The organism is Streptomyces sp. NPDC056479, assembly GCF_042795335.1.
In the GTDB taxonomy this organism is placed as follows: Bacteria; Actinomycetota; Actinomycetes; order Streptomycetales; family Streptomycetaceae; genus Streptomyces.
This window is the reverse complement of the sequence record NZ_JBHTRZ010000007.1, coordinates 452,739-543,108: the sequence shown is the minus strand read 5'-3', so window position 1 is coordinate 543,108 and position 90,370 is coordinate 452,739. Positions and strand designations below refer to the sequence as shown.

The 90,370-nt window shown below is 70.0% G+C and carries 68 protein-coding genes and 1 pseudogene (1 of these 69 running past the window's edge); 22 read left to right on the top strand and 47 right to left on the bottom strand.

The window, feature by feature from the left end:
* Positions 1–143: 143 nt before the first annotated feature.
* Together ACFQ6S_RS28715 and ACFQ6S_RS28710 are read right to left on the bottom strand one after the other, a co-directional pair.
* Positions 144–1,703 carry a PQQ-binding-like beta-propeller repeat protein gene (locus ACFQ6S_RS28715; RefSeq protein WP_383415722.1) on the bottom strand — a complete coding sequence of 520 codons (1,560 nt, stop codon included), beginning with the start codon at positions 1,701–1,703 and terminating at the stop codon, positions 144–146.
* Positions 1,700–3,178, bottom strand: coding sequence for a hypothetical protein (locus ACFQ6S_RS28710; RefSeq protein WP_383415720.1), 1,479 nt, complete (start codon positions 3,176–3,178; stop codon positions 1,700–1,702). Before ACFQ6S_RS28710 ends, ACFQ6S_RS28715 begins: the two co-directional genes overlap by 4 nt.
* 492 nt (positions 3,179–3,670) lie before the next feature.
* Between ACFQ6S_RS28710 and ACFQ6S_RS28705 the strand changes: the two genes are divergently transcribed.
* The 5 genes from ACFQ6S_RS28705 to ACFQ6S_RS28685 all read left to right on the top strand — a co-directional run bounded on the left by ACFQ6S_RS28705 (position 3,671) and on the right by ACFQ6S_RS28685 (position 7,236).
* The gene (locus tag ACFQ6S_RS28705) at positions 3,671–4,000 is read left to right on the top strand and encodes a hypothetical protein (RefSeq protein WP_383415717.1); all 330 of its coding nucleotides are present in this window, start codon (positions 3,671–3,673) and stop codon (positions 3,998–4,000) included.
* The gene (locus ACFQ6S_RS28700; RefSeq protein WP_383415715.1) at positions 4,000–5,241 is read left to right on the top strand and encodes a putative T7SS-secreted protein; all 1,242 of its coding nucleotides are present in this window, start codon (positions 4,000–4,002) and stop codon (positions 5,239–5,241) included. Before ACFQ6S_RS28705 ends, ACFQ6S_RS28700 begins: the two co-directional genes overlap by 1 nt.
* Before the next feature lie 141 nt (positions 5,242–5,382).
* Entirely contained in the window at positions 5,383–5,979 is a 597-nt protein-coding gene (locus tag ACFQ6S_RS28695) for a hypothetical protein (protein ID WP_383415712.1), read from the top strand.
* Positions 5,980–6,053: 74 nt separating this feature from the next.
* Entirely contained in the window at positions 6,054–6,671 is a 618-nt protein-coding gene (locus ACFQ6S_RS28690; protein WP_383415709.1) for a hypothetical protein, read from the top strand.
* Positions 6,672–6,930: 259 nt separating this feature from the next.
* Entirely contained in the window at positions 6,931–7,236 is a 306-nt protein-coding gene (locus tag ACFQ6S_RS28685) for a hypothetical protein (RefSeq protein WP_383415707.1), read from the top strand.
* A 1,036-nt stretch (positions 7,237–8,272) separates the two neighbouring features.
* On the opposite strand, the gene ACFQ6S_RS28680 is transcribed toward ACFQ6S_RS28685, so the two are convergent.
* The 8 genes from ACFQ6S_RS28680 to eccB all read right to left on the bottom strand — a co-directional run bounded on the left by ACFQ6S_RS28680 (position 8,273) and on the right by eccB (position 16,243).
* Complete coding sequence (locus tag ACFQ6S_RS28680; RefSeq protein WP_383415704.1) at positions 8,273–8,581, bottom strand: hypothetical protein; 309 nt, start codon at positions 8,579–8,581, stop codon at positions 8,273–8,275.
* A gap of 98 nt (positions 8,582–8,679) precedes the next feature.
* A complete protein-coding gene (locus tag ACFQ6S_RS28675; RefSeq protein WP_383415702.1) occupies positions 8,680–9,996 on the bottom strand; it encodes a S8 family serine peptidase in 1,317 nt (438 codons plus the stop codon).
* Positions 9,997–10,116: 120 nt separating this feature from the next.
* Positions 10,117–11,661 (bottom strand): WXG100 family type VII secretion target, encoded by a 1,545-nt coding sequence (locus ACFQ6S_RS28670; RefSeq protein WP_383415699.1) that lies wholly within the window; start codon positions 11,659–11,661, stop codon positions 10,117–10,119.
* A gap of 42 nt (positions 11,662–11,703) precedes the next feature.
* The gene (locus tag ACFQ6S_RS28665) at positions 11,704–12,036 is read right to left on the bottom strand and encodes a hypothetical protein (protein ID WP_147999004.1); all 333 of its coding nucleotides are present in this window, start codon (positions 12,034–12,036) and stop codon (positions 11,704–11,706) included.
* A 92-nt stretch (positions 12,037–12,128) separates the two neighbouring features.
* Positions 12,129–13,379 (bottom strand): type VII secretion-associated serine protease mycosin, encoded by a 1,251-nt coding sequence (gene mycP / locus ACFQ6S_RS28660; RefSeq protein WP_383415696.1) that lies wholly within the window; start codon positions 13,377–13,379, stop codon positions 12,129–12,131.
* 318 nt (positions 13,380–13,697) lie between these two features.
* The gene (locus ACFQ6S_RS28655) at positions 13,698–13,988 is read right to left on the bottom strand and encodes a WXG100 family type VII secretion target (RefSeq protein WP_147999006.1); all 291 of its coding nucleotides are present in this window, start codon (positions 13,986–13,988) and stop codon (positions 13,698–13,700) included.
* Between the two features lie 115 nt (positions 13,989–14,103).
* Positions 14,104–14,415: a WXG100 family type VII secretion target gene (locus ACFQ6S_RS28650; RefSeq protein WP_147999007.1), complete on the bottom strand. Its 312-nt coding sequence runs from the start codon at positions 14,413–14,415 to the stop codon at positions 14,104–14,106.
* 253 nt (positions 14,416–14,668) lie between these two features.
* A complete protein-coding gene (eccB, locus tag ACFQ6S_RS28645) occupies positions 14,669–16,243 on the bottom strand; it encodes a type VII secretion protein EccB (protein ID WP_383415691.1) in 1,575 nt (524 codons plus the stop codon).
* A 388-nt stretch (positions 16,244–16,631) separates the two neighbouring features.
* Here eccB and eccE point away from each other — a divergent pair, with 388 nt between their 5' ends.
* The 3 genes from eccE (at position 16,632) to ACFQ6S_RS28630 (ending at position 22,215) form a co-directional block, all read left to right on the top strand.
* A complete protein-coding gene (eccE, locus tag ACFQ6S_RS28640) occupies positions 16,632–17,951 on the top strand; it encodes a type VII secretion protein EccE (protein ID WP_383415689.1) in 1,320 nt (439 codons plus the stop codon).
* On the top strand, positions 17,951–18,793 hold the full coding sequence (locus tag ACFQ6S_RS28635) for a hypothetical protein (protein WP_383415687.1): 843 nt from the start codon (positions 17,951–17,953) through the stop codon (positions 18,791–18,793). The genes eccE and ACFQ6S_RS28635 overlap by 1 nt, the downstream gene beginning before the upstream one ends.
* Before the next feature lie 254 nt (positions 18,794–19,047).
* The gene (locus ACFQ6S_RS28630; RefSeq protein WP_383415685.1) at positions 19,048–22,215 is read left to right on the top strand and encodes an SCO5717 family growth-regulating ATPase; all 3,168 of its coding nucleotides are present in this window, start codon (positions 19,048–19,050) and stop codon (positions 22,213–22,215) included.
* 63 nt (positions 22,216–22,278) lie between these two features.
* On the opposite strand, the gene ACFQ6S_RS28625 is transcribed toward ACFQ6S_RS28630, so the two are convergent.
* The 9 genes from ACFQ6S_RS28625 to rimP form a co-directional block, all read right to left on the bottom strand.
* A complete protein-coding gene (locus tag ACFQ6S_RS28625; RefSeq protein WP_383415683.1) occupies positions 22,279–23,226 on the bottom strand; it encodes a bifunctional riboflavin kinase/FAD synthetase in 948 nt (315 codons plus the stop codon).
* A 160-nt stretch (positions 23,227–23,386) separates the two neighbouring features.
* Positions 23,387–27,034 (bottom strand): trypsin-like peptidase domain-containing protein, encoded by a 3,648-nt coding sequence (locus ACFQ6S_RS28620; RefSeq protein WP_383415680.1) that lies wholly within the window; start codon positions 27,032–27,034, stop codon positions 23,387–23,389.
* 273 nt (positions 27,035–27,307) lie between these two features.
* Positions 27,308–28,213: a tRNA pseudouridine(55) synthase TruB gene (gene truB, locus ACFQ6S_RS28615; protein WP_383415677.1), complete on the bottom strand. Its 906-nt coding sequence runs from the start codon at positions 28,211–28,213 to the stop codon at positions 27,308–27,310.
* Entirely contained in the window at positions 28,210–28,683 is a 474-nt protein-coding gene (rbfA, locus tag ACFQ6S_RS28610; protein WP_383415674.1) for a 30S ribosome-binding factor RbfA, read from the bottom strand. Before rbfA ends, truB begins: the two co-directional genes overlap by 4 nt.
* A gap of 37 nt (positions 28,684–28,720) precedes the next feature.
* Positions 28,721–29,014, bottom strand: a complete 294-nt coding sequence (locus ACFQ6S_RS28605; protein WP_383415671.1) for a DUF503 domain-containing protein — start codon at positions 29,012–29,014, stop codon at positions 28,721–28,723.
* A gap of 185 nt (positions 29,015–29,199) precedes the next feature.
* Positions 29,200–32,334: a translation initiation factor IF-2 gene (infB, locus tag ACFQ6S_RS28600; RefSeq protein WP_383415669.1), complete on the bottom strand. Its 3,135-nt coding sequence runs from the start codon at positions 32,332–32,334 to the stop codon at positions 29,200–29,202.
* A 147-nt stretch (positions 32,335–32,481) separates the two neighbouring features.
* Positions 32,482–32,778 (bottom strand): YlxR family protein, encoded by a 297-nt coding sequence (locus ACFQ6S_RS28595; protein WP_383415666.1) that lies wholly within the window; start codon positions 32,776–32,778, stop codon positions 32,482–32,484.
* A 102-nt stretch (positions 32,779–32,880) separates the two neighbouring features.
* Positions 32,881–33,867 carry a transcription termination factor NusA gene (nusA, locus tag ACFQ6S_RS28590; RefSeq protein ID WP_062702002.1) on the bottom strand — a complete coding sequence of 329 codons (987 nt, stop codon included), beginning with the start codon at positions 33,865–33,867 and terminating at the stop codon, positions 32,881–32,883.
* A 2-nt stretch (positions 33,868–33,869) separates the two neighbouring features.
* Positions 33,870–34,367: a ribosome maturation factor RimP gene (gene rimP, locus ACFQ6S_RS28585; RefSeq protein ID WP_383415664.1), complete on the bottom strand. Its 498-nt coding sequence runs from the start codon at positions 34,365–34,367 to the stop codon at positions 33,870–33,872.
* A gap of 220 nt (positions 34,368–34,587) precedes the next feature.
* Here rimP and ACFQ6S_RS28580 point away from each other — a divergent pair, with 220 nt between their 5' ends.
* The 3 genes from ACFQ6S_RS28580 to ACFQ6S_RS28570 are packed head-to-tail and all read left to right on the top strand — an operon-like array spanning position 34,588 to position 36,589.
* On the top strand, positions 34,588–35,178 hold the full coding sequence (locus tag ACFQ6S_RS28580) for a hypothetical protein (RefSeq protein ID WP_383415661.1): 591 nt from the start codon (positions 34,588–34,590) through the stop codon (positions 35,176–35,178).
* Positions 35,175–35,639, top strand: a complete 465-nt coding sequence (locus ACFQ6S_RS28575) for a ferritin-like domain-containing protein (RefSeq protein WP_383415659.1) — start codon at positions 35,175–35,177, stop codon at positions 35,637–35,639. Before ACFQ6S_RS28580 ends, ACFQ6S_RS28575 begins: the two co-directional genes overlap by 4 nt.
* Before the next feature lie 50 nt (positions 35,640–35,689).
* On the top strand, positions 35,690–36,589 hold the full coding sequence (locus tag ACFQ6S_RS28570; protein WP_383415657.1) for an aminoglycoside phosphotransferase family protein: 900 nt from the start codon (positions 35,690–35,692) through the stop codon (positions 36,587–36,589).
* A 90-nt stretch (positions 36,590–36,679) separates the two neighbouring features.
* On the opposite strand, the gene ACFQ6S_RS28565 is transcribed toward ACFQ6S_RS28570, so the two are convergent.
* The 7 genes from ACFQ6S_RS28565 to ACFQ6S_RS28535 all read right to left on the bottom strand — a co-directional run bounded on the left by ACFQ6S_RS28565 (position 36,680) and on the right by ACFQ6S_RS28535 (position 46,415).
* On the bottom strand, positions 36,680–38,383 hold the full coding sequence (locus ACFQ6S_RS28565) for a proline--tRNA ligase (RefSeq protein ID WP_383415649.1): 1,704 nt from the start codon (positions 38,381–38,383) through the stop codon (positions 36,680–36,682).
* Positions 38,384–38,454: 71 nt separating this feature from the next.
* Entirely contained in the window at positions 38,455–39,018 is a 564-nt protein-coding gene (locus ACFQ6S_RS28560; protein ID WP_383415646.1) for a GNAT family N-acetyltransferase, read from the bottom strand.
* A 67-nt stretch (positions 39,019–39,085) separates the two neighbouring features.
* Complete coding sequence (locus ACFQ6S_RS28555) at positions 39,086–39,934, bottom strand: GNAT family N-acetyltransferase (protein WP_383415644.1); 849 nt, start codon at positions 39,932–39,934, stop codon at positions 39,086–39,088.
* Between the two features lie 366 nt (positions 39,935–40,300).
* On the bottom strand, positions 40,301–41,458 hold the full coding sequence (ispG, locus tag ACFQ6S_RS28550) for a flavodoxin-dependent (E)-4-hydroxy-3-methylbut-2-enyl-diphosphate synthase (RefSeq protein ID WP_383415641.1): 1,158 nt from the start codon (positions 41,456–41,458) through the stop codon (positions 40,301–40,303).
* 169 nt (positions 41,459–41,627) lie between these two features.
* Positions 41,628–42,920 carry a M50 family metallopeptidase gene (locus ACFQ6S_RS28545; protein WP_383415887.1) on the bottom strand — a complete coding sequence of 431 codons (1,293 nt, stop codon included), beginning with the start codon at positions 42,918–42,920 and terminating at the stop codon, positions 41,628–41,630.
* A gap of 8 nt (positions 42,921–42,928) precedes the next feature.
* Positions 42,929–44,134 (bottom strand): 1-deoxy-D-xylulose-5-phosphate reductoisomerase, encoded by a 1,206-nt coding sequence (gene dxr, locus ACFQ6S_RS28540; RefSeq protein ID WP_383415884.1) that lies wholly within the window; start codon positions 44,132–44,134, stop codon positions 42,929–42,931.
* Between the two features lie 346 nt (positions 44,135–44,480).
* Positions 44,481–46,415: an acyl-CoA dehydrogenase family protein gene (locus ACFQ6S_RS28535; RefSeq protein WP_383415638.1), complete on the bottom strand. Its 1,935-nt coding sequence runs from the start codon at positions 46,413–46,415 to the stop codon at positions 44,481–44,483.
* A 286-nt stretch (positions 46,416–46,701) separates the two neighbouring features.
* On the opposite strand from ACFQ6S_RS28535, the pseudogene ACFQ6S_RS28530 reads away from it, so the two are divergent.
* Both ACFQ6S_RS28530 and ACFQ6S_RS28525 read left to right on the top strand, forming a co-directional pair.
* A pseudogene (locus ACFQ6S_RS28530) lies at positions 46,702–47,719 on the top strand (LacI family DNA-binding transcriptional regulator).
* Between the two features lie 69 nt (positions 47,720–47,788).
* Positions 47,789–49,840 (top strand): TIM-barrel domain-containing protein, encoded by a 2,052-nt coding sequence (locus tag ACFQ6S_RS28525; RefSeq protein ID WP_383415636.1) that lies wholly within the window; start codon positions 47,789–47,791, stop codon positions 49,838–49,840.
* 69 nt (positions 49,841–49,909) lie between these two features.
* Here ACFQ6S_RS28525 and ACFQ6S_RS28520 read toward each other — a convergent pair whose 3' ends face one another.
* From ACFQ6S_RS28520 to ACFQ6S_RS28495, 6 genes are all read right to left on the bottom strand, one after another.
* Complete coding sequence (locus tag ACFQ6S_RS28520) at positions 49,910–50,626, bottom strand: hypothetical protein (RefSeq protein ID WP_383415633.1); 717 nt, start codon at positions 50,624–50,626, stop codon at positions 49,910–49,912.
* A 35-nt stretch (positions 50,627–50,661) separates the two neighbouring features.
* Positions 50,662–52,881: a glycoside hydrolase N-terminal domain-containing protein gene (locus tag ACFQ6S_RS28515; protein ID WP_383415630.1), complete on the bottom strand. Its 2,220-nt coding sequence runs from the start codon at positions 52,879–52,881 to the stop codon at positions 50,662–50,664.
* Entirely contained in the window at positions 52,878–54,857 is a 1,980-nt protein-coding gene (locus tag ACFQ6S_RS28510) for a DUF4434 domain-containing protein (RefSeq protein WP_383415627.1), read from the bottom strand. Before ACFQ6S_RS28510 ends, ACFQ6S_RS28515 begins: the two co-directional genes overlap by 4 nt.
* A 232-nt stretch (positions 54,858–55,089) precedes the next feature.
* On the bottom strand, positions 55,090–56,025 hold the full coding sequence (locus ACFQ6S_RS28505) for a carbohydrate ABC transporter permease (protein WP_383415624.1): 936 nt from the start codon (positions 56,023–56,025) through the stop codon (positions 55,090–55,092).
* Positions 56,022–57,062, bottom strand: coding sequence for an ABC transporter permease (locus tag ACFQ6S_RS28500; protein ID WP_383415621.1), 1,041 nt, complete (start codon positions 57,060–57,062; stop codon positions 56,022–56,024). The genes ACFQ6S_RS28505 and ACFQ6S_RS28500 overlap by 4 nt, the downstream gene beginning before the upstream one ends.
* Positions 57,063–57,089: 27 nt before the next feature.
* Entirely contained in the window at positions 57,090–58,787 is a 1,698-nt protein-coding gene (locus tag ACFQ6S_RS28495) for an extracellular solute-binding protein (RefSeq protein WP_383415618.1), read from the bottom strand.
* A gap of 178 nt (positions 58,788–58,965) precedes the next feature.
* Between ACFQ6S_RS28495 and ACFQ6S_RS28490 the strand changes: the two genes are divergently transcribed.
* Positions 58,966–61,803: a glycoside hydrolase family 3 C-terminal domain-containing protein gene (locus ACFQ6S_RS28490; RefSeq protein ID WP_383415616.1), complete on the top strand. Its 2,838-nt coding sequence runs from the start codon at positions 58,966–58,968 to the stop codon at positions 61,801–61,803.
* 137 nt (positions 61,804–61,940) lie between these two features.
* Here the strand turns inward: ACFQ6S_RS28490 and ACFQ6S_RS28485 are convergent, their stop codons facing one another.
* The 3 genes from ACFQ6S_RS28485 to ACFQ6S_RS28475 form a co-directional block, all read right to left on the bottom strand.
* On the bottom strand, positions 61,941–63,386 hold the full coding sequence (locus ACFQ6S_RS28485) for an aldehyde dehydrogenase family protein (RefSeq protein ID WP_383415613.1): 1,446 nt from the start codon (positions 63,384–63,386) through the stop codon (positions 61,941–61,943).
* A 138-nt stretch (positions 63,387–63,524) separates the two neighbouring features.
* Entirely contained in the window at positions 63,525–65,144 is a 1,620-nt protein-coding gene (locus tag ACFQ6S_RS28480; RefSeq protein WP_383415610.1) for a PucR family transcriptional regulator, read from the bottom strand.
* A gap of 115 nt (positions 65,145–65,259) precedes the next feature.
* Complete coding sequence (locus ACFQ6S_RS28475) at positions 65,260–67,374, bottom strand: ATP-binding protein (protein WP_383415608.1); 2,115 nt, start codon at positions 67,372–67,374, stop codon at positions 65,260–65,262.
* 283 nt (positions 67,375–67,657) lie between these two features.
* Between ACFQ6S_RS28475 and gabT the strand changes: the two genes are divergently transcribed.
* Both gabT and ACFQ6S_RS28465 read left to right on the top strand, forming a co-directional pair.
* On the top strand, positions 67,658–68,992 hold the full coding sequence (gene gabT / locus ACFQ6S_RS28470) for a 4-aminobutyrate--2-oxoglutarate transaminase (RefSeq protein ID WP_383415606.1): 1,335 nt from the start codon (positions 67,658–67,660) through the stop codon (positions 68,990–68,992).
* Between the two features lie 222 nt (positions 68,993–69,214).
* On the top strand, positions 69,215–70,048 hold the full coding sequence (locus ACFQ6S_RS28465; RefSeq protein WP_383415881.1) for a phosphatase PAP2 family protein: 834 nt from the start codon (positions 69,215–69,217) through the stop codon (positions 70,046–70,048).
* Here the strand turns inward: ACFQ6S_RS28465 and ACFQ6S_RS28460 are convergent.
* The 8 genes from ACFQ6S_RS28460 to ACFQ6S_RS28425 all read right to left on the bottom strand — a co-directional run bounded on the left by ACFQ6S_RS28460 (position 69,987) and on the right by ACFQ6S_RS28425 (position 79,648).
* Complete coding sequence (locus ACFQ6S_RS28460; protein WP_383415603.1) at positions 69,987–71,777, bottom strand: chitinase; 1,791 nt, start codon at positions 71,775–71,777, stop codon at positions 69,987–69,989. The two genes, ACFQ6S_RS28465 and ACFQ6S_RS28460, sit on opposite strands and share 62 nt — an antisense overlap.
* Before the next feature lie 87 nt (positions 71,778–71,864).
* Positions 71,865–72,323, bottom strand: coding sequence for a hypothetical protein (locus ACFQ6S_RS28455; RefSeq protein ID WP_383415600.1), 459 nt, complete (start codon positions 72,321–72,323; stop codon positions 71,865–71,867).
* Positions 72,324–72,451: 128 nt separating this feature from the next.
* Positions 72,452–73,879 (bottom strand): NAD(P)/FAD-dependent oxidoreductase, encoded by a 1,428-nt coding sequence (locus ACFQ6S_RS28450; RefSeq protein ID WP_383415597.1) that lies wholly within the window; start codon positions 73,877–73,879, stop codon positions 72,452–72,454.
* 22 nt (positions 73,880–73,901) lie between these two features.
* Positions 73,902–74,702 (bottom strand): ABC transporter permease, encoded by an 801-nt coding sequence (locus ACFQ6S_RS28445; RefSeq protein WP_383415594.1) that lies wholly within the window; start codon positions 74,700–74,702, stop codon positions 73,902–73,904.
* Entirely contained in the window at positions 74,703–75,632 is a 930-nt protein-coding gene (locus ACFQ6S_RS28440; protein WP_383415591.1) for an ABC transporter permease, read from the bottom strand.
* A complete protein-coding gene (locus ACFQ6S_RS28435; protein ID WP_383415588.1) occupies positions 75,632–76,777 on the bottom strand; it encodes an ABC transporter ATP-binding protein in 1,146 nt (381 codons plus the stop codon). The genes ACFQ6S_RS28440 and ACFQ6S_RS28435 overlap by 1 nt, the downstream gene beginning before the upstream one ends.
* A 5-nt stretch (positions 76,778–76,782) precedes the next feature.
* Positions 76,783–78,030 carry a spermidine/putrescine ABC transporter substrate-binding protein gene (locus ACFQ6S_RS28430; RefSeq protein ID WP_383415585.1) on the bottom strand — a complete coding sequence of 416 codons (1,248 nt, stop codon included), beginning with the start codon at positions 78,028–78,030 and terminating at the stop codon, positions 76,783–76,785.
* 82 nt (positions 78,031–78,112) lie between these two features.
* Positions 78,113–79,648, bottom strand: a complete 1,536-nt coding sequence (locus ACFQ6S_RS28425; RefSeq protein WP_383415582.1) for a gamma-aminobutyraldehyde dehydrogenase — start codon at positions 79,646–79,648, stop codon at positions 78,113–78,115.
* A gap of 197 nt (positions 79,649–79,845) precedes the next feature.
* On the opposite strand from ACFQ6S_RS28425, the gene ACFQ6S_RS28420 reads away from it, so the two are divergent.
* Entirely contained in the window at positions 79,846–80,418 is a 573-nt protein-coding gene (locus ACFQ6S_RS28420) for an NADAR family protein (RefSeq protein WP_383415579.1), read from the top strand.
* A 56-nt stretch (positions 80,419–80,474) separates the two neighbouring features.
* Here the strand turns inward: ACFQ6S_RS28420 and ACFQ6S_RS28415 are convergent, their stop codons facing one another.
* Positions 80,475–81,284, bottom strand: a complete 810-nt coding sequence (locus tag ACFQ6S_RS28415; RefSeq protein ID WP_383415576.1) for a DUF4190 domain-containing protein — start codon at positions 81,282–81,284, stop codon at positions 80,475–80,477.
* 154 nt (positions 81,285–81,438) lie between these two features.
* Here ACFQ6S_RS28415 and ACFQ6S_RS28410 point away from each other — a divergent pair, with 154 nt between their 5' ends.
* Both ACFQ6S_RS28410 and ACFQ6S_RS28405 read left to right on the top strand, forming a co-directional pair.
* Positions 81,439–82,500 (top strand): adenosine deaminase, encoded by a 1,062-nt coding sequence (locus ACFQ6S_RS28410; RefSeq protein WP_383415573.1) that lies wholly within the window; start codon positions 81,439–81,441, stop codon positions 82,498–82,500.
* Between the two features lie 37 nt (positions 82,501–82,537).
* Positions 82,538–83,221: a glycerophosphodiester phosphodiesterase gene (locus tag ACFQ6S_RS28405; RefSeq protein ID WP_383415570.1), complete on the top strand. Its 684-nt coding sequence runs from the start codon at positions 82,538–82,540 to the stop codon at positions 83,219–83,221.
* Positions 83,222–83,224: 3 nt separating this feature from the next.
* Here the strand turns inward: ACFQ6S_RS28405 and ACFQ6S_RS28400 are convergent, their stop codons facing one another.
* Entirely contained in the window at positions 83,225–84,919 is a 1,695-nt protein-coding gene (locus tag ACFQ6S_RS28400; RefSeq protein ID WP_383415567.1) for a sigma-70 family RNA polymerase sigma factor, read from the bottom strand.
* Positions 84,920–85,197: 278 nt separating this feature from the next.
* Between ACFQ6S_RS28400 and ACFQ6S_RS28395 the strand changes: the two genes are divergently transcribed.
* Positions 85,198–86,361: a serine hydrolase domain-containing protein gene (locus tag ACFQ6S_RS28395; protein WP_383415564.1), complete on the top strand. Its 1,164-nt coding sequence runs from the start codon at positions 85,198–85,200 to the stop codon at positions 86,359–86,361.
* Here the strand turns inward: ACFQ6S_RS28395 and ACFQ6S_RS28390 are convergent.
* On the bottom strand, positions 86,351–86,887 hold the full coding sequence (locus ACFQ6S_RS28390) for a hypothetical protein (protein ID WP_383415562.1): 537 nt from the start codon (positions 86,885–86,887) through the stop codon (positions 86,351–86,353). The two genes, ACFQ6S_RS28395 and ACFQ6S_RS28390, sit on opposite strands and share 11 nt — an antisense overlap.
* 129 nt (positions 86,888–87,016) lie before the next feature.
* Between ACFQ6S_RS28390 and ACFQ6S_RS28385 the strand changes: the two genes are divergently transcribed.
* On the top strand, positions 87,017–88,363 hold the full coding sequence (locus ACFQ6S_RS28385) for a diacylglycerol/lipid kinase family protein (protein ID WP_383415561.1): 1,347 nt from the start codon (positions 87,017–87,019) through the stop codon (positions 88,361–88,363).
* A gap of 162 nt (positions 88,364–88,525) precedes the next feature.
* Here the strand turns inward: ACFQ6S_RS28385 and ACFQ6S_RS28380 are convergent, their stop codons facing one another.
* A complete protein-coding gene (locus ACFQ6S_RS28380) occupies positions 88,526–90,046 on the bottom strand; it encodes a carboxylesterase/lipase family protein (RefSeq protein ID WP_383415558.1) in 1,521 nt (506 codons plus the stop codon).
* A gap of 145 nt (positions 90,047–90,191) precedes the next feature.
* Here ACFQ6S_RS28380 and ACFQ6S_RS28375 point away from each other — a divergent pair, with 145 nt between their 5' ends.
* On the top strand, positions 90,192–90,370 hold the 5' portion of the coding sequence (locus ACFQ6S_RS28375; protein WP_383415555.1) for an MFS transporter. It continues 1,183 nt past the right edge of the window; 179 of the gene's 1,362 nt are visible here — the first part of the coding sequence; its start codon is at positions 90,192–90,194; its stop codon lies beyond the right edge, outside the window.

Sequence of the window (90,370 nt, the reverse complement as noted above, 5' to 3'; positions counted from 1 at the left end):
GGGGCGTGGAGGGCGGCTGTTGGTGGTTTTTTTTTTGGGAGGGAACCCCGGGGTGGGAAAGAAAAGAAGGGGGATAACACCCCGAAGGGTGGGGGGGGGGGGGAGGGGGGTGGTGGTTTTCTCCCCCCCCCCCGATCCGATGTCTAGGACACCTTCGCGGGCAACGCCACGAGAGCGTAGGAGTCGCTCTCGAGGCCTGCACCTACCGAGGTGACGTACAGGACGCCCTCGTGCCAGAACGGCCAGGCGCCGACGCCCATGTTCTTGTCCACCTTCTCCGGATATTCGGCGACTGTCGTCATCGCGCCATCCTCGGGAGCGAATTCCACCAGCTTCGGCTTCTCATCGCCGTCGGTGACGTATGCCAACAGACGCTCGCTACCCGTATCCCGCAGCGGAATGTACTCAATGGTGTTGGAAGCCGGTGCCTTCCACAGCTCCTTGCCACTGTCCAGGTCGTAGGCGACGAGCGTCTTCGACTCCCCGTCGGTGCTCTCCTTCTCGCCCATCCCCATGAGGAGGATGTCCCCGACGCCCGCGACCTGGCGCATCGGGCTTCCGTTCTCCTCCGGAATGAGGTAGTACTTCTCCGCCATCTTCGGGAGAACACCGCGGCGTTCACCGGATGTCTCATCGAGGGCGAACACACCCTTCGCCTCTCCGCTCAGGACCAGCGGAGAGGTGGAAAGCGCGATCTCGGCCTCAGCCTCGCCAAAACGCTTCGTCCATTGCGCCTTTCCGGTGGCCGGGTCGACGAGCGAGGCCTCGGTCCAGCGTTCTCCCTCGAATTCGTCTCCCTCAAGGCACGAGGTGGTGCGGATCAGATTCTTGCCACCGGTATACGTGCCGCTCTCACAAGCACTCGGCACAACCTTCTTCACATCCCAGGCCGTTGCACCGTCAGCGGCCTTCAGCGCCACCTGCTCCCGATCGGTGGTGATCACGACCGCCTCGGCCGTACGCGCCAGGGCCAGTTTCGTACCGGTCTTGAACTCGTCCTTGATCTTGAAGCCCCGGTGCCACAGCTCCTTGCCGGAGTTCAGGTCGTACGCGACGACGTGATCGCATTGACCGTGCGCTCCCGCCATACCCGAGGCGCCGTAGGCGACGATGCCGATTCCGCTGTCAGAGACGGATGGCGCCACGCAGGCCTGATTTCCCGCGCCGGGAAGCGGCGTGGCCCACAACTTCTCACCCGTGTCACGGTCGTAGGCCTTCACACCACCGGACAAGGTCTGGATCACGGCCTTGTCGGTGAACCAGGTGCCGTCCACCTCCTGCTCGCCGAGGCCCCATTCCGACTTCGACGGCACGCTCCACAGCGGCTTGGTGCCGGAGCCCACCATCACGTACCACGCGGCCCCTCCGGCGCCGGCGAGCACAACGAGTGCGACGACGAGCAGCACGATCAGCCCGGTCTTCTTCTTCCGCGGACGCGAGGCCGGTGCGGGCGCGCCGGGAAAGTGCGGTGGCTGCCCCGGCTGGCCATAGCCAGGCTGGGGACCCATCGGATACTGCCCGGGCGCCGACTGCTGCGGATAGCCGTAGCCGGGCTGCCCCGGCGGTGTCGCGGACGGCTGCTGCGGATAGCCATACCCCTGCGGCGGCGCGTGCCCCTGCTGGGGTGGCAGGGGAGGCTGCTGCGGCGGAGGGGGCTGCTGACCATACGGGCCGGTGCCCGGCATGGGTCCGTTGGCGCTCATCGGCTGTTGCTCCTGACGTACTGGGCCCAGGCGGTCTCGAATTCGTCCTCGTTCATGCCAACTGCGTTTTGCAGCTGCTGATCAAGGTTCTTGGGCTGCCGGTAGTGATCCACGATGAACTGGAAGAATGCGGACTCGCCGCCCTGCTCCGCGATGAAGCGCGTGGCCAGATAGCTCAGGGCATAGTTCGCACCAACGGTGTCGTACTTCAATTCGAAGTCCTGTCCGGGCAGCTGGCCGTCGAACTCCTGGCCTGCCAGACTCCCTCGGATCCGTTCCTCACCCTGAGCCCGGTCGAACCGGTGGGACACATACTCTGCGAATCCCTCGACGGCCCAGGCCCGAATGCTGTTCTCCTCGTCATCGCTGTATGCGCCGGGGTCCTGCGGTTGAATCAGCGCGTGCGCGATTTCGTGCCGCGAGATGTCCCCGACACCCGCCCGCCAAGCGGACGAGGTGAAGCGGCTCGTCGAGGTGTCCATCTTGATGCGCGCCCCGCCGTACTGGAGCTCGTTCTCGTCCCCGCTGTAGCCGGCGTTGAAAGCAGGCATGGGCACGCTTTCTCCGGCGTCCCACCCCAAGTCGCTACCATCGTTGTTGTACAGCTTCGTGTACGTCTTGCGGTCCGGCTCAAGGACTACGAGGAAGCCATCGGGCGTGTTGGAAACCGAGGACGTATTCGTTCCCCACAGTTCGAGGTCCTTCTTTGCGCTGTCCTCGACGATGGGGGCGAACCGATCGGCGTCAGCGGCGTTCTTCTTGGCCGAGATCGTGATGGTGTGCGCCTGGCGCTTGACGTACATGTCGTCGTAGACATCCCAAGGGGCCGGATAATAGACCGCGTTGGCCAAGGCGTTCGCCCCCGGCGAGCCCCCGACCTGGCTGATACGCGGCTCGGCGGACTCGGACTCCTTCTCGACCGTCCATCGGTACCACTCGGAGACCGGCCTTACATCAACGCCCTTGATCTGATGGACGAAAGCGACGTCCAGCGTGAGCCTCACATCGGAGCCGTACTCGTCCGAGCCGTCGCCCGTCTGCTTGAGAACCATGTACTTGCTCTCCGTGAAGGGGAGCTTTCGCAGATTCTTGAAGATCTTGCGCTGCTCGTTCTTCGCCGCGCCCACGAAGGGCTCCAGGAACCCGTCCTCGTCGCCGCTCTTCAAAGCATTCGTACGGCCGTTGAGCAGCGTGCTGATCTCGTCCGAGCTCAATATCTGCTGTTCGTCGTCGCCACCGCCCTGGGCACCCGGCAGCGAGCCGCCGCCGCTGGCGTTGTAGAGAGCCAGTCCACCGACCGCGAAGACGGCCACCACGGCGAGGACCAGCAGACCGATGACGACGCGCTTCAGCCCCTTGCCCTCGCCGGAGTTGTCAGGCGGGGGTGGGGGTGGCGCGTACCACCCTTGCTGCTGGGCCGGCGCCCCGTACGGGCCGGCGTTCCCCGGCGCCCCTGGTGGGGTCGAATAGGACATGACTACCTCTCACGCGGACATTCCGGTGGGGGCGTGATGCGTCCGGGCCACACACGGCACACAGCAGAGGCCTGGGTGGCTCACCCAGGCCTCGATGGGCAATGCGTGCAGGCTCTTTGAGCGGCACTCACACTGCCCGACTCACCTTCCCCCTCAAGTCACGTAACACCCTATGACGTTGGGCGACGCGGCCGTTACTGTCGGCATGGGACTTCGGTGCAGGAACTGTGACCAGATGGTGCGCAGAGTCCTTCCTTTGAGGTCTGGGCCGCGAAGGGCAACGCGCCTCTGTCGCCGGCTCGTGGCGCTGATCAGCGCGGGTCCTGGCGCATGAGAACAGCGATCTCGGGGCGGCTCTCCGGCGAGTCAAGTGGCGGCAAAGGCCCGGTCAGGGCACCTGATCAGGGCATGTATGGTGCCGTAGAGGCCTGGGTGATCATCCGATTCACCCGGGCCCCTTGCGTCCAGAGCCGAGCAGGGAGAAACCGGCCCATGGGGGACCACTTCAAGACGGACATCGGGCAACTCGAGCAGTTCCTGACGAATCTGGAGAGATGCGTCGACGAGCTGAACGAGGCGCGGTCCGCTCTCGACCACGTGCGGGCAGACCAGATCGGCACCGCTCGGCTCGACGAGGCCTGTGACAAGTTCCAGGACGAGTGGAAGTACGGGTCCGACAAGACCAAGGAACTGGTCGACGAGATCAAAGAGGGCGTGAAGTCCAACAAGCAGGCCTACGAAGAGGTTGAGGAAGCCTTGGAGAAGGTGCTCAAGCAGATCGCGGACAAGAGCACCTCGGGTGCCGGCGGAGGCGGTAAGTAGTGGCCGCGAACCCGTACCCGAACATCGGCTGGAACCCTGTACCAGGCATCCCCGCCGAGGTCACCAAGCTGCAGCAGAGGGTGGCCTCAGCCGCGACGGCACTTGAGAACACGCACCGTCAGCTGACGAAGCTCACCGGCGAGAGCAGCTACTGGGAGGGCGACGCGGCCGAGGAGTTCCGCAAGTCCATCGACGGCGACCTGACGAAGTACATCAAGAAGGCCGCCTCGGCGCTGCGCTCCGCCTCGAAACAACTGCACAACTGGGATGGCCAGTTGGCCTCCAACCGAGGGCTGGCGAGGAAGTACGACGACGAGGCCGCCGAGAAGAAGGCTGCGGCCGACAAGGCCAAGCACTCCTACGACCAGGCCGCCCAGCACCCGGACCTCAAGCTCGCCAACCAGACCTTCCCCTCACAGGAGGAAGCCGACGACGCGACCGCGCGGCTGCGCTCCGCCGAGCGGGAGCTGAACGAGGCAAGCACGGCCGTCACCAAGGCCAACAACGAGTACGAGTCGCTCAACCGCAAGATCAAGGAGCTGGAGTCCGAGCACTCCCACGAGGCCGAGATCATCGCCAAGGCGCTTGAAGACACGGCCGAGAAGGCCCCGGACAAGGGCTTTTGGGAGAGCGTCGGCGACGTCCTCGAGTCGGTCGGCAAGTTCCTGGCAGAGCACGCGGGCACCATCGGCGCCATCGCTGGTCTGCTCGCGCTCTTCCCCGCCCTGGCCCCGATCATGGGACCGATCGCGCTCATCGCCAGCGCCGTGTCCATGGGCAAGAACCTCTCCGACGAAAAATTCCGTAGCGATCTGTTCGGCGGAGGCAGCGGCATGGATCAGTTCGCTGCCTGGGCCTCCCTGGCCGGCGACACGGTCGGCATGATTCCAGGCGGGAAGGCCCTGGGCCTCGCGGCGAAGGAAGGCTTCGAGAGCGTGGCGGACGGAGCCAACCTGGCTTCGAAGACATGGGCCGGTGTGAAGGGCGGGTTCTTCGGCGTCGGCCGCTCGGCACTTGATGATGCCAACGACGCCTGGCGCGTTGCCGGTGAATCCGCTGGGGGTTCGGGACTGCTGATGGCTGAGATCAGCGTCAATGGCCTCAACGTCGCCGCGAACGCCATCTCCTCCGCGGAGAGCTTCGGCGCAGTGGATGAGGATGGCACTGAACACAACGCCGCCGAGGGCACGAAGGCCGCCGCTACGGCGCACAGCATTGCCGGATTGCTGGGGTTCCTGTGATCGGCCGCGCGATAGTGAGGGCAGCACATAACCGTGACTGAAGCGACCATTGCCGTGGCTGACACCCGCAAGCCGACCTTCTGGTATGGACTGCCCGTCGGGTATGTGTCCCTGGACCTCCATCCTCCAGTGGAGCGACTCATGGGAATCGTCAATCGACTTCGTGGGCTGCCCGAGAAGGAACGCGACGAGGCGGACCGGGCCCTCCGCCTGTACGCGGGGATCGTCAGCCTCCTGAACACCAACCGGGTGCAGGAGTGTGCCCTCGGGGTCCATCCCGACGACTCCCGTGGCTTCACGACGTCTGTGTTCACCGTGTCGACGATGCCGACGGGGGGCAGCAGTTCGAAGCTCATTGTGGCCGGCCTCGCGGGTGGCGCTGCGGACGGACGGAACGAGGGCCTGCGCCCGCTGGACCTGCCGTGCGGTGTCGGTTTCCTCTCCGAGAAGCGGTCGCCCGCCCCGCGGTCGTCCCGGCCGACAGAGGCGAGTGACGCGACCCCGAGTCACACCTGGCAGGGGACCGTCGCAGTAGCAGCACCGAGCACCCCGGAGCTCATTGTCCTTCAGATGGTGACACCGGATCTCGACTCCACCGACGCCTACCGGGACATACTGCTCGGGATCGCACGCACGCTGACGTTCACTGATCCCAATGACGCAGCGGCCGAGGATGCGGGACAGGAGCCGGAGCCGCTGACCGGCGGCGCCGCCGCCATGCGGAACGACTTCGGATAGCACCCAGCCGGGCTGGGCCGACAGCAGGAGAGGCAATGCCAGGAAACACTCAAGGTGCATACGCATCGGGAACATTGGACACGACCACGCTGCGGCGAAAGCTGACCGGTCGGGTGTGGTGGACCGGTTTCCGAAACGGCGGGATCTACGCCCTCATGGCTTTCGGGTCACCGCCTCTGACCGGCGTCGTCCGGGACGGCAGCCTGCCCTGGCTCGTCTACATCATTGCCCCATTCACGGGCGTGGGTATCCTCGGCCTGCTAGCCACGCTCAAGACCATCCCGGTCGCGGTCCTCCTCACGCGCACCTGCCGCAGGACTCTGGCCCAGTACTCCTTCGACACCTTCTGTCCGCAGATCACCAAGGTGGACGGCGCCGAGGCGACCAAGGGCCGCCCGAAGAGCATGACGCTCACGCTGCACACCGCTGAGGGCCAAGAGTCGCCGCTGATGCGGATGAACCCGGTCCCGCGGCGCGGCCCGTGGCACAATCCCTGGCCCGAAGGCATCGACAACGGCGTGTACGTCGCGGGCGATCTTCCCTTTGGCGCGGTCGGATATGTACCGAACAGCGGGACGTTCTTCCTCATGCAACCCGACGACTGGGACGCGACCGCACAGGATCGCAACACGGCGGCCCCCGAGCGCGTGAGCAGGGCGCAAAACGCCGACCTCACCCGACGGGTTATCTAGCAGTGTCAGTCGAAGTCGGTGCACATGAAGCGAACCTGAAGCACCCCAACGCCCGATGCTGTCGAGGGTCCAGCCGCTGAACGTGTCAGCCGCGCACCAAGCGTGTACTCCATGCCCTTGGGCCAGCATCAATAGGTCCTGGTGGGCGTAAACAGCTTCCCGGTGCCCGGCTCGGCCTTCGACAACCGGGCCGCATGGGTCACAGCACGGACCATAAACCCAGTCCGTCTACCGTTCACATGTTGGAGGAATGATGACCATGCCGGAACTTCCCGACATGGGGGATCCGATTCCGCGCGAGGGGCCAACAGAAACCAAGTATCTATTCCACAGGAACGCGTTGATCTTCTTTGGCATTGCATCGCCGTGGATTTTCATCTACATTTCGACGCGAAATATGGGACTCTTTTGGATTTCAGTACTGAATCTGATCGGCATGTACACGGGATTCTATATCATCATCCGCGCCTGGCGGCAAAACCAAACTCGTCGCACGTATGTGGCGCTGGCTAGTTCGATAGCATGCTTGATCGTCTGCACATCGCTATTCAGCTTGCTGAACTGAATGGCATCCCGCCTCCCCCATTGCGCGGTCTTCCGCGTGATGGAAAGGGCGAAGCTTCGAGTGAAGTGAGCCTTTTCAGCGCTGCTGCCGACTGCTTCCGTGTAGGCGTACTCGGCAAGCGCCGGGATGCCCTAGCTCCCGCACACCCGGATGATCCAGTTGAGTGCGGGACGTGCTCAGGGTTGTGGACTTGGCCGAACAACCGGGGTGAGATGCACGGCGCTTGGGGTATGCCGACCTGGCCGTCGCCCCACCGATCACACTGCCTAGGGTGGCATCCACGTTCGCGGAAGCCACGCAGCAGGCTCGGCAGCGCGGTTCCTGGCAAGCAGGCCGATGACACCAAGACGACGAGGACCTGAGGAGAATTCCTTCTCAGTTCATCTTGGCCGGCGGCTGATGCCACGCATATTCGGCGGGGTGTGCTGCGGCGTCGTCCTCGCCCTGGCGGGCCTCGATCAGCCTACTGGCCTTGGCGCGGAGGTTCTTGCGCATAGGGACTGGGGTACTGAGGCGGTTGTCCGGAAGGAGCGGTGTGTCCCTGATAAGGATTGGGCGAGTACGGCTGCTGGGCAGGCAAGTGCATCGGTTGACTCGGCGGATAGCCAAAGTGAGGGTTCGCTGCCGTGCCAGAGCCGACCGGGCCCGTCCTCGAGTGGCGGCGGCTCCTGATCAGGGAGAAGACGACGACTGCGGCAATCACGGCTCCGATGCCGACGACGCCGAAGACAAGAATAATGGCGCCCATTGAGGAGAGTCCCTTCTCGAATCCTGGCTCGTTGCGATGTAGTTGTTGGGGTGTCTCGTCGGCCAACTCGATTCGGCCGGGCACGCTCAGGTGCCATGCCCTGCGTACCTCAGTGCAAGACCCAGCAAGTGCTACTGCATTGTGGCCCCGCCCCTTTCCCCCGGTCAGAACTGCCAGTACTGGGCGATGCGAAGAGCTCTGGGGTGCACTCACCGCGTCACAGACGCCTGCGCCAGGCGCCGGTTCCCGTGAGGGCATATCGATAGAGGCGTTTCTGCGATGGCGCTATCACTGCAGAATCGCGAGTACGACAAGGCAGAGCAGCAGGGTCACTGCGTGAGTGCTCGCCCCCCACCGTTTCAGAGCGCGATTGTCATCGCGATATCCGCGCAACATGATCAAGAGACCTGTGTAGGTGCCGATCAGATCGAGCACCGTCAGCCACAAGAACTTCCCGGACATGATTGACATCACCAGGAGCAGCAAAGGGGCGATGACCGCGAGCCCGAGCAAGAAGGTGGTCAAAAAGTTCGCCGTGCGCGAAGCCATCTCGTCGGCAGCGGTTTGGGAATTTAGGTCCGCTAGTTCCGGGTCCACAGCGTCTCCGATCTGCTCGCCTTGCTGGTGCCGTTCTTCAAGGGGACTGCGAAGTCGTCACCCTGGAATTACCGCAGGCGAGGAAGAGAACCGCCCACCTACTGCCCTTGATGCGGGGGCTGTTGAGCGTAGGGGTTCGGGTGCTGCGGGGACTGGCCGGGAGGGGCGGGGTACCCCTGGTTGGGAGCCGTGTTGGGGTACTGCTGGTAGCCCGTCGGGGGCTGAGGCGGGTAGCCCGTGCCGTGAGCCGGAGTTCCGCCGCCGGAGCCGGGGCCGCCGTTTCCTCCGTTGCGGCGGCTGCGGAGTACCGCGAAGAGGATGCCGCCGATTACCAGCACTGCGGCTGCGATGCCGACGATGAGGAGCAGACTGCCCGAGGAGGACTTCTTCTTTTTCTTGGCCGCCTGGCTTGTGCTGTCGTTGTCGTCCGAGCCCGCGGCTGAATTCGTGGAGGTGGACGACGAGCCCTTGATTAGAGGGTTTCCCTTGGGGCCCTTGGGAATGTTCATCGTCATTGCCGTACCAGGGCGGGCGATTCCGTAGCCGAGTTCCTTGTCGGGCGCTGTCTTGCCCTCATTCTGGAGGAAGGAAGCTGACTTGATGAGGCGGTTGATGATCTGACCTGCGGTTAGATCAGGGTACTTGGAGCGGAGGAGTGCGACGATGGCTGATACATAGGCAGTTGATCCAGAAGTACCATTTGCCACCACGTAACCACTGCTACTAGTCGGGTCGGCCTGAGGGGTTTCCACTCCGGGCGCCGCGACAGTGACGTTTCCGGTGTTTGATTTAGTCCAGAAGTTGAGCCCTTGATCCACCGCGGAGACAGCCACAACACCGGGGAGAGCAGCCGGATAGTTGACGTTACCTGCGTCGTTGCCTGCACCTGCCACAACGACAACATCTTTGGACTGTGCGTACGCGATAGCTTTGGCGGCCTTTGAGCCAGGATAAGCCGTCGAGTCATTTAGCGACAGGTTAATTACCTTCGCACCCTGATCCGTCGCGTAGCGGACTCCAGCAACCCAATCTTCCGTGACTAGCTTGTCCCCATTTTGGCCAGTTCGAACTGGCAGGATCTTAGCTTTTGGCGCAAGTCCCATAACGCCGGAAGAATTATTCATTCCATGGCCATGACCAGCGATCAGGCTAGCCATACCCGTACCGTGTCCGTCATCATCTTTGTGAGGGTCGCCTGCGCTGGTGAAATCTTTACCTGCAAGCACCTGTCCAGTTAGATCTGGATGACTGGCATCGACCCCTGAGTCGATGACAGCAACGGTGACTCCAGCCCCTTGTGATGTCTTCCATACTTTTTCTGCGTCATACACGGTCAGGGGCCACTGAGCATCTCGCACTTGATCGGCCGACGCCATTGGCGCCGAAGTGAGGAGCAAGGCTCCCGTCAAAGCCACGACGCCAGTCGTGGACGAGACTCGCTTCAAACGCAATTCCCTGCTCCTCACTCAACCATGACTGGGTGCACCAGCCTTCATAGGTGGGCGGACGACTCCCCGTCCGGCCCATTGACGTACTTACTCGATGGTCCGCGGTACGTTCCGGTTGCGGTCCTCTTCCGAGATCCAGGTCTCTTCGTCCTCGACCAGGTAGTCGGGACGGTCGCCCCGGCTGTTCTCGTCCTCCGACCGACGCCCGTTGCGGCCGCCCATACCGCCGGCTCCGCCGCCCGCCATGGCGCCGCGCTGCGTTCCACCACGGCTGCCGTGCAGGCCCGCACCGCCGCCAGCACCCTTGCCGGCGACACCCTTGGCCGCACCGACCACACCGCCACGAGACTTCGCCAGGGCTCCGCGGCCGCCGGCGCCAGCCCCACCTCGGCCAGCTGCGCCCGCTCCGGCACCACCACCCATGCCGCCCATACCGGCTCGTCCACCGGTGCCACGGCCTGCCGCACCGCCGCCGGCCACGCCACCGCGACCGCCTGCGGCTCCGATACCACCACGTGCGGCCGCACCGCCAGCGAGGCCAGGGCCTCCGCCAGCAGCCACGATGCCGGGGCCCTGAGCTCCACCAGTGCCGATGCCGCCACCGCCGCCGCCGAAACCTCCGCCAGTGCCTGTGACAGGACCTGTCCCTGACAGGCCGGGCGAGATGCTGTCGATCTTCGTCTTCGCTGTCGGGAGCTGTGATCCCCCCGTGATACCAGCGTCGCGGGGTACTGTCGGGGCTGGCTTGACGCTAGTAGTTGGGCCTGCGCTCCACGGTTTGGCGGTGCCGCTTCCCATGCCTGGACCCGTACTGCCAGAAGAGGGCATGGAGACGGGGGTGGGCATGGGTGTTTGAGGGCTCGGTGGCGAGAAGGGATCCGTCTTACTCTCGTCAACTCGCCCATTGCGCGCATAAGCCTTGTAATTGACCGCCAACTGCTCCATGATCGCCACCCCCTGCAGCTGCGCTTCCTTCCCCGCAGACAGAGAGTCGGCATTCGCCTGGCGCGCGGCGTCAGTGCTCACACCCTTGTTGATGTCGTCCAGGAGCTGCTGGTCGCTGCGCTCGTCGTCCCACATCTTGTCCCAGGCCTTGTCCCAGAAACCGGGCTCTTCGACCTCGCGCATCTTGGAGATCGAGTTCCGCAGGTCGTTCTGGACGCCGTGCATGGCTTCGCCGTAGTGGTTGGCCCACGCAGCCCCGTTGCGGACGTTCTGCATGATCTCGTTGGCCTTCTTGCGGAAGGCCTCGGCCGCGTCGCCCTCCCAGTGCTCGAGGACGTTCTCCACGGCACTCTGCATCATGCCCGCAACGCTGTCCTTCGCCGATACCGAGTCCACAGCGCCGTTCTTGCCGTCGCCGTCGCCGCCGGACAGGATGTTGTGGATCGACTTCCAGTGCTGGCTGACCTCGTAGATCCTGCCGGGATCCGCGTCCAGGATCATGGCGCGCAGGTCAGGGATGCTCATCTGCATGAAGGGCGTGTCGAGATTGGCGCGATTCGGGCCCCCCATGCCTCCGTTGGGAAGCGAATCGAGCTTCTCGTCGTGCTTGTCGTCGATCCGCTGCTGTCGTGCCTTTTCCTGAGCCTCGTAGTACTCAGGGCTCTGGTAGTAGCCACCGTAGGCCATGGTTGAAACGTCCCCTCTGTCAGTGACCAGTCGCTGAACGGCTTAGTTGGCTGAGCCCGGAGCAGCACTCACACCTTGCGCATTCGCCTGCTCCTGGTTGCTGTACTTGTCCCTGACCTTCGAGGTGCTCTTACCGAAATCATCGATCAGCTGGTGAAGATCCTTGATGATCTTTTCGATCCTCGTCTTCTGGTCCTGATGCGCGCTGTGAAGCTCGTTGGACTCCAGAAACTTCATGCTGCCGAAGGCGGTACTCGGGATGTCCGTCTCGTACTTGGCCTTCGTGTTGGCCTTGTCCATGTCCGACAGAAGGCCGTTGAGCTTGCGGATGACGTCATCCAGCTGGCTCAGATCAACCCGCATTCCGTTACTCATACCCCGTTGTCCTCTCCCCTGTTTCTCAAGTTGTCAGCACCCACTCGGTGCCCGCGCCACATCATCGCCGTCATTGCCGTCATCACCCCGGGCTAACCGGACCGCCCGGACCGCCCGGCCCGACCGGACTCTGCAACCCGCCGACCACGCCAGTCCCGCACAGCCACCCCGCTCCCCGCAACCACGAGAGCAAGCGCAAGTCCCGTACCCAGTACGTAAATCGCGACCCGGCGCTCACGTTCCGCCTCGGTCTCGCCCATCGTCACAGCCATGGGCACCACCCCGCCCGCCCCAGCCGCAACGGGCGGATCCGGCGTAGGAGTGGTACCCGGTGTCGAGCCGTCCGACAACGCGGCGACCGGGTCGACGACGCCCCAGCCGATGTATCGGTTCGGGCCCCGGCCCGGCCGCTGGGCCGTTTCCTCGATGCGGGTGGCGATCTGGGCCGCGGTCCAGTCCGGGTTCTTGTCCTTCAGGAGGGCCGCGACCCCGGCGACGTACGGCGCCGCGAAGCTCGTGCCGTCGGCCGTGCACTGGCCGTCCTTCGGGACCGTCGAGACCATGCCGACGCCCGGTGCCGCCACGTCCACGAAGTCGCCCGACTGTGAGAAGAAGGCGCGTTCGTCGTTGCGGTCGGAGGCCGCAACCGCCAGGACGCCGGGGTACGAGGCCGGGTAGGTGTCCGCGGACTTGCCGTCGGCTCCGTCGTTGCCGGCGGCCGCGATGATGAGGGCGCCCGAGGCCACGGCGGCCGCTACGGCATCCCGCAGGGGCCCGTTGTCCTTCCGGTTCGCGGTGTCCGACGAGATGTTGATGATCTTCGCGCCCGCGGCGACCGCGGCCTTGATCGCCTCGGTCATCGTCCCCGAGTTGCCCTGCTTCTCCTCCCCGCCCGTGTAGCGGTAGGAGAGGATCGTGGCGTCCTTCGCGATGCCCACGAAGCCCGTGCCCTTCAACGGGCGGGCGGCGATGATGCCCGCCACCCTCGTTCCGTGGCCTTCGAGGTCACGTGTGGCGGGGCCGTCGACGAAGGTCTTGCCGCCCGACACCGCGCTGCTCAGCTGCCGGTTGGATGCGTCGACGCCCGTGTCGATCACGGCGACCTTGACGCCCTTGCCCGTCGCCTGCGCCCACAGCTGGTCCAAGAGGATCCGCTGGAGCGACCAGGGCGTGGACTTGATCACGTCACCGCCGAAGACGCACTCCGTGCTGGCCGACAGGCCGAAGTCCGGGTTGCCGCCCGAAGCGGAGGAGTCCGTCAGGCGGGTGGGCGTCGTCGTGTCCGTCGGTGCCGCGCACGCGGGCGGTGTCGACGCAAGGCAGACCCCGGTCACCGCAAGCACGCCGAAAACCCGCTGCAGTGCGCGGGTTCCACTGTTGCGGCCGGTGCGGCTACGCGAACGGGCTGTTCGGTCCTTCACGTTCAGGCCCTTCACGTTCAGGCCCCTCATGTTCAGGCCCCCAGGGTTTCCTTGCTTCCTTCGAAGCTGAGTCATGTAGATGTCACGCGTGTGGCGGTGAGTGTGAATGTTTGCGGGACTTGCCGTGTGCACTCCCGCGGAGTTTGTGTACGACCCCGAAGCAGAGGTCGGCCCAGCGGTCGCCGTGGCGTCCGCTGGGCCGATTCCCTTCATCTCAAGTCCCTCGGGTCGCCGCCGGGCTCAGCCCCAGGTCGAGGCGTTGCTCTTCTCGGTGGACTGGTAGTTCTCGGCGGCGTTCTGCAGCGCCGTGGAGATCTTCAGCAGGGTGGCGTGCAGGTCAGCGGCGGTCTGGTCCCACTCGCGCTGCTTGCGCTGGTAGCCCTCCTGCGCCTCGCCCTCCCAGGAGTTGGCGACGCGCTTGACGGCGGCCTCGAGGTCGTCGAGCTGCTGCTTGATGCGGCCGGCGGTCGACTTCACGTCCGTGGACGCGTTGGTGATGGTGGCGTAATTGACGAGAATCGACATCGTCATTCCCTTTCAGGAAGCTTGGTTGGAAGTCTGTGGAGATCGGCTGGGTCGACGCGCCCCGTCAGGGAGGCATGGTCGTCCCGGATCGGCTGGAGCAGCCGGATTCCGCTCGGCTCGATCAGCCGAAGTCGGACATGATCTTGCTGATCTCGGAGTTCTGCTGCTCTTCCGACGCGGAGTAGTTGCTCCGCGTGGAGTCCACGGCTTCCTTGATGTCGTTGAGGATGTCGCTCATCCGCTTCGCGTCGGCGTTCCAACGGTCCTGCAGCTGGCGGTAGGACTGGGCCGCCTGGCCCTTCCAGCCGCCGGCGATCTGGTCGATCACTCCGTTGAGGCGGCGGATCTCGCCCTGCAGCTGACCGTTCGCGGTGCTGATGTCACCGGAGAGCTTGGTGAGTTCGTCCTCTGTTACCCGGAACTGGCCGGCCATGTTGAACCTTCCCCCATGTCGTCGTTGATCCGGGATACCTGTTCCGGTGCCCGGAGGTTCTTCGCACGCTTGAGCGCTGCAAACACTCTATCGTCAGCCTGTCACTCAACCACAGGCAAGGCCAATCAGTTACACGGCTCACACACTTGGGCGATGAACCTGTGACGCGTGCGCCGTCTTACTCAAGTGCCCTTTGCCCACCGGCCGTTGGCGCCGCGATCTGTCGTTCCGTCGACCGGCGGGCAGCGCAACGTCACTGGCTCTGCGGCTGCGACGCGCTCGTGGTGTCCAGCGTCGGGCCCTTCGGGATGAAGGTTGCCCACGTTTGCGGCACGATCGCCCGGTTGGTCAGGTCCTCGTAGCCGAGTCGCGTACGCGCCTTGTCCGTCTCGCTCGCCTCGCCCTGCGACGAGTCGCCCTCAGAGGACGACGAACCGGAGCCGCTCTCCGCCTCGCTGTCATTGGTCGCCGGCAGCGAGTACCGCAGGCCCGTGTCGGTCAGCAGGTACACCGCGCCGCCGCCTCCGGCCGAACCGGTGAGCTCCTGGAAGAGGAGGCCCGAGCCGGAGGACACATAGGCGCTCAGCGAGTCGGTGATGACCTTCTTGGGGTAGTTCGTCCCCGCCCAGGCCGCCAGCTCCGGCTTCCTGTCCGCGCCGAAGCCGCCCTTGTAGACGCTGCACGAGGTGCTACGGGCCTGGCCGGTCGCCGCGTCCGCGCCGTTGGCCTGCCGGGGAACGTACTCCGGCCAGCCCTTGTCCGCGTAGAAGCGGTCCGCCCGGCCGTTGTTGGCCTCGATGATGTCCCGGGTGGGGACCTTGATGGCGCCGGCCTCGTCGCGGGCGACCAGCAGGTTGGCGACGAAGGGCGAGATGGCGGCGACCTCGTCCTTGAGGACGACGTAGAACTGCTCGCTCTGCGCGTCCCGTGCCCTGAGCACCTGGCCGACCGTGCCCGCCTCGGCGGGCAGGCCCTGGACCGAGGTGGGATCGCCGTCGGACGGAACCGTCGGGAAGGTGATGTCCCCGCCGTCGTTGAGGGTGTTGAGCCACTCCTGGCTCACCGGCTGCGGCTCGGCCGTGGCGCTGCTGCCGATGACGGCGGAGCGCAGCTGCTCCATGGCGGTGGGTTCGAGACCCTCCTTGCCGCCCAGCAGGAAGCGGTTCCCCTCACCGTCGACCAGGTACTCCAGCTCGGTCTTGGTGTCCTCGACGTACAGGGCCTCGCGCGGGTCGACCTTCCCCGAGTTACCGAGCGACTTGGCGTCGTCCGCGTCGAAGACGAAGACGGCCCGGTCGATGGCGCCCTTCTCGCCCGGGGCCGGGCGTTCGCACACCGCCCAGGTCTTGGCCTTCTCCGCGTCCTCCTTGGAGGGCAGCCGGTCGGGGGCGTAGGGAATGCCGATCGTCGCGCCGTGGCGGATGCCGCTCTTGTCGATCTCCTTGCCGGGGACCTCGAGCACGCTGCCCTTGCCCTTGTCGAGCAGCAGCTTCGCGGAGGCGTAGTTGAGGACCGGGTGGAGGACCTTCTCCACCTTGCTGTCCTTCGGGTCCGGGTCGAGGACCACGTAGCGCGTCGTGGAGTCGCTGTCGACGATGATGTACTCGCCCGGCGTGTCCCAGCCCTTGGGCGCGGTGGGCTTGATGACGCCCCACGCGATGAAGCCGATCACCAGCACGACACCGACCACCAGGCTGGGCATCACCGTACGGACCGGACGCGGCGCGCCTTCTTCGGAGCCGCCCGGCGACGGCGCCAGGAACGCCGCGACGGTGCGCTTGCGAGCGAAGGTGTAGGCGGCCAGCTCATCCCGACGCTGCTTTGCCATGGTCCCCGTTTCTCCCGTTTGTGATGCTCGATCGTGTTGCCGCACCCGATGACGGGTGTTGCGGTACTCGATCGCTTTTGTGATGACTCGACCGTGCTCAAAGGCCGCTTCGGCCGCCGTGTTTCGCAGGCGGCACCGGCCACACAGGCACCTACTATGCCCTGCGCCGCGCGGCGACGATTCATCAGGTGCGCGGCCGCCCCCGCATCTTCACAGAGCTTCACGACAGCGCTCCACCATGCGGGTCCGGTCCATGAAAGGCTGGCCACCTGGGGTTTCGGTGTCCCCTGTGTCGCCTCGCGTTCCGCAGCGGGTACCGTGAGCCACTCGCATTGACGATGTGGGCCCGGCGAACGGCCACTACTTCGCGAAAGGGATGTCCCGGGGGATGACCAGCGCTACGAGCACCCGGCGCGGACGCCGCGCACAGCAGCAACAGGGAGATCCGAACGGCAGACGTACGTCGGCCACTCCGGCAGCCCCCGCCGCCGCGTCGCCGCGCACACTGCCCCGTCCGGGCGGTCTGGGCCCGGTGCGATTGCAACAGCTCATCCTGGTGGAACTGGCGGCCGCGGTCATGGTGGGCGCCTGGGCCGCCGACACCTCCTGGCTGCTGGCCCCGGCCGGCGCCGTGGCGGCGCTGCTGCTGCTCCTGGCGGTCCTGCGCCGCGGACGGCGCCCGCTGCCCGAGTGGTACGAGACGACGCGCGCCCTGAGGCAGCGACGACGCGACGCCAAGACGCCCGTCCCGCCCGGCACCGACGCGATGCTGGTCCCGGTCGTGGAGTGCGACCCCGCGCTGCGGACGTCTTCCTTCGTCTCCCGTGACGACCGCTCGGTCGGCATGATCGGCGACGGCACCTTCCTGACCGCCGTCCTCTTCGTCCAGCCGGGCGACCAGCCGCTGCGCCCCGCGGCCGCCGGGCGGCAGTTGCCGCTCCGTCTGGTCCAGGAGGCCCTCGAGGTCGACGGGATCCGGCTCGCCTCCGCCCAGGTCGTGCAGCACACCCAGCCGGCGCCCGCGCCGCACCTGCCGCAGCAGTCGCTGGCCGCGCGGTCCTACGGCCCCCTGCAGACGCAGGCCGGTTCTCCCGCGCTGCGGCTCACCTGGGTCGCCCTCAAGCTCGACCCGGAGCTGTGCCCGGAGGCCGTCCAGGCCCGTGGCGACGGCGTGCCGGGCGCGCAGCGCGCATTGCTGCGCGTGGCCGACCAGTTGGCGAGCCGGCTGGCAGGTGCCGGTTTCAAGGCGACCCTGCTGGACGAGACCGAGCTCGTGCAGGCCCTCGCGACCTCCAGCTGCCTCAACCCGCGCGCCAATGCCCAGCACGGGCAGGACGGGCGGACCCAGCGCCGTACGGTCGAGGCGGTGCGGACCTGGCGGGTCGACGACCGGTGGCACACGACGTACTGGGTGTCCCGCTGGCCGCAGTTGGGCAGCGGCGGTGCGGCGCTGCCGGAGCTGGTCACGCGGTTCACCTCGCTGCCGGTGCTCGCCACGACGTTCAGCATGACCCTGAGCAAGGCCGGGAACCGGGGTGTCGCACTCACCGGGCACATCCGCGTCACCGCTCGCGGCGACAGCGAACTCGGCCAGGTGGGGCGTGAGTTGGAGCGGGCCGCGAGTGCCTCGAAGGTCGGCCTGGTCCGTCTCGACCGCGAGCAGGTCCCCGGCGCTCTCGCCACTCTGCCGCTCGGAGGTACGTACTGATGTCCCAGCCCGCCCAGACGATGCCCCCGGGACAGCAGGGCCGTAACCCCGCACGCACGCCCGCGCACGTGGCCTCGCCCACCGACACCGGTCTGATCCCGATCATCCGGCAGCCGGATGCACCGCAGCAGCAACGCCGCATCTTCAGCCCGGGGTTCGGGCTGCGCGGTCCGCGCCGCAACCGCCATGTCGTCACCGCCGACGAGCTCGCGGCGATCAGCATGCCGCTCGGTGACGACGGCGTGATCATCGGCACCGACCCGGAGTCGCAGCCGGCGGTGCTGGGGCTGGCCCGTCCCACTCCCTTCGACGTCGTGCTCGTGGGCGGCCTCTGGCTCGCCCAGGTGCTGGCGCTGCGCGCCGCCGCGACGGGAGCGCGCGTGGGCGTCGAGACCGGTCGTCCGCAGGCCTGGCAGCAGCTGGCCCAGGCGGCGGGTGGCGGCCAGCAGTGTGTGACGGTCTACCCGGTGGGCCGTGTGCCCGCGCAGGGTCCGTCCGTGTCGAGCCCGGTCGTGCTGTTCCGCGACTGCGGTATCCGTCCGCCGCGCGGTCGTGTGACGTCGGTGCCGTGGCAGTCCGTCGTGACGGTGCTGCCCTTCGTCAGTGAGCACGCTCCGCGCTGGCTCGCGCAGGCCCATCTGGTGGGAATCCAGCGCATTTCGCCCTACGAGACCGAGGCCGTACGGGACACGCTGGGCATCCCCGAGGACCAGCTCCAGCACCTGCCGACCCTGCACGACGGGGTCGCCCTGTGGTGCACCCGCAAGCACCAGAAGTTCGTCATGACCGACCCCACCGATGCGGAGACGGGCCTGCTCGGCGTGGCCCGCCGTATGGACTGACGTGTCGTCGTCCTGGCGCGGAGCCTGAACAGGGCCGCGCCCAGGGGGCGTTCCGCCCACAACCATGAGGCTCTTCCGTCCACGCACCCGGGGCTATAGCGTCCGCGCCCATGGGGGCTTTTCCGTCCCGCCATGCGAGTGATTAGGCTTCTGGTGGTGCGGTGACGATCGCAGTCGCGTGGGACTAGCCACTCGGTCCGCCCGGCCGCGACGACGACCAAGCTCAGCAGCAGTGGCTGACCAGGAGGCAAGCAGTGAACAGGGATCGGTCCGAGTACAACGGCGGGAGCCCTTCCTCGGACGGGGACGATCACGACGTGGATCTCACCGGCGAGTTCGAAATCGTCTACACACCTCCCGCCTGGTACGCCCAAAGCACGCAGGGTGGCTCGCCAGGAGGCGGGCAGCAGGAACCCGGTACCTCGCCACCACCGCCGAGCGGACCACCGATCGGAGCGCCCACCGGGCCGCCCGGCGTTCCCGCGTCCCAGCGTCCCGCGCCGCAGACTCCCGCACCGGCGCAGCCCCAGACGCCCGGCGTGCCCCCGCAGCAGCCGGCTCAGCACACCCCGGCCCAGGGCACGCCCGCGCCCCAGCAGGGCCCCGCCACGGGTGGCTACGGCTTCCCGCAGCAGCAGTCCGGGGCGCCGGCCGACGGATACGGCTATCCGCAGCAGCAGTCCGCGCCGGCAGCCGGCGGGTACGGCTACCCGCAGCAGCCGGGAGCCGATGTTCCGCAGCAGCCGGGCCAGGACACCTCGGGTGGCTTCGGCGTGCCTCAGCCCGGTCAGGACACGTCCGGCGGTTTCGGCATGCCTCAGCCGAGCCAGGACACGTCCGGCGGCTTCGCCGCGCCCCAGCAGCACACGCCTGCCCAGCCGCCCGCCGCTGCCGCTCCGCCGCCCGCCGCTCCCGTCGCGCCTGCCCAGCCGCCGTCGGCCGCGCCCGCCGCGCCCGGCTTCCCGGTGCTGCGTCCGGTCGACGACGACGCGCAGGCCGCCGCCCCCGCTCCCACGGCAACCCCGGCGGCCGGTGTCCCGGCAGCGCCCGCCCCCGAACCGCCCGCCCCCGCACAGCCGGTGGCGGAGCCGGAGGTCGAGCTCAACCACGCCGCCGCCGACGCGGAGGCGGCACGGCTGTTCGGTGACGTCGACGACGAGCCGGAAGCGGAGGGCGGCGACCAGACCGAGCCGGGTGACGCCACCGGCTCCGCGACCGCCCCGGAAGGCGACGAACCGGCGCCCGTCCAGGCCGACAACGACTCCCCCGCGCAGCCCGGCGCCGAGGGCGCACCGGCGACGCCCGACGCGGAGCCGGAGGCACACGCAGCCCCGACCCCGGCCGCACCAACGACCCCGCCCGCGGCGCAGGCCCAGCCGCAGGCTCATCCGGCCGGCCATGCCCCCGAGCAGCCCCAGGCCCAGCAGCCCACGGGCCAGGTGCCCCCGCCGCCGCAGGCCAACCCGGCACTCCCGCCGCTGCCCCAGGGCTTCACGCCCGCGCACCCCCATCAGGGGGCGCCGCAGCAGACAGGGCACCCGGACCCGCAGGCCGCGGCCGCTGCCGCAGCAGCTGCCGCCGGTCAGGCCCCCGGTTACGGCTACCCTCAGGCCCAGCCGCACCCCGACCAGGCCGGCCACACCGGCCAGCCCGCCCACCAGGCCCCGGCGCAGGGCGCGTTCGGCCCGGCCCAGCCGCAGCCCGGTTACCCCGCGCAGGCCGGACAGCCCGCGCCGGTCGACCCGCGCCAGGCGGCACAACAGCCCGGCCACCCGCAGCCGCCCGCACAGCCGCAGGCCCCCGGATACGGCTACCCCCAGCAGGCACAGCAGCACGCGCAGCCCCAGCCCCAGCAACACCCGGGCCAGCCGCAGCCCGCGCAGCCTCAGCCACAGCCCGGCCACCCCCAGCAGCCCCAGCCCGACGGCTACGGCTACCCGCAACAGCAGCCTCAGCCTCAGCCCGGCTACGGCTACCCGCCCCAGCAGCCGCAGCAGCCACAGCCCGGTTACGGCTACCCGCAGCAGCCCGGCCAGCCCCAGCAGCCGGCACCTCAGCAGCAGCCTCAGGCCCAGCCGCAGCCGCATGCTCAGCAGCAGCCCCCGCAACAGCAGAACCCGGCCCAGCAGAACCCCGCCGCCTACGGCAACCAGGGCTGGAGCGCCCCGCCCGGCCCGCAGGCCGGCCCCGGTGCTCCCCAGCAGCAGCAAGCCGCGCCCGGCACCCCGCTCGGCTACAACGCCGCCGTGGAGCTGTCCTCGGACCGGCTGCTGCGCAATCAGCCGAAGGCCCGCAAGAACAACCAGGGCCCGTCGCGCTTCAAGCTCGGCGCCAAGAAGGAGCAGGCGGAGCGCGAGCGGAAGCTGGGTCTGATCCGTACACCGGTGATGTCCTGCTACCGGATCGCGGTCATCAGCCTCAAGGGCGGCGTCGGCAAGACCACGACGACCATGTCGCTGGGCGCGACCCTCGCCACCGAGCGGCAGGACAAGATCCTGGCGATCGACGCCAACCCGGACGCCGGCACCCTCGGCCGACGGGTGCGGCGCGAGACCGGCGCGACCATCCGCGACCTGGTGCAGGCGATCCCGCAGCTGAACAGCTACATGGACATCCGCCGCTTCACCTCACAGGCGCCCTCGGGCCTGGAGATCATCGCCAACGACGTGGACCCGGCCGTCTCCACCACGTTCAACGACCAGGACTACCGCAGCGCCCTCGACGTGCTGGGCCGCCAGTACCCGATCATCCTCACGGACTCGGGCACCGGTCTGCTCTACAGCGCGATGCGCGGAGTGCTGGACCTCGCCGACCAGCTGATCATCATCTCCACCCCGTCGGTGGACGGTGCGAGCAGCGCCTCCACGACGCTCGACTGGCTGTCGGCGAACGGCTTCGCCGATCTCGTCCAGCGGTCGGTCACCGTGATCTCCGGTGTCCGCGAGACGGGCAAGATGATCAAGGTCGAGGACATCGTGGCGCACTTCGAGACCCGCTGCCGCGGTGTCGTCGTGATCCCGTTCGACGAGCACCTCTCGGCGGGCGCCGAGGTGGACCTCGAGATGATGCGGCCCAAGACCCGCGAGGCCTACTTCGACCTCGCCGCCCTCATCGCCGAGGACATCGCCCGTACCCAGCAGGGCTTCGGCAACCCGAACATGCAGTACCAGCAGCAGCCCCAGCAGGGTTACCCGGACCAGCAGCAGCCGCAGCAGGGATACCCGGCCCCGCAACAGCAGCCGCAGCAGCCGCCCCAACAGCCCTACGCCCAGCCCGGCGGCAGCCCGCAGCCGGGCCAGGGCTGGGGGCAGCAGGCCCCGCAGCAGCCCGCACCGGGCCAGGGCTGGCAGCAACAGGCGCCCCCGCAGGACCCGCAGCAGGGCCAGCAGGGCGCCGTACCGCCCGGCTGGACTCAGCAGTAGCGGACGTCCGACAAGAGGAAGGGCCGGCACCATCAAGGTGCCGGCCCTCCGTCGTCGTACGGCTCAGCCCGCGTTCTCGATCAGCTCCCGGCACTGCTGCACGTCCTGCGCCATCGCCTTGAGCAGCTCGTCCAGCGAGTCGAACTTCTGCTGTCCGCGCACGTAGGCGAGGAAGTCGACGGCCACATGCAGCCCGTACAGATCGAGCCCGACGCGATCGATGGCGTACGCCTCCACCGTCCGCTCCGTGCCGTCGAACTGCGGGTTCGTGCCGACCGAGATCGCGGCCGGCATCACCTCACCCTGGGCGTGCAGCCAGCCGGCGTAGACGCCGTCGGCGGGGATGGCGGTGTGCGGCAGGGTCTCGACGTTGGCCGTGGGGAAGCCGAGCTCACGCCCTCGCTGAGCGCCCCGTACGACGACGCCCTCCACGCGGTGCGGGCGGCCCAGGATCTCCGCGGCGCCCTCGACGTCACCCTCGGCGACCAGGCGCCGGGTCAGCGTGGAGGAGAAGGGCTCGCCGCCGCCCGCCTCGCCGGTGACGTGCAGGTCGACGACCTCGACCTCGAAGTCGTAGATCTTGCCCTGCTCGGCGAGGAACTCGACATTGCCCGCCGCGCGGTGTCCGAAGCGGAAGTTCGGGCCCTCGACGACCGCCTTGGCGTGCAGCTTGTCCACCAGGGCCTTGACGACGAAGTCGGCCGGCGACAGCTTCGAGAACTCGGTGGTGAAGGGGAGGATCAGCACCGCGTCCACACCGAGCTCGGCCATGAGGTCGGCGCGGCGGTGGTGCGGGGCGAGCAGGGGCGGATGGCTGCCGGGGCGGACGACCTCGCTGGGGTGCGGGTCGAAGGTGACCACAACGGCGGGAACACCCAGCTCACGGGCGCGGTCCACGGCATGCCGGATGATCAGCTGGTGCCCGCGGTGGACTCCGTCGTACGAGCCGATGGTGACGACGCTGCGCCCCCAGTCCTGGGGAATGTCCTCCAAGCCACGCCAGCGCTGCACTGTGCCTGCTCCTTGTCGCAAACTCGTCGAACCCGTGTCCGTCTTTGCTCATACGCTCTTACGCAGGTCTAAGGGTGCCATGCCGGGCGCCCCCGGCCCGCATCGGCATGGGCGCTGTGACCGGGTGCACGTAAGGAAGCCGTGGTCAGACGGGAAGTGGTCAGGCGGGAACTCGTACACCGGCCAGGTTCTCGATCATCCGGCGGGTGCTCGGACCCACCACGGCCGACCATTCCTGCGGAGTGTCGGTCAGCCAGCCGGCGAACCGCGTGGCGAAGCCGGGGACGTGACGGCCGAGGTCGACCAGGCCGCGGTCGAAGCGGGCCGCGCCGTCCGGGGTGCGCACCAGCAGCAGGCCGGTGTGGTGGACGAGGCCGCGCAGGTCGTCGTCCGCGCGGTCGCCTCCCCCCTGGACGGTGGCGTGCAGAAAGGCGTCCAGGACGGCGGGGGCGCGCTCGTGGGCGAGGAGGAACGCACGGAGTTCGCGCCGCAGGGGGCGGGACTCGATGGTTCCGGAGGTGGCGAGTACGGCGGCCAGGGCGGCCCGCACCGGTTCCGTGCCGCCGTCCAGCAGGCCGGTGACCAGCGGGAGCAGTACGGCACGGGCGCTCGGCCCCTGGTCGAGGCGCCGGTCGACATACGCGGCCAGGTCGGCCGCCGTCCCCGGCTGCCACTGAACCGCCTCCCGGACGAGGTCGGCGACGCGGCGGGCGAGGGCGGGCGTGGTGACATCGGCGAGCGTGCGCAGCGCCGCTCCGGCGCCCGGCCGCAGCAGGCGGGCCCGGAAGGCTTCGAGGACGGGTTCGGGGTGGGTGGTCAGGGCCGCGACCAGTGCATTGGCCGGGAATTGCGGGTCGGCGGCCGCGAAGTGCGCCAGTGCCTGCGGGAGATGACGGGCACGCGTGCGTGGATCCCGTACGAGGAGGGCGAGCGCGCCGCCGTGCAGGGTGCAGTCGTCGGGGCGGGCGAGCAGGGCCAGGGCGGCGTAGCGGAGCAGCTCGCGGTCGGCCTCGGTGCGGACGTGCGGTGCGGCGCGCAGTCCGTACGCCACGGCGGCGACACGTCGCCCGGGCCGTTCGTCGTGCGCCCAGCGGTCGACGGCCCGGCACACGGCGGACGTCTCCTCCTCGGCCAGCACGGCGAGCAGTTCGTCGGCCCTGCGGTGCGCGCTGTCGACGAGCCTCTCGGTGAGTTCGTCGAGGGCGCCGTGGCGGTGGGTGTGCAGCAGGGCCTGGGCCGCGTGCGCGACGGTCGCGTGCGGGGTGGCGGGCAGGGGGCGGTCGTCGTCGAACCAGCGGGTGAGGTGGCGCTGTACGGCGGTGGGGTCGGCGGCGAGGAGCCCTGCGACGGTGTCCAGGTACCGGGGGCGGCCGGGTTCGTCGGCGTCGGTCGGCGGACCGTCGGCCAGGACCAGGCGGCGGAGCAGGTCGAAGCGCTCGTCGTCCGGGAGCGGCAGCGCGGTCCAGAAGTCGGGGCCGAACTCGCGGGACACGGAGCGGTGGTGCCGGCGCCAGGCCACGATCCGGTCGGTGAGAAGGCGCAGCACGTCCTGGTATGGCGTCGCGTCGGGGACCCTCCGCAGGGTCTCGGCGAGGAGCCGGCCGGCCCACCAGGAGTGCCGGTCGGCGTCCAGGGCGTGCGTCAACTCCTCCATTCGAAGGGCGAGTTGATGGGTGCCCTGGTTCCGTGCGAGCTGCAGGAGCGCCTGGACGACGGGGCCGATGCGATGGTGCGGCACGGGCAGGGGGTGCGCGGTGCCGGGGTGGGTGCGACGGCGGTGCACCAGGGCGTGCAGGGCCTCGTCGAGGTCGAGGTGCATGCCCTGGATCCAGTCGGCGAGTTCCTCGTGGGCGAAGCGGTAGCCGTTGCCGGCGGGGACGAGGAGGCCCTCGGTGAGGACGGCGGACGCCCAGCCGGTACCGCCGCCGAGCCGCGCGGGGGCGGGGCCCCAGGGGAACACGGCCTCGAAGGACGCACGGTCCAGCTCTCCCTGGCCCGGTCCGAGACTGCGGCGGGCGGCCTCGTGGACCTGCCCGGAGACCTTCGCGGCGAGGCGGCGTACGGCGGTGCCGCGCAGGCCGTTCTCGGCGGCGAGGCGCACGGCGATGCGCAGGCACATGAGGTCGAGGTACGCGGAGAGGACGTCGTCGCGGTCGACCCGGTCCGGGGTGGGGGTGCCGGGGAGGGCGGCGCGCACCTCGGAGAGGAGGCGGAGGGTGAGGGGATGACGGGCGTCGGAGTCGGCCAGGGCGCCGTCCGGGATGCCGTAGCGGGCGCGGGCCTGCCGGGCCTCGCCGGGGACGAAGTCGTCGAGCCGTACGCAGGGCGGAAAGCGCCGGGCCTCCTCCCGCGCCGCCGGGTCGGTGGCGCCGTACAACAGCTCCTCCGGGAACTCGGCCCCGGCCCCCTCCCAGTACTCCGCCCGGCAGGCCACCATCAGCCGCGCACCGGTTCTGCCCAGCCACTCCGCCGTGCCGTCGGTCCAGTCCGTGAGGCGGTGCGCCAGCACCGGCGGCATCTCCTCCGGGCCGTCCAGGATTAGCAGCAGGGGGCGGCCGGCGCGGTGCGCGAGCTGAGCCAGTCGCTCCGGGGTCGTGTCGCCCAGGGTGGTGAGGTCGGCCGGCGCCGCCACGATGCGAGCGGCCCGCGCCAGCGCCCGGCGCGCGGCGTCGGCCACGGAGGCGTCGTCCTCCTTCAGGTCGGCGCCGCGCAGCCACAGCGTGGGGGCCGGTCGCGGGCCGCGGTTGCGGCGGGCGGCGAGGGCCCCGAGTTCCGTCGTACGGCCGCTGCCGGGCGGCCCGACCAGCGCGAGCACCGAGGCGCTGCTCTCGGTGAAGGCGTCGAACTCCCGTGCCGTCGAGGCCCGTTCGACCGGCGCCACGGCTCCCCCGGCGTCCGCGCGGCCCACGTACCCCGCCAGCGTTCCCGGCGGGCCGTCCTGCCCGATCGAGGTGGCCGTCAGTTCCAGTACGCCCGCGAGGTTCAGGTCGGCGCCGTACGCGGGCACCGTCGCGGCGTTCTCGGCGAGCAGCTCGGCCAGCGGGCCGTCCGGCGGCGGGAGCAGCGGTACGGCGAACCCGGCGTCGCGCTGACCGGTCTGCAGCGCCGTGCCGAGGACCCCCACGACGGCGCCGGTCCCGGCGTCGAGCACCGGTCCCCCGGCTGCCCCTCCGCCGAGCCGCAGCGCGTCCCGTCCGGCCGTGCCGATCGCCAACTCCATGGCCTCGTCGAGGAGATGGATGCGATCGGTCGCCGTGTACGTCACGGAAGCCGCGCCCAGCACCCGCGCCTCCCGCCAGCCACCGGCCGGGATCCGCACATACGCACCGGTCTCGATCCGCTCCCGCACGGTCACCGGCAAGGGGTCCACACCCAGCCCTTCCGTCCGCACCAGGGCCAGGTCCAGGCCGGGCAACGATGTCACCGCACTCGCCGCCACCAGACAGCTGCGGTCGCCCCCGGCGGCGAGCAGCACTAGTCGGGGCAGGCCGTCGACGGCCTCGTGGCTGGTGACGACGGTGCCGCGGTGATCGGCCACGAAGCCGAGGCCCCGGGGCCGGCCGGCCAGATCATGGATACGGACCAGACCTTCGTCACGGGACTCGCAACGGCGTGCGTCCTGTGTGCCGGAGTCCCGCTCGGACCAGCCGGCCTCCTGCTCGGACCAGCCGGCGTCGCGCCCGGACCGACCCGCGTCCTTCTCGCTCCGGCCGCCGCCGTGCTCGTCGTGCTCGCGCGGGCCGCCGTCGTGCCGCGTCCCCTCCGGCGTCCGACGGCCGCCACCCGCCCGCGGGCCCCGTCCCGCCATTGTCGAACCTCCCCGCCATGCGCCCGTACGCCCCTGCGCCCGTGCCCTTTTTCAGACGGTAGGCGTGTCGTGATCAGCGGGACAGATCACGTGGCGAACGCGCCCCCTTCCGCTCCCTCGGTTCACTCCGAGCGCCTGCCCGGACGGGTGAACAGGCGGGGGTCCTTGGATACACCCTAGAGGTGGGGGAACCGAGGGGGGACCGTGGAGCGGCGGGCAGAGGGCGACCCCGTGACCGCCGCTCCACGGGCAGGCATCCGCTGAGCGGCTGCCTCAGCCGAAGACGGCGAGGCTCTTCGCCTTGCCCTTGTGCTGCTCCACGAGCGCGAGAAAGCGGCCGTCGGGATCGAAGACGGCGACGGAACCGGCACCGGCGTACTCGTCGGGCATGTCGAGGCGGACCCCGTTGAGGAGCAGCCGGGCACGCCTGGCGTCCACGTCCCAGCGCGGGAACGCAGCCGTGGCGGCCTCCGCGATCGGCATCACGGTCAGCTCCTGCTGCAACTGGTCCAGCGTCCTGGCGGAGTCCAGCTTGTACGGCCCGACCCGGGTGCGGCGCAGCGCCGTGAGGTGGCCGCCGACGCCGAGATCGGCACCGAGGTCACGAGCGAGGGCGCGGATGTACGTACCGGAGGAGCAGACCACCGAGACGACCAGGTCGAGGACCGCGGTGCCGTCGTCGGCGACGGCTTCCCGCACGTCGTACACGCTGAAGGAGGACACCGTGACGGGCCGGGCCGGAATCTCGAACTCCTCGCCGTCCCTGGCCCGCTTGTAGGAGCGCACACCGTCGATCTTGATGGCGCTGACCTTGGACGGCACCTGCATGATGTCGCCGGTCAGCTTGGCGATCCCGGCGTCGACGGACTCGCGGGTGACCTTCGAGGCGTCGGTGGACCCCGTGATCTCGCCCTCGGCGTCGTCGGTGATCGTGGTCTGGCCCAGGCGGACGGTGCCGAGGTACTCCTTCTCGGTCAGGGCCAGATGACCGAGGAGCTTGGTCGCCTTTTCCACGCCGAGGACGAGGACGCCCGTCGCCATCGGGTCGAGGGTGCCGGCGTGCCCGACGCGTCGGGTGCGCGCGATACCGCGCATCTTCGCGACCACGTCGTGCGAAGTGAAGCCCGACGGCTTGTCGACGATGACAAGGCCGTCGGGCGTGGTGTGCTTCTGCGTCATTCCGAGGTGTCGCCGTCCGTCTCGGCGGCGCTGTCCGGCTCGCCGTCGTCTTCCGGCTTGCGGTACGGGTCCGCCTCGCCGGCGTACTTCGCGCCCGCGGACGCCTCGCGCACCTTCGCGTCGGACTGGCGCGCCTTGTCGAGGAGGTCCTCGATGGTGCGTGCGGTGTCCGGGAGGGCGTCGGCGACGAAGGTGAGGGTCGGCGTGAACTTCACACCGGCGGCCCGTCCGACCTCCGACCGGAGGATGCCCTTGGCGCTCTCCAGCCCGGCGGCAGCCGCCTGCCGCTCCTCGTCATCGCCGTACACCGTGTAGAAGACGGTCGCCTCCCGCAGGTCACCCGTGACGCGGGTGTCCGTGATGGTGACGTGCGAGCCGAGCCGCGGGTCCTTGATCCCGCGCTGGAGCTTCTGGGCCACCACCTCTCGGATGAGGTCCGCCAGCCTTTTCGCCCGCGCGTTGTCGGCCACTGGTCCGTCTCCTTAGTAACTTCTCTTGCTGCTTGCTTCAGTCTTCGTCGCTGTGGAGTCTGCGTCGAACCGAGAGCAGTTCCACCTCGGGCCGCCCGGCGACCAGCCGCTCACAGCGGTCCAGTACGTCGGTGAGGTGTCCCGTGTCCCCGGAAACCACCGCGAGCCCGATCTCGGCCCTGCGGTGGAGGTTCTGGTGCCCCGTCTCCGCCACGCTCACCGCGTACTTGCGCTGGAGTTCGGCCACGATCGGACGGACGAGAGAGCGTTTCTCCTTCAGTGAGCGCACGTCACCGAGGAGCAGGTCGAAGGACAGAGTCCCCACATACATGTAGGCAACCGGTTCACCCGCCGGCCCGGGATCGATGGCCCCGCCGGCTGATCGGGCAGGGACATCAGAACGGTACATCGAAGGGGCGAGCCGATCGACGGATATTACGCACCGTGGACCGAGGGCCAAACGGCGCGCTGGCCGACGGAACCGAAGTCCCGCCGGCCAGCACAGACCGTCGGCTGTTACACCCGCGGCTTCTCGCGCATCTCGTACGTCGCGATGACGTCGTCGACCTTGATGTCGTTGAAGTTGCCGAGGTTGATACCGCCCTCGAACCCTTCGCGGATCTCGGTGACGTCGTCCTTGAAGCGACGCAGACCCTCGATGTTGAGGTTCTCCGCGATGACCTTGCCATCGCGGACGAGGCGCGCCTTGGTGTTGCGCTTGACCTCGCCGGAGCGGATGAGAACACCCGCGATGTTGCCCAGCTTGGACGACTTGAAGACCTCGCGGATCTCCGCCGTACCGAGCTCGACCTCTTCGTACTCCGGCTTGAGCATGCCCTTGAGGGCCGCCTCGATCTCCTCGATCGCCTGGTAGATGACCGAGTAGTACCGGACGTCCACGCCCTCGCGCTCGGCCATCTGCTGCGCACGCCCTGCGGCGCGCACGTTGAAGCCGATCACGATGGCGTCGGAGCCCATGGCCAGGTCGATGTCCGACTCCGTGACCGCACCGACGCCGCGGTGCAGGACGCGGATGTCGACCTCTTCGCCGACGTCCAGCTGGAGCAGCGAGGACTCGAGCGCCTCGACGGAACCAGAAGCGTCACCCTTGATGATGAGGTTGAGCTGCTGGACCTCGCCGGCCTTGAGCACCTTGTCCAGGTCCTCGAGCGAGACGCGGCGCGTGCGCTTGGCGAACGCGGCGTTGCGCTCACGGGCGGCACGCTTCTCGGCGATCTGACGGGCCGTACGGTCCTCGTCCACCACCAGGAAGTTGTCGCCCGCACCCGGGACGTTGGTCAGACCCAGGACCTGGACCGGCGTCGACGGGCCCGCCTCGGCGACGTTGTTGCCGTTGTCGTCGAGCATGGCGCGCACTCGGCCGTAGGCGTCGCCCACGACCATCGTGTCGCCGACCCGCAGGGTGCCTCGCTGGACGAGGACCGTCGCCACGGCACCGCGGCCGCGGTCGAGACGGGACTCGATCGAGATGCCCTGCGCGTCCTGGGCCGGGTTGGCCCGCAGGTCGAGCGAGGCGTCGGCGGTGAGGACGACGGCCTCGAGGAGGCTGTCGATGTGCAGACCCTGCTTGGCGGAGATGTCGACGAACATCGTGTCGCCGCCGTACTCCTCGGCCACCAGGCCGTACTCGGTCAGCTGACCGCGCACCTTGGTCGGGTCGGCGCCCTCGACGTCGATCTTGTTGACCGCGACGACGATCGGGACCTCGGCCGCCTTGGCGTGGTTGAGCGCCTCGACCGTCTGCGGCATGACGCCGTCGTTGGCCGCGACGACCAGGATCGCGATGTCGGTCGACTTCGCACCACGGGCACGCATGGCGGTGAACGCCTCGTGACCCGGGGTGTCGATGAAGGTGATCTTGCGCTCTTCGTCGTTGACCTCGGTCGCGACCTGGTAGGCACCGATGTGCTGGGTGATGCCGCCGGCCTCGCCCGCGATGACGTTCGTCTTGCGGATGGCGTCGAGCAGTCGGGTCTTGCCGTGGTCGACGTGACCCATGACGGTGACGACCGGCGGGCGGACCACCAGGTCCTCCTCGTCGCCCTCGTCCTCGCCGAACTCGATGTCGAAGGACTCGAGCAGCTCGCGGTCCTCCTCCTCGGGGCTGACGATCTGAACCGTGTAGTTCATCTCGTCCGCGAGGAGCTGCAGCGTCTCGTCGGAGACGGACTGCGTGGCCGTGACCATCTCGCCGAGGTTCATCATGACCGCGACGAGCGACGCCGGGTTGGCGTTGATCTTCTCCGCGAAGTCGGTGAGGGAGGCACCGCGCGACAGGCGAATGGCTTCGCCGTTGCCGCGAGGCAGCATCACGCCGCCGACCGACGGGGCCTGCATGGCCTCGTACTCCTGGCGCCTCTGCCGCTTCGACTTGCGACCACGACGCGCGGGACCGCCGGGACGACCGAACGCACCCTGCGTGCCACCACGGCCACCGGGACCGCCGGGACGACCGCCGAATCCGGGACGGCCACCGCCGCCACCACCGGGACCACCGGGACGACCGGCGAAACCGCCGCCGCCACCGCCGCCGGGACCGCCGGGACGACCGGCGAAGCCGCCGCCACCGCCGCCGCCACCGGGACGACCGGCGAAGCCGCCGCCGCCCGGACGACCGCCGCCACCGCCACCGGGACGACCGCCGCCGCCGGGACCGCGGCCGCCGGGGCCACCGCCGCCGGGACGCGGGCCGGCAGCAGGACGCTGCGGCATCATGCCGGGGTTCGGACGCGGGCCACCGGGGCCGCCGCCGGGACGCGGGCCGCCGCCCTGCGGGCGGGGCATGCCGCCCGGGCTGGGACGCGAGCCGCCCGGAGCCTGCGGACGGGGACCGCCCGCGCCGCCCTGGGGACGGGGACCGCCCTGACCCTGGCCCTGCGGACGCGGAGCGCCGCCGGGGCCACCGGGGCCGCCCGGACGCGGGGCACCGCCCGGACGGGGCGCCTGCGGGCGCGCCATGCCGGTGGAGCCACCAGAGGTGAAGGGGTTGTTGCCCGGACGGGGACCCGCCGGACGGGCACCGGGACGCGAGGCGCCGCCACCCGGACGCGGAGCGCCGGGACGGTCTCCACGGTCGCCACGGTCACCGCGCTCGCCGCGACCCTGGCCGCCCTGGCCGGGACCACCCGGACGGGGCGCGCCGGGACGGGCCTGGCCGGCCGGACGCGGGGCGCCCGGACGCGGACCGGAGCCCTGGGAGGCGGCCGGTGCGGCGGGAGCCGCCGGGGGTGCCGTGAACTCGGGCGCGGTCGGAGCCGGGGACGCCGGGGCGGGCCGCGGCGCGGGCTTCGGGCCCGGAGTGGGTCGGGGGCCGGGAGAGGCCGGGGCGGCCGGAGCCGCGGGCTTCTCGGCGGCTGCCGGCTTGGGGGCCGGCGGGCGCGGCGGCGCCGGACGGGCAGCCTGCGCCGGAGAGGGGGCCCCCGGCTTCGCCGGGGCAGCCTTACGTGCGGGGGCGGACTTGCCGCCTCCGTTGCCCTGCTGGAGGGCGTCCGTCAACTTACGGACGACGGGCGCTTCGATGGTCGAAGACGCCGAACGGACGAATTCACCGAGTTCTTGGAGCTTGGCCATGACGACCTTGCTCTCAACCCCGAACTCCTTGGCGAGTTCGTATACCCGGACCTTAGCCACTTCGCTCCTTTTAGGTCCGGGTTGCGTCCGGACCGTCGCTACTTCATGGGCGTACTCATCGCGTGCTCATCGAGTGCTCATCGCAATCTCGACCTACTTCCAACTCGCGGGGTACCAGGGCCGCGCGGAGGTTCCGCGCGACGCTTCTTACGGTGTTGCCTGCTCAGCAACTGTTCTCTGCTCGACGTACTGGCGCAACGCCTTTGTGTCGAGCGCTCCCGGGGCGCGCAACGCCCGCGTGAACGCCCGACGGCGTACCGCCTGGTCGAGACAGACCAGGGCGAGGTGCACATACGCACCCCGGCCGGGCAGCGTACCGCTTGGATCAGGAACGCACTCGTCCTTGATCGCCACGATCCGCAGCAGTTCAGCCTTGGCCGCTCGCTCCCGGCACCCCACACAGGTGCGTTCAGGGCAGGCGCGGGTGCGTGTCCGGCCAGACACTGCTAAGTCTACCTCCCCGTGGCGACCTCACCCCTTCGGGGGAGGATTCGAACAGTTGCCGCTCGGTAACCTGACGTGATCTAAGCGCCTTGCGGCTTGGATCTATTCCCCGGCCTGCTCGGTATCCGGGCGGATGTCGATCCGCCAGCCGGTCAGCCGGGCCGCAAGTCGGGCATTCTGCCCTTCCTTGCCGATCGCCAGTGACAGCTGGTAGTCAGGCACGGTCACGCGCGCGGAGCGGGCCGCCATGTCCACGACCTCCACCTTGGAGACCCGGGCCGGGGAGAGCGCGTTCGCCACCATCTCGGCCGGGTCGTCCGACCAGTCGACGATGTCGATCTTCTCGCCGTTCAGCTCACCCATGACATTGCGCACCCGGCCGCCCATGGGGCCGATACAAGCGCCCTTGGCGTTCAGACCGCTGCGGGTGGACCGTACGGCGATCTTGGTGCGGTGGCCGGCCTCGCGGGCGATGGCGGCGATCTCGACGGAGCCGTCGGCGATCTCCGGCACCTCCAGGGCGAAGAGCTTCTTCACCAGGTTGGGGTGCGTGCGGGAAAGGGTCACGGAGGGACCACGCACGCCCTTCGCCACTCGTACGACGTACGACCGAATCCGCATCCCGTGCGGATACGTCTCGCCCGGGACCTGCTCCTGCACCGGCAGGATGGCCTCCAGCTTGCCGATGTCCACGAGCACGTTCTTCGGGTCGCGGCCCTGCTGGACGACGCCGGTGACGATGTCGCCCTCACGGCCGGCGTACTCGCCGAGCGTCGCGTCGTCCTCGGCGTCGCGCAGCCGCTGCAGGATGACCTGCTTGGCGGTGGTGGCGGCGATACGCCCGAAGCCGGACGGGGTGTCGTCGAACTCGCGGGCCTCCTGGCCCTCCTCGAGGTCCTCGGGGTCCTCCTTCGCCCACACGGTCACATGGCCGGTCTCCCGGTTCAGCTCCACGCGCGCGTGGCGGCGGCTTCCCTCGGTGCGGTGGTAGGCGATGAGGAGGGCCGACTCGATCGCCTCGACCAGCAGGGGGAAGGAGATCTCCTTCTCCCGCACCAAGCCCCGCAGGGCACTCATGTCGATGTCCACGGCTACGCCTCCTCTTCCTTCTTGTCCTTGCGGCTGAACTCGACCTGCACGCGCGCCTTGTCGATCTCCGGGAAGCCGATTCTGCGACCGGTGGCCTTGCGGCCCTTCACTCCGGGCACTTCGAGGTCGAGGCCTTCGTCGTCGACCTTCAGGATCCTGGCCACCAGTTCCCCGCCCTCGGCCAGTTGGAACTTCACCAGCCGGTCGACGGCGCGCACATAGTGCCGGTGTTCCGTGAGGAGGCGTTCCGCGCCCGGGGTGCCGACCTCGAGGGTGTACTCGCCCTCGCCCATCGCGTCCGTCTCGTCGAGCTTCGCCGAGAGCGCGCGGCTCACATCGGCGATCTGGTCCAGGTCCGCTCCGGTGTCGGAGTCGACGACGACGCTCAGTACACGCTTGCGTCCGACGGAGTCCACTGCGATCTCTTCGAGGTCCAGGCCCTGGGAGGTGACGAGGGGTTCCAGCAGTTCTCGCAGCCTCTCGCTCTGGGTGGTGCTCATCCGGGTGACTCCTCGGCCGCGTGTGCTGTTGTGGGATGGGTCGCGTGTCTGGTCAAAGGGTATCGGGTCGCGGGGAGTGTTGCCGTCCACCTGCGCGTGAGCGGTGCCGGTGAGTGGTGCGGGGCGCGTGCGCGGGTACGGTGATCACGGGTCTGCGGTCCCCCGATTCCGCAGCCGCTTTCGCAACTGCTTTCGTACGAGCCCCCCGAGGACGTCTGCCGTGCCGTTCCCCTCGCCGCCGCGCTCGCCCTCCGGGCCGCGCAGAAGAACCCTGCTCGCCTCCGCCGCCGGGGCCGCACTGCTGGTCGGCTGCTCCTCCAGGTCCGAGGACTCCGGCGGCGGCAGGAGCGGCAGTCCGTCGCTCGCCGAGCGGGCACGCGCGCGTGCGGCCCGGGACAGCGAGGGGCTGGTCGAGCGGTACGACGCCGTGCTCGCCGCCCATCCGGTGCTGGCGGAACTGGTGGGGCCGTTGCGCTCGGAGGCGGCACGGCACGCGGAGGCGTTCGGCGGGGGTGCCGCCGGATCCGCAGGAAACTCCGAGTCCCCCGGAACCTCCGGACCTTCCGAGAACTCTTCCACGACGTCCAAGGCGCCGCGGGCCGGGGACGCGTCGCCGTCGGGCTCCCCGTCGGCCGCCGTGCCCGCGAACGAGAAGGACGCCCTGGCCGAGCTCGCCGCCGCCGAACGCACGCTCGCGGACCGGCGGACGAAGGCGCTGCTCGACCTGCCCGGCGAACTGGCGCGGCTGCTGGCCTCCGTGGCGGCGGCCGGGGCGGCGCACGCGTACCTGCTGACGGAGGGTGCCAAGTGAGCGCGACGAAGAAGGCGACGGTCGCCGCTCTCCAGGCGGCGCTGGCCGCCGAGCACGCGGCCGTGTACGGCTACGGCGTCGTCGGCGGCCGGATCGGCGCGGAGCGGCGCACGGAGGCACATGCGGCGTACGACGCGCACCGGGCGCGCCGGGACGCGCTGGCGCGCGAGGTGAGTGACCTGGGCGCGAAGCCGGTCGTCGCGAGCGCCGGGTACGCACTGCCGTTCCCGGTGCAGGACTCGGCCACGGCCGTCCGGCTGGCCGCCGAGCTGGAGGACCGGGTGGCCGGGGTCTACTCGGACCTGGTCCGGGCGACCGAGGGCGCACTGCGGGGTACGGCCGCCGAGGCCCTGCGGGAGGCCGCGGTGCGGGCGGTGCGCTGGCGGCGCGAGAGCGTAGCCTTCCCTGGGCTCGCCGAGCGGGCGGGCACCCCGGCGACGTCGGCGGCGCCCACCGCCTGACGCGGGCCGGAGCACACGTACGGGCAGTACGGGAAGGGAACGACTCGCGCATGGCTTTCGAACCGCCGCAGCGTCTGGTCAGGGCGCTCGGTGAGACGGCACCGGAGGGTGACGACTGGTTGGAGAAGCTGCCGGAGGCGGCCCACCAGTCCGTCGCGCTACGCGAGTTGACCGTTGAACGAGTGCAGATGCCGGGTGGCCGCAGCAGCCTGGTGGTCCTGGTGCGGCGCGCGGACGGCACGCCCGCCGTGGTCAAGCTGGCCCCGCCCCGGTCCCGCCCGGAGAGCGAGCGGGCCGCGCTCGCGCACTGGGGCGGCGTGGGCGCCGTACAGCTTCTCGAGCCGTTCGTGACCGAGGGTGTGCTGCTGCTGGAGCGGCTGCGTCCGGATCTGTCGGTGCGGTCGCTGCCGGAGGCGAAGGCCTTGCTGGAGGCGGCGGGGACGCTGCGGCGGCTGTGGGTGGAACCCCCGGCGGACCATCACTTCGAGACGGTGGCCGAGCGGACCGGCCGGCAGGCCGAGGCGATGCGGGCGGCCGCGTCGGCGGACCCGGAGGTGACGACGCTGGTCGACGCCGCGCTCGCGGCCCGCGAGGAGCTGCTGGCCGCGCCGCCCGAGCGACGGTTGCTGCACGGGACGTTTCGGCAGAGCAAGGTGCTGGCCGGGGAGCGGATGCCGTGGCTGGCGGTCGGGCCGGATCCGGTGGTCGGTGAGTGTGCGTTCGATCTGGCGCGGCTCGTGCGGGATCGGGTGGAGGATCTGATCGCCTCGCCCTCGGGAGCGGCGACGACTCGGCGGCGGGTGAAGCGGCTCGCGGAGTCGCTGGAGGTGGATCAGGAGCGGCTGCGGGGCTGGACGTTGTTCCGGGCCGTGGAGTCGGGGGTGCGGGCTCGGCGGGTCGGGCGGCCGAAGGACGCGGAGCTGTTGCTGGAATTCGCCGGGTGGCTCTAGCGGGCCCATGTGCCGGGCAACGCAAGGCCGTTCCCCTCCCGTAGTGACGTCTGTACGTCCTACGGTCGGGGAACGGCCTGAGGAATTCCCTTACGCCGTCAGGCGGGCGATCGCCTCGTCCACCGTCAGCTCCTCGCGCTCGCCGGTCCTGCGGTCCTTGAGCTCGACGACGCCCTCGGCCGCGCGGCGCCCGGCCACCAGGATCTGCGGTACGCCGATCAGCTCCGAGTCCGTGAACTTCACGCCCGGCGAGACACCGGCGCGGTCGTCGCACAGGACGCGCAGTCCGGCCGTGGCCAGCTTCTCCGAGACGTCGAGGGCGAGTTCGGTCTGCAGGGCCTTGCCCGCGGCGACCACGTGCACGTCGGCCGGGGCGACCTCGGCCGGCCAGCACAGGCCCTTGTCGTCGGCGGTCTGCTCGGCGAGGGCCGCGACGGCGCGGGAGACGCCGATGCCGTAGGAGCCCATGGTCACGCGGACCGGCTTGCCGTTCTGGCCGAGGACGTCGAGCTTGAGGGCGTCGGCGTACTTGCGGCCCAGCTGGAAGATGTGGCCGATCTCGATGGCACGGTCCAGCTTGAGGCCGGTGCCGCACTTCGGGCAGGGGTCGCCCTCCTGGACGACCACGACGTCGACGTACGCGTCGACCTCGAAGTCACGGCCCGCGACGACGTTCTTCGCGTGCATGCCCTCCTTGTTGGCACCGGTGATCCACGAGGTGCCGGGGGCCACGCGCGGGTCGGCGAGGTACTTGACCTTCTCGCCCAGGCCCTGCGGGCCGACGTAGCCGCGCACCAGGTCCCGGTTCTCGGCGAAGTCCGTCTCGGTGACCATCTCGACCACGGCGGGGGCGAAGTGGGCCTCGACCTTGCCCATGTCGACCTCGCGGTCGCCCGGGACACCGACGGCGACGATCTCGCCGTCGACCTTGACGAGGAGGTTCTTCAGGGTGGCGGAGGCGGGGACGCCGAGGTGGGCGGCGAGGGTCTCGATGGTGGGGGTGTCGGGGGTCGGGATCTCTTCGAGGGCGGGCACGTCGCCGGCGTCCACCGACTTCAGCTCGTACGTGATCGCCTCGGTGTTCGCCGCGAAGTCGCAGTTCGGACAGTCGGCGAAGGTGTCCTCGCCGGCCTCGGCCGGTGCGAGGAACTCCTCCGACTTGGAGCCGCCCATCGCGCCGGCGGTCGCGGCGCAGATGCGGTAGTCGAGGCCGAGGCGCTCGAAGACGCGCTGGTAGGCCTGGCGGTGCAGGGCGTAGGACTGGCCGAGGCCCTCGTCATCGGTGTCGAAGGAGTACGAGTCCTTCATCAGGAACTCACGGCCGCGCAGGACGCCGGCCCGGGGGCGGGCCTCGTCGCGGTACTTGTTCTGGATCTGGTAGAGGATGACCGGCAGGTCCTTGTAGGAGGACGCCTGGTCCTTCACCAGCAGGGTGAAGATCTCCTCGTGGGTCGGGCCGAGCAGGTAGTCGCCACCCCTGCGGTCCTTGAGACGGAACAGCTCCTGGCCGTACTCGTCCCAGCGGCCCGTCGCGTCGTACGGCTCACGGGGCAGCAGCGCGGGGAGCAGCACCTCCTGGGCGCCGATGGCGTCCATCTCCTCGCGGACGATGCGCTCCACATTGGCGAGGACCCGCTTGCCGAGGGGCAGCCAGGACCAGATGCCGGCCGCCGTGCGGCGGACGTAGCCGGCGCGGACCAGCAGCTTGTGACTGAGGACCTCGGCGTCCGCCGGGTCGTCGCGCAGCGTCTTCGCCATCAACTGGGACATGCGCTGGACCGGTGCGTTCGCCATCGTTCTCGTACTCCTGCCGGGTTGGGTTATGGCAGGAGGTTAGCCGGGTGGTACGGGACGGTGGAAATCGGTTAACGGCGGAGCGGGAGAGGGGCGCCCATCACGGCGTACGGCTTCGGGGCGCTCGGGAACAGGACCTGGCGGGCGAGGTCCTGGTAGCCGAGGGAGCGATAGAGGCCGCGGGCCGGGCTGTCGACGTCGATCGCCGAGAGGATCGAGCGGGGTTCGTCGGCGCCGTCGGTGATCGTGGTGATCAGGGAGCGGCCCACGCCTCGGTTCTGGTAGCGGGGGTGGACGTGGAGTTCCGTGATGACGAAGGAGTCGTCCAGCCAGTCGTCGTAGCCCTGGGCCCGGAGGTAGGGCTCCACGACGGTGGACCACCAGTGGGTGCGGTCGTTCGGCATGCCGTAGACGAATCCGGCGAGGGCGCCTGCGGCGGTCGCCCCGAGGGCCCTGGCTCCCGGGTAGGTCATGTGCCGCAGGACGATCTGGCGGCGTACGGCCACCTCGTCGGGCCCCAGGCCGAACGCCACCGCCTGGACCGCCAGCGCCTCGTCCACGTGGGCCGAGAGGTCCAGGGGGCCGATCACGATGTCGTCTGGTTGGCGGCGATGTGCGTGACCGGGAAGGCGCATGTGGGGAGCGTACAGGGGACCAAAGGATGTCGTTCGGCTGCGGGTTGTGGGGGCTGATCGCGCCCGTTCAGAACAGGATGCTCATGAACGCGCCGACCTCTCGGAAGCCCACCCTCTGGTACGTCCTTCGCGCCGCCGTGTTGAAGTCGTTGACGTACAGACTGACCACCGGGGCGACGTCCGCGAGGGCGTAGCGCAGTACCGCCGCCATTCCCGGGGCCGCGAGGCCCTGGCCGCGGTACTCGGGGGCCACCCAGACGCCCTGGATCTGGCAGGCGCGATCGGTGGCGGCGCCGATCTCGGCCTTGAAGACGACCTTGCCGTTGTGGTCGAGGCGGGCGAAGGAGCGGCCGGAGCCGACGAGTTCGGCGACCCGGGCCTGGTAGAGCAGGCCGCCGTCGCCGGCCAGGGGTGATACGCCGACCTCCTCGGTGAACATCGCCACGCACGCCGGCATGATCGTGTCCATCTCGTCCTTGCGGATACGGCGGAGGTACGGATCCGGGGCGATGTCGGCCGGCATGGCGTCGGTGACCATGAGGGGCTGATGGGCGCGGATCTCCCGGGCCGGGCCCCAGTTGGGTTCCAGCAGACGCCACAGCTGGGAGGTGGCTTCGGCGGGGCCGACGATGGAGGAGCAGCGGCGGCCCGCGCGCCGGGCGCGGTCCGCGAAGGCCCGTACGGCTCGGGGGGTCGCGCAGATCGGGACGAGGTTGGCGCCCGCGTAGCACAGGGACGTCAACATGCCGTCCTCGTACCAGCCCCACATCTCGCCGCCGAGGCGCCAGGGGTCGAGGCCGGCGATCTGGACGCGGGACGCCACGAAGGCGTTCGCGACCGGCTCGCGGTCGAGCACGGCGAGCGCGGCGTCCAGGTCACTCGGTTCGAGCACCCGTGAGGTGGTCTGGGTCAACACGTGCGGGGCCTCACGCTGGGGTTCTGCTGGTCCCCGCACTGTACCTGCGGAAGCTTTGCCATGCCGCCCAGTGGAGGTTGCCGTACGTTTGCACGCGGCCGTCGGCTGCGGCACCGCACCTTCGGGGGCCCAGCGGTACTCGGCTGCGCCGCCGGGCCGGGCGCCCATGAGCTCGGGCCATTGCGAAGGCTTGCGGCTGCGGGTGACCGGGGGCTGGTCGCGCAGTTCCCCGCGCCCCTGGGAGCCTGCGGCCCTCAACAGCCCGTCCGGCGTTCGAGGACGAGGCACGTTCAGGGCCGACAGGGGTCCAAGGGGCGAAGCCCCCTGGAGGATGGGACGGGCAGGGGCGGCGGGGGCGAAACCCTCTCAGCCCGCCACCGCCACCGACGGCTCGCCCGACTCCACGCCGTCCGCCTCCATCTTCTCGGCCAGCTTCATGGCCTCTTCGATGAGGGTCTCGACGATCTTGGACTCGGGGACGGTCTTGATGACCTCGCCCTTGACGAAGATCTGGCCCTTGCCGTTGCCGGAGGCGACGCCGAGGTCGGCCTCGCGGGCCTCGCCGGGGCCGTTGACGACGCAGCCCATGACGGCGACCCGGAGGGGGACCTCCATGCCGGTCAGGCCGGCCGTGACCTCCTCGGCCAGCTTGTACACATCGACCTGGGCACGGCCGCAGGACGGGCAGGAGACGATCTCCAGGCCGCGCTGCTTGAGGTTCAGGGACTCCAGGATCTGGATGCCGACCTTGACCTCCTCGGCGGGGGGCGCGGACAGCGATACGCGGATGGTGTCGCCGATGCCCTGGGAGAGGAGGGCTCCGAAGGCCACGGCCGACTTGATCGTGCCCTGGAACGCCGGGCCCGCCTCCGTCACACCGAGGTGGAGGGGGTAGTCGCACTGGGCGGCGAGCTGCTTGTACGCCTCGATCATGATCACGGGGTCGTTGTGCTTGACCGAGATCTTGATGTCCCGGAAGTCGTGCTCCTCGAAGAGCGACGCCTCCCACAGCGCCGACTCGACCAGGGCCTCCGGCGTCGCCTTGCCGTACTTCTGGAGCAGGCGCCGGTCCAGGGAACCCGCGTTGACGCCGATCCGGATCGGGGTGCCGTGGTCCTTCGCGGCCCGCGCGATCTCCTTGACCTTGTCGTCGAACTGCTTGATGTTGCCGGGGTTGACGCGCACCGCGGCGCAGCCGGCCTCGATGGCCGCGAAGACGTACTTCGGCTGGAAGTGGATGTCCGCGATCACCGGGATCTGGGACTTGCGGGCGATGGTCGCGAGGGCGTCGGCGTCGTCCTGTGTGGGGCACGCCACCCGCACGATCTGGCAGCCGGAAGCCGTGAGCTCGGCGATCTGCTGGAGGGTCGCGCCGATGTCCGACGTACGCGTCGTGGTCATCGACTGGACCGAGACCGGCGCGTCCCCGCCAACCGCCACGGATCCGACCTGGATCTGCCGGCTCTGCCGGCGCTCGGCGATCTTGGTCGGTACGGACGGCATGCCGAGAGAAATCGCAGTCATCTGCTGTGCAACCCCAAGTCGTGGATCAAGGTCCGGTCCCGTCAGCAGCGGGCTCCAGGCTTCGAGATTACGGCACCAGCCCTCACCCCAGCACATCACCGCCCGTAAACCCACTCAATGGAAGGCGGCCCAGGACATACGATCCCGGGCCGCCACGAACTCCGTATGACTAGGAGATTCTGACCGGGTTAACCACGTCCGCGACCAGCACCAGCAGCGTGAAGCAGACGAAGATTCCGGCGACCACGTACGCCACCGGCATCAGCTTCGCCACGTCGAACGGACCGGGGTCCGGGCGGCGCAGCACCCGCGCCAGATTGCGGCGCAGCGACTCCCACAGGGCGCCCGCGATATGGCCACCGTCGAGCGGCAGCAGCGGGAGCATGTTGAAGAGGAACAGGGAGAGGTTGAAGCCGGCCAGGAGGAAGACGAACGTGGCCAGCTGCTGCGACGCCGGGATGTCCAGCGTCGCGATCTCGCCGCTCACCCTTGCCGCGCCGACGATGCCCATCGGTGAGTCCGGTTCGCGCTCGCCGTCGCCGAAGGCCGCGTCCCACAGGGCGGGGATCTTGGTGGGCAGGGCGATGAGGGAGTCGACGGCCTCGCCGACCCGGTCGCTCATCCAGGTCACCGAGTCGCCGAAGTCCTGTTTGACGACACCGGTGGCGGCGCTGAAGCCGAGGAAGCCGGCCTGGACGTAGTCGTCCTTGACGTAGGCCCCACTCGCGTCCTTCTTCACGACCCAGTTGGTGGCGATCTTCGCGTGCAGGGTCAGTTCCTCGCCCTTGCGGTCGACGACGATCGGGACGTCCTTGCCGGCGCTTTCGCGGATGAGGTCGGAGAGAGTGTTCCAGTCCTCGGTCCGTACCCCGCCGAAGGAGACGATCTTGTCGCCTGCCTTCACACCCGCGGCCGCGGCCGGGGACTTGTCGTCGGACGCCTTGCACTCGTCGCGGTTCTCGGTCTGGGCGATGACGCACGGGGAGACCGAGCTGACGGTGGTGGTCTGCTGCTGGATGCCGAAGCCCATCAGCACGGTGAGGAACAGTCCGAAGGCGAGGATCAGGTTCATGAACGGGCCCGCGAACATCACGATGACCCGCTTCCACGGCTTGCGCAGGTAGAACAGGCGGGTCTCGTCGCCGGGCTTGAGCTCCTCGAACGCGGCCGAGCGGGCGTCCTCGATCATGCCGCGCCACGGTGAGGTGGAGCGGGCCTCCAGGCGGCCGTCGGGGCCGGGCGGGAACATGCCGATCATGCGGATGTAGCCGCCGAAGGGGATCGCCTTGACGCCGTACTCGGTGTCACCCTTCTTCCGCGACCAGATGGTCGGGCCGAAGCCGACCATGTACTGCGGCACCCGGATGCCGAACATCTTGGCCGTGGACAGGTGACCCAGCTCGTGCCATGCGATCGAGGCGAGCAGCCCGACCGCGAACAGCACTATGCCGAGGATGAACATCAGGGTCGTCATGCACGGGCCTCCGCCGTGTGTGCCGCCAGTTCCCGGGCCCGCCTTCGGGCCCAGGTCTCCGCTTCGAGGACGTCCGCGACGGTCAGGGAAGTTCCCGCACGCGGGGTGCCATGTTCCTCCACCACCCGCGTCACGGTCTCCATGATCCCGTTGAACGGCAGCGCGCCGGCCCGGAAGGCCTCCACGCACTCCTCGTTGGCGGCATTGAACACCGCGGGTGCCGTGCCCGCGAGCTGCCCGACATGACGCGCCAGGTTGACCGACGGGAAGGCGTCGTTGTCGAGCGGGAAGAACTCCCAGGTCGACGCCTTGCTCCAGTCGAAGGTGGGCGCAGCGTCGGGAATGCGTTCGGGCCAGCCCAGGCCGATGGCGATGGGCCCGCGCATGTCGGGGGGCGTCGCCTGGGCGATCGTGGATCCGTCGGTGAACTCAACCATCGAGTGAACATACGACTGGGGATGCACGACCACCTCAATGCGGTCGAAGGAAATGTCGTAGAGCAGGTGCGCCTCGATGACCTCCAGTCCCTTGTTGACGAGGGTCGCGGAGTTGATCGTGATCACCGGGCCCATGGCCCAGGTGGGATGCGCGAGGGCGTCCTCTACGGTCACCTGGGCGAGGTCCGCCTTCGTCCGGCCGCGGAAGGGCCCGCCGGAGGCCGTCACCACGAGCTTGCGCACATCCGCGCGCGAGCCGGACGCCAGCGCCTGGAACAGGGCCGCGTGCTCGGAGTCGACCGGGATGATCTGCCCGGGCTTGGCGAGGCCCTTGACCAGCGGACCGCCGACGATCAGGGACTCCTTGTTGGCGAGCGCGAGGGTGCGGCCCGCCTCCAGTGCGGCGAGGGTGGGGGCGAGGCCGATGGAGCCGGTGATGCCGTTGAGGACGGTGTGGCAGTCGGAAGCGGCGACCTGGGTGGCCGCCTCCGCTCCGGCCAGGATCTCGGGGAGCGGCTCCCCCGTGCCGTACTGCGCCTGCAGGGCTTCCCGCAGTGCCGGTACGACGTCCTCGCGGGCGACCGCGACGGTCCGCACCTTCAGCCGGTACGCCTGCTCGGCGAGGAGGGCGACCCGGCCGCCGTTGGCGGACAGGGCGGTGACCCGGAACCGGTCGGGGTTGCGCAGCACCAGGTCGATGGCCTGGGTGCCGATGGAGCCGGTGGAGCCGAGGATCACCACGTCCTTGGGGCCGTCGCCCGCCACGGGGTCGTAGACGAGATGCGGGTCGGCGAGGGTGCGGGGTGGAAGCCCCGTCGTCCGCCCGGAGGGCGGGCCCTGCGGCGTCAGGTGCGTGCTCTCGCCGTGCCGGGCGCTGGCCCACGTACCGGATGTACTTGGGTCAGCGCCTGGTGCGGCGAGAGTGCGTGCATGGCGTCGCGGGGCAGACGGGGCTTCCACCCCGCGCCCTCGGGGGGCTGGACTGTCGCTCATTCCCCCATTGTGGCCGTAAGGGATGCCGGGGAGGACAGGGCGTCCCCATCCGGTGGGTAACAGGATGGTGAGGGGTCGCTGCGAGCAGTGAGCCCTCAGCGACCCCTCATCCCTTCGGTCACCGAATGGGACGGTGCACGTTCTCCCGCTCGCTCGGGCCCGGCGTCGCGTCGGCGATCCAGGGGGCGCCGTCGTCCGACGGGTCGACGATGCCCTGCTCCAGCCACTCGTACGTGCCCGACATCACGCCCTTGACGACCTTCCGGTCGAGGTCGTCGGTGTTGGACCACAGCCGGCCGAAGAGCTCGTCGATCCGCAGCCGTGCCTGCCGGCAGAAGGCGTCGGCGAGCTGGTACGCCTCGCGGCCGTGCTCGCCCTGGGCGCGCAGGTGCTCGGCACGGACACAGACCGCGCTCATGGCGAACAGCTCGGCGCCGATGTCGACGACCCGGCCGAGGAAGCCCTGCTTGGTCTCCATACGGCCCTGCCAGCGGGACATGCCGTAGAAGGTGGAGCGGGCGAGCTTGCGGGAGGTGCGTTCGACGTGGCGCAGATGCGGGGAGAGGTCGATGCCGTGCTTGAACTCGCCGTAGGTGTACGGCAGTTGACCCTGGCCCGCGACCAGCTTCGGCAGCCACTTTGCGTAGAAGACGCCGGCGTTCGCGCCCGCCTTCGCCTTGTCCTGGAGGGACTTGTCGGGGTCGATGAGGTCGCCTGCGACCGACAGATGGGCGTCGACGGCCTCGCGGGCGATCAGGAGGTGCATGATCTCCGTCGAGCCCTCGAAGATCCGGTTGATGCGCAGATCGCGCAGGACCTGCTCGGCGGGGACGCCCCGCTCGCCGCGCGCCCGGAGCGAGTCGGCCGTCTCGAAGCCGCGGCCGCCGCGGATCTGGACGAGTTCGTCGGCGATGAGCCAGGCCATCTCGGAGGCGTACAGCTTGGCGAGGGCGCCTTCGATGCGGATGTCGTTGCGGTCCTCGTCGGCCATCTGCGAGGCGAGGTCGGTGACGGCCTCCAGGGCGAAGGTGGTGGCCGCGATGAAGGAGATCTTCGAGCCGACCGCCTCGTGGTGGGCGAGCGGCTTGCCCCACTGCTCGCGTGCCGCCGACCACTCGCGGGCGATCTTCAGGCACCACTTGCCGGCCGCGACACAGGACGCGGGCAGCGAGAGGCGCCCGGTGTTCAGCGTGGTGAGCGCGATCTTCAGGCCGGCGCCCTCGGGGCCGATGCGGTTGGCGGCGGGGACGCGGACCTGGTGGAGGCGCGTGACGCCGTTCTCGATACCGCGCAGGCCCATGAAGGCGTTGCGGTTCTCGACCGTGATGCCGGGCGAGTTGGTCTCGACGACGAAGGCCGTGATGCCGCCCTTGTGGCCCTCGGACTTCGGCACGCGTGCCATGACGACGAGGAGGTCGGCGACGACGCCGTTGGTCGTCCACAGCTTGACGCCGTCGAGGACGTAGTCGTCCCCGTCCGGTACGGCGGAGGTGGCGAGGCGGGCCGGGTCGGAGCCGACGTCCGGCTCGGTCAGCAGGAAGGCGCTGATGTCGGTGCGGGCGCAGCGCGGCAGGAACAGTTCCTTCTGTTCCGGGGTGCCGAACAACTTCAGCGGCTGCGGTACGCCGATCGACTGATGGGCGGAGAGCAGCACGCCGATCGCCGGGCTGGCCGAGCCGGCCAGGGTGAGGGCCTTGTTGTAGTAGACCTGCCCGAGGCCGAGCCCGCCGTACTTGGTGTCGATCTTCATGCCGAAGGCGCCGAGCTCCTTGAGCCCGTCGATCACCTCGTCGGGGATGCGGGCCTCGCGCTCGATGAGGGCGCCGTCGACCTTGGTCTCGATGAAGTCGCGCAGCTTGGCGAGGAACTCCTCGCCGCGCTGGGCGGCCTCGTCGGTGGGCATCGGGTGGGGGTGGATGAGGTCCAGGCGGAAGCGACCGAGGAACAGTTCCTTGGCGAAGCTGGGCTTGCGCCAGTCCTGTTGCCGGGCCTCCTCCGCCACCTGGCGGGCCTCACGTTCGGTGACGGTGGGTTTCGTGGGTGCTGCCGACATGAGGCTCACCTCGACGCGAATCGGGATCTTGGGCCGTTTGGTTACCGACGGGTGCTACCCGATCGTATGTACCCGATTCCGGGCGACCCCACCACCCTGCGTGCAGCTTGCGCCGGATGAGTGTCCGGATGGAACGGCGACGACACTCCGTACGAGAAAAAACTGTCGAAGCGCTTCGACAACCTATGGACACCCACGCGCACCAGAGCTAGGGTCGAACCACCCTCACACCAGTCCATGTTCGCACCGCGCACTGTCGAAGCGCTTCACAAAGCTTGGAGAGCGGATGGTCACCCTCGCCGAGGTCGCCCAGCACGCCGGAGTCTCGGCGAGCACGGTGAGCTATGTCCTCAGCGGCAAGCGGTCCATCTCCACGACCACCCGGCAGCGGGTCGAGCAGAGTATCCGCGAACTCGGCTACCACCCGAACGCGGGCGCCCGCGCCCTGGCCAGCAGCAGGTCGAACATCATCGCGCTGATGATTCCGCTGCGCACCGACATGTATGTGCCGGTGATGATGGAGATCGCCATCGCGGTGGCCACCACCGCCCGCACACACGGCTACGACGTCCTGCTGCTGACCGGCGAGGAGGGCCCCGACGCGGTGCGCCGGGTCACCGGCAGCGGGCTGGCCGACGCGATGATCCTGATGGACGTCGAGCTGGACGACGAACGGCTGCCGCTCCTGCGCGAGTCCCACCAGCCGTCCGTGCTGATCGGGCTGCCCGCCGACACCGCCGGGCTGACCTGTGTCGACCTCGACTTCAAGGCGACCGGCGCCCTGTGTGTGGAGCACCTGGCGACGCTGGGGCACCGCGACATCGCTGTCATCGGCGAGGCGCCGGCCGTCTACGAGCGGCACACCGGGTTCGCGGAGCGCACGCTCGACGGACTGCGGCTGCGTTCCCAGGAGTTGGGGATCCGGCTGCTGCACCGGCCGTGCGAGGGCGGGTACGACGCGATGGCCGTCACCCTCGCCCGGATCCTCGACGAGCGGCCGGGCACCACCGGGTTCGTCGTGCAGAACGAGTCGGCGGTCGAGCCGCTGCTCGCCCTGCTGCGCCAGCAGGGCCGTGCCGTCCCGGAGGACGTGTCGGTGGGCCGCCGTCTGCCCCGACCAGGTCGCCACCCAGGCCTCGGTGCGGCTGACGTCGGTCTCCATCCCCGCACAGGAGATGGGCCGGCATGCCGTGGAGCAGCTCGTCGCCAAGCTGGACGGGCGCGGCAGTGCCGAAGTCCTGCTGATCGCGCCCGAGTTGACGGTCCGGGCGAGCACGGGCCCGGCGCCTTCCACCGCCCACTGACCGCTTCACCACCGTGCCCTCGCCGGGCACCGCCATGTCTGCATTCGCTGCCCTCCCGAGGAGCACCCCGTGAATCAGTCTGCCGAAAACCAGCCCCAGCCGGGCACGGTCAGCCTCGCGCAGTCGTCCCCGACCGTCGGCATGTTCCGTGAGCGGGACGGCGCGCTGGAGTGGAGCGGCCGTCAGGAGACCGTACGCGTCGAGCCGTGGGGTCCGGACGCGGTCCGGGTGCGTGCCCGGCTCGGCGGGCCGGTCCTGGACGGACTGCCCGGTGCCCTTCTCGACGAGCCTTCGGCCACGGAGAGCTCGGTCAAGATCGGTGACGGAGAGGCGCAGCTGACCGTGGGCGCCCTGACCGTTCACGTCGACGCCGAGGGCTTGATCCGCTTCCTGCGCACCGACGACTCCGCCGAGCTCCTCGCGGAGGATCGCGCCCACTTCTGGTGGCCCGGCCCGCGCCTCTACACCCCCGTCGGCAACGGCCACCATCGCCTGGAACAGCGCTTCGCCGCCTACGACGACGAGCGGCTGTACGGCCTCGGCCAGCACCAGCACGGACGGTTCGACCAGAAGGGCCTAGTCCTCGACCTGGTCCAGCGCAACGCCGAGGTCGGCATCCCGGTGCTCGCCTCCAGCCGCGGCTACACCCTGCTGTGGAACAACCCGGCGATCGGCCGCGTGGAGCTCGCGCACAACGGCACGCGGTGGGTCGCCGACTCGGCCCGCCAGATCGACTACTGGATCACCGCGGGCACGCCGGCCGACGGCCAGCGCCGCTACAGCGCGGTGACGGGCCGTACGCCGATGCTGCCGGAGTGGGCGGCGGGCTTCTGGCAGTGCAAGCTGCGCTACCGCACCCAGGACGAACTCCTCACCGTGGCACGGGAGTACAAGCGCCGGGGCCTGCCCGTCTCCGCGATCGTCTGTGACTTCTTCCACTGGACGCACCTCGGCGAGTGGAAGTTCGACCCGAAGGAGTGGCCGGACCCGGCCGCGATGGTGCGCGAGCTGGACGAGCTCGGCATCAAGCTCGTCGTGTCCGTCTGGCCGTCGGTCTCCCCGCTCTCCGAGAACCACCCGGTCATGGAGCAGCGCGGCTATTTCATCGGCACCCAGTACGGCCCGATGGCGCACGCCGACTGGCCGGACAAGGAGGTGGCGTCGACGGTCCAGGTGGCGTTCTACGACGCCACCAACCCGGACGCCCGCGAGTTCCTGTGGTCGAAGATCAAGCAGAACTACCTCGACCCGTACGGCATCACCGCCTTCTGGCTGGACGCCTGCGAGCCGGAGCTGAAGCCGGGCTTCCAGGAGAACCTGCGCTACTGGGCGGGCCCCGGCCTGGAGGTCGGCAATCTCTACCCGGCCGAGAACTCCCGCACCTTCCACGAGGGCCTTCGCGCGACCGGCGAGACCGAGATCGTCACCCTCAACCGCTCGGCCTGGGCGGGCAGTCAGCGCCACGGCGCCGCCCTGTGGTCCGGTGACATCGGCACCGACTTCCCGACCCTGCGCCGCCAGATCGCGGCCGGCCTCAACACCGCGCTGTCCGGCATCCCCTGGTGGAACACCGACATCGGCGGCTTCCACGGCGGGGACCCGGACAGCGAGGCGTACCGCGAGGTGATGGTGCGCTGGTTCCAGTTCGGCGCCCTGTCCCCGCTGATGCGCCTGCACGGCTTCCGCGACCCGGGCACACCGCTGGGACCGGAGATGACCGGCGGCCCGAACGAGGTGTGGTCGTACGGCGAGGAGGCCGGCGCGATCCTGGAGAAGTACCTGCGGCTGCGCGAGCGTCTGAAGCCGTATGTCCTGGACGTGATGCGCGAGGCCCACGAGGAGGGGCTGCCGGTGATGCGGCCGCTGTTCCTGGAGTTCCCCGGGGACCAGGCGGCGTGGACGGTGGACGACGCCTATCTCTTCGGCCGGGACCTGCTGGTCGCCCCGGTGCTCACGGCGGGCGCCACGGCCCGGACGACGTACCTTCCGGCGGGCGCCTCGTGGACGGACGCGTGGACCGGTGAGACGTACGAGGGCGGCACGACCGTGACGGTCGACGCCCCGCTGGACCGCATCCCGCTGTTCCTGCGGGACGGGGCGCGGCTGCCCGTAGCGGAGTAGCCGTGTCGAGGAGGGGGCGGCCGGACGGTGGAGGTCTTCCGGTCGCCCCCAACCCTCCTCCGTGAGGCGTCAGCTGCTGCTGACGGTCAGGTTGTTGGTGGCGAAGTCCAGACCGCCGGACGACGAGGTGATCTCGTAGCCGAACTGGACGTCACCGATGGTCTCGTTGCTCGACATCCAGCCCTTGGTGCCCGCGATCCAGGTCAGGATCGGCTTGATGTTCACGGTGCCGGACGTGGAGTCGGACGTCCGCAGGAACGAGAAGACCTCGTTGGCGCCGTTGTTGCCCTTGTAGACGGTCCAGGTGTGACCGCCGAGGGTGACGTTGCCCTGCGAGGTGCCGAGCGGGCCGACGGCTCCGTTGTGGTTGACCCAGAGCATGATCTCGTAGTCGTAGTCGGTGTCCCAGATGTCGTACGACGTGTTGTACGCGCCGGAGGACGGGACGGTGACGTTGTAGCTGCTGGTGAGCGAGCCGAGGGAGGCGATCGTCTTGTTGATCACCTTCTTGGAGTTGGGGTAGGACTTGATGCCGCCGGTGTTCGGATGGTTGGCCCAGACACCCCAGTTGGTGCCGGAGTTGGCCCAGACGCACTGGCTGCCGGCGCCGGAGCCCCAGATGTTGTTGTAGAGCGTGTAGCCGTTCAGGCTGGTGTTGCCCCACTGGTCGCAGGAGTTCCAGACGGCGGCCGAGGCGGGGGCGGAGGCGAGCCCGAGGCCGGCGCCGAGGGCCATCGCCGGGGCCAGCACGGCCATGGTGATCTTGCGCAGGGTGCTCTTTGCCATGGTGTCCCTTTCCATGGGTGGGGGGAGGTGCGGTCTCACCACGACCCCAAGGTGAGGACGTGGTCTTCTCCGGCGACGAGGTGGAGGGGTTGTGCGTCGCCGTCGCCGGGGGAAGTCCGGAGTTGGACGCGGACGGTGCGGGTCGGCTTGAGGACCGCCCTGGCCCCGCCGGGCGCCCAGGTCAGATCGACCTCCGCGCCGAACCGGGTGCGTATGCCCCTGAGCCGCCCCCGGGGACATCTCCCGGGCGGCGCGGGCAGCAGGACCAGCCGGTCCGGGGTCGACTGCACGAGCGTCTCGATCAGTACGGCGGGCAGGGTGTGGGCGGCGTCCGCGTTGTAGACGTCGCGGTTCGGGTAGTGGGCGCTCATCAGGGACGCGTGGAAGAAGTCGCCGCCCAGAACCTCGTCGAGGGCGTGGTCGACCCGCTCGCCGTCCCTGAGCCGGGCCGCGATCAGGGCGTGGTGGAGGTGGCCGTGCGCGGAGTCGTTCTCGGCGCCACGGAGTTTGAGGGCCCGGTGGGCGGCCGTCGCGAGCTCGGGGGTGTCGTACGGGGTGATCTCGTCCAGCGGCCAGACTCCGTAGAGGTGGCTGAGATGACGGTGGTCGTAGCTGTCCCGCAGCCCGGGCCAGGCCCATTCGGCGAGGGCGCCGTCCTCGTTGATCCGGTGGGGCGCCAGACGGCCGGCGAGGGCCCGCCAGCGGTCGGCCTCGGGGGTGTCCGGGTGGTACTGAGCGGCCGTGAGCAGGGCATGCCGGGCCGCCGAGAGGTTCATGGCGGCGTTGAGTGTGCCCCAGCCGGCGTTCGCCGGGCGGTTCTCAGGTGAGTAGGAGGGCACGACGACCAGATGGCCGTCGTCGTCGGTGCGGGTGAGGAAGTCCTCGTAGAAGCAGGCCACTTCGGCGAGGGCGGCGGCGGTGCGCGGGTCGCGTTCGCCCCGGGTCTCGTCGTGGTCGACGAGCGGCTTGAGGAGCCAGTCGGCGCCGGCGGTCCACAGCTGCAGCGGGAACTCGCGGCTGAAGTGGTAGATGTGCCCGGACTCGCCGTCCGTGTGGGCGGGCGCCACGACGCCACGAGTGCCGAAGATCGCGCGGGCGTTGTCGCGCCAGTGCTCCAGCTGGCCCTGGACCAGGGCGGCGTGGGCCTCGGTCACCTCCGGAAGCGCGGCCGCCGCGGCCGAGGCGGTCTGGAGGTTGAGGTTGGCGTCGGTGGTGAACGCGCCCGACCACGCCGTGTTCCAGTCGCCGGTCCACAGGCCGGTCAGCCGGGGCGGCAGCATGCCGGAGGCGGAGAGCAGGTGGTAGCGGCCCGCTGCGAAGAGGCGCTCGAGGAGGGCGGTGCTCTTCGGGCGGCGGAGCAACTCCGAGCCGGACAGGGCTCTTTCGCTTTCGTCGGCGTCCAGATCCAGGCCGACACGGCGGTACGCCGGGCGGTGCAGGGCGATGTGGCGGGCGAGGAGACGGTCATACGGGTCCTCGTCGATGCCTTCGGGCAGGAGCGCCCGCAGCTCTCGCGCCTCGGTGAGGGCGTCTAGCTCGCCGGTGTGCCGCCGGACGCGGGTGAGGAGGAGCAGCGAGCGGGCGCCCTCGATCCGGATGCCGGGGAGTGAGGTGCGGATGCCGCCGCCGGTGAGGACGGCGAGGGTGATGCCGGTGTAGGCCCGGTCGCTGCCGGGGTGGCGGACGCGGAGGGTGAGGAGCGCGCCTTCCGGGGTGAGGACGGCGCTGTGCCCGACGGCCAAGTCATGCGGGGCGCCCGGCAGTTGGTGTTCGAGGGTGATGTCCGCGATGAGGCCGGGCCCGGTGACGCGGTGGGCGATGACGTCGTCGGCACGGGAGACGAAGACCTCACTGTGCCGGCCGCCGTGGTGGGCGGTGACGATGCCGGTGGTGAAGTCGACCTCGCGGCGGTGGCCGCCCGGCTCCTGATCGCCCGGGTATCGCAGTCGTATCTCGAAAGCGGGATGGAAGGGCTGCACCCACTGCAGCTCCCGCCCGTCGGTGAAGCGTTCGGCGGCGGTGGTGTCACCGGCCAGCAACCGGTCCTGGAGGAGTGGGAGTTCGGCGGCAAGGGCCGGCGGCCGGGCGTGCTCGGCGCCGTTGGGGCGTACCAGGGTGTGATGGTTGACGACGACACGGTCGACGTTCGGATTGCCGAACATCATGACGCCGTGCCGGCCGTTCCCGCTCAGGAAGGCGTCCTCCCAGCGGGTGGCCGGTGCCGGCTCCCACGTGCCGTGTACGGGGCCGCTCACGACACCGCCTCCAGCACGGCGACCCCGTACCGCCCCAGCTCGACCCCGTCGGTGACGTCCGCGCCGGTCAGCAGGTCGCGATGGCGGCCGGGCACCGGCACGGTGACCTGGTCGCGCCCGTGGTTGAGCAGGAACAGCATCCCGCCCCGCCGTACGGCCTCCACGCCGGCCGGAAGCCCGGACAGGATCGGTCGTACTCCGGCCCCGGCGGCGATCTCGGCGAGCAGCGTGCGCAGGACGTGCGGCTCGGGAAGGGTGGAGAGGTACCAGGCACGGCCCTTGCGCAGCACCGCGGGGAGCCCGTCCAGCTCGCCGCCCTTGTACGGGGTGACGGCGTCGACATCGTCCGCCGCCTCGATCTCCTCGGACCACAGGGTGCCGCGGAAACCCTCGGCTTCGGCCGCCTCTCCCGGGTCGAGCGGCCACCACTCGTGCAGGACACGGATGCCGAACAGATCGCGCAGACGGGCGTCCATGCCGCCCTCGCGCACCCGGTCGTTCTCGTCGGCGATGCCGGTCTGGAAGCCGGCGACGAGGGTGCCGCCGCCTTGGACGTGGGCGACGAGGTTGTCGATCGCCGCGTCCGTCATCAGGTACAGCTGCGGGACGACGACCAGCTTGTAGGCGGACAGGTCGTGCTCGGGGTGGGCGAAGTCGACGATGGTGTTCGCCTCCCACAGGGCGCGGTGCCAGGCGCGGACGAGCTGCGGGGGGTCGACCTCGGCGGACAGCCGCCCGTCCTGCCCGCTCGCCCACCAGGCGTTCCAGTCGAGGAGTACGGCGACCTCGGCGGGCTCGACCCGGGTGCCCGTCACCTTCTCGCTCAGCAGGGCGAGTTCGGCGCCGATCCGCTTGACCTCACGGAAGGTACGGCCGTGCTCCCCCGCGTGGCCGACCATCCCGGAGTGGAACTTCTCCGAGCCCTGCCGGGACTGCCGCCACTGGAAGTAGCAGACGGCGTCGGCGCCGCGGGCCACGGCCTGCAGGGACCAGAGGCGGTTGAGTCCGGCGGGTTTGGGGTGGTTCACCCCGCGCCAGTTGACCGGCCCGGCGGCCTGCTCCATGACCGTCCAGGGACCGCCTCGGGCCTGCGAGCGTGTCATGTCATGGACGAGGGCGCCGTACTGCCCGCCGAGCGGATCCCGCGGATCCGGATAGACGTCGATCGAGACGACGTCCTCCTGCCCGGCCCACTGCCAGGCGTCCAGCCCCTGCCACAGCGCCATGAAGTTGGTGGTCACCGGGATGTGCGGGCTGTGCCGGGCGACGATGTCACGCTCGGCGAGGTAGCACTCCAGCAGCGCGTCGGAGGTGAACCGCTGGAAGTCCAGAACCTGTGCCGGGTTCTTCATGTAGTGCGCCCGGCGCGGCGGCAGCACCTCGTACCAGTCGCCGTAGCCCTGACTCCAGAAGGCCGTTCCCCACGCCGCGTTGAGGGCGTCGAGGGTCCCGTACCTGGCCTGGAGCCAGCCGCGGAAGGCGTCCTCGGCCTCGTCGCCCCAGTCGTAGGTGCAGTACTCGTTGTTGATGTGCCACATCCGCAGGGCGGGGTGGCTGCCGTAGCGGGCGGCGAGGTCCTCGGTGATGGCGGCGGCGTAGCGGCGGTAGGTCTCGCTGGAGTGGGAGAAGTGCTGGCGCGAACCCCACCACTCGGTGCGGCCGTCCTCGTCGCGCGGGAGCGTCTCGGGGTGGAGCCGGCCCATCCAGGGCGGTGGTGAGGAGGTGGGCGTGGCGAGGACGACCCCGATGCCGTTCTCGTGCATCAGGTCCATCAGCCGGTCCAGCCAGCCGAACTCCCGCTCCCCCGGCCGCGGTTCGAGCTTCGCCCAGGAGAAGACGCCGAGGGTGACCGAGTTGACCCCGGCCTCCTTCATCAGCCGGACGTCCTCGTGCCAGGTCTCCTCGGGCCACTGCTCGGGGTTGTAGTCGCCGCCGAAGAGGAGGCGGCCGCGGGTGGCGTCGTTCAGGTCGGGCATCAGACCGGCTCCAGGGTGGTCAGCGCGGCGGCCGCCGCGGTCCCGGCGAGAACGACGCGTCTGCTGGGTCGGGACGTACGCATGGACATACCTCGACTCCTGTAAGAGGGGGACTGGGGAACCTGAGGGGCGCGGGACTGTGTCGATCTGCGGCTCGGCCGCATGGGCGCGACCAGCCACGAACGGCCCGCAGCCGCCGACCGACCGGAGCACCCCATCGAGAGGGCGCAGGTCACCCCTTCACGGCCCCCGTGAGCATGCCCTTCTTGAAATGCTTCTGGACGAAGGGAGAAAGCACCGCCACCGGCAACAGAGCCATCACCATGACCGCCATCTGCACGGCCAGCCCCGACAGTTGCCCCGTCTTGATGGCCTGCCCCAGCCCGACCGGCGCCTCCTGCTTCTGCACGAGCTGAATCATCACGTTCTGGAGCGGCATCATGTCCTGGTCGTTCAGATAGAGCGACGCGTTGAACCACGCACTCCAGTACCCGACCGCGTAGAACAATGTGATCACCGCGATGACGGCCCGCGACAACGGCATGACGATCTGCCAGAGAATCCGGAAGTCCCCGGCGCCGTCGATACGCGCGCTGTCGATGAGTTCCTGCGATATCCCCATGAAGAACCCGCGCAGCACCAGGATGTTGAACACACTCACGGCACTCGGCAGGATCAGCGCCAGATAAGAATCCGTCAGCCCCAGGGTCTGCACCAGCAGATACGTCGGGATGAGCCCGGCGCTGAAGAACATCGTCGCGAGCAGCGTCATCAGGATCCACCGGTGCCCCAGAGACCCGGTCCGGGACAACCCGTACGCACACAGCACGGACACGGCCATCGAGAACAGCGTGCCGATCAGGGTGACCAGGACGCTGATGATCGCCGCCCGGGTCACCTGCCCACCGCTCAGCAGCTCCTTGTAGGCGATGAAGGTGATGTCCTTGGGCACCATCACCAGCCCGCCGGCCTCGTCGATCGTCCGGCGCGAGGAGAGGCTGGTGACGAGCACGATCCACAGCGGGAAGAGGATCCCGAGGCAGGCCAGCGTCAGGACGAGGCCCTTGCCCGCGAGGCCGGCCCTGGAGGGCTCCTCCTCCCAGCTGGGCCGGGGCGGCGCGGCCCACCGGCCGGGCCCCCGCAGCGTCTTGTCGATCACGGCGGTCACTTCTTGTACACCCCCTGCTCGCCCATGAGATGGGCCACCTTGTTCGCGGCGAGGACCAGTCCGAGGCTGACGACGCCCTTGACCAGACCGGCGGCGGCCGCGTAGCCGAAGTCCTGGTTGCGCACGCCGTTCCACCACACGAAGGTGTCGAGGACCTCCGCGGCGCCCGGCCCCACCATGTCCCGTTGCAGCAGGATCTGTTCGAAGCCGACGGTGAGGGCGTCACCGACGCGCAGCACCAGCAGCAGGGCGATGACCGGGCGCAGCGCGGGTAGCGTGACGTGCCACATGCGGCGCCCACGGCCGGCGCCGTCCATCGCGGCGGCCTCGTAGAGGTCGGGCGGCACCGAGGCGAGCGCGGCGAGGAAGACGATGATCCCCCAGCCCGCGTCCTTCCAGACGCTCTGCGCGGTGATCAGCAGCGGGAAGGTGTTCGGGTCGGTCATGAAGTCCAGCCCGTCGTACCCGTGTTGCCGCAGCAGCTGGGAGAAGATCCCGGCACCGCCGAACAGTTGCTGGAAGACGGCGATGACCAGCACCCAGGAGAAGAAGTGCGGTAGATAGAGGATCGCTTGTGAGATCGCCCGTACGCGTGGCCTGACCACGCTGTTGATGAGCAGCGCGAGCAGGATCGGGATCGGGAAGAACAGCACGAGCTGGAGGAAGAAGAGGATCAGGGTGTTCTGGACGGCGTTCCAGAAGGCCGAGTCATCGAAGATCCGCTGGAAGTTCTCCATGCCCGCGAAGGGGCTGTTCAGGATGGAGACGACGCCGTTGTCGCTGATGTAGGGGTCGTAGTCCTGGAAGGCGACGACATTGCCGAGGATCGGTATGTAGTTGAAGAGCAGGACCAGCACGACGGCCGGCAGGGTCATCAGGAGCAGCAGCCGGTCGCGCCTGAACCGGACCTTTGGGCTCAGCCTGCCCGAGGGGCGCTTCCCCGCCGGACCGGTGGCGTCGCCGGGCGCCACCGGAGTCCCGGGACGCGGGATCTTCTTCGCCTCGGCATTGCTCCGAGGCACCGTGCTGTGCGACACGGCCTTCTCCTTGCCTCGAACCCGGGATCAGTTGGCCGCGCTGCCGTTCTCGTCGAGGATCTTCTTGTACCAGTCGCGCAGCTTGTCGCCGCCCTTGCTCTTCCAGTCGGAGACGGCCTGCTGCATGTCGCCGATCTTCTTGCGGCCGCGGACGATGTCGTCCTCCAGCTGCTCGAAGTCGTTGGAGAGGTTGGTGTAGCGGGCGGGCTCGGTGATCTGCATGCCCCAGAAGGACGACTTCTTGGTGAGGGCGCCCATCCGCTGCTGCCACTCGACCTGCGCCTTGGCGATGTCCGGGAAGTCCGGGTGGGCCAGGGTGGAGGCGGGGCTCGCGACCATGACGTAGGCGTTGAGGACCTCGTTGTTGCCCTGGTCGGTCTTGACCGGGACACCGTCCTTGAGGGTGTAGTGGGTGCCCTCTACGCCGTAGTTGGTGAGCATGTACTCCTTGGTGCCGTACGGCGCGGCGGTCACGTTGGCCACGGCCAGCGCATCACGGACGACGGACTCGGAGGCCTTCTTGTTGATGAAGGCGAAGATGCCCGCGGGCTGCGCGGCCCACGGGGTGGGGCCGGTGCCGGCGGCGCCGAAGATGTCCATGCCGGAGACCTTGAAGTCCGGGTTCTGGGTGGCCTGGGAGGCGGTCAGGCCGTACCAGCTGGAGATGTCGTTGTTGTAGATCAGGAATTCACCGGCCGCGAACTTGGTCTGCGGGTCGGTGGCCTGGCTCTTGCCCAGCTTGAAGTCGGGGTGGACGACCCCGGCGGCGAACAGCTTGCGCGTCCACTCCAGCGCCTCCAGGTACTCCTCGGTCTCGATGCGGTAGACCAGCTTGCCGTCGACGAGGTTCCAGCCGAGCGGCTTCTCGGAGCCGGAGAGCACGCCGAAGGAGTTGAACGCGGTCCACTTCATGTCGCCGCAGGCCCACACCTTGGCCTTGGCGTTGGTGATGTCCTTGGCCAGCGCCAGGAACTCGTCGGTGGAGGCGGGGACTTCGTACCCCTCCTTCTCGAAGACGTCCTGGCGGTACAGGGGCACGATGTTCGGGACGTACGAGGCCGGCATCGGCAGGCCGCGCAGGGCGCCGCCGAATATCGAGCGCTGCCAGGCGTCCGTCGGGATCGCCGCGAGGTTGGGGTACTCCTTGACCTTGTCCCCCGAGAGGTAGGGGCCCAGGTCGGCGAACTTGCTGATGATGGCGCTGGGAATCTTGCCGCCCATGTTCCAGCCGGGGATCACCACGACGTCCGGTACGTCGCTGGAGGCGAGGACCGCGCCGAGTTTCTGGTCGTAGGTGTTGCCGTCCTGGTTCTGCCACTGGACGTCGACGCCGATCAAATCGTTCATCGCCGTGTAGTAGGGGTTGCCGCCCTTCGGCGGTGAGCCCCAGAACGGCGACATGATCGTGACCTTGCCGCCCTTGCCGAGCTTCTTCGCGACCGACGTCTTCAGGTCCGCCAGGTCCAGCTTGCTGGTGAAGCCGAGCGAGGAGCCGTTCTTCGACGGGATGTCCGGCGTCACCACATTGCTGGCCACGTACGCCGGGAGGATCTTCTTCGCGTCCTTGCCCGACGTGGTGCCCTCACGCGAACCGCTGTCCGAACCACCGCACGCGGCGAGCAGCGGCATCCCGCCGGCCACCGCTGCGGTGGCGACCGCCGTGGAGGCGAGGAAGCTTCTCCGGCTGGGTCCGGAGGTGGCGGAGGAGGCGGCTATCGGCGTCATTGCGTCAACCCCACTGTCGAAGCGCTTCGATGTTGCAGCGAGATTAAGTGAACGCCCATGGGTGCACAAGAGTCGATTCCAAGATTCGTTCTAGGTGTCTTGACACCCACCCCACAGTGGAATGAGCATCGAAGCGCTTCGAAAGCGTCCAGCCGATCCATCGCAAGGGGATCCCCACGTGACCGCACACACCCCGCACACGCCGCCTTTCCGCGATCCGCAGCTGCCGTTCGCGAAGCGCATCGACGACCTTCTGTCGCGGCTCACCCTCGACGAAAAGATCGGATACCTGCACCAGTTCGGGCCGCCGGTCGAGCGTCTGGGCGTCGCCGCCTTCCGCACCGGTCAGGAAGCCCTTCACGGCGTCGCCTGGATGGGGCCGGCCACCGTCTTCCCGCAGGCCGTCGGCCTCGGCGCGACCTGGAACACCGATCTCGTACGACGGGTCGGCGAGGCCGTCTCCAGGGAGACCCGGGCGATGCGCGCCCGCGACGACCGCGTCGGCCTCAACGTCTGGTCCCCCACCGTCAATCTGCTGCGCCACCCGCTGTGGGGCCGGGGCGAGGAGGGCTACTCCGAGGACCCGAAGCTCACCTCGGCCGTCGCCACCGCGTACACCCGCGGCCTGCGCGGCGACCACCCCACGTACTGGCGCACCGCGCCCGTCCTCAAGCACTGGCTGGCGCACAACAACGAGACGGGCCGCGACATCACGTCCTCCTCCGTCCGCCCGCGCGTCCTGCACGAGTACGACCTGCGTGCCTTCCGCGAGACGGTCGAGGCGGGCGCGACGGCCGGGGTGATGCCGGCGTACAACCTGGTCAACGGCCGCCCCAACCACCTCTCGCCGTATCTGGGCGAGCATCTGCGCACCTGGACCGACGAGGACCTCCTCGTCTGCTCGGACGCGGGCGCGCCCTCCAATCTGGTCGACTCCGAGCACTACTTCGACACCCACGAGGAGGCCACGGCCGCCTCGCTGCTGGCCGGCGTCGACAGCTTCACCGACCACGGCACCGACAGCTCGAAGATCACCGCACGGGTGCGCGGCGCCCTCGACCGGGGTCTGCTCACCGAGCCGGACATCGACACGGCCGTACGGCGCCAGCTCTCGGTCCGCTTCCGGCTCGGCGAGTTCGATCCGGAGTACGACCCGCACGCGCTGACCCTGGACTTCGACACCCCGGCCCACCGCGCCCTCGCCCAGGAGGCCGCCGAGCAGGCCGTCGTACTGCTGAAGAACAGCGCGGGCCTGCTGCCGCTCGCGCCCGACACCCGGCTCGCGGTGGTCGGCCTGCTCGGCGACGAGTGCAAGCTCGACTGGTACAGCGGCACGCTGATCCATCGCTCCACCCCACTGGAGGGCCTGTACGAGCGGTTCGGCCCGGAGCGCGTGGAGTTCGCGGAGGGCGTGGACCGCATCCGCCTGAAGACCTCGGCCGGCACCTTCCTGCACGTCCCCGAGGCGGACGCCGACGACGAGGTGCGCGGCGCCGAGGGCGCCCTCGACCCGGCGCTGCTGGCCGGCCGTACGGACCTGCCCCCGCTGACCACCGACCCGAACGGCACCGAACTCGCGCTCGTCGACTGGGGCGAGGGCGTGCTGACCCTGCGCGCCCCCGACGGGCGCTACCTCTCCGTCGCGGAGGACGGAGGTGTCCGTGCCTCCGCCGACCAGCCCGGAGGCTGGATCGTCCAGGAGACGTTCCGTCTGGAACCGCACGAGAACGGGCACCTCCTGAGGCACATCGGTACGGGTCGCCACGTCTCAGTCGCCGCCGACGGCGTCCGGGTTGCCGATGCGGACCCGGAGATCTTCGAGGTCGTCCTCGTCGAGCGCGGCGAGGACGCGGTGACCAGGGTGGCCGCACAGGCGGACGCGGTCCTGGTGGTCGCCGGCAACGACCCGCACATCAACGGCCGCGAGACCGAGGACCGTACGACGCTCGCCCTGCCCGCCCACCAGGAGCGCCTGCTGCGCGCCGCCCGCGCGGCCAACCCGAACACCGTGCTGGCGCTGGTCTCGGCGTACCCGTACGCGGTCGACCCCACGTCCCTCCCGGCGATGCTCTGGACGTCCCACGGCGGCCAGGCGGCCGGCACCGCGCTCGCCCGGGTCCTGGCCGGCGACGTCTCCCCCGGCGGCCGCCTCCCGCAGACCTGGTACGCCGACGACGCCGATCTGCCCGACCTCCTCGACTACGACGTGATCGGCGGCCGCCAGACCTACCTGTACTTCGAGGGGACCCCGCTCTTCCCGTTCGGCCACGGCCTGTCGTACGCGGCCTTCGCCTACGCCGGCCTGAGCACCCGCACGACGGACGACGCGCTGCATGTCTCCTTCACGGTCACCAACACCGGAGATGTGACGGCCGACGAGGTCGCCCAGCTCTACACGCGCGCGGTGGACCCGACGGTGCCGCGCCCGCGCAGGGAGCTGCTGGCGCACAGCCGGTTGCGTCTGGCCCCCGGCGAACGGCGGGAACTGACCTTCGAAGTCCCCTTGTCCGCCTTCGCCTTCTGGGACGTCTCACGCGACGGATGGCGCCGCGAGCCCGGCCCGTACGAGGTGCTGGCCGGCGCCTCCAGCGAGGACGTCCGCCTGCGTACGACGGTGATCCTGGACGGCGAGCCCGCGGCACCGCGGCCCGTCCTCCAACGGGGCCTGCCCGCAGCCGACTTCGACGAACAGAGCGGCATCGCGATCGTGGACCGCACGAGGACGGCGGGCGACGCGGTGACGGCGGCACAGGGCGGGGCGGGTGAACTGGTCTACAGGAACTGCGACTTCGGCGACGGCGTCACCGAGGTGTCGTTGACGGTGGCGGGCGAGGGCACGGTCGAGGTGTCGCTGGACGGCGGGCCGGCGCGGACCGTACTGACGTCGGAGGCGTCCGGGTCCGGCCCGTACGACTACACGACGCTCACCGCCGCGATCGCCGCCGAGGGCATCCGCGACGTCCGCCTGGAGCTGCGCGGCCCACTGCGGCTCGCGCATGTCGGCTTCTCCGGTTGAGGGTCCGGAGCAGGCCGGCACAGAGGAAGGGGCCCGGCACCGGAAGGCATCGGTGCCGGGCCCTTTTTCATCCCGGGATACGGGGACCACTCTACCTGAAAACGATTGTCACAAGCCAGAGTGGATCCCGAACCTGCTCAGAGAGCGATTCCGGTGAGGACCATCACCCGCTCGTAGGTGTAGTCGTCCATCGCGAACTTCACGCCCTCACGGCCCACGCCGGACTGCTTGACGCCGCCGTACGGCATCTGGTCCGCACGGTAGGACGGCACGTCGCCGACGACGACGCCGCCGACCTCGAGGGCCCGGTGGGCGCGGAAGGCGGTCTGCAGGTCGTGGGTGAACACACCCGCCTGGAGGCCGTACTTGGAGTCGTTGGCGGCGGCGAAGGCAGCGGCCTCCCCGTCGACCTTCTGCACGGTGAGGACCGGCCCGAAGACCTCCTCGCAGGCGATGGTGACGTCGGCCGGCACGTCGGCGAGGACGGTCGGCGCGTAGGCGGCACCGTCACGCTTGCCGCCGGCCAGCAGAGTCGCCCCCGCCGCCACGGCCTCGTCGACCCACGTCTCGACGCGCTTGGCGGCGTCCTCGCTGACCAGCGGCCCGACATCGGTGGCGTCGTCGCTCGGGTCACTGGTGACCTGGGTCTCGACGGCGGCGACGATGCGCGGCAGCAGCCGCTCGTAGACGGAAGCGTCCGCGATCACCCGCTGCACGGAGATGCAGGACTGGCCGCCCTGGTAGTTGGAGAAGGTGGCGATGCGGGAGGCCGCCCAGTCCAGGTCCTCGTCCGAGGCGAAGTCGGCGAGCACGATCGCCGCGCCGTTGCCGCCCAGCTCCAGGGTGCAGTGCTTGCGCGGCACGGAGTCCATGATCGCGTAGCCGACCTTCTCGGAGCCGGTGAAGGAGATGACCGGCAGGCGCTCGTCCTGGACCAGGGCGGGCATCCGGTCGTTGGACACCGGCAGGATGCTCCAGGAACCGGCCGGCAGCTCGGTCTCGGCCAGCAGCTCACCGATGATCAGCCCGGAGAGCGGGGTGGCCGGGGCGGGCTTCAGGATGATCGGGGCGCCGGCGGCGATGGCCGGGGCGATCTTGTGGGCGCACAGGTTCAGCGGGAAGTTGAAGGGCGCGATGCCGAGCACGACACCCTTGGGGAAGCGCCGGGTGAAGGCGAGGCGCCCCTGACCGCCGAGGTCGGTGTCGAGCCGCTGGGCCTCGCCGCCGTTGAACCGCCGGGCCTCCTCGGCTGCGAACCGGAACACGGACACGGCACGGCCGACCTCGCCCCGGGCCCACTTCATGGGCTTGCCGTTCTCGGCGGAGATCAGCCGGGCGATCTCCTCGGTGCGCTCGACCAGCCGCCGGCTGACGTGGTCGAGGGCGGCGGCGCGCACATGGGCCGGCGTCGCGGCGAACTCGTCCCGCACGGCGTACGCGGCGGCCACGGCCTCCTCGACCTGCGCATCCGTCGGCACGCTGACCTTGCCGACGACCCGCCCGTCCCACGGGGAGGTCACATCGAAGCTGTCCTCGCCGCTGACCTGGCGGCCGGCGAGCCAGAAGGCGTGGGTGGAAGTCATGTCGTTTCCCGGCCCTTCCGCGTTGGGGGTTTCCTGGTGTGTCGGGGTCCACGGTAGGGGCGCGGGGGCGCCGGGGGGTTTATCCGGGGTGTAGTGGTGGAGTGGCGGGGTTCGACGCTTTGGCACAGCAGCGGGTGCCTACTCGGCCGGTGTGGCCTTCAACGCCAGCCAGAGCTCCATCCGCACATCCGCGTCGTCCAGCGACCGCCCCAGGATCTCCTCCACCCGCCGCATCCGGTACCGCAAGGTATGCCGATGCACCCCGAGGTCCGCGGCCGCCGCATCCCACTGCCCGTGCCGTGACAGCCAGGCCCGCAGCGAGGCCACCAGATCGCCCCGCCCCGTCGCGTCGTGCTCGCGCAGCGCCCGCAGCAACCCGTCCGCGAACGCCTTCACCGCGTCGTCCGCGAGCAGCGGCAGCACGGACCCGGCCGCCAGCTGCTCATGCTCCACGAACACCCGGCCCCGCCGCCGGGCCACCGACAGCGCCTGCTCGGCCTGCTTGTACGCCGCCGCCGCGGCGATGGGCCCGGCCGGCGCCGACAGTCCGACGACCAGTTCGTCCTCGTCGAGGCCTCCGGGCTGCTCCGGTACGCCGCCCGCCCGCGCCGCCCCCAGCACCGCCGCGTACTCCGCGCACGCCGAGACCGCAGCGCCCCCGTCCGCCGCGAGCACGACCAGCCGGGCCGTCTCGCCCTCCCCCTCCGGCACCACCAGCACCGCCTCCCCGGCCCGGGCCGCCGCGGACTCGACGATCTCGGTCAGCGCGCCCAGGGGATCGCCGTGGGTGTCGGAGACGGCGGCCCGGCCCGCCGACGCCGCCTCGGCGACGATCACCCGGAAGGGCATGTCCAGCAGGTCGCCGTACAGATTCCCCGCCACGGTCCGGGCATGGTCCGGCTCCCCGGCGAGCAGCATGCGCAGCACCGCCGTCCCGATCCGCTGCTCGGCGGCCTGGAGCGAGCGCGACCGCTCGGTCGTCAGCGTGAGCAGGGCGATCGCCGAGTGGACGGCGTACCGCTCCGCCGTGCCCAGCGCGGCCGCCGTACCGACGGCCAGCGCCGCCCGTGGCCGGCGTCCCGTGCCCAGGGTGTGCAGTTCGACCCGGTCCTCGTTCTCCGGCCCGCCCACCACGGACGACGCCGGCGCGGGCCGCTCTCGCAGCCGCTCCACGTCCGCCGTGATCCGCGCCGCCCGCCGCCCGGCCCACTCCGGCGCGGTCGCGACGACGGCACCGGACGCGTCGTACAGCGCGGCCCAGCCGTCCACCTGTGCGGCAAGCGCCGCCAGCAGCCCTTCCGGCCCGTCGGTCAGCGCCTGCTTGGTCAGCTCCCGCTGGGCGGCGAAGCCCGCCGTGACCGCCCGGTACTGGTCCGCCGCGATGGCCGCCGACACCGCCTTGCTGATGGCGAGGAAGGGCGTCCGGCGCGGCACCGCCAGCAGTGGCAGGTCCTCCTGCGTCGCCGCGTCGAGAAGTGCCTTGGGGATGTCCTCGTAGTTGACGCCGACCGCGAAGCCGAGCCCGACCACGCCCGCGCCCACCAGGCGCCGCACATAGCGCCGCATCGCCTCGGGGTTCTCGGCGTCCAGCTTCAGCGCGGTGATCAGCAGCAGCTCCCCGCCCTCCATGTACGGGACGGGATCGGTGAGCTCGCTGGCATGCGCCCACCGCACCGGCACGTCCAGGCGGTCCTCGCCCGCCCGCACGGTCAGTTTCAGCGCGGAGTGATGGACGAGCGAGGAGAGCGTGGGGGGCATAGGGCCTTCAAGTCGGTGTGATCTCTGTGATCTTTTGGCCGCTGTGTATGAACGACCTGTGTCGATTCTGCCTCACCGTACGGTCACCGCGTGGCCATGCGCCCGGATACCCAGGTCACCCCCGCAGATCCACCAGCAGCGGCGGCGCGTGCTCGCCCTGAACACTGGTGAGCGACAGCACCGCATGCCCCGGCGGCACCCCATGCGCCAGCTCGGAGGCCGACCACCGCTCCCGCTCGACCTGGCGCACGGTCACCGCCCGCGCGGTCGGCGCCTTGCCGGTGATCACCCGTCGCACCGCGTGCAGCGCCTTGCCGGCCGGTGTCTCGGCGATGATCTGCCGGTCGGTGACGTCCCGCGCCTCGGTCCACTCCTTGCCCCACACCTCGGCGAAGTCCTGCCCGTCCCAGGGCGTGACCCCGGCCAGCGCCATCCGGCAGCCGGCCGACCCCAGCAGCGGCCCGCGCAGCGGCCTCGGTACGTCGTCCAGGGTGCGCAGGGTGAGCACCGCGCCCGCGTTGCCAGACCGCAGCCGCTGGATGCCCCGTACGGCCTCGGGCGTCACGACCCCGGTCGCGTCGTCCAGCACCAGGCAGGCGAACAGCGACCGGTCCTCCCGTACCGCGACACTCGCCGTGAACTGCGCCAGCACCAGCCGGGCCAGCATCCGCGAGGCCTCGGCGTGCCCGCGCGCGGGCAGATCGATACGCACCCGGACCGGGTGGTCGAGGGCCTTGAGCGAGAACGGCCGGGACTGTCCCGAGGTGTCGAAGAACCCGGCGAACGCCGGCCGGTCCAGCAGCGCCACCCGGTCCGCGAGCACCGCCGACACATCTCCGGGGTGCCCCAACTGGCGCTGCCGGGCATCCAGTTCACGGATGAGCGACTCCTGCCCGGAGCCCTCCAGCGCGGTGCGCAGCGCGCCGAGCGCCCCGGGCGCGCCGTCCAGCAGCTGCCGTAGCTCCGGCACCGACGGGAAGCGGTCGTGGACCGCCCGGAACGGCCCGAGGAGCTGTGCCAGCACGGTCGTGGAACGGCGGCTGTCGCTGCCCGGATGCGGATCGGCGAGATCCCCGACGAGCGCCTCGGCGAGCACGGCCGCCGCCTCGTCGGGATCGCCGGTGCCGCCGTAGAGGTCCAGGTCGTAGACGGAGTCCGGGTTTCCGATCCGTACGACGACGTCGTAGGCGTCGGCCGGACCGAGCCCGGTGCCCGCCGCGCCGACCACGACGACCGAGGCCCGCCCGGCCAGCGCGTGCAGACACAGCGACTCGGCGAGCGGCCGCACGACGGTCCCGGTCTTGCCGGAGCCGGCCGGGCCGACCGCGAGCAGGGAGGTGCCGAGCAGATCGGGTCCGAGACCGAGCCCGGTGCCGCGATAGGCGTACGGGTTGCGCGGGTCGTCGGCGGTCGTGCCGAGCCGCACCTGACCGCTGACGAGGTCGTGCCGGGAGAGCCGGGCGGACAGGTCACGCTCGCCGGAGGGGTGCAGACACGCGGCGGCGCCGTCCTTGAGCACGGCGCCGTTGAAGGTGGGCAGGTCGTGCCGCCCGCTGCGCACGCCCTGCCAGGCGCGGGTGATCCGGGCGTAGTCGACGTCCCGCATCCGCCCGGACCGGGCATCGGCGGCGAGCCGCTCGGCCGCGTCGGCGGCCCCGGCGGCCCGGAGCTGGTGCCACTGAGCGGGGTCCTCCTCAGGGGCGGGCGGCCGCTCGGGCGGCGGCACGGCACGACGCCAGGCGGGCGGACCGTAACGGCGCCAGACCTCGCCCCAGCGGCCCAGACGGCCGACGGCGAGCATTATGGCGAGGGCGATGAGCGTGTAGTAGCTGTACCAGAGGACGGCATTGCCGACACGGTCGTTGTTCTCGCGCCAGGAGTCCGGGGTGAACAGCTCCAGGGGCAGCACCCACCAGCCGCCGAGGTAGCCGTTCCACAGCAGCGACCAGACCAGCCATCCGACCAGGAACGCGATCACCGCCCCGCTCAGCAACTGCCGCCCCGGAATCCGCTCGGGCTCCTCGTCCGGCCTGGGCACATGCCCGAACTTCCACACGCCCGGCAACGCCTCCGGCCGCGACGCCCTCAGCCACGCCAAGAACGCCGACCCGTCCACCCCGGGCGGCGCTGAAGGCATCGGCGGCACAGCGGAGCGTTCCGGCGGCGCCGCCGGACGCGGCACAGGCGTCGCATGCGTGCCCCGGGCGTCCTGGGTCCCGTCGCTGTCCATCGCCTTTGCCCCCTGACCAGCCGTTCCGTCCGTGCCATCCACCATCAGCCAGTCAATCTAACGCCCTCTCCTGGGGAGTTCACCGCTTACACGGCCGTCGGAGCGGACCGAGATGCTCCGGTGATCCACGGGCGATCCGGGCACGCGATGCCCGTCGCTATGTCCACGACGGACAACGCATTCGCCTGACAACGCCCACATGGAGCATGCCCACCCCCCGCTCCCCGCCCTAGCCTGCGAGAAAAGACAAGACAAGAGTCCGCAAAACCCCCAGGAGCCCCTCATGAGCGCACTTCCGCAGGAGCGCCGCGTCGTCACCGCCATCCCCGGCCCCAAGTCGCAGGAGCTGCAGGCCCGCCGTACGGCCGCGGTCGCGCAGGGCGTGGGCTCCGTGCTGCCCGTGTTCACGGCGCGTGCGGGCGGCGGCATCATCGAGGACGTCGACGGCAACCGGCTCATCGACTTCGGTTCGGGCATCGCCGTGACGTCCGTGGGCGCGTCCGCCGAGGCGGTCGTACGCAGGGCGTCCGCGCAGCTCGCCGACTTCACCCACACCTGTTTCATGGTCACGCCGTACGAGGGCTACGTCGCCGTCGCCGAGGCGCTGGCCGAGCTCACGCCGGGTGACCACGCCAAGAAGTCGGCGCTGTTCAACTCCGGCGCCGAGGCCGTCGAGAACGCCGTCAAGATCGCGCGGGCGTACACCAAGCGGCAGGCCGTCGTCGTCTTCGACCACGGCTACCACGGCCGGACCAACCTCACGATGGCACTGACCGCGAAGAACATGCCGTACAAGCACGGCTTCGGTCCGTTCGCGCCCGAGGTCTACCGGGTGCCGGTGGCCTACGGCTACCGCTGGCCGACCGGTGCGGAGAACGCCGGTCCGGAGGCCGCCGCGCAGGCCATCGACCAGATCTCCAAGCAGGTCGGCCCGGACAACGTGGCCGCGATCATCATCGAGCCGGTGCTCGGCGAGGGCGGCTTCATCGAGCCGGCCAAGGGCTTCCTCCCGGCCATCAGCCAGTTCGCCAAGGACAACGGCATCGTCTTCGTCGCGGACGAGATCCAGTCCGGCTTCTGCCGTACCGGCCAGTGGTTCGCGTGCGAGGACGAGGGCATCGTCCCCGACCTGATCACGACCGCGAAGGGCATCGCCGGCGGCCTCCCGCTCGCCGCCGTGACCGGCCGCGCCGAGATCATGGACGCGGCCCACGCGGGCGGCCTGGGCGGCACCTACGGCGGCAACCCGGTCGCCTGCGCCGGTGCGCTCGGCTCCATCGAGACGATGAAGGAGCTCGACCTCAACGCCAAGGCGAAGAACATCGAGGCGATCATGAAGGCCCGCCTGGGCGCCATGGCCGAGAAGTTCGACATCGTCGGCGACGTCCGCGGCCGTGGCGCCATGATCGCCATCGAGCTGGTCAAGGACCGCGCCACCAAGGAGCCGAACCCGGAGGCGACCGCCGCGCTCGCCAAGGCCTGCCACGCCGAGGGCGTGCTGGTCCTGACCTGTGGCACCTACGGCAATGTGCTGCGCTTCCTGCCCCCGCTGGTCATCGGCGAGGACCTGCTGAACGAGGGCCTCGACATCCTCGAGCAGGCCTTCGCGCGTATCTGAGGCCCCAGCGAAACCACTGGTGAGCGACGGGGTCCCGGTCCCGGGAACCTCATCCGCCCCATCCCCGGTGTCTTCCGTGATTCCGGGGCTGGGGCGGCTACCGTCAGAGCGTGTGAAGAAGGTGTGCGAGGTGGATGTCAGGACGCGATTCCGTCTGTCTAACGCCATCGCCCTGTCGTAGGTTCTAACCAGATGAGAGATACACCCCGTCCAGAGGGGACTCTGGGCGACATCAGGCTGAGGCCTCCCCAGCTTCGACCTGGTCGTGCCCTCGCGCACACACCCGGAGCTTCCGGCTCCGGATCTCCTCACCGATCGGACAGCCGCCCGCCCCAAACCCCCCGGGGCGCGCGGCCTTCCGATCCGGACGGCCGCCTCGGAACTACCCCCCCTGTTCCGGGGCGGCCGACCTCCCTCTTCCTCCTTCTGGGCCTTCCGGCCGTTCTCTTCACGCTCATCACCTGGCAGGTCGTGGCAGAGGGCCCGTTGCTGGACGCCGACGCAGCGGCCAGCCGGGCCCTGGTCCATCCCGACCGCTTCTCCGAACTCCTCGCCGACCTGGGCAATGTGCCGGTCGCGGTACCGGTGCTGGTCCTTGCCCTGGCGTACGTCACCCGGCGGCACCGCCGCATTGGTACACACCACTGGTGGCTGCCGGCGGTTTCGGCCGCCCTCCTCATGGCGCTGGTGCCGGCCCTGATCGTTCCCCTCAAGGAACTGACCGACCGCCCCGGTACCCCGGTCGTGCCACCGGCCACCGGCTACTACCCCTCCGGGCACACCGCGACGGCCGCCGTCGCGTACGGCGCCGCGACGCTGCTCCTCCTCCCGTGGCTGAACTCCGTACGTGCCCGCCGCGCGCTTCTCGCCCTCTGCGCCGCCCTCAATCTCGGCGTCGGCTTCGGGCTGGTCCGGCGCGGCTACCACTGGCCACTGGATGTGGTGGCCAGTTGGTGCCTCTGTACGGTGCTCGTCTCCCTGCTGTGGCTCTTCCTCAGCCGAAGTAACCGTCGAACGTCCGCTGGAACTCCCAGCCGCTGTACCGGTCCCAGTTGATCGACCACGTCATCAGGCCGCGCAGGGCCGGCCAGGTGCCGTGGGTGGCGTACGAGCCGCAGTTCGTCCTCTTCGTCAGACAGTCGAGGGTCTTGGTGACCTCGGCCGGAGGGACGTGGCCGTTGCCCGCGTTGGTCGAGGCGGGCATGCCGATCGCGACCTGGTCGGGACGCAGGGGCGGGAAGACGTTGCCGGCGTTGCCCGCGACCGGGAAGCCGGTCAGCAGCATGTCGGTCATGGCGATGTGGAAGTCGGCACCGCCCATGGAGTGGTACTGGTTGTCGAGGCCCATGATCGGGCCCGAGTTGTAGTCCTGGACGTGCAGGAGCGTCAGGTCGTCGCGCAGGGCGTGGATGACCGGAAGGTACGCCCCCGCTCTCGGGTCCTGGCCGCCCCACTGGCCGGTGCCGTAGTACTGGTAGCCGAGCTGGACGAAGAAGGTCTCCGGGGCCATCGTCAGCACGAAGTCGTCGCCGTACTTGGCCTTCAGGGTCTGCACGGCCGTGATGAGGTTGACGATCACCGGGGTCTTCGGGTTCTTGAAGTCCGTGTCGTCGGCGTTCAGGGAGAGCGAGTGGCCCTCGAAGTCGATGTCCAGGCCGTCGAGGCCGTACTCGTCGATGATCTTCGAGACCGACGTCACGAAGGCGTCCCGCGCGGCCGTGGTCGTCAGCTGCACCTGGCCGTTCTGGCCGCCGATCGAGATCAGCACCTTCTTGCCGGCCGCCTGCTTGGCCTTGATCGCCGCCTTGAAGTCGGCGTCGCTCTCGACGTTCGGGCACTCGGTGACCGGGCATCGGTCGAAGCGGATGTCGCCGGAGGTGACCGAAGTGGGCTCGCCGAAGGCCAGGTCGATGACGTCCCAGCTGTCCGGGACGTCGGCCATGCGCGTGTAGCCGGAGCCGTTGGCGAAGCTCGCGTGCAGATAGCCGACCAGGGCGTGCGCCGGAAGCTGCACGGGGCCGCCGGTGCCCGCGGTCGTCGTCGCGGTCACCGTGGCCGACTTCGCGGACTCGCCGGCCTCGTTCACCGCGGTGACCTGGAAGCCGTACGCCGTCGAGGGCGAGAGTCCGCCGAGCGTCGCCGAAGTGCCGCTCACCGTCTGCGCCTTGGCGCCGTCGCGGTAGACCGCGTAACCCGTCGCACCCGGGACCGGCGACCAGGACAGCGCGACGCTGGACGAGGTGACCGCGCCCGTCTTCAGGCCGGTCGGTGCCGCGGGTGGCTGGGCGGTGTCCCCGCCCGGTCCGATCAGGGAGATGTCGTCCGCGTGATAAGCCCCCGTGCCGTACCAGCCATGGGTGTAGATCGTGACGCGGGTCGTGGAGGGGCCGGTGCGGAAGGTCGTCGTGAGCTGCTGCCAGGTGGGGGCCGACTGGGTCCAGGCCGAGACGTCGGTGGTGCCGGTGCCGCTCGCGCCGAGGTAGACGTACGCGCCGCGGACGTAGCCGGACAGTGTGTACGCGGAGTCCGGCTTCACGGTCACCGTCTGCGCGCACCGGGCGTTGTCGGCTCCGGCCGGGGTCGCCTGGAGCGCGGAAGAACCGCTGCGCACAGGTGAGTTGACGGTCGTACCGGCGGAGCAGGTCCAGCCGTCCAGGCCGGACTCGAAGCCGCCGTTACGGGCGAGGTCCGCGTCGGCCGCACGGGCGGCCGACGAGAGTGCGGTGACGCCGGGCAGGGTCAGTGCCGCGGCGATGAGGAGGGCGAGGGGTCTGGAGCGATCCACAAGTGCCTCCGGGCATGGGGGAATTGGAGGGTGGAGACGCCCACAACTTGGTCCAGACCAATCCGTCTTGTCAAGAGTTCTCGCAGGCTAGCCCTCCTCCTCCGCATCCGCGGCCAGCCCAGCCGCCGCCTCGTGCATGGCCAGTTCGAGGAGGGCGGGATCGGTCAGGGTGCCGGTGCCGTCCGGTGGGACCAGCCAGCGGACGGCGCCGGCGGCGCGGCCCGGGTACGGGACGACGATCCAGGTACCGGCCCCGGCCGTGCGGATACCGGTGCCGAGCCAGCGGGCAGCGGTGCCGGGCGGCACGAAGAAGCCCATCCGTGAGTCGCCGAAGTCGACCAGGACCGGCCCGAGTTGGTCGATGATGCGGGTGAGGACGTCGAGCGTGGGATAGCCGAGTTCGCCCGGCAGGATGAGCACGTCCCAGGCCTTGCCGGCGGGCAGCAGCGCGACCCCGAGAGGGCTGCGCTCCCACTCCCATCGACAGGCCTCGGGATCCGGCGCAACGGATGCCAGCCACTCGACCGCCGTCTTCGCCCCTGTCATGAGGGTGACCTCCCTTTCTGTCGTGAACGCCGATCGCGTCACGGGGGAGAGGGAGGCCACCCGGCGGGCATTACGCGGGTTTTCGCCACCGGTTCGAAGTGATCCGTGTCACATCCGCGGGAGGCGTGTCAGCTGTCGAAGCCGAGACCGAGCCGGTCCATGGTCCTCAGCCACAGATTGCGCCGCCCGCCGTGCGCGTCGGCGCGGGCCAGCGACCACTTGGTGAGCGCGATGCCGGTCCAGGCGAAGGGCTCCGGCGGGAAGGGCAGCGGCTTCTTGCGGACCATCTCCAGCTGGGTGCGTTCCGTGCGCTCCCCCGCCAGCAGGTCCAGCATCACGTCCGCGCCGAACCGGGTCGCACCGACGCCGAGGCCCGTGAAGCCCGCCGCGTACGCCACCTTGCCCTGATGGGCCGTCCCGAAGAACGCCGAGAAGCGCGAGCAGGTGTCGATCGCGCCGCCCCACGCGTGCGTGAACCGGGTGCCCTCCAGCTGCGGGAAGCAGGTGAAGAAGTGCCCGGCGAGCTTGGCGTAGGTCTCTGGGCGGTCGTCGTACTCCGCGCGCACCCGGCCGCCGTACGGGTAGATGGCGTCGTAGCCGCCCCACAGGACACGGTTGTCCGCGGAGAGGCGGAAGTAGTGGAACTGGTTCGCCGAGTCGCCGAGACCCTGGCGGTTCTTCCAGCCGATCGACGCGAGCTGCTCCTCGGTGAGCGGCTCGGTCATCAGGGCGTAGTCGTAGACCGGGACGGTGTAGGCGCGGACGCGCTTGACCAGGTTCGGGAAGATGTTGGTGCCGAGGGCGACCTTGCGGGCGCGGATCCGGCCGTACGGGGTGCGTACGTCCATGCCGGCCCCGTACGGCTTCAGGGTGAGGGCCGGGGTGTGCTCGTAGACGCGGACGCCGAGGTCCTGGCACGCCCGCTTCAGCCCCCAGGTCAGCTTGGCCGGATTGACCATGGCGACGCCCCGGCGGTCGTAGAGGCCCGCCCGGAACGTCGGCGAGTCGACCTGCGCCCGCACCTCGTCGGTGTCGAGGAACTCGATGCCCTCGGCGAGGCCCTTGTCCCGCAGTTCCTCGTACCAGTCGCGCAGTTCCGACGCCTGGTACGTCTCGGTGGCGACGTCGATCTCGCCGGTGCGCTCGAAGTCGCAGTCCAGGGAGTAGCGGGCGACCGCACTCTCGATCTCGTCGAGGTTGCGGGCGCCCAGTTCCTCCAGCTTGTGGATCTCGTCCGGCCAGCGGGCGAGCCCGTTGGGCAGACCATGGGTGAGGGAGGCGGCGCAGAAGCCTCCGTTGCGGCCGGAGGCGGCCCAGCCCACCTCGCGGCCTTCGACCAGCACGACGTCCCGTTGCGGGTCGCGCTCCTTGGCGATGAGCGCGGTCCACAGTCCGCTGTACCCGCCGCCGACGACCAGCAGGTCGCAGGTCTCGGCGGTGGTGAGGGCGGGCTCGGGGTGGGGGCGGCCGGGGTCGTCCAGCCAGTACGGGACCGGCTGGGCTTCGGAGAGTGCCTTCGTCCAGTGATTTCCAGAACTCATGGCGCTTGGGGCCATGATTTCAACTCCCTACAGGGGCTTATGCCTTTTGCTTCTTGCGGCGGTTTCCGATGGCCATGGAGGCCAGGACGAACAGTACGGCGATGATGAACATGGTCGTACCGATGACATTGATCTGAACGGGCGTTCCGCGCTGGGCCGAGCCCCAGACGAACATCGGGAAGGTGACGGTGGAGCCCGCGTTGAAATTGGTGATGATGAAATCGTCGAAGGAGAGCGCGAACGCGAGCATCGCGCCCGCCGCGATTCCCGGGGCGGCGATCGGCAGGGTGACCCGGACGAATGTCTGGAACGGTCCGGCGTACAGGTCCTGCGCGGCCTGTTCCAGCCGCGGGTCCATCGACATCACGCGCGCCTTCACCGCCGTCACGACGAAGCTCAGGCAGAACATGATGTGGGCGATGAGGATCGTCCAGAAGCCGAGCTGGGCGCCCAGGTTGAGGAACAGGGTGAGCAGCGAGGCGGCCATGACGACCTCGGGCATCGCCATCGGCAGGAAGATGAGCGAGTTGATGGCACCCCGCGCCCGGAAGCGGTAGCGGACCAGTGCGAAGGCGATCATGGTGCCGAGGAGCGTGGCGCCGATGGTCGCCCAGAACGCGATCTGGAGGCTCAGCGACAGCGAGCCGCACAGATCGGAGACTCCGCACGGGTCCTGCCACGCGGCCGTGGAGAACTCCTGCCATTGGTAGTTGAAGCGCCCCTTCGGTTTATTGAAGGAGAAGATCGTCACAATGACGTTGGGCAGCAGGAGATAAGCGAGCGTCAGCAGTCCCGCGATGACGACGAGATTGCGCTTGAACCAGTTGACGACGGTCATTTAAACCAGATCCTCCGTGCCGGACCTGCGGATGTACAGCGTCACCATGACGAGGATGGCGGCCATGAGAATGAAGGAGAGGGCCGCGGCCGTCGGATAGTCCAGAATCCGCAGGAACTGCGTCTGGATGACATTGCCGACCATGCGCGTGTCGGTGGAGCCGAGCAGGTCCGCGTTGACGTAGTCACCGGCCGCCGGGATGAAGGTCAGCAGCGTGCCGGAGACGACGCCCGGCATCGACAGCGGGAAGGTGACCTTCCGGAAGACGGTGACCGGCTTGGCGTACAGGTCGCCGGCCGCCTCGTGCAGCCGTGGGTCGATGCGCTCCAGCGAGGTGTAGAGCGGCAGCACCATGAACGGCAGGAAGTTGTACGTCAGACCGCAGACCACCGCGAGCGGTGTGGCCAGCACACGGTCGCCCTCGGTCATGCCGAGCCAGCTGGTGACGTCCAGGACGTGCAGCGTGTTGAGGGCGCCGACGACCGGACCGCCGTCCGCGAGGATCGTCTTCCAGGCGAGGGTGCGGATCAGGAAGCTGGTGAAGAAGGGCGCGATCACCAGGATCATGATCAGGTTCCGCCAGCGGCCCGCGCGGAAGGCGATGAGATAGGCGAGCGGGTAGCCGAGGACCAGGCACAGAATGGTCGCCGAGCCGGCGTAGAGCACCGAGCGCAGGAACTGCGGGTAGTAGTCGGCCAGGGCGTCCCAGTAGGTCGCGAAGTGCCAGGTGACCTTGTAGCCCTCCTCCAGGGAGCCCGTCTGCACGGACGTGGAGGCCTGGTAGATCATCGGCAGCGCGAAGAAGATCAGCAGCCACAGGATGCCGGGGAGCAGGAGCCAGTACGGCACCAGACGGCCGCGTCTGCGGGGCGGCTTCTTCTCCGGGGCGGTCGGGGTGAGAGGCGGGGGCGCCTCGGTGAGTGTCGCCATCAGACCGCCGCCTCTTCCTGGATGCCCGCGTCGATGTCCTGCGCGGCGTCGAGGCCGAAGGTGTGCGCCGGGTTCCAGTGCAGGACGACCTCGGCGCCGGGTACGAGCCGGTCGTCCCGGTCGATGTTCTGGGCGTAGACCTCGAACTCGGGGCAGACGGGGCTGTCGACGACGTACTGCGTGGAGACGCCGATGAAGGAGGAGTCCGCGATCCTGCCGGTGATGCGGTTGCGGCCCTCGGGTATCTCGCCCGCCTCGTCGGCATGGGTGAGGGATATCTTCTCGGGGCGTACGCCGACCAGCACCTTGCCGCCGGTCGCCGAGGCCGCGCTGCACCGTGCCTCGGGCAGGACGAGCTTGCCGCCGGCGGCCTTCAGCACGATGTCGTCGCCGCTCTTGGAGTCGACCTCGGCCTCGATGAAGTTGGAGGTGCCCAGGAAGTTGGCGACGAAGGTGGTGCGCGGGTTCTCGTAGAGGTCGGTCGGCGAGCCGAGCTGCTCGACGCGGCCCGCGTTCATCACGGCGACCGTGTCGGCCATGGTCATGGCCTCCTCCTGGTCGTGCGTGACATGGACGAAGGTGATGCCGACCTCGGTCTGGATGCGCTTGAGCTCCAGCTGCATCTGGCGGCGCAGCTTCAGGTCGAGGGCGCCGAGCGGCTCGTCGAGGAGGAGCACCTTGGGGTGGTTGATCAGCGCGCGGGCGACGGCCACGCGCTGCTGCTGGCCACCCGACAACTGGTGCGGCTTCTTGCGGGCCTGCTCGCCCAGCTGGACGAGGTCGAGCATGTCCCCGACCTGCTTCTTCACGCTCTTGATGCCGCGTCGGCGCAGGCCGAAGGCGACGTTCTCGAAGATGTCGAGGTGCGGGAAGAGGGCGTACGACTGGAAGACCGTGTTCACCGGCCGCTTGTACGGCGGCAGCGCGGTCACGTCCTGCTCGCCGAGGTGGACGGTGCCGCCGCTGGGCTCCTCCAGACCGGCGATCATGCGCAGGGTGGTGGTCTTGCCGCAGCCGGAGGCGCCGAGCAGGGCGAAGAAGGAGCCCTGGGGCACGGTCAGGTCGAGCGGGTGTACGGCGGTGAAGGAGCCGTAGGTCTTGCTGATGCCGGAGAGGCGGACGTCGCCGCTGCTGTCGTTCGTCATGGATGTCACGCCCCTGTGAGCTTCGCGAACTTCTCTTCGTAGGCCGTCTCTTCCTTCGAGCTCAGTGAGCGGAAGGCGCGGGAGGCGGCCTGCATGGCCTTGTCGGGGAGGATCAGCGGGTTGTTCGCCGCGTCCTCGTCGATCTTCGCAAGCTCTTCCTTCACGCCGTCGACAGGACAGACGTAGTTGATGTAGGCGGCGAGCTCGGCAGCGGCGGTCGGCTCGTAGTAGAAGTCGATGAGCCGCTCGGCGTTCGTCTTGTGACGGGCCTTGTTGGGGACCAGCATGTTGTCGCTGGACGTCATGTAGCCGCTGTCCGGGATGATGAAGTCGATGTCCGGGCTGTCGGCCTTGAGCTGTACGACGTCTCCGGCCCAGGCGAGGCAGGCGGCGAAGTCGCCGCTGGTGAGGTCGGAGGTGTAGTCGTTGCCGGTGAACCGGCGGATCTGCTTCTTGTCGACGGCCTTCTGCAGCCGGGCGACGGCCGCGTCGTAGTCGTCGTCGGTGAACTTCGCGGGGTCCTTGCCCATGTCGAGCAGGGTCATCCCGATGGTGTCGCGCATCTCGGTCAGGAAGCCGACGCGTCCCTTGAGCTTGGGGTTGTCGAGCAGGTCGGAGACCGTCTTGACCTCGACACCGTCGAGCGCCTTCTTGTTGTAGGCGATGACGGTCGAGATGCCCTGCCAGGGGTACGAGTACGCCCGTCCCGGATCCCAGTCGGGGTTGCGGAACTGCTGCGAGAGGTTGGCGAAGGCGTGCGGCAGGTTGGAGGGGTCGAGTTTCTGGACCCAGCCCAGGCGTATGAGCCGCCCCGCGAGCCAGTCGGTGAGGACGATGATGTCCCGGCCGGTGTCCTGCCCCGCCGCGAGCTGCGGCTTGATCTTCCCGAAGAACTCGTTGTTGTCGTTGATGTCCTCGGTGTACTTGACCTTGATGCCGGTCCGCTTCGCGAACTGCTCCAGCGTCGGGTGGTGCTTGCCGCTGTCGTCGACATCCATGTACTCGGTCCAGTTGGAGAAGCTGACCTCCTTCTCCTTCGCCGAGTGGTCCTCGGAGGACGTGCCGCCCTCGGTCTTGCCGGCCGCGGGGATCCCGCAGGCACTGAGCGTTCCCAGGCCGCCGACCGCGAGCGCACCGCCCGCGGAGGCGCGCAGCAGGGACCGGCGGGTCATGGCGGCCCGGCCGTTACGGAGACTGCGCCGCATGGCGGCCACTTGGGCCGGGGACAGGCGGTCGGGCTCGTACTGCTCCATGCGCGTGGTGCCCTTTCGGGAGATCGGGAGGGAGGGGAGGCCGGTCGCTGGTCGGGCGGCCGACCGCGCCCGTCTGATGTGGCTATCGGTCCCCGAAGATCGTGCGGTGCCAGTCCTTCCTGGCGACCGCGGTGTTGTCGAACATGACGTGCTTGATCTGGGTGTACTCCTCGAAGGAGTACGCGGACATGTCCTTGCCGAAGCCGGACGCCTTGTAGCCGCCGTGCGGCATCTCGCTGATGATCGGGATGTGGTCGTTGACCCACACACAGCCCGCCTTGATCTCACGGGTGGCGCGGTTCGCCCGGTAGACGTCCCTGCTCCACGCGGAGGCGGCAAGCCCGTACGGGGTGTCGTTGGCCAGCCGGATCCCCTCATCGTCGCTGTCGAACGGGAGAACGACCAGTACCGGGCCGAAGATCTCGGACTGGACGATCTCGCTGTCCTGGGCGGCGTCCGCGATCAGGGTGGGGCGGTAGTAGGCGCCCTTCGCGAGCTCGCCCTGGGGAGCCTCGCCGCCCGTGACCACGCGCGCGTAGGCACGCGCGCGCTCGACGAACCCGGCGACCCGGTCGCGCTGGACATGGGAGATGAGCGGTCCGAGGTCGGTACCCGGCGCGAACGGATCACCGAGCCGGACGCTCGCCATGAGCGCGGCGGTCTGCTCCAGGAAGGCGTCGTAGAGCGGCCGTTGCACGTACACGCGCGTGGCGGCCGTGCAGTCCTGCCCCGTGTTGATGAGCGAGCCCGCGACGGCGCCGTGGGCGGCGGCTTCGAGATCGGCGTCGTCGAACACGACGAACGGGGCCTTGCCGCCGAGCTCCAGGTGGATCCTCTTCACGGTGCCGGTGGCGATCTCGGCGACGCGCTTGCCGACGGCCGTGGAGCCGGTGAAGGAGGTCATGACGACGTCGGGGTGACCGACCAGATGCTCGCCGGCCTCCTTCCCGGTCCCGGTGACGATGTTGATGACACCGTCCGGGATCCCGGCGTCGGTGGCGGCCTGGGCGAACAGGAGCGAGGTGAGCGGGGTGAGCTCGGCGGGCTTGAGCACGATGGTGTTGCCCGCGGCGATGGCCGGGAGGACCTTCCAGGCGGCCATCTGGAGGGGGTAGTTCCAGGGAGCGATGGAGCCGACGACGCCGATCGGCTCACGGCGGACGTAGGAGGTGTGGTCCCCCGAGTACTCCCCCGCGGACTGCCCCTGCAGATGACGGGCGGCGCCGGCGAAGAAGGCGATGTTGTCGATGGTGCCCGGGACGTCGAACTCACGGGTCAGCTTCAGCGGCTTCCCGCACTGGAGGGACTCCGCGCGGGCGAAGTCCTCGGCGCGTTCGGCGACGACGGCGGCGAAGCGGTGCAGCGCGTCGGAGCGCTCGCCGGGAGTGGCGGCGGCCCAGGCGGGGAATGCCTCGCGCGCGGCGGCGACGGCCGCGTCGACATCATCGGTACCGGCCAGGTCGTACGTGTACACCGCCTCGCCTGTGGCAGGGTCGACGACGGCGTGTGTGCGCCCCGAGGTCCCCTTCGTCAGGCGGCCCGCGATGAACTGCGCGCCGTCCGCGAAGCGGTCCTGGGCCGGGAATCGTTCCGGGGTGGCGGTGCCCGGGTTGTGCATGTCGCTCCCTCCGTGCCCCAAGAGGGGCCGGTGTGGCTCAGGCTCGATTTGAGTGCCGATCCTGACAGAGCAGAGGGACTCCAACAAGTGATTCCGTTGTTGCCTTTTGGTTACGCGACGGAATCTGTCGACCAGGTGTCGAGTCGGCCTGGAAAACGGGGGACGGAGTGTCGGTGGTGCGTGCCAGACTCGGCCACATGGCGAAGATCGATTCTTGGGACGCTCTGATTCAGGAGGTCCGTGCGGGGGCGAGAGTCAGGTATCTGCACTTCTGGGGGCACCGGCCACGGCCGGACGGCCAGGTGAGCGCGAGCTGTCTCAGCCAGTGGTGGGCGGCGCCGTTCACGGTGGACGGAGTGGCGTACGCGACCGCCGAGCACTGGATGATGGCCGAGAAGGCTCGGCTGTTCGGAGATGCGGAGGCGGAGGGGCAGGTGCTCTCCGCGGGGCATCCGTCGCTGGCGAAGAAGGCCGGGCGGTCGGTGCGGGGGTTCGACGACGCGGTGTGGGAGCGGGAGCGGTTCCGGATCGTGGTCGAAGGGTCGGTCCACAAGTTCGCCGCGCATGCGGATCTGCGGGGGTTCCTGCTGGGCACCGGGGACCGGGTGCTGGTGGAGGCGAGTCCGGTCGATCGGGTGTGGGGGATCGGGCTGGCGGCGGGGGATGACGGGGCCGGGGATCCGGAGCGGTGGCGGGGGCCGAATCTGCTGGGGTTCGCTTTGATGGAGGCGCGGGAGCGGTTGCTGAGGATCAGCCCCTCCGGCGTCTGAGGAGCGGGGGTCCAGGGGGCAGCCCCCCGGCAGGGGGGCGAGAACCCTGGCCGTCGCTACGCCGTCGCGATCACCAGCGCCAGCATCACCAAGCCCAGCACCACACCCGCCGCCCCGCAGATGATCCCCGCCAGCGCCTGACCCGGATTCGTCGCCTCGCCGCGCCGCGCCTTCCCGCGCCCGATCGCGCCGAAGATCAGGGCCAGCACACCCACGATGATCGCCACCGGCCACAGACAGAAGATGACGGCCGAGATGATCCCCAGCACCAGCCCCGCCGTACCCATCCCGTTGCTCGGCATGGCCTGCATCCCGGGCCAGCCGTAGTAGCCCTGGGCGGGCGGGTAGCCGTGACCGCCGGGATAGCCGTAGGGAACCTGCCCCGGCCCGTCGGGCGCGATGGGCGGCGGAGGGACGGGCTCACCGTGAGCGGCGTAGGGGACGGATGCCGTCGGAGGCGCGAAGGGGTTGGGCGGGGCGGACCCCGGTGCCGCGAAGGGATTGGACGGCGTGGGCCCCGGTGCGGCGAACGGGTTGGCCGTCGAAGCGTTCGGCGCGGGCGACGGATTCACCCAGGACGGCGGCGCGGCGTCCTGGGGCTCGACCGGCGGACCGCCGGAGGAGGGCATGGACGTCATCGTCTGCTGATCATGCACAGACGGAGCGGGCCAGGCGGCCGGCGGCTCGTTCGAGGCAAGGGTGAAACCAGGGCCCCCGGGCTCCGAGGGGCGGGCCTGAGCACCCCCGACCGGCTTGTCCAGGGACGTCTTCTTCTCCAGCGGGTTCGCCGCCTCACTCCCCGGCGAAGCCCAAGATCCCCCACCGCTGCCTTCCGGCGCCTCCGGCGTCTGCGCGTCGTCGGACATGCGCGGAACCCCCTCTGTCGTACGTGCCGTCATGCTAAGGCCCGGGCATCACCGGCGCGGCCCCGGCCTACGATGATCCCAAGTCACCGATCAGCCGATCACCGCGTCCCGCCGGCACAGACCCTGCCGAAGACGCCGTTCCCGGGGAGGAACCTTGACCGACCGTCTCGTCGACGCCCGCGTCCCACGCGACCTGCACGCCTTCATCGCGGGGCTGCCCAAGGCCGAACTGCACGTCCACCACGTCGGCTCCGCCTCCCCCCGCATCGTCGCGGAACTCGCCGCCCGCCACCCGGACTCCAAGGTCCCCACCGACCCCGAGGCCCTGGTCGACTACTTCACGTTCACGGACTTCGCCCACTTCATCGACGTGTACCTGTCCGTCGTGGACCTGATCCGCACCCCGGAGGACGTGCGGCTGCTGACGTTCGAGGTGGCCCGCGACCTCGCCCGGCAGCAGGTGCGCTACGCCGAGCTGACCATCACGCCGTTCTCCTCCACCCGCCGCGGCATCGACGAGAGCGCCTTCATGGCGGCGATCGAGGACGCCCGCAAGGCGGCCGAGGCCGAGTTCGGGACCGTGCTGCGCTGGTGCTTCGACATTCCCGGTGAGGCCGGGCTGGAGGCCGCCGAGGAGACGGCACGGCTCGCCACCGACGACCGGGTGCGCCCGGAGGGCCTGGTCTCCTTCGGGCTCGGCGGTCCCGAGATCGGCGTGCCGAGGCCGCAGTTCAAGCCCTACTTCGACCGGGCCATTGCCGCCGGACTGCACTCCGTACCGCACGCCGGCGAGACCACCGGGCCGGAGACCGTCTGGGACGCCCTCACCCATCTGCGGGCCGAGCGCATCGGGCACGGCACCAGTTCGGCGCAGGACCCGAAGCTGCTCGCGCACCTCGCCGAGCACCGGATCCCGCTGGAGGTGTGCCCGACGTCCAACATCGCCACGCGCGCGGTCCGCACGATCGACGAGCACCCGATCAAGGAGTTCGCGAAGGCGGGCGTCGTCGTCACGATCAACTCCGACGACCCGCCCATGTTCGGCACCGACCTCAACAACGAGTACGCCGTCGCCGCCCGGCTCCTCGACCTCGACGAGCGGGGCCTGGCCGGCCTCGCCAAGAACGCCGTCGCCGCGTCCTTCCTCGACGAGCCCGGCAAGGCCCGGATCGCCGAGGAGATCGACACGTACACGGCCGGCTGGCTCGCACCCTGATCCCCCGGTCCCGCCACCGGGCCCCCAGAATGTCCTCATGCAGAACGTGACCGCCGTCGCCCACCGCGGCGACCCCTACCGTGTCCGCGAGAACACCCTCGACTCCCTGCGCTCCGCGCTCGCCCTCGGCGCGGACGCGGTGGAGATCGACGTACGGCTCACCAAGGACGGCGTACCCGTGCTGCTGCACGACGAGACGCTGAAGCGGCTGTGGGAGCAGGAGCGGCCGTTGCTCGCGCTGTCGTCGGCCGAGGTGCGCGGGCTGACGGCGGGCGGGGTGCCGACGCTGGCGGAGGCGCTGGCGGCGTGCGACGGGAGCCGGGTGATGCTCGATCTGCCCGGCGGTCCCGATGTCCGCGCGGCACGCCGGATCGTGGACGTCGTGCGCGAGTGCGGGGCCGAGGACCGCGTGTACTACTGCGCGGGCGCCCCCGCCATGCTCGCCGTGCGCGCAGCCGACCCGGCCGCGGAGATCGCCCTGACCTGGACGACGCTGGCGCCGCCGCGGCCGGCGCTGCTGGACGCGGTACGTCCGCGCTGGCTCAACTACCGCTTCTCCCTGGTCGACCATGCCCTCGCCGAGCGCGTCCACCACGACGGCCACCTGCTCTCCGTCTGGACCCCGGACACCCGTCGCTCGATGCGCCGTCTGCTGGACATCGGCGTCGACTCGATCACGACGAACCGCGTCGAGGTCCTGCTGGGCCTGCGCACGGCCTGAGCGCTAGACCCGGGACTTCTGAGGCACCGTCGCCGCGTCCGCGGGGGTGGCTCGGGTGGCGTACTGCGGTACCGGTGTGTCGTCCTTGCCGGTGTCACGGACGAGGCCGTAGCGGGTCGCGCCGTCGGGCGGACCGTGGTTGACGTCCTCGTTCACGGCGTCCCAGTTCGACGGGAAGACGCTGAGGCCGTAGTCGGCGCCGCGTTCGTTCTGGGTGAGGGTGACGCTGCCGTCGACGTAGAACCACTCGTTCTGCCACATCTGCTGGGTGCCGGACGGCGGGACGGCGTATCCGGTGGTCGAGTTGCCCATGCCGGTGGCGGAGGTGTCGGTGCTGCTGACGCGGTCGTCCATGCGGCGCCCGCCGCCGGAGGCGACGTGGAAGAGCCTGCCCTTCAGGCCGGTCCAGGCCGGCATGACGAGGCTGCCCGCCCGGTACTGCGGCGAGATCTGCCAGCGGACGAGGACATAGCCCCGGCCGGTGAGCGTGACGCTGTCGCCGCGATGGTTCATCACGGCGTGTGCGCCTCCGGTGCTGGTGATGCCGGACTCGGGGCGGCGCGGCAGGGCGGCCGGGTCGGCGTTCGGGTCGGGGGCCCGGTCGACGGCGTCGACGGCCGAGCCGTACAGCTCGACCTTGCGCGTCTGTGACGGCGACGGTGACGGCGTCGCCGTCGGTGACACGGATGGCGTGGGCGACGACGGCGGGCGGGCCGTGCTCGCCGCCGTGGGGGCGGTGACGCGCGGCGGCGGGGCGTCCGGGGGCTGGGTGACGACGTACGCGCCGCCCGCGACGATCGTCGCGCCGGCCGTCACCGCCACGGCGGGCTGGGTGAGCGCGGCCATCACCTTGGCGGACCAGCCGACCGAGGTGGCCGTCGCCGTCGCCGCGACCGCCGTCTTTCCGCCGAACGCCAGCGACACGGTGAAGCCGATCGGGACCGGGACGAGCGCGATGCCGACGAGGAGGCGTTCCGCCGGTACGACGGCCTCGCGGGTGTCGCCGCAGTAGCCGCAGCCCCTGATGTGCCGGGCCAGGCGCTTGCGCCAGACCGAGTCGGGGCGGCCGTTCCAGCGGGCGCTCACCTCACGCAGGTCGGGGCAGGCGCCGTCGAGTGCCCGGACGATGCCGCGCGCGGTCTCCAGCCGTTCCTTCACCCGCTGGACGCGCACCGCGGCGTGCTGCCGGCTGATCCCGGCCGCGGCGGCCAGTTCGCGCCGGGTCAGCTCGCCCGCGACCTCCAGCCACCACAGCGACAGCAGGTGCCGGTCCTCGTCGTCAAGCCAGCGCACCGCCTCCGCGACCTCGCGCCGCTGACCCTCCAACTGCAGCCGCAGCACGGTGAGTTCGGCGAAGTCGGTGGCCTCCCGCGCGGCCGACTCGTCCAGCGGTGCCGGTTGTCTGCGCCGCGCACGGTCCCGGATCTGCCGCATGGCGATGGCGACGAGCCAGGAGCGGAAGCTGTCCGGGTCCCGCAGCGAGCCGAGGTGGTCGACGGCACGCAGCATGGTCTCCTGCACGACGTCGTCGACGTCGGCATGGCCGTTCAGGGCCCGCCCGACCACGTTGTAGACGAGCGGCAGCCAGCCCTCGACCAACTCGTCCAGCGCCTGACGGTCCCCGGCCTGCGCCGCCGCGATGGTGGAACGCCACTGCCGGCCGGCCGCCTCGTCCACGTACGTCCTCTCCCGGATCATTCGCTGCCCGCACGCACCTTCTCAGCCCGACCAGCACGGTCGGCCATGTCGGAGGTCACATTCCGCTTCCGGGGTGGAGACGCGATGCAGGGGGAGCCGATAACACTTTTTCGCGGCCGGGAGCCGGCCCGTAAGGGCGATCCCTTACAACACCCTTGCTCCGTACGGCACTTGCTCCGGGTTGCGCAAGGGGTGCGGACCCTCCTCGCCGACGATCCGGCCGAGGGCACACCGCCCCGACGATGATCACGGACATCCCACCGACCCAGGAGCCGCAGATGCCCGTACGCCCGCTTCCCGCCCTCCTCACCTCCGCGCTCGCCCTGACCCTGACCGCACTGCCGCTGGCCGGGACGGCCTCGGCCCGGCCCGCGTCGCCGTCGTCCTGTTCCGCGCGGGCGATCGAGGCCGCCACTCCGGACGGCCCCGACGTCGAGGCCCTGTGCGGCGCGCTCGCCGGGCTGCCCGACAAGGACGCGACGGCCGCGCTGATCCGCGTGAACGGCAAGGGGAGCTGGCACGGGGCCGCCGGGGTGCGCGGCATGAGAACCGGGGCCCCTGCGCTGGAGAACGCCCGCTTCCGGGCCGGTTCGACCACGAAGATCGTGACCGCGGCGGTCGTGCTGCAACTCGCCGCCGAGGGACGGATCTCCCTGGACGGGACGGTGCAGCGGTATCTGCCCGGACTGCTCACGAAGGACTTCGCGCCGATCACCGTACGGCAGTTGCTGAACTTCACCAGCGGGCTTCAGCCGGGCGCGTCCCTCGGCGAGGACGTGGACGACGGCTACGAGCACCGCTTCGAGACGCTGACCCCCGAGGAGGTGGTGACCGCGTCCGTCGCCAAGGGCCCCGATCCCGAGCACGCGCCGGGCGAGTTCCAGCGGTACGGCAACATCCACTACACCGTGCTGGGCATGCTGATCGAGAAGGTCACCGGCGACTCGTACGCCCACCAGGCGGCCGTACGGATCTTCCGCCCGCTCGGCATGCGGCACACCTCGTTCCCGGCCGGCCCGGACCCCCGCATCCACGGGCCGCACAACCGCGGCTACGACTGGATCGACGGCAAGCTGGTCGACGTGACCGAGTGGAACATGTCCGACCGGTTCGCGGCCGGTGACATGATCTCGACGACGGCCGACCTGGAGCGGCTCCTCTTCGCCCTGTTCCGCGGTCGGGTCGTGCCCGGGCCGCAGTTGGAGGAGATGTTCACGGTCCCGGACATCGAGGGGGCCACCATGAGTGCCTCGCTGGAGCGTTTCGAGCTGAACGGCAAGGAGATCTGGGGCAAGACGGGTGCCCGCCCCGGCTATCACACCGTCGTCGCGGCCACCCGTGACCTGTCCCGGACGGTCGTCTACTCCGTCAACTCCACCGACGCGAAGGGCGACGGCCTGGCCATCGCCCAGCGCTTCGCGTTCCCGGCGTTCAACCGCTGACGGCGGCGGCAGCGGCTGGGGGTGCCGACGGTTCGGTCAGCGCCTCCAGTCGCTTGATCCTCTTCCGTACGACGTACAGCGGGATCACCCCGAAGACGCCGAAGGACATGTCGATCACCGACCACCAGAACGGGATGTCGCGGATCGGACCGCAGATCAGGGCCAGCGGGATGATGCCGGCGCAGGCGATCATCCCGAACTCGACCACCCAGATGTTGCGGACGGGGTCGCGGTAGGGGCCGTAGAAGGCGACGGCGATGACGAGGTGGGCGAAGGCCAGCCAGTCGGTGCCGTAGAGCAGGAACGGGTGGTCGGCGTCGGCGGTGTCGAGTCCCTGCCGGACGCGCTCGATCCAGTCCATGAGGCCGGGGAGGTGCTCCGGCACGGACAGGCTGCGCAACAGGTCCTCGGTCCAGTGCAGTTCGTGGACGAGGGGGAAGGCCGTGGCGCCGCTGAGCACCAGGCAGACGACGAAGAAGGCCAGCCAGACACGGATGCCCTTGAGCAGGGCGGCTCTGTCGCTCATGGGGGTAGCGTACGCCAGGAGTTGAACACGTTCAAAAGCAATGTGCCCCCCTGCCGAACCCCGACCCGACCGCCGCCATGCGTCCTCGGGCGGACCCGGCCTACGATGTCCGCCGACGAGGGAGGATGCATGGGCCTGGACCTGAGCGAGCGGGCCTACCGGGGGCAACGGTGGGCGGCGCGGGCCTCGCTGGCCGCCGCGGGCCTCGCGGTGCTCGTGCCGCTCGCCTACGGCGGGGTCGGCGGCGTGCTGCTGCTGGTGGCCGGCGCGGCGGGCCTGGGGCTCAGCTCGGTCGCGGTGTGGTGGACGCTGACGCTGCGCGGGCCGGTGCGCTGGGTGGCGGGCGTCGTGGCCCTGGCCGTACCGGCCGCCGTGATCGCGCTGTTCGCGGCCACCCTTTTCTGGGCGCTGCTGGCGTCCGTGGCGCTGTGGACGGTGGCCGTGTGGAGCGGCCGGTACGCGCTGCGGGGCACGGGCAGCCCACGGGTGCGGGTGATGCGCGGGCGCAAGGCGGCGCCGCCCCGGCGAGCGGTCCTGATCATGAACCCCCGCTCGGGCGGCGGCAAGGTGGACCGCTTCGCACTCAAGGAGAAGGCGGAACGGCTCGGCGCCGAGGTCGTCCTCCTCGATCCCGATGAGCACCAGGACGTCACCGCCCTGGCCCGCAAGGCCGTTTCGGACGGCGCGGATCTGCTGGGTGTCGCGGGCGGGGACGGCACCCAGGCGCTGGTCGCGGCCGTCGCCGCCGCGTACGACATCCCGTTCCTGGTGATCAGCGCCGGCACCCGCAACCACTTCGCCATGGACCTCGGCCTCGACCGTGAGGACCCCGCCGCCTGTCTCGACGCGCTCGTCGACGGTGTGGAGTTGCGCGTCGACCTCGGCTTCGCCAGCGGGAGGCCGTTCGTCAACAACGCCTCCTTCGGGGCGTACGCGGCCATCGTGCAGAGCCCCGGCTACCGCGACGACAAGATCGGCACCAGCCTGGAGCTGCTGCCCGACCTGCTCACCCGCCAGCAGGGCCCACTGCTGACCGTCCGGGCGGCGGGCACCACGCTCGACGCTCCGCACGCCGTGCTGGTCAGCAACAACCCCTACCGCACGGACGACCCCTTCGGGCTCGGTCGCCGCGACCGCCTCGACGCGGCCGTTCTCGGCGTCCTCGGCATCAGGGTGGACAGCGCGGCCGAGGCCGCCGCACTGCTCCTCGACCCGGCGCCGCCCGGCCTCAGCATCCTCACCGCGACCGAGGTGGTCATCGAGGCCGACCGCGAGGAGATCGAGGCCGGCATCGACGGCGAGGCCCTGGTGCTGCCCGCACCGGTCCATATCCGCATCACTTCGGGCGCCCTACGTGTCCGGGTCCCCCGCAAACGTCCCGGCGTCCCCCAGCGCGGCCCGCGCCTGGACTGGCGGCGCCTGCGGAAGCTGGCGGCGACGGTGGGGCGTACGGCGGTGCATCGCCGGGGACTCTGAGGGCCTGTTGCTGAACCCCCGTCGTCCGCGCGGAGCGCGGGCGCAGCGGCGTTCGGTGCGTGCCCTGGGGGTCCCCCCGGCCGAAGGCTGGGGGAGTGCGGCGAGGGTGCGTGCCGGGCGTCGGGGCGCAGGCGGGGGTTCAGAAACAGGCTCTCAGGGCCGCTACGCCGTCATCAGGGGCAGCGCGGCGAAGGTGTGCCGCTCCCACAGGCGACGGGAGGCTTCCTCCGGGTAGGCGACGACCGCCGGTTCGGTGTCGAGGACCTGGACGAGGCGCCGCTCGGTGTCGTACGCGGCCCAGCCCGGGTCGCCCGTGGTGGCGAAGGCGGTCCAGGCGGAGCGGAAGCGGGCGGAGAGCGCCTCGGCCTCGGGGGACGGCTCGGGCCCGATCAGCAGGGCGCCGAGGCCGCCGTACACGCCGAAGGTCAGGGGTACGTCCAGACCGTGGCAGGCGCCGAGAGCGCCGCCGTCCAGCGGGGCGGACCAGGCGAGTTCGTACACATGCGCCCGGCCGCCGCCGGCCACCTGCGCCTCGGCGAGACGCAGGGTGGGCATGCGGAACAGCCAGTCGGACTGCACGAGTTCGAAGAGCCGCTCGGCGGAGGCGTCCGGGAAAGCGCTGCGGTAGGCCGGCCCGGCGTCCGGGGCCGGCCCGAAGACCGCCAGGGCCTGGGACGCCATGGCGTCGTCCACCCGGCCGAACAGCCCGCCCATCATGAGGAAGAGGCGGTACTCGTCACGGTTGTGCCCGGCGATCAACTCCACGTCACGTGCGGCGCCGGCCGCCAGGGCCTCCCACGGCGTGGTGGGCAGGACATCGCCGTCGACGACGGGCGAGAACGGGGTCGGGGTGAGGGCGACCGCACCCCAGCGGTGCGTGTACTCACGCATCCGGGCACTCAGCGCGACGCTCGCCTCGGGCAGTTTGCGCGGGTCCACGCCTGCTAGGTCAGCCACCGTCGGACGCAGCCCCAGCTCGCCGGCGAGGGCCTCGCCGATGTCCGCGGCCAGCGCGTCCGAGAAGTAGGTGCCGGGCACGCTCTGCGTGATGGCCCGGCGGAACAGCCCCCGAGCCGGGGGCATGGTCAACAGCGCGGCGATGGACCCGGCGCCGGCCGATTCGCCGAAGACGGTGACCCGGCCGGGGTCGCCGCCGAACGCGGTGATGTTCTCGCGCACCCATTCCAGCGCCGCGACCTGGTCGAGCAGCCCACGGTTCGCGGGAGCGCCCTCGATCGAGGCGAACCCCTCGACGCCGACCCGGTAGTTGAGGGTGACCACGACCAGATCGCCGTCCCGCGCCAGCCGGCCGGCGTCGTAGGCGGGATCGTCGGCGGAGCCGATCTTGTAGGCGCCGCCGTAGATCCACACCATGACGGACCGGCGCGCCGCCGGATCCGCGTCCGGTGTCCAGACGTTGACGGTCAGCCAGTCGTCACCGGCCGGAAGGGCCCCGGCGGGAGCGGGAGCGCCGAAGGCCGCCTCCTGCGGGGGAGGCGGGCCGAAGGCGAAGGCCTCGCGCACCCCGTCCCAGCGGTCCGCCGGTCGCGGCGCCGCGAAACGCGCCTCGCCGACCGGTGGCCGCGCGTACGGGATCCCGCGGAACACCGCAAGGCCGCCCTCCCGTCGGCCACGCACCGCACCGGCCGCCGTCGCGGCCTCCGGAAACTCGCTTCGGGTCATGGATGACTCCTCACGCAACACCATTGACACTCGCCCATCGCGCCCCGAGACTCATGGCCACCCAAGTGAACCACATTTCACCTGACGAACAAGGGCTTGTGTTCCGCTCCTGCTCCGGGCCCCGTCAACATCTCCGAGGACGCAGATGAACGACCGACCCACGTCCGCCGCACCCCGTCCGCCACACACCTTCCGCACCGTCTTCCCGGTCCTCGCCCTGTGCTGGCTGGCCGTGTTCTTCGACGGCATGGACGTCAACATCTACGGCGCCGTCATGCCGCACATGCTCGACGACTCCGGGCTCGGGCTGACCACGGCCACCGC

Excerpts from the sequence above, each read along its gene's own strand:
- ACFQ6S_RS28440 (WP_383415591.1), bottom strand. The coding sequence starts at position 75,632 with ATGGCGACACTCACCGAGGCGCCCCCGCCTCTCACCCCGACCGCCCCG.
- ACFQ6S_RS28400 (WP_383415567.1), bottom strand. The coding sequence starts at position 84,919 with ATGATCCGGGAGAGGACGTACGTGGACGAGGCGGCCGGCCGGCAGTGG.
- ACFQ6S_RS28710 (WP_383415720.1), bottom strand. The coding sequence starts at position 3,178 with ATGTCCTATTCGACCCCACCAGGGGCGCCGGGGAACGCCGGCCCGTAC.
- ACFQ6S_RS28705 (WP_383415717.1), top strand. The coding sequence starts at position 3,671 with ATGGGGGACCACTTCAAGACGGACATCGGGCAACTCGAGCAGTTCCTG.
- ACFQ6S_RS28485 (WP_383415613.1), bottom strand. The coding sequence starts at position 63,386 with ATGACTTCCACCCACGCCTTCTGGCTCGCCGGCCGCCAGGTCAGCGGC.
- ACFQ6S_RS28415 (WP_383415576.1), bottom strand. The coding sequence starts at position 81,284 with ATGTCCGACGACGCGCAGACGCCGGAGGCGCCGGAAGGCAGCGGTGGG.
- ACFQ6S_RS28380 (WP_383415558.1), bottom strand. The coding sequence starts at position 90,046 with ATGACCCGAAGCGAGTTTCCGGAGGCCGCGACGGCGGCCGGTGCGGTG.
- eccB (WP_383415691.1), bottom strand. The coding sequence starts at position 16,243 with ATGGCAAAGCAGCGTCGGGATGAGCTGGCCGCCTACACCTTCGCTCGC.
- gabT (WP_383415606.1), top strand. The coding sequence starts at position 67,658 with ATGAGCGCACTTCCGCAGGAGCGCCGCGTCGTCACCGCCATCCCCGGC.
- ACFQ6S_RS28650 (WP_147999007.1), bottom strand. The coding sequence starts at position 14,415 with ATGGCCGGCCAGTTCCGGGTAACAGAGGACGAACTCACCAAGCTCTCC.
- ACFQ6S_RS28405 (WP_383415570.1), top strand. The coding sequence starts at position 82,538 with ATGCAGAACGTGACCGCCGTCGCCCACCGCGGCGACCCCTACCGTGTC.
- ACFQ6S_RS28480 (WP_383415610.1), bottom strand. The coding sequence starts at position 65,144 with ATGCCCCCCACGCTCTCCTCGCTCGTCCATCACTCCGCGCTGAAACTG.
- ACFQ6S_RS28455 (WP_383415600.1), bottom strand. The coding sequence starts at position 72,323 with ATGACAGGGGCGAAGACGGCGGTCGAGTGGCTGGCATCCGTTGCGCCG.
- ACFQ6S_RS28385 (WP_383415561.1), top strand. The coding sequence starts at position 87,017 with ATGGGCCTGGACCTGAGCGAGCGGGCCTACCGGGGGCAACGGTGGGCG.
- ACFQ6S_RS28475 (WP_383415608.1), bottom strand. The coding sequence starts at position 67,374 with ATGGACAGCGACGGGACCCAGGACGCCCGGGGCACGCATGCGACGCCT.
- ACFQ6S_RS28635 (WP_383415687.1), top strand. The coding sequence starts at position 17,951 with ATGTCCCAGCCCGCCCAGACGATGCCCCCGGGACAGCAGGGCCGTAAC.
- ACFQ6S_RS28395 (WP_383415564.1), top strand. The coding sequence starts at position 85,198 with ATGCCCGTACGCCCGCTTCCCGCCCTCCTCACCTCCGCGCTCGCCCTG.
- ACFQ6S_RS28420 (WP_383415579.1), top strand. The coding sequence starts at position 79,846 with ATGGCGAAGATCGATTCTTGGGACGCTCTGATTCAGGAGGTCCGTGCG.
- ACFQ6S_RS28665 (WP_147999004.1), bottom strand. The coding sequence starts at position 12,036 with ATGAGTAACGGAATGCGGGTTGATCTGAGCCAGCTGGATGACGTCATC.
- ACFQ6S_RS28445 (WP_383415594.1), bottom strand. The coding sequence starts at position 74,702 with ATGACCGTCGTCAACTGGTTCAAGCGCAATCTCGTCGTCATCGCGGGA.
- ACFQ6S_RS28570 (WP_383415657.1), top strand. The coding sequence starts at position 35,690 with ATGGCTTTCGAACCGCCGCAGCGTCTGGTCAGGGCGCTCGGTGAGACG.
- ACFQ6S_RS28535 (WP_383415638.1), bottom strand. The coding sequence starts at position 46,415 with ATGTCGGCAGCACCCACGAAACCCACCGTCACCGAACGTGAGGCCCGC.
- ACFQ6S_RS28495 (WP_383415618.1), bottom strand. The coding sequence starts at position 58,787 with ATGACGCCGATAGCCGCCTCCTCCGCCACCTCCGGACCCAGCCGGAGA.
- ACFQ6S_RS28435 (WP_383415588.1), bottom strand. The coding sequence starts at position 76,777 with ATGACGAACGACAGCAGCGGCGACGTCCGCCTCTCCGGCATCAGCAAG.
- ACFQ6S_RS28605 (WP_383415671.1), bottom strand. The coding sequence starts at position 29,014 with ATGTATGTGGGGACTCTGTCCTTCGACCTGCTCCTCGGTGACGTGCGC.
- ACFQ6S_RS28390 (WP_383415562.1), bottom strand. The coding sequence starts at position 86,887 with ATGAGCGACAGAGCCGCCCTGCTCAAGGGCATCCGTGTCTGGCTGGCC.
- ACFQ6S_RS28425 (WP_383415582.1), bottom strand. The coding sequence starts at position 79,648 with ATGCACAACCCGGGCACCGCCACCCCGGAACGATTCCCGGCCCAGGAC.
- ACFQ6S_RS28655 (WP_147999006.1), bottom strand. The coding sequence starts at position 13,988 with ATGACGATGTCGATTCTCGTCAATTACGCCACCATCACCAACGCGTCC.
- ACFQ6S_RS28545 (WP_383415887.1), bottom strand. The coding sequence starts at position 42,920 with ATGTTCATCCTCGGCATAGTGCTGTTCGCGGTCGGGCTGCTCGCCTCG.
- rimP (WP_383415664.1), bottom strand. The coding sequence starts at position 34,367 with ATGAGCACCACCCAGAGCGAGAGGCTGCGAGAACTGCTGGAACCCCTC.
- ACFQ6S_RS28560 (WP_383415646.1), bottom strand. The coding sequence starts at position 39,018 with ATGCGCCTTCCCGGTCACGCACATCGCCGCCAACCAGACGACATCGTG.
- ACFQ6S_RS28670 (WP_383415699.1), bottom strand. The coding sequence starts at position 11,661 with ATGGCCTACGGTGGCTACTACCAGAGCCCTGAGTACTACGAGGCTCAG.
- ACFQ6S_RS28715 (WP_383415722.1), bottom strand. The coding sequence starts at position 1,703 with ATGAGCGCCAACGGACCCATGCCGGGCACCGGCCCGTATGGTCAGCAG.
- eccE (WP_383415689.1), top strand. The coding sequence starts at position 16,632 with ATGACCAGCGCTACGAGCACCCGGCGCGGACGCCGCGCACAGCAGCAA.
- ACFQ6S_RS28620 (WP_383415680.1), bottom strand. The coding sequence starts at position 27,034 with ATGGCGGGACGGGGCCCGCGGGCGGGTGGCGGCCGTCGGACGCCGGAG.
- ACFQ6S_RS28430 (WP_383415585.1), bottom strand. The coding sequence starts at position 78,030 with ATGGAGCAGTACGAGCCCGACCGCCTGTCCCCGGCCCAAGTGGCCGCC.
- ACFQ6S_RS28510 (WP_383415627.1), bottom strand. The coding sequence starts at position 54,857 with ATGCCCGACCTGAACGACGCCACCCGCGGCCGCCTCCTCTTCGGCGGC.
- ACFQ6S_RS28565 (WP_383415649.1), bottom strand. The coding sequence starts at position 38,383 with ATGGCGAACGCACCGGTCCAGCGCATGTCCCAGTTGATGGCGAAGACG.
- ACFQ6S_RS28450 (WP_383415597.1), bottom strand. The coding sequence starts at position 73,879 with ATGGCCCCAAGCGCCATGAGTTCTGGAAATCACTGGACGAAGGCACTC.
- ACFQ6S_RS28685 (WP_383415707.1), top strand. The coding sequence starts at position 6,931 with ATGCCGGAACTTCCCGACATGGGGGATCCGATTCCGCGCGAGGGGCCA.
- ACFQ6S_RS28695 (WP_383415712.1), top strand. The coding sequence starts at position 5,383 with ATGGGAATCGTCAATCGACTTCGTGGGCTGCCCGAGAAGGAACGCGAC.
- ACFQ6S_RS28520 (WP_383415633.1), bottom strand. The coding sequence starts at position 50,626 with ATGGCAAAGAGCACCCTGCGCAAGATCACCATGGCCGTGCTGGCCCCG.
- truB (WP_383415677.1), bottom strand. The coding sequence starts at position 28,213 with ATGACGCAGAAGCACACCACGCCCGACGGCCTTGTCATCGTCGACAAG.
- ispG (WP_383415641.1), bottom strand. The coding sequence starts at position 41,458 with ATGACTGCGATTTCTCTCGGCATGCCGTCCGTACCGACCAAGATCGCC.